Annotated in this window: 103 protein-coding genes, 1 tRNA gene and 6 pseudogenes (2 of these 110 running past the window's edge); 48 read left to right on the top strand and 62 right to left on the bottom strand. The window is 67.2% G+C overall.

Annotation, left to right across the window (positions count from 1 at the left end; translation table 11 throughout):
* The 10 genes from LOS78_RS16180 to LOS78_RS16140 all read right to left on the bottom strand — a co-directional run.
* On the bottom strand, positions 1-1,270 hold the 5' portion of the coding sequence (locus LOS78_RS16180; RefSeq protein ID WP_230377488.1) for a phage tail tape measure C-terminal domain-containing protein. 1,193 nt of this gene lie to the left of the window's left edge; the window shows 1,270 of its 2,463 coding nt (coding positions 1-1,270); the start codon lies at positions 1,268-1,270; its stop codon lies beyond the left edge, outside the window.
* On the bottom strand, positions 1,263-1,394 hold the full coding sequence (locus tag LOS78_RS22015) for a hypothetical protein (protein ID WP_256451358.1): 132 nt from the start codon (positions 1,392-1,394) through the stop codon (positions 1,263-1,265). The genes LOS78_RS16180 and LOS78_RS22015 overlap by 8 nt, the downstream gene beginning before the upstream one ends.
* Before the next feature lie 98 nt (positions 1,395-1,492).
* Positions 1,493-1,930, bottom strand: a complete 438-nt coding sequence (locus tag LOS78_RS16175; RefSeq protein ID WP_230377487.1) for a hypothetical protein — start codon at positions 1,928-1,930, stop codon at positions 1,493-1,495.
* A gap of 2 nt (positions 1,931-1,932) precedes the next feature.
* Positions 1,933-2,871, bottom strand: coding sequence for a phage tail tube protein (locus LOS78_RS16170; protein ID WP_230377486.1), 939 nt, complete (start codon positions 2,869-2,871; stop codon positions 1,933-1,935).
* Positions 2,872-2,897: 26 nt separating this feature from the next.
* Positions 2,898-3,320, bottom strand: coding sequence for an acyl-CoA transferase (locus LOS78_RS16165; RefSeq protein ID WP_230377485.1), 423 nt, complete (start codon positions 3,318-3,320; stop codon positions 2,898-2,900).
* 82 nt (positions 3,321-3,402) lie between these two features.
* Positions 3,403-4,677 (bottom strand): peptidoglycan-binding domain-containing protein, encoded by a 1,275-nt coding sequence (locus LOS78_RS16160; RefSeq protein ID WP_230377484.1) that lies wholly within the window; start codon positions 4,675-4,677, stop codon positions 3,403-3,405.
* 150 nt (positions 4,678-4,827) lie between these two features.
* On the bottom strand, positions 4,828-5,172 hold the full coding sequence (locus LOS78_RS16155; protein ID WP_230377483.1) for a type II toxin-antitoxin system RelE/ParE family toxin: 345 nt from the start codon (positions 5,170-5,172) through the stop codon (positions 4,828-4,830).
* Positions 5,172-5,429 (bottom strand): type II toxin-antitoxin system ParD family antitoxin, encoded by a 258-nt coding sequence (locus LOS78_RS16150; RefSeq protein ID WP_230378535.1) that lies wholly within the window; start codon positions 5,427-5,429, stop codon positions 5,172-5,174. Before LOS78_RS16150 ends, LOS78_RS16155 begins: the two co-directional genes overlap by 1 nt.
* Before the next feature lie 63 nt (positions 5,430-5,492).
* The gene (locus tag LOS78_RS16145; protein WP_230377482.1) at positions 5,493-6,122 is read right to left on the bottom strand and encodes a DUF6441 family protein; all 630 of its coding nucleotides are present in this window, start codon (positions 6,120-6,122) and stop codon (positions 5,493-5,495) included.
* Between the two features lie 6 nt (positions 6,123-6,128).
* Entirely contained in the window at positions 6,129-6,443 is a 315-nt protein-coding gene (locus LOS78_RS16140) for a hypothetical protein (RefSeq protein ID WP_230377481.1), read from the bottom strand.
* 180 nt (positions 6,444-6,623) lie between these two features.
* Between LOS78_RS16140 and istA the strand changes: the two genes are divergently transcribed.
* A complete protein-coding gene (gene istA / locus LOS78_RS16135; RefSeq protein ID WP_028717560.1) occupies positions 6,624-8,192 on the top strand; it encodes an IS21 family transposase in 1,569 nt (522 codons plus the stop codon).
* On the top strand, positions 8,122-8,850 hold the full coding sequence (gene istB, locus LOS78_RS16130; protein ID WP_024843951.1) for an IS21-like element ISPkr1 family helper ATPase IstB: 729 nt from the start codon (positions 8,122-8,124) through the stop codon (positions 8,848-8,850). Before istA ends, istB begins: the two co-directional genes overlap by 71 nt.
* Positions 8,851-8,970: 120 nt before the next feature.
* On the opposite strand, the pseudogene LOS78_RS16125 reads toward istB, so the two are convergent.
* Positions 8,971-9,480: pseudogene (locus LOS78_RS16125) on the bottom strand (Arm DNA-binding domain-containing protein); the annotation flags it as partial.
* Positions 9,481-9,802: 322 nt separating this feature from the next.
* On the opposite strand from LOS78_RS16125, the gene LOS78_RS16120 reads away from it, so the two are divergent.
* The 11 genes and pseudogenes from LOS78_RS16120 (at position 9,803) to LOS78_RS22115 (ending at position 15,552) form a co-directional block, all read left to right on the top strand.
* Positions 9,803-10,909, top strand: a complete 1,107-nt coding sequence (locus LOS78_RS16120) for a DUF262 domain-containing protein (RefSeq protein WP_230377480.1) — start codon at positions 9,803-9,805, stop codon at positions 10,907-10,909.
* A gap of 7 nt (positions 10,910-10,916) precedes the next feature.
* A complete protein-coding gene (locus LOS78_RS16115; protein WP_230377479.1) occupies positions 10,917-11,561 on the top strand; it encodes an MAE_28990/MAE_18760 family HEPN-like nuclease in 645 nt (214 codons plus the stop codon).
* Between the two features lie 449 nt (positions 11,562-12,010).
* Positions 12,011-12,106: pseudogene (locus LOS78_RS16110) on the top strand (IS66 family insertion sequence element accessory protein TnpB); the annotation flags it as partial.
* A 59-nt stretch (positions 12,107-12,165) separates the two neighbouring features.
* Positions 12,166-13,664, top strand: a pseudogene (locus LOS78_RS16105) (IS66 family transposase).
* A gap of 49 nt (positions 13,665-13,713) precedes the next feature.
* On the top strand, positions 13,714-14,001 hold the full coding sequence (locus LOS78_RS16100) for a transposase (RefSeq protein WP_230377478.1): 288 nt from the start codon (positions 13,714-13,716) through the stop codon (positions 13,999-14,001).
* Positions 13,937-14,146 (top strand): annotated as a pseudogene (locus LOS78_RS22140) (hypothetical protein); the annotation flags it as partial. The gene LOS78_RS16100 and the pseudogene LOS78_RS22140, both read left to right, overlap by 65 nt.
* Positions 14,136-14,360, top strand: coding sequence for an IS66 family insertion sequence element accessory protein TnpB (gene tnpB, locus LOS78_RS22135; RefSeq protein WP_371824715.1), 225 nt, complete (start codon positions 14,136-14,138; stop codon positions 14,358-14,360). The pseudogene LOS78_RS22140 and the gene tnpB, both read left to right, overlap by 11 nt.
* 152 nt (positions 14,361-14,512) lie before the next feature.
* A pseudogene (locus tag LOS78_RS22130) lies at positions 14,513-14,755 on the top strand (transposase); the annotation flags it as partial.
* Between the two features lie 173 nt (positions 14,756-14,928).
* On the top strand, positions 14,929-15,108 hold the full coding sequence (locus LOS78_RS22125; protein WP_371824714.1) for an IS66 family transposase zinc-finger binding domain-containing protein: 180 nt from the start codon (positions 14,929-14,931) through the stop codon (positions 15,106-15,108).
* 67 nt (positions 15,109-15,175) lie between these two features.
* Positions 15,176-15,391 (top strand): annotated as a pseudogene (locus LOS78_RS22120) (transposase); the annotation flags it as partial.
* Positions 15,392-15,420: 29 nt separating this feature from the next.
* Complete coding sequence (locus tag LOS78_RS22115; RefSeq protein WP_371824726.1) at positions 15,421-15,552, top strand: transposase; 132 nt, start codon at positions 15,421-15,423, stop codon at positions 15,550-15,552.
* A 78-nt stretch (positions 15,553-15,630) separates the two neighbouring features.
* Here LOS78_RS22115 and maiA read toward each other — a convergent pair whose 3' ends face one another.
* The 3 genes from maiA to hmgA all read right to left on the bottom strand — a co-directional run bounded on the left by maiA (position 15,631) and on the right by hmgA (position 18,968).
* Positions 15,631-16,278, bottom strand: coding sequence for a maleylacetoacetate isomerase (gene maiA / locus LOS78_RS16085; RefSeq protein WP_230377476.1), 648 nt, complete (start codon positions 16,276-16,278; stop codon positions 15,631-15,633).
* A complete protein-coding gene (fahA, locus tag LOS78_RS16080) occupies positions 16,275-17,480 on the bottom strand; it encodes a fumarylacetoacetase (protein ID WP_230377475.1) in 1,206 nt (401 codons plus the stop codon). Before fahA ends, maiA begins: the two co-directional genes overlap by 4 nt.
* Before the next feature lie 129 nt (positions 17,481-17,609).
* Positions 17,610-18,968 (bottom strand): homogentisate 1,2-dioxygenase, encoded by a 1,359-nt coding sequence (gene hmgA, locus LOS78_RS16075; protein ID WP_230377474.1) that lies wholly within the window; start codon positions 18,966-18,968, stop codon positions 17,610-17,612.
* A gap of 145 nt (positions 18,969-19,113) precedes the next feature.
* Here hmgA and LOS78_RS16070 point away from each other — a divergent pair, with 145 nt between their 5' ends.
* A complete protein-coding gene (locus LOS78_RS16070; RefSeq protein ID WP_028714659.1) occupies positions 19,114-19,539 on the top strand; it encodes a MarR family winged helix-turn-helix transcriptional regulator in 426 nt (141 codons plus the stop codon).
* Between the two features lie 258 nt (positions 19,540-19,797).
* Here the strand turns inward: LOS78_RS16070 and LOS78_RS16065 are convergent, their stop codons facing one another.
* Complete coding sequence (locus LOS78_RS16065; RefSeq protein WP_230377473.1) at positions 19,798-20,151, bottom strand: Rieske 2Fe-2S domain-containing protein; 354 nt, start codon at positions 20,149-20,151, stop codon at positions 19,798-19,800.
* A 57-nt stretch (positions 20,152-20,208) separates the two neighbouring features.
* A complete protein-coding gene (gene hppD, locus LOS78_RS16060; RefSeq protein ID WP_230377472.1) occupies positions 20,209-21,321 on the bottom strand; it encodes a 4-hydroxyphenylpyruvate dioxygenase in 1,113 nt (370 codons plus the stop codon).
* 183 nt (positions 21,322-21,504) lie between these two features.
* Here hppD and LOS78_RS16055 point away from each other — a divergent pair, with 183 nt between their 5' ends.
* Positions 21,505-21,933 (top strand): Lrp/AsnC family transcriptional regulator, encoded by a 429-nt coding sequence (locus LOS78_RS16055; RefSeq protein WP_230377471.1) that lies wholly within the window; start codon positions 21,505-21,507, stop codon positions 21,931-21,933.
* Between the two features lie 303 nt (positions 21,934-22,236).
* Here LOS78_RS16055 and LOS78_RS16050 read toward each other — a convergent pair whose 3' ends face one another.
* From LOS78_RS16050 to LOS78_RS16030, 5 genes are read right to left on the bottom strand one after another with little or no spacing between them, the layout of a single operon-like run.
* Complete coding sequence (locus tag LOS78_RS16050; RefSeq protein WP_028714259.1) at positions 22,237-23,523, bottom strand: TRAP transporter large permease; 1,287 nt, start codon at positions 23,521-23,523, stop codon at positions 22,237-22,239.
* Positions 23,520-24,056, bottom strand: a complete 537-nt coding sequence (locus tag LOS78_RS16045) for a TRAP transporter small permease (RefSeq protein WP_230377470.1) — start codon at positions 24,054-24,056, stop codon at positions 23,520-23,522. The genes LOS78_RS16050 and LOS78_RS16045 overlap by 4 nt, the downstream gene beginning before the upstream one ends.
* The gene (dctP, locus tag LOS78_RS16040; protein ID WP_230377469.1) at positions 24,053-25,045 is read right to left on the bottom strand and encodes a TRAP transporter substrate-binding protein DctP; all 993 of its coding nucleotides are present in this window, start codon (positions 25,043-25,045) and stop codon (positions 24,053-24,055) included. The genes LOS78_RS16045 and dctP overlap by 4 nt, the downstream gene beginning before the upstream one ends.
* A gap of 31 nt (positions 25,046-25,076) precedes the next feature.
* Positions 25,077-26,030, bottom strand: a complete 954-nt coding sequence (locus LOS78_RS16035) for a hydroxymethylglutaryl-CoA lyase (RefSeq protein ID WP_230377468.1) — start codon at positions 26,028-26,030, stop codon at positions 25,077-25,079.
* Positions 26,030-27,172, bottom strand: coding sequence for a CaiB/BaiF CoA-transferase family protein (locus LOS78_RS16030; RefSeq protein ID WP_028714262.1), 1,143 nt, complete (start codon positions 27,170-27,172; stop codon positions 26,030-26,032). The genes LOS78_RS16035 and LOS78_RS16030 overlap by 1 nt, the downstream gene beginning before the upstream one ends.
* A gap of 106 nt (positions 27,173-27,278) precedes the next feature.
* Between LOS78_RS16030 and LOS78_RS16020 the strand changes: the two genes are divergently transcribed.
* The 3 genes from LOS78_RS16020 to LOS78_RS16010 all read left to right on the top strand — a co-directional run bounded on the left by LOS78_RS16020 (position 27,279) and on the right by LOS78_RS16010 (position 32,224).
* Positions 27,279-28,220 (top strand): LysR family transcriptional regulator, encoded by a 942-nt coding sequence (locus tag LOS78_RS16020; RefSeq protein ID WP_305802567.1) that lies wholly within the window; start codon positions 27,279-27,281, stop codon positions 28,218-28,220.
* Between the two features lie 197 nt (positions 28,221-28,417).
* Positions 28,418-30,349 (top strand): Hint domain-containing protein, encoded by a 1,932-nt coding sequence (locus LOS78_RS16015; RefSeq protein ID WP_230377467.1) that lies wholly within the window; start codon positions 28,418-28,420, stop codon positions 30,347-30,349.
* Between the two features lie 177 nt (positions 30,350-30,526).
* On the top strand, positions 30,527-32,224 hold the full coding sequence (locus LOS78_RS16010; protein ID WP_230377466.1) for a calcium-binding protein: 1,698 nt from the start codon (positions 30,527-30,529) through the stop codon (positions 32,222-32,224).
* Positions 32,225-32,285: 61 nt separating this feature from the next.
* Here LOS78_RS16010 and LOS78_RS16005 read toward each other — a convergent pair whose 3' ends face one another.
* Positions 32,286-33,059 carry a WecB/TagA/CpsF family glycosyltransferase gene (locus tag LOS78_RS16005; RefSeq protein WP_230377465.1) on the bottom strand — a complete coding sequence of 258 codons (774 nt, stop codon included), beginning with the start codon at positions 33,057-33,059 and terminating at the stop codon, positions 32,286-32,288.
* Positions 33,060-33,177: 118 nt separating this feature from the next.
* Here LOS78_RS16005 and LOS78_RS16000 point away from each other — a divergent pair, with 118 nt between their 5' ends.
* The 5 genes from LOS78_RS16000 to LOS78_RS15980 all read left to right on the top strand — a co-directional run bounded on the left by LOS78_RS16000 (position 33,178) and on the right by LOS78_RS15980 (position 47,239).
* Positions 33,178-34,602 carry a hypothetical protein gene (locus tag LOS78_RS16000; RefSeq protein WP_028714267.1) on the top strand — a complete coding sequence of 475 codons (1,425 nt, stop codon included), beginning with the start codon at positions 33,178-33,180 and terminating at the stop codon, positions 34,600-34,602.
* Positions 34,603-34,702: 100 nt separating this feature from the next.
* The gene (locus LOS78_RS15995; protein ID WP_230377464.1) at positions 34,703-41,008 is read left to right on the top strand and encodes a type I polyketide synthase; all 6,306 of its coding nucleotides are present in this window, start codon (positions 34,703-34,705) and stop codon (positions 41,006-41,008) included.
* Positions 41,009-41,010: 2 nt separating this feature from the next.
* The gene (locus LOS78_RS15990; RefSeq protein ID WP_230377463.1) at positions 41,011-42,003 is read left to right on the top strand and encodes a glycosyltransferase family 2 protein; all 993 of its coding nucleotides are present in this window, start codon (positions 41,011-41,013) and stop codon (positions 42,001-42,003) included.
* Complete coding sequence (locus LOS78_RS15985; RefSeq protein ID WP_230377462.1) at positions 42,000-46,619, top strand: MupA/Atu3671 family FMN-dependent luciferase-like monooxygenase; 4,620 nt, start codon at positions 42,000-42,002, stop codon at positions 46,617-46,619. The genes LOS78_RS15990 and LOS78_RS15985 overlap by 4 nt, the downstream gene beginning before the upstream one ends.
* Entirely contained in the window at positions 46,616-47,239 is a 624-nt protein-coding gene (locus LOS78_RS15980; RefSeq protein ID WP_230377461.1) for a 4'-phosphopantetheinyl transferase, read from the top strand. The genes LOS78_RS15985 and LOS78_RS15980 overlap by 4 nt, the downstream gene beginning before the upstream one ends.
* On the opposite strand, the gene LOS78_RS15975 is transcribed toward LOS78_RS15980, so the two are convergent.
* Together LOS78_RS15975 and LOS78_RS15970 are read right to left on the bottom strand one after the other, a co-directional pair.
* Entirely contained in the window at positions 47,220-48,425 is a 1,206-nt protein-coding gene (locus LOS78_RS15975) for a glycosyltransferase (RefSeq protein WP_230377460.1), read from the bottom strand. The two genes, LOS78_RS15980 and LOS78_RS15975, sit on opposite strands and share 20 nt — an antisense overlap.
* Positions 48,426-48,814: 389 nt before the next feature.
* Positions 48,815-49,513, bottom strand: a complete 699-nt coding sequence (locus LOS78_RS15970; protein ID WP_028717057.1) for a sugar transferase — start codon at positions 49,511-49,513, stop codon at positions 48,815-48,817.
* A 391-nt stretch (positions 49,514-49,904) separates the two neighbouring features.
* On the opposite strand from LOS78_RS15970, the gene LOS78_RS15965 reads away from it, so the two are divergent.
* Positions 49,905-50,591: a hypothetical protein gene (locus LOS78_RS15965; protein ID WP_230377459.1), complete on the top strand. Its 687-nt coding sequence runs from the start codon at positions 49,905-49,907 to the stop codon at positions 50,589-50,591.
* Here the strand turns inward: LOS78_RS15965 and LOS78_RS15960 are convergent.
* Complete coding sequence (locus LOS78_RS15960) at positions 50,588-51,418, bottom strand: glycosyltransferase family 2 protein (RefSeq protein WP_230377458.1); 831 nt, start codon at positions 51,416-51,418, stop codon at positions 50,588-50,590. The genes LOS78_RS15965 and LOS78_RS15960 overlap by 4 nt on opposite strands.
* A gap of 295 nt (positions 51,419-51,713) precedes the next feature.
* Between LOS78_RS15960 and LOS78_RS15955 the strand changes: the two genes are divergently transcribed.
* The 4 genes from LOS78_RS15955 (at position 51,714) to LOS78_RS15940 (ending at position 57,717) form a co-directional block, all read left to right on the top strand.
* Positions 51,714-52,451, top strand: a complete 738-nt coding sequence (locus LOS78_RS15955; protein ID WP_230377457.1) for a chromosome partitioning protein — start codon at positions 51,714-51,716, stop codon at positions 52,449-52,451.
* Positions 52,452-52,494: 43 nt separating this feature from the next.
* Positions 52,495-53,979, top strand: coding sequence for an LPS biosynthesis protein (locus tag LOS78_RS15950; protein ID WP_028717054.1), 1,485 nt, complete (start codon positions 52,495-52,497; stop codon positions 53,977-53,979).
* Positions 53,979-55,352, top strand: a complete 1,374-nt coding sequence (locus tag LOS78_RS15945; protein ID WP_230377456.1) for an oligosaccharide flippase family protein — start codon at positions 53,979-53,981, stop codon at positions 55,350-55,352. The genes LOS78_RS15950 and LOS78_RS15945 overlap by 1 nt, the downstream gene beginning before the upstream one ends.
* Before the next feature lie 82 nt (positions 55,353-55,434).
* Positions 55,435-57,717 (top strand): NADP-dependent malic enzyme, encoded by a 2,283-nt coding sequence (locus LOS78_RS15940; protein ID WP_230377455.1) that lies wholly within the window; start codon positions 55,435-55,437, stop codon positions 57,715-57,717.
* Between the two features lie 54 nt (positions 57,718-57,771).
* On the opposite strand, the gene LOS78_RS15935 is transcribed toward LOS78_RS15940, so the two are convergent.
* Entirely contained in the window at positions 57,772-58,374 is a 603-nt protein-coding gene (locus LOS78_RS15935; RefSeq protein ID WP_028714281.1) for an outer membrane protein, read from the bottom strand.
* A 258-nt stretch (positions 58,375-58,632) separates the two neighbouring features.
* Positions 58,633-59,529 carry a rhodanese-related sulfurtransferase gene (locus LOS78_RS15930; protein WP_230378533.1) on the bottom strand — a complete coding sequence of 299 codons (897 nt, stop codon included), beginning with the start codon at positions 59,527-59,529 and terminating at the stop codon, positions 58,633-58,635.
* Positions 59,530-59,630: 101 nt separating this feature from the next.
* Between LOS78_RS15930 and pncA the strand changes: the two genes are divergently transcribed.
* Positions 59,631-60,227 carry a bifunctional nicotinamidase/pyrazinamidase gene (pncA, locus tag LOS78_RS15925; protein ID WP_230377454.1) on the top strand — a complete coding sequence of 199 codons (597 nt, stop codon included), beginning with the start codon at positions 59,631-59,633 and terminating at the stop codon, positions 60,225-60,227.
* Complete coding sequence (gene pncB / locus LOS78_RS15920; RefSeq protein WP_230377453.1) at positions 60,224-61,534, top strand: nicotinate phosphoribosyltransferase; 1,311 nt, start codon at positions 60,224-60,226, stop codon at positions 61,532-61,534. The genes pncA and pncB overlap by 4 nt, the downstream gene beginning before the upstream one ends.
* Before the next feature lie 48 nt (positions 61,535-61,582).
* On the opposite strand, the gene LOS78_RS15915 is transcribed toward pncB, so the two are convergent.
* The 3 genes from LOS78_RS15915 to LOS78_RS15905 all read right to left on the bottom strand — a co-directional run bounded on the left by LOS78_RS15915 (position 61,583) and on the right by LOS78_RS15905 (position 65,542).
* Positions 61,583-62,719 carry a Hint domain-containing protein gene (locus LOS78_RS15915; RefSeq protein ID WP_230377452.1) on the bottom strand — a complete coding sequence of 379 codons (1,137 nt, stop codon included), beginning with the start codon at positions 62,717-62,719 and terminating at the stop codon, positions 61,583-61,585.
* Positions 62,720-62,865: 146 nt separating this feature from the next.
* Positions 62,866-63,647, bottom strand: a protein-coding gene (locus tag LOS78_RS15910) for an IS5 family transposase (RefSeq protein WP_085999836.1) whose coding sequence is annotated in 2 segments (ribosomal slippage) — positions 62,866-63,305 and positions 63,305-63,647 — 783 coding nt in all. Because the reading frame shifts where the segments join, the coding sequence is not laid out codon by codon here.
* A gap of 224 nt (positions 63,648-63,871) precedes the next feature.
* Complete coding sequence (locus LOS78_RS15905) at positions 63,872-65,542, bottom strand: NAD+ synthase (protein ID WP_028717051.1); 1,671 nt, start codon at positions 65,540-65,542, stop codon at positions 63,872-63,874.
* 131 nt (positions 65,543-65,673) lie between these two features.
* Between LOS78_RS15905 and LOS78_RS15900 the strand changes: the two genes are divergently transcribed.
* Complete coding sequence (locus LOS78_RS15900) at positions 65,674-67,128, top strand: 2-isopropylmalate synthase (RefSeq protein ID WP_230377451.1); 1,455 nt, start codon at positions 65,674-65,676, stop codon at positions 67,126-67,128.
* Position 67,129: 1 nt separating this feature from the next.
* Here the strand turns inward: LOS78_RS15900 and LOS78_RS15895 are convergent, their stop codons facing one another.
* The 8 genes from LOS78_RS15895 to LOS78_RS15860 all read right to left on the bottom strand — a co-directional run bounded on the left by LOS78_RS15895 (position 67,130) and on the right by LOS78_RS15860 (position 73,066).
* Positions 67,130-67,579 carry a hypothetical protein gene (locus LOS78_RS15895; protein WP_230377450.1) on the bottom strand — a complete coding sequence of 150 codons (450 nt, stop codon included), beginning with the start codon at positions 67,577-67,579 and terminating at the stop codon, positions 67,130-67,132.
* A gap of 160 nt (positions 67,580-67,739) precedes the next feature.
* Positions 67,740-68,672, bottom strand: a complete 933-nt coding sequence (locus tag LOS78_RS15890; protein WP_230375481.1) for an IS5 family transposase — start codon at positions 68,670-68,672, stop codon at positions 67,740-67,742.
* A gap of 23 nt (positions 68,673-68,695) precedes the next feature.
* A complete protein-coding gene (locus LOS78_RS15885; RefSeq protein ID WP_230377449.1) occupies positions 68,696-69,040 on the bottom strand; it encodes a phage minor head protein in 345 nt (114 codons plus the stop codon).
* Between the two features lie 84 nt (positions 69,041-69,124).
* On the bottom strand, positions 69,125-69,946 hold the full coding sequence (locus tag LOS78_RS15880) for a carbon-nitrogen hydrolase family protein (protein ID WP_230378532.1): 822 nt from the start codon (positions 69,944-69,946) through the stop codon (positions 69,125-69,127).
* Between the two features lie 44 nt (positions 69,947-69,990).
* Complete coding sequence (locus LOS78_RS15875) at positions 69,991-70,572, bottom strand: hypothetical protein (protein ID WP_028713214.1); 582 nt, start codon at positions 70,570-70,572, stop codon at positions 69,991-69,993.
* Entirely contained in the window at positions 70,569-70,970 is a 402-nt protein-coding gene (locus LOS78_RS15870) for a ketosteroid isomerase-related protein (RefSeq protein WP_028713215.1), read from the bottom strand. The genes LOS78_RS15875 and LOS78_RS15870 overlap by 4 nt, the downstream gene beginning before the upstream one ends.
* A 134-nt stretch (positions 70,971-71,104) precedes the next feature.
* Positions 71,105-71,782, bottom strand: a complete 678-nt coding sequence (locus LOS78_RS15865; RefSeq protein WP_028717048.1) for an ABC transporter ATP-binding protein — start codon at positions 71,780-71,782, stop codon at positions 71,105-71,107.
* Between the two features lie 3 nt (positions 71,783-71,785).
* Entirely contained in the window at positions 71,786-73,066 is a 1,281-nt protein-coding gene (locus LOS78_RS15860; protein ID WP_230377448.1) for a capsule biosynthesis protein, read from the bottom strand.
* A gap of 465 nt (positions 73,067-73,531) precedes the next feature.
* Between LOS78_RS15860 and LOS78_RS15855 the strand changes: the two genes are divergently transcribed.
* Positions 73,532-74,284 (top strand): ABC transporter permease, encoded by a 753-nt coding sequence (locus LOS78_RS15855; RefSeq protein ID WP_028713218.1) that lies wholly within the window; start codon positions 73,532-73,534, stop codon positions 74,282-74,284.
* On the opposite strand, the gene LOS78_RS22040 is transcribed toward LOS78_RS15855, so the two are convergent.
* The gene (locus LOS78_RS22040) at positions 74,281-77,370 is read right to left on the bottom strand and encodes a calcium-binding protein (RefSeq protein ID WP_305802566.1); all 3,090 of its coding nucleotides are present in this window, start codon (positions 77,368-77,370) and stop codon (positions 74,281-74,283) included. The two genes, LOS78_RS15855 and LOS78_RS22040, sit on opposite strands and share 4 nt — an antisense overlap.
* A 190-nt stretch (positions 77,371-77,560) precedes the next feature.
* On the opposite strand from LOS78_RS22040, the gene rfbC reads away from it, so the two are divergent.
* Genes rfbC through rfbA form a run of 4 tightly spaced genes read left to right on the top strand, consistent with a single transcriptional unit; the run spans position 77,561 to position 80,914 of the window.
* A complete protein-coding gene (gene rfbC, locus LOS78_RS15835; protein ID WP_028713220.1) occupies positions 77,561-78,142 on the top strand; it encodes a dTDP-4-dehydrorhamnose 3,5-epimerase in 582 nt (193 codons plus the stop codon).
* Positions 78,139-79,176 carry a dTDP-glucose 4,6-dehydratase gene (gene rfbB, locus LOS78_RS15830; protein WP_230377447.1) on the top strand — a complete coding sequence of 346 codons (1,038 nt, stop codon included), beginning with the start codon at positions 78,139-78,141 and terminating at the stop codon, positions 79,174-79,176. Before rfbC ends, rfbB begins: the two co-directional genes overlap by 4 nt.
* Complete coding sequence (rfbD, locus tag LOS78_RS15825; protein WP_230377446.1) at positions 79,173-80,024, top strand: dTDP-4-dehydrorhamnose reductase; 852 nt, start codon at positions 79,173-79,175, stop codon at positions 80,022-80,024. Before rfbB ends, rfbD begins: the two co-directional genes overlap by 4 nt.
* Positions 80,021-80,914: a glucose-1-phosphate thymidylyltransferase RfbA gene (gene rfbA / locus LOS78_RS15820; RefSeq protein WP_230377445.1), complete on the top strand. Its 894-nt coding sequence runs from the start codon at positions 80,021-80,023 to the stop codon at positions 80,912-80,914. Before rfbD ends, rfbA begins: the two co-directional genes overlap by 4 nt.
* A gap of 1,435 nt (positions 80,915-82,349) precedes the next feature.
* On the opposite strand, the gene LOS78_RS15815 is transcribed toward rfbA, so the two are convergent.
* The 10 genes from LOS78_RS15815 to LOS78_RS15770 all read right to left on the bottom strand — a co-directional run bounded on the left by LOS78_RS15815 (position 82,350) and on the right by LOS78_RS15770 (position 87,963).
* Positions 82,350-83,288, bottom strand: coding sequence for a glycosyltransferase (locus LOS78_RS15815; RefSeq protein ID WP_230377444.1), 939 nt, complete (start codon positions 83,286-83,288; stop codon positions 82,350-82,352).
* A 72-nt stretch (positions 83,289-83,360) separates the two neighbouring features.
* The gene (locus LOS78_RS15810; RefSeq protein WP_230377443.1) at positions 83,361-83,897 is read right to left on the bottom strand and encodes a hypothetical protein; all 537 of its coding nucleotides are present in this window, start codon (positions 83,895-83,897) and stop codon (positions 83,361-83,363) included.
* Between the two features lie 11 nt (positions 83,898-83,908).
* Entirely contained in the window at positions 83,909-84,661 is a 753-nt protein-coding gene (flgH, locus tag LOS78_RS15805) for a flagellar basal body L-ring protein FlgH (protein WP_230377442.1), read from the bottom strand.
* 10 nt (positions 84,662-84,671) lie between these two features.
* The gene (gene flgA, locus LOS78_RS15800; RefSeq protein WP_028713227.1) at positions 84,672-85,088 is read right to left on the bottom strand and encodes a flagellar basal body P-ring formation chaperone FlgA; all 417 of its coding nucleotides are present in this window, start codon (positions 85,086-85,088) and stop codon (positions 84,672-84,674) included.
* Positions 85,088-85,873, bottom strand: coding sequence for a flagellar basal-body rod protein FlgG (gene flgG, locus LOS78_RS15795; RefSeq protein ID WP_028717044.1), 786 nt, complete (start codon positions 85,871-85,873; stop codon positions 85,088-85,090). The genes flgA and flgG overlap by 1 nt, the downstream gene beginning before the upstream one ends.
* A gap of 11 nt (positions 85,874-85,884) precedes the next feature.
* Positions 85,885-86,601, bottom strand: a complete 717-nt coding sequence (locus tag LOS78_RS15790) for a flagellar hook-basal body complex protein (RefSeq protein WP_230377441.1) — start codon at positions 86,599-86,601, stop codon at positions 85,885-85,887.
* Between the two features lie 3 nt (positions 86,602-86,604).
* Entirely contained in the window at positions 86,605-86,871 is a 267-nt protein-coding gene (locus LOS78_RS15785) for a flagellar biosynthetic protein FliQ (protein WP_028713230.1), read from the bottom strand.
* A gap of 9 nt (positions 86,872-86,880) precedes the next feature.
* Positions 86,881-87,159 carry a flagellar hook-basal body complex protein FliE gene (gene fliE, locus LOS78_RS15780; protein WP_230377440.1) on the bottom strand — a complete coding sequence of 93 codons (279 nt, stop codon included), beginning with the start codon at positions 87,157-87,159 and terminating at the stop codon, positions 86,881-86,883.
* A gap of 10 nt (positions 87,160-87,169) precedes the next feature.
* Entirely contained in the window at positions 87,170-87,562 is a 393-nt protein-coding gene (gene flgC / locus LOS78_RS15775) for a flagellar basal body rod protein FlgC (RefSeq protein ID WP_028713232.1), read from the bottom strand.
* A gap of 11 nt (positions 87,563-87,573) precedes the next feature.
* Positions 87,574-87,963 (bottom strand): FlgB family protein, encoded by a 390-nt coding sequence (locus LOS78_RS15770; RefSeq protein WP_230377439.1) that lies wholly within the window; start codon positions 87,961-87,963, stop codon positions 87,574-87,576.
* A gap of 108 nt (positions 87,964-88,071) precedes the next feature.
* On the opposite strand from LOS78_RS15770, the gene LOS78_RS15765 reads away from it, so the two are divergent.
* Together LOS78_RS15765 and LOS78_RS15760 are read left to right on the top strand one after the other, a co-directional pair.
* On the top strand, positions 88,072-89,385 hold the full coding sequence (locus LOS78_RS15765) for a FliI/YscN family ATPase (protein WP_230377438.1): 1,314 nt from the start codon (positions 88,072-88,074) through the stop codon (positions 89,383-89,385).
* A gap of 124 nt (positions 89,386-89,509) precedes the next feature.
* On the top strand, positions 89,510-90,241 hold the full coding sequence (locus tag LOS78_RS15760) for a Crp/Fnr family transcriptional regulator (RefSeq protein ID WP_051416247.1): 732 nt from the start codon (positions 89,510-89,512) through the stop codon (positions 90,239-90,241).
* Positions 90,242-90,244: 3 nt separating this feature from the next.
* On the opposite strand, the gene LOS78_RS15755 is transcribed toward LOS78_RS15760, so the two are convergent.
* The 3 genes from LOS78_RS15755 to LOS78_RS15745 all read right to left on the bottom strand — a co-directional run bounded on the left by LOS78_RS15755 (position 90,245) and on the right by LOS78_RS15745 (position 93,406).
* Entirely contained in the window at positions 90,245-91,066 is an 822-nt protein-coding gene (locus tag LOS78_RS15755) for an extensin family protein (RefSeq protein ID WP_230377437.1), read from the bottom strand.
* A gap of 1 nt (position 91,067) precedes the next feature.
* Positions 91,068-92,546 carry a L,D-transpeptidase gene (locus LOS78_RS15750; RefSeq protein ID WP_028713237.1) on the bottom strand — a complete coding sequence of 493 codons (1,479 nt, stop codon included), beginning with the start codon at positions 92,544-92,546 and terminating at the stop codon, positions 91,068-91,070.
* Between the two features lie 110 nt (positions 92,547-92,656).
* Positions 92,657-93,406 (bottom strand): GntR family transcriptional regulator, encoded by a 750-nt coding sequence (locus tag LOS78_RS15745; RefSeq protein WP_230377436.1) that lies wholly within the window; start codon positions 93,404-93,406, stop codon positions 92,657-92,659.
* Between the two features lie 268 nt (positions 93,407-93,674).
* On the opposite strand from LOS78_RS15745, the gene LOS78_RS15740 reads away from it, so the two are divergent.
* From LOS78_RS15740 to LOS78_RS15725, 4 genes are all read left to right on the top strand, one after another.
* Positions 93,675-94,865: an MFS transporter gene (locus tag LOS78_RS15740; protein ID WP_028713239.1), complete on the top strand. Its 1,191-nt coding sequence runs from the start codon at positions 93,675-93,677 to the stop codon at positions 94,863-94,865.
* Between the two features lie 57 nt (positions 94,866-94,922).
* On the top strand, positions 94,923-95,402 hold the full coding sequence (locus LOS78_RS15735; RefSeq protein WP_028713240.1) for an ureidoglycolate lyase: 480 nt from the start codon (positions 94,923-94,925) through the stop codon (positions 95,400-95,402).
* Positions 95,399-96,031, top strand: coding sequence for a ribonuclease HII (locus tag LOS78_RS15730; RefSeq protein WP_230377435.1), 633 nt, complete (start codon positions 95,399-95,401; stop codon positions 96,029-96,031). Before LOS78_RS15735 ends, LOS78_RS15730 begins: the two co-directional genes overlap by 4 nt.
* An 89-nt stretch (positions 96,032-96,120) precedes the next feature.
* Entirely contained in the window at positions 96,121-97,251 is a 1,131-nt protein-coding gene (locus LOS78_RS15725) for a site-specific DNA-methyltransferase (protein WP_051416248.1), read from the top strand.
* Positions 97,252-97,368: 117 nt separating this feature from the next.
* On the opposite strand, the gene LOS78_RS15720 is transcribed toward LOS78_RS15725, so the two are convergent.
* Positions 97,369-98,505: an alkane 1-monooxygenase gene (locus LOS78_RS15720; RefSeq protein ID WP_230377434.1), complete on the bottom strand. Its 1,137-nt coding sequence runs from the start codon at positions 98,503-98,505 to the stop codon at positions 97,369-97,371.
* Between the two features lie 23 nt (positions 98,506-98,528).
* A complete protein-coding gene (locus tag LOS78_RS15715; RefSeq protein WP_230377433.1) occupies positions 98,529-99,590 on the bottom strand; it encodes an A/G-specific adenine glycosylase in 1,062 nt (353 codons plus the stop codon).
* An 86-nt stretch (positions 99,591-99,676) separates the two neighbouring features.
* On the opposite strand from LOS78_RS15715, the gene LOS78_RS15710 reads away from it, so the two are divergent.
* Together LOS78_RS15710 and LOS78_RS15705 are read left to right on the top strand one after the other, a co-directional pair.
* Positions 99,677-100,237, top strand: a complete 561-nt coding sequence (locus LOS78_RS15710; protein WP_230377432.1) for a DUF721 domain-containing protein — start codon at positions 99,677-99,679, stop codon at positions 100,235-100,237.
* Positions 100,234-100,908 (top strand): DsbA family protein, encoded by a 675-nt coding sequence (locus tag LOS78_RS15705; protein ID WP_028713246.1) that lies wholly within the window; start codon positions 100,234-100,236, stop codon positions 100,906-100,908. Before LOS78_RS15710 ends, LOS78_RS15705 begins: the two co-directional genes overlap by 4 nt.
* Positions 100,909-100,986: 78 nt before the next feature.
* Here LOS78_RS15705 and lpxK read toward each other — a convergent pair whose 3' ends face one another.
* The 8 genes from lpxK to LOS78_RS15665 form a co-directional block, all read right to left on the bottom strand.
* The gene (gene lpxK / locus LOS78_RS15700; RefSeq protein ID WP_230377431.1) at positions 100,987-101,976 is read right to left on the bottom strand and encodes a tetraacyldisaccharide 4'-kinase; all 990 of its coding nucleotides are present in this window, start codon (positions 101,974-101,976) and stop codon (positions 100,987-100,989) included.
* Complete coding sequence (locus LOS78_RS15695; protein ID WP_230377430.1) at positions 101,973-103,205, bottom strand: 3-deoxy-D-manno-octulosonic acid transferase; 1,233 nt, start codon at positions 103,203-103,205, stop codon at positions 101,973-101,975. Before LOS78_RS15695 ends, lpxK begins: the two co-directional genes overlap by 4 nt.
* Before the next feature lie 17 nt (positions 103,206-103,222).
* The gene (locus tag LOS78_RS15690) at positions 103,223-103,468 is read right to left on the bottom strand and encodes a DUF4170 domain-containing protein (protein WP_028713249.1); all 246 of its coding nucleotides are present in this window, start codon (positions 103,466-103,468) and stop codon (positions 103,223-103,225) included.
* Positions 103,469-103,849: 381 nt separating this feature from the next.
* Positions 103,850-103,935, bottom strand: a tRNA-Leu gene (locus tag LOS78_RS15685).
* Positions 103,936-104,296: 361 nt separating this feature from the next.
* A complete protein-coding gene (gene rocF / locus LOS78_RS15680; RefSeq protein ID WP_028713250.1) occupies positions 104,297-105,217 on the bottom strand; it encodes an arginase in 921 nt (306 codons plus the stop codon).
* Between the two features lie 94 nt (positions 105,218-105,311).
* Complete coding sequence (metG, locus tag LOS78_RS15675; RefSeq protein ID WP_230377429.1) at positions 105,312-107,030, bottom strand: methionine--tRNA ligase; 1,719 nt, start codon at positions 107,028-107,030, stop codon at positions 105,312-105,314.
* An 829-nt stretch (positions 107,031-107,859) separates the two neighbouring features.
* Positions 107,860-108,303 (bottom strand): NUDIX hydrolase, encoded by a 444-nt coding sequence (locus LOS78_RS15670; protein ID WP_028717037.1) that lies wholly within the window; start codon positions 108,301-108,303, stop codon positions 107,860-107,862.
* Positions 108,304-108,909 carry a GcrA family cell cycle regulator gene (locus LOS78_RS15665; RefSeq protein WP_028713252.1) on the bottom strand — a complete coding sequence of 202 codons (606 nt, stop codon included), beginning with the start codon at positions 108,907-108,909 and terminating at the stop codon, positions 108,304-108,306.
* Positions 108,910-109,040: 131 nt separating this feature from the next.
* On the opposite strand from LOS78_RS15665, the gene LOS78_RS15660 reads away from it, so the two are divergent.
* The 4 genes from LOS78_RS15660 to argF all read left to right on the top strand — a co-directional run.
* Positions 109,041-109,862 (top strand): ABC transporter permease, encoded by an 822-nt coding sequence (locus LOS78_RS15660; RefSeq protein ID WP_230377428.1) that lies wholly within the window; start codon positions 109,041-109,043, stop codon positions 109,860-109,862.
* Between the two features lie 172 nt (positions 109,863-110,034).
* Positions 110,035-111,207: an aspartate aminotransferase family protein gene (locus LOS78_RS15655; RefSeq protein WP_028717036.1), complete on the top strand. Its 1,173-nt coding sequence runs from the start codon at positions 110,035-110,037 to the stop codon at positions 111,205-111,207.
* Positions 111,200-111,676: a GNAT family N-acetyltransferase gene (locus tag LOS78_RS15650; protein WP_230377427.1), complete on the top strand. Its 477-nt coding sequence runs from the start codon at positions 111,200-111,202 to the stop codon at positions 111,674-111,676. The genes LOS78_RS15655 and LOS78_RS15650 overlap by 8 nt, the downstream gene beginning before the upstream one ends.
* A 97-nt stretch (positions 111,677-111,773) precedes the next feature.
* Positions 111,774-112,019: the beginning of an ornithine carbamoyltransferase gene (gene argF / locus LOS78_RS15645; RefSeq protein WP_028713256.1), read on the top strand. The gene runs 681 nt beyond the window's last position; 246 of the gene's 927 nt are visible here — the first part of the coding sequence; the start codon lies at positions 111,774-111,776; the stop codon falls past the right edge of the window.

Raw genomic sequence — 112,019 nt, 5'->3', positions numbered from 1 at the left:
CATCATAGGCACCCTGGAAGATCGCCACCGTCCGGTCGCCGAAGCTGACGACGCCTGCGATGGTGCCCTCGAGCGCCGACAGACCGGCCGCCTTAAGCCCCTCCCATCCGGCCGCCATGCGGGCGAGCGCCGCGTCCAGCGACAGGCCGATGCGCGACCAGACCTCGCGGGCCAGATCGCCCAGCAGGCGAAACGCCTCGCCCACGCCGCCGACCCGGGCCACCAGCTGCGAGAACTGGTAGACCAGCTCGCCTGCGCCGACGATCAGCGCGCCGATGCCGGTGCGGATCAGGGCACCCCGCAGGAAGACCAGCGCCGTGGCGAGGCCGCGCACCGACAGGGCAGCAGCGGCAAGCCCCGCCACCCAGCGCCCGGCCATGACGGCGGCGAAAGTGGCCGCATAGGACGCCAGCCTTCCAAGGTTGCCGATCAGCGTGTCGATGGCCGACCGCAGGATGCCGCCATCGGAGGCCAGCGCCACGAAGGCATTGGCCAGCGCCTCGATTGTCGGGGCGACCGCCACGGCGATGCGGTTGCGCAGGCCTTCGAAGACCAGCGAGACCGTGCCCAGCGCCAGTTGCGTGCGGCGCAGGGCTTCGAGGGCATCGCTGTCCAGAACCGCGCCGAGGTCCGAAGCCTGATCCCCAAGTCGGGCCATCTCGGCCCCGCCGTTGCGAAGGAGCGGGATCAACCGCGTCGCGTCCGAGGCCATGGCCTCGAGATAGAAGGTCATCTCCTGCTGGCTGAGCCCAGCGCGTTCCAATGTGTCGACGTAGAGCTGGAGGGCTTCAGGGCCGGAAAGGCGGGCGAACTGATCGGCTGTCACGCCCACACGCGGGGCCACATTCTCGAAGAAGTCGGCCATCGGCCCGCCGCCGGTCTGCAGGAAATCCCCGACCCGGTCGTTCACGTCCTTCAGGATGTCGGCCAGCTTCTCTTGCTCAATCCCGACCGTCCGCGCGCCAGCCGACCAGCGCTGCAGCGCCTCAGGCGTCGCATTTGCGACCTGCGCGAACTGCCGGATCTGCGCGGCACTCTCGGCCGTGGAGCGGACAATCAGCCCGAGCGAGGCGGTGGCCGCGGCTGCAGCAGCCCCAAGAGCAAGACCGGCGCGACGGGCAAAGGACGCAAGCCGGGTGTTGGCCAGTTCCATCTCGCGCGACAGGCGGCCGATCCCCTTCGCCCCGGCATCTCCGATCCCCTCCAGCTCCGCGCGAACGCGGCGTCCGCCCTCCGCCACGAGGCGGACGGAGACCTTCTTCTCAGCCATTCCGGCGTCCTTCCATCTGCTCGTTGAATTTGCGCACCATCACCGCCTCGATCTCTGGCAGCAGTTCGGCTGCGATCAGGGCGTTGATGCCCAGCGCCTGCGCCAATGACAGCGCCGCGCCCATGTCCCATCCGATGACCGCCCCCGGGGCGATGCGCAGCTGGCCGCCGAGGCGCTGGGTGAGGTCCCAGACCTGCCAGCCCTCGACCGTCAGCGGCCGGTTCAGTCTTGCGGGGCAGTCGGGGCAGGGGCCCGAGCATGCCGCGCAGTAGCCGTCGCCCCCGCCGAAGGACCAGTCGGCGAGGGCGCGGAGGAGTTTTTTTCCTGATCCAGCATCAGGCCACGGGCGACGTATTGCGCCTGGAAGGCCTCGAATACCGGCCAGATTTCCAGAAGGGCGTCGATCCCGGCCGGGCTGACGGGGACGAGGTTGCCGTCATCGTCGCCGACGCCTTCCCATTCCAAGACCGCGCGGCGAGCGACCGCCTTGGCCATTGCCAGCGCCATATCCTCCTGGCTGGAACTTTCCGACAGGCCGTCGATCACGGGATCGGCGCGGGCCGAGACCATCAGCGCGGTGGTCAGAGGGGCCACCAAGACCCGCAGGCCAGGCAGCAGGTCCAGCCATTCGGGCCGGTTCGAGAGGTTCAGTCGGATCATGATCAGTATCCCGTGACGGTGTTGACGAGGACGGCAGTGCACATGCGCGCCGGGCTGGTGGCCTTCGCGGCCTGCCAGTCAAAGGTGGCCTGGATGCCCTGCGGCCCGGGGATCTCGATCCGGGGGCGCGGCAGGTAGACGGCATGGGCAGTGAAGGTGAAGCTGGCGTTGGCCCCGAGGCTCCAGGCGAAGACCAGTTCGCAAGGCGTGCCGTCGATGGCCTGCGTGATAAGCGCGGTGTCGGCGAAACGCACCTCGACGCGGCCGGTTAGGGCGGCCATGCCCGGGTCTGCCCCTTCGATGCGGCCGTCCGAGCGGATGGTCTCAATGCGGTCAAGGCCGTTGGAATAGGTCACCTCGGCCGAGATGACGTTGCCGAGTGGTGTACCATTGCGCGTGATCGCCCCGTTGAAATGGCCAAACCGCTGCAGCGCCAGCGAGGTGGGCGTGCCCGCGGCCGTGGCGGCGGCGACGTTCTCGCCCTGCGCCACCAGACGCGCGGTCGCCGTGAGCAGGCCAGAGCGCGCCATTTGCCACGATAGCTGATCGCAAACACAGCCAGTATACATCGCGTAGCGCGGCACTTCGGGCATCGCTGTCTCGATGGCCATGCTCGGCAGCGTCCAGTTGCCGGACTGGAAAGTGTGGGTCTTCGGCGTCGTGCCGGTGGTCGTCGGCTGGCCGAAGGCCGACTTCAGCCAGAGGCCGAAGTTCTCGACATCGATCGGCACCACCACATCGCCGTCAGCCGTGACCGCATCCTTGATCGGGGCCAACGGGTCGCGCCCCTGACCCAGCAGCTCCGAGGCGATCAGCGGCTGTTCCGAGCCGAGCGTGGTGCTGGCGAAGGGCACCGTCCGATAGCCCGATGCGGGCGCGGTGCCATAGACGGTTTCGAACGCAAGCGCCATCTGCGCCCGCGCGCCGTGTGCGCGTGCCATTGGGGTCTCCTGTGAGTTGGGGAATGTCAGGCCAGAGGGCCGGTCGTGGTGTAATGCAGGACGACGGTGATCACCGCTGCTTTAAGGGCGACGGCACCCTCGATTGGCAGATCGACAGAGGCCGGGGCCTCAGGTTCGACCCAGTCGCAGAGGCCTCCGAGCGTCCGGTCGGCTTCCAGCGCCGTGCCGATGGCGGTGGTCAGATCGTCGAAGGCGCTGGCCCGGCCGGTGCCCGCCTGGACGACGACCTCCAGCTCGGCCATGTGCTGGTAGTGGTAGCGCAGCGGCGACAGCGTCACCTCCGGCTCTCCGGGCTGGCCGTCGCGCAGGATGATCAGACCCGCCGCGGGGATCCGCTCGGGCAGGACCTCGTCGCGGAGGGTGAGGGCGGCAAGCGGCTGCAGCCGCGCGTGCAGCGCGGCAAGGACGGTTTCGCGGGTGGTGGGCATGATCAAGCCATCGGGAGTGCCGAAAGTCGGCAGGATTGAAGAGTCGCGACGTTGGTTTCTGTCCTGCCCGCCTAACCGTTCGTCACTGACGGACGCCGAGCCTTTCGAGGGTTGCCCGGTCAGGCGCGCCGGTTTCGGGTAGTCCTACCGATGCCTGATAGGCGCGCATGGCCCTCTGGGAGGCTGGACCCCATTGTCCATCCGGCGTGCCCACATCGAAACCTCCTGCATTCAGGAGGGTCTGAATGGCGCGGTAGTCGTCTGTGGAAAGCGACAGGGTGGTCCATCCACATGCCGCGGCGACTTCCTCGAAGGCATCCTGCGCTCCCGCGAGTTCGAAAAGCGCATCATGCTGCTGACCGTTTGACTCGACCAGCCGGATGAACAGGCGGTCGGCATCGTAGATCGACCGGATGAACGTCTCTGCATCCCGCCCGAACAGACCCGCCCCTTTGTTGGAGGTGAGACTGCTCCAGCGAGACTGCTGCGACGGCTGGTCATCGATGCGCAGCGTCATTTCGAACGAATTCCGGCGGTAGTCGTTCATCAGAAAATCGTCCTGCACGAAGACGAATGCCGTTTCGCCTTCGATGCAGCGCGCGACGAGGGCGGTCTGGCCCACGAAGTTGTTCGGCTGGAACTGCGAATGGTTCAGCGCGACGATCTGCGGACTGTCGTCCACCGCCGCCCGGCTCGATTCAATCGTCCACCAGCCGGAAATCCGATGCCCATCCCGATTGGCCTGCTCGAATGGCGCGAGCGTATAGTCGATGGCCGGAAACCGCGCATCCGCCCACGCGACGGTTTGTGCTGCACCCTCCGGCGGCGTCGCCGGGTCAGCCGCGGGCGCTGCGGCCGGAGCTGCTGCCGAAGGCAGAGCGACCATCACAGGGAAAGCGATGCCGTATTTCGCCTGCAGATACCCCATCTGCAGTTGCGCCAGCGTGAGGCGTTCGGTTTCGGCGCGGCTGAGCGCAAGCGCTTGGATCAGCCCGCCGCCGGTTGCAGCTTCGCGTTCCGCCTCTTCGATACGCTGTTGAGCCGCTGCCATTTCACCGAGGATCTGCGCCGCACGCGCCTCGTCAGGCTGAACAGCCGGGACTGTCACTTCGACAGTCGCGCCACCCGCTTCCGCGTTGATCCGGTTTTCGGTGAGTGTCTTGGCGAGAAGAAGCGCCTCACGGCGTGCGTCGATCAGGGTCAGGATCAGGCCGCCGTCGTAGCGCGCGGCTTGCGCGTCGATCTCGGTCAGCTGCCGTTCGATATCGGCCAATTCCGTTGAAAGGGAGGTGTCTTGCGCGAAGGCCGGAAGGACCGCGGCGAGGGAAATGGCAAAGACGAACGGTTTCAACGACATTGGCAGCTCCGAACTCTGGTCACTTTCGGAATCAGGCTAGCGATGCAGATTTCAACCATCAAGCGAACTTGGCGGTTCAGGCATAGGTCCCTGTCCAAATTTGTCACCCACCCCGCCGTGATGCGTCCCTCTACCGGGATCATGCCCGGGTCAGTGTTCCCCGCCGCCTTTCGGCAGCGGCAGATTGGCCAGCCGTCGCGGCAGGTCGGCGCGGCTGTGCAAGAAATCGATGATTACCACCCGCGCGATCTCCTCGACGAACACCACGAAATGCTGGCCTGCCCGCGCGAAGCGCAGGTCCTCGGCCAAGGCTGGGTCGATGAGCCGACGGCAATCCTGTGACAGGGCGGTGCCCGCAGCGATCTCGCGACAGGTGGAGATCAGGTCATCCTCATACGCCGCCGCCTGTCGTGGACCGAAGGTCTCGATGGTCCAGCTGGCAATCTCGATCAGCGAGGCCTCCGCCTGCCTTGTAAGACGCCAGGGTTTCGGCATCAGGTATTTGCACGCGCAGCGGCAAATGCCCGACGGATGGCATCTTCGCCACTGCCTTCGGCCAGATCAGCACGCCTAGCCTGTTCGAGCCCGGCCGTCAGACGGCTGCGCAACGCGCCAAGTTCCGCCTCTTCCCGTTCGAGAAGGCGAAGCCCGGCGCGCAAAGCCTCGGAAGCGTTCTGATACCGGCCGGTCGACACCAGTCGGTCAACGAGGTCGGACTGTGCTTCGGTCAGGACGACGTTTCGGGTGGCCATCGGAAACTCCATGCGGATCATTGGCAATATATGCCAATCCGGCTGACGTGTCGACGGTCCTGTTCAGAACCTGCTCTCCACCCAGCCCGACACGATCCGCCCCGGCACGGCGTCGATGGCTCGCTCGGCATCCCGCGCCAGATCGAGCCGCTTGCGCAGCTTGACCTGCGGCACCAGCAGGAAGATCGGCACCGTGGTCAGCCCGCGTCTGGTCTTCGATCTTGACGCCACTGCGCGTCCCTTGCTGTTGAGCCGCCCCTCGGCCACCAGCAGGCTCGGGCCCCGGCGGCGATAGATGAAGCGCAGCCTCAGCCCCGTGCGGCGCTCCCATTCGCCTGGGGTGATCCGGCCGCCGCGGGTGGATTTGCCCGCGGCCGGGGTGGGGATGGCCAGCCAGAAGCCGTTGCGCGACCGGATCAGCGGCCCCGTGTCATGCGCGCCGACGATGACCGGAGCGTTCGACCAGACCAGCGCCGCGGCGTTCAGGCTTTCGCCGCCCTTGGGATAGGTCGCGAGCCGGATCGAGTTGCCAAGCCGGGTGCCAAGGCCCGCGCCGGTGATCTGGCCGCGCCAGGCGGATTTGAGGCCCGCGCCCGCCTCGCGCATGGCGGTGGTGACGGCCCTTTCACCGGCAGCGATTTCCGCCTGCATCAGGGCGGCGAGGTCGGGGCTGATGCTGATCTTCAGTTTCATCGCGGTTCACGCCGGGCGGAGATCGAGGGTCCAGATCAGCCGTTCCCGGTCGCGCAGCGGTTCCCCCTGGATGACATGGCTGTCGGCACCGATGACGATCACGTCGCCCGGCCGTGGGGCGGGCAGGTCGGCGACGCGCACGTCCACCACCGTCGTGTCGCTGACGAAGCGGCCCGCGCCGAAGTCGGTGACGCGATCCGGGGCGCGGCGGATGACGCGGATCGGGCGTTCCTCGGAGGTGGTGGCCGAGATCCAGAGGGCCGGGGCCGCCATGGTGGCATGGGTGAAGATGCGGTCCATGGCGGCGGCAAAGGCGGACATGGGCGGTTTCCGTCAGTTCGACGTGTGCAGACGGATCGCCAGCCGCGGCCGCTTGTTCACCGGCAGGATGTGAACCGGCGTGCAAAATTGACCCCGTAACGGGGTAATCGGCTTCCAAAAATGACCCCCTTACGCTGATGGTCATGATGCCTCCGAGGCTATCGGGGGGCACAGTGTGGGATGCTGGTTGTGGAGACGATTGCGAAGATCCGCCGGGCGTATTTCCAGGACAAGAAGTCGATCAAGCATATCTGCCGAGAGCTGCGGGTATCGCGGAACACGGTTCGGAAGGTGATCCGGTCCGGCGCAACGGAGATGACTTACGAGCGAACCGTCCAACCGCAGCCGAAGATCGGTCCCTGGAAAGGCAAGCTCGACGAGATGCTGGCGGCGAATGCGCGCAAGCCGAAGCGCGAGCGGCTGACCCGCATCCGGATTTTCGAAGAGCTCAGGGCCCTCGGATATGACGGCGGCTACGACGCGGTCCGACGCTATGCGGCTTCGTGGTCGCAGGCGGAGCAGGAAGCGTCAGCCGCCGCCTATGTGCCACTGAGCTTCGATCCGGGTGAAGCCTACCAGTTCGACTGGAGTCACGAGGTCGTTCTGATCGACGGCGTGACCACCACGGTGAAGGTGGCTCACGTCCGGCTTTGTCATAGCCGGATGCTGTTCGTCCGGGCCTACCCGCGAGAGACGCAGGAAATGGTGTTCGATGCCCATGACAAGGCCTTTGCCTTCTTCGGCGGCGCCTGTGCGCGTGGGATCTACGACAACATGAAGACGGCGGTGGACACGATCTTCGTCGGCCGCGACCGCGCGTATAATCGCCGGTTCCAGCAGATGTGCGGACACTACCTTGTCGATCCCGTCGCCTGCACCCCCGCGTCCGGCTGGGAGAAGGGACAAGTAGAGAACCAGGTTGGCGTTGTCCGGCGGCGGTTCTTCGTGCCGCGGCCGCGCTTCAAGAGCTACGCGGAACTCAACGCCTGGCTTCAGGATCGCTGTATTGCCTGGGCCAAGGCCCATCCGCACCAGGAATTGCGTGATCGGACAATCTGGGACGTGTTCCAGGATGAGCGGGCGAGCCTGGTGCCCTACGTCGGCCCTTTCGACGGATTCCATGCCGTGCCGGCCTCGGTGTCCAAGACCTGCCTCGTTAGGTTCGACAAGAACCGCTACTCGGTCGATGGTCGCGCCGTCGGCCGTCCGGTCGAGATCCGCGCCTATGCCGAGCGGGTCGAGGTCTGGCAGGACGGCAAGATCGTCGGCCGGCACGACCGCGCCTTCGGGCGCGACAAGGCCATCTATGACCCGCTGCACTACATCCCGGTGCTGGCCCGCAAGCCCGGCGCCCTTCGAAACGGCGCTCCCTTCAAGGAATGGGAACTGCCGCCGGCGATACGACGCGTCCAGCGTAAGCTGGGGCGCGTGCCGAACGGTGACCGTCAGATGGTCCAGATCCTGAGCATGATCCCAACGGATGGACTGGAAGCCGTCGAGGCTGCCTGCGTCGAGGCCCTGACCGAAGGCGCCCCGGCGGCATCGGTCGTTCTGAACATCCTGGCCCGACATCGCGAGCCACCACCTCCGTTGACCATCGCCACGCCGGACGCGTTGCGCCTGACCTGCGAGCCCGTGGCCGACTGCAAACGCTACGACAGCCTCAGGAGACCCCGCCATGGAAAGATCACAGGTGCTGGACGCGATGGGCCAGTTGAAGCTCTACGGCATGAAGGCCGCCTACGATGAGATCATCGCCACGGCGGTGAAGCGACAGCACGAACCGCAGCAAATCGTGGGCGACCTGCTGAACGCCGAGATCAGCGAGAAACAAGCTCGCTCGATCAAATACCAGATGACCATCGCCAAGCTGCCCTTGGCCAAGGAAGTCGACGAGTTCAGCTTCGAAGACACGCCCGTAAACGAAACGCTGGTGCGCGATCTGGCCTCCGGAGAGTTCCTCGAGCATCAGCGTAACGTCGTCCTCATCGGCGGCACCGGGACCGGCAAATCCCACCTTGCCGTCAGCATCGCCCGGGCCTGCATCCGCCGTGGCAAGCGCGGCCGCTTCTTCAACGTCGTGGACCTGGTGAACAAGCTGGACGCCGAAGCCCGCGCCGACCGACAGGGACGCACTGCGGATCTCCTGTGCCGCCTCGACTTCCTGATCCTCGACGAGTTGGGATATCTGCCGTTCGCCCAGACGGGTGGCCAGCTCCTGTTCCACCTCATCAGTCGCCTTTACGAACGCACCTCGATCATCGTGACGACGAACCTCGACTTCGGCGAATGGCCGACCGTCTTCGGAGACGCGAAGATGACAACGGCGCTCCTCGACCGACTGACCCATCACTGTGACATCGTCGAGACCGGCAACGAGAGCTGGCGCTTCAAGACGCGGGAATGACCGAGACGCCGCTGGCCCGATCCGGTTGCGCTGTATGGAGGCTACACCGCATCGGGCCAGCTACCCGTGCTGACCAAGCGGGGTCATTATTGGGCGCCGAAAGGGGGTCAAAGTTGCGTGCCGATTGACAGGCTTGGCCTTCGACGGCCGGGCCCGCCCCGCGGCAATCTTGTTCAGGAGCTTCTCGACATCGGCCTTGGTGATCTCCGTCACCAGCTTCTTGTTCCAGTCGGGTCCGACCAGCTTGTGCATGATGGTGTGATGGTCGGCCGCGCTGCGGGGCGCGAGGTTGGGCGTGTGTTCTGCCAGATACTGTTCGATCAGGTCGCTGATCCGAGGCGCCTCCCGCGCCGCCTGGCGCTGGCTGAGGGGATCACCCCCCTCGTCGATCTCGCGCCGCAGCTGCTTGGCCCGTTCCCGGGCGGCCGTCGCGGTCCATTCCGGCCAGCGCCCGATGGTCATCCGCCGCTGGCGCCCTGCAACCCGGTAGTCCAGCGTGAAAGCCCGGTTTCCGGAAGGGTAGATGGTGATCGAGAACCCCCGGACATCCGTGTCGAAGATCTGGTAGTCCCGCCCCAGGTTTGCCGCCTCGCGGACGGTTTTCTCATTCAGTTTCAGCCTCTTGACCATGCATCCCTCCGTCTTGCTCGTCCTGACATGAGGCGTGGATTCGCGCCCGGATCAAGGCAAGCATGGCGGGAGGACCGGAAAGGAGGCGGAGACCGGAAGTGAGGCGGGGAGGGGCGTTCCGGCCTCGAGCCGATGACCACTGTTCTGCCAATCAGCAGTGCGATGACCAAGTTTCACTGAGGGAGAGCAGGGGGCACCGTTTTCACCGATCCCAGAAGATCCTCCGCGAACGCTGGGGTTCGAACCACATGCGCGATTAGACTGGAAAAGGCAGAGAAGATGTTCAAGGATACCAACGAGGTGCCTCTGAGGACAGACCGTTATGGGATTACAAGAAGAGATAAGTGTGGCCCGGCAGCGGGTTGTGACTGACGGCTATGACATGTCAATCGGGGAAGTAATTAATCTATACAGGAATGATGAGCTCGTTATTGCGCCCGCGTTTCAACGACTCTTTAGATGGGATGATGAACGAAAAACTCGTTTCGTTGAGTCTATTATTTTAGGCATACCGTTTCCACCTATCTTTGTCCATCAGGACGAAAAGGGTGTATGGGAGCTCATTGATGGTCTCCAGCGCATATCCACCATCCTTCAGCTTACTGGTGATCTCAAGGGTGAGCGTGCGGTGCTGCTCGGCCCGCTCGTTCTAAACGGGACAAAATTTCTTCCAAGCCTAAGTGGCAAGCGCTGGAACGAGTCGGCAGAAGGTGTTGGGGATGGCCTGGGAACCAGCACCCAGCTGTGGATTAAACGAGCGCGTATTCGTGTCGAAATACTCCAGGCGGGAAGTTCACCTACAGCCAAATATGAGTTGTTCCAACGGTTAAACACCGGGGGGGCAGATCTGAGTCCGCAGGAGGTGCGGAACAGTATCGCAGTCTCGATCGATAACACATTCTTCGATTGGCTGGTTAGATTGTCAAAGACCCCTTCATTCATCGCAACAACTCGTCAAACAGCATCAGCGATTGAGGCGCAGGCGGGGGTCGAACTTGTGCTGCGCTTTCTTGCATTTCGGAATATCCCGTACCAGAGCGGCCTCGACGTCCATGAGTACCTTGACGGGGCAATGATCGAATTGGCGAGCGACGCTGCTTTTGATAGGAATGCCGAGGAGCAAGTATTCATTCGGACATTTGATTTCCTAAATGAAGCGCTTGGTGAAAGCGCATTCCAAAGATGGGATGGGCAGATTTTCTCAGGAAAATTCCTGATGTCAATATTCGAAGTCCTTGCCAGTGGTTTGTCAAAAAACCTCGCTGCTTACGACTTGATGCAATCTAAAGACCGTTGTGAAAAGATAACTGAGAAAGCCAAGTCGCTGAATAATGATCCGACTTTCTCTGAAAACTCAGGTGCTGGGGTGAGGGGTACTACGCGGCTAACGAAACTGCTCCCCATCGCAGAAGCGCTAATCAAGCCCTGAGGTTGGTATGGCAGAAGTCCGAACGCTTACCAACCTGCAGGATGCGATGGATCAAGAACTTGGATGGCGCATAAAGGAGATCAGCACGTTCAAGATTGAGGCCGCAAAGGGGGGAGCGGGAGCCAAAGCCTTTACCCGAGCTGGCGTAGCACTTCTTTACGCGCATTGGGAGGGGTTCATTAAGAAATCCGCAGAGTTATACTTAGAATTCGTCTCCAATCGCGGTTTGCGCTATGAGGAGTTGACGACATGTTTTGTTGTATTTGGCCTTAAGGGAAAGTTAAATACCGTAGTGACCTCAAGAAAGGCGGGACCAAATATTGAGGCAGTGGACTTTATCAGGGGAGCTCTCGGCCAGGTTGCGATACTCAAGCTGTCTGGGGCAATCAATACAGAGTCGAATCTTTCATCTGGTGTTTTTGAGAATATTGCTAAATCGGTAGGAGTTTTAACCTCCCCGTATGAGACGAAGTTCAACTTAATTGATTCGAGTCTTGTTGATCGTCGAAATAAGATTGCGCATGGTGAATACCTTGATCTTAAATCTAGTGATTTCAGTGGCTTGGCGGATGATGTCTTGGATTTGATGCGACACTTCAAGAATGACATACTGAACGCCGCTGTTACAGAGGCGTATAAGCGCGCTGCGTAGCTGAGCGTTCTTGAGCTTTGTGTAAGAGGAAGAAAATGCCGAGTTAAGCCGATGATTTCCTTTGCCGCTCTTAGCCTTAAGCAGGTGGACAGCTGTTGCGAAGCGATCGTGTCTGGATCTTCGACGGGATGATTGTGCTTTCACGTTCGTCGGCATGTCCACCTCAACGCCACCTCAACCGGTACCTGCCGTCGAGAGTCGCTGGAAGCCACGAATCGTGCTCTGTTGCCAATCAATGACGCTCATCAACGGTCTAAGAAATCACGGATTTTCGTCCTACTTCTGCCAACCGTTTGAATTGGAACGAACCTTTCAGGTATGTGTTGCCCGGCTCATAACCTGAAGGTCGTAGGTTCAAATCCTACCCCCGCAACCAAGAAATTCCTTATATTACAGCTACTTAAGCCTCCTCCGGGAGGCCTTTTGCATTCGCGCTCCAGCCGCTCCGGAAGGTGGCGCTGACGCCGGCGCAGCTGTCGATGCTCCTGGAAGGGATCGACTGGCGCGCGCCGGAGCGGACCTGGAGGCCCTTGGCGGCAGGCTAATCCAAGGGGCATGCAATCGCAGGATTCCCACAAGGAATCCCGTGAGATAGACTTCTCCCATGCTCGATCACACCCTGACCCTGCCGGACGACCCCGAGGAGCTTCGCAGCTTCACCGCGCGGCTTCTGGCCGAGGTGAAGGCGCAGGCGATCCTGATCGAGAAGCTGCGCCACCAGTTGGCCGGGCACCGGGCGCAGCGGTTCGGAGCCTCGTCGGAGACGGCCGAGCAGCTGCAACTGGCGCTCGAGACCAGCGAGATCGCCGCTGCCGCGATGACGGCGCGGATGAAGCTGCCGGACATCGAGGAGAAGGACCGCCCCAAGCGCCGGCCGATCCCGGATCACATCCCGCGGATGGAAGTGGAACTGACCCCGGGCGCCGAGGCCTGCGCCGATTGCGGCGGGCGGCTGCGCCGGATCGGCGAGGATGTGACCGAAGAGCTGGAGTATGTGCCGGGACGCTTCATCGTGAACCGGATCGTGCGGCCCCGGCTGACCTGCGCCTGCTGCGAACGGTTCGTCCAGGCCCCGCTGCCGACGCGCCCCATCGAGCGCGGCCGTCCCGGGCCTGGCCTGCTGGCCCATGTCCTGGCCAGTAAATATGCCGACCATCTTCCCCTCTATCGCCAGAGCCAGATCTTCGAGCGCGAAGGTATCGACCTCGACCGCTCTACTCTGGCGGACTGGGTCGGCAAGACCACCGCCCTGCTGGAACCGCTGTCCGAGGCCATCGGGCGCCATGTCCTGTCGGCCGAAGCGATCTTCGTGGATGACACGCCCGTTCAGATGCTGGCGCCGGGCACCGGCAAGACCCAGACCGCGCGGCTCTGGACCTATGCCCGTGACGAGCGCCCCTGGGGCGGGGATGCTCCACCAGCGGCATGGTATCGGTTCTCCGGCGACCGGAAGGGCCAGCACCCCAAGGATCACCTCGCCCGGTTCCGCGGCTGGATGCATGCCGATGGCTATGCCGGGTTCGAGGACCTCTATCGCTCCGGAGCCATCCGCGAAGTTGCCTGCATGGCTCATGTCCGGCGCAAGTTCGTCGACATCCACCGGTCGCAGGCGTCCCCCATCGCCGAAGAGGCCATCGCCCGGATCGCCCAGCTCTACGCCGTCGAGAAGGAGGCCCGAGGCTCGCCGCCTGACCCTCGCGCGCAACTCCGCCGCGCCCATGCCGCCCCGGTCTTCGACGATCTCGAGGTCTGGCTGGCCATGCAGCTCACCACGATCTCGGGTAAATCCCCACTCGCGGCCGCCATCCGCTATGCGCTAACTCGCATGGAGCGCCTGCCCCCTACCTTGATCACGGCATCCTCGAGCTCGACAACAACGCCGCCGAACGCGCAATGCGCGCCATAGCCCTCGGGCGGAAGAACTACCTCTTCTTCGGATCAGAAGCGGGCGGCAAGACAGCTGCCATCGCCTACACGCTGATCGAAACCGCCAAGCTCAACGCAATCGATCCCCACGCCTGGCTCGCCGACACCATCGCCCGCATCCCAGACTACAGGATCACCAAGGTCGACGACCTGCTGCCCTGGCGATGGAACGGGTAGCGGTCAGGCCGGACGGTTACCGTCATGATGATGAGGACGGAGTTTCTCCATGGATGCTGCATTGGAGGTTCTCCCGGTCGGCGGCCGAGGTCGTCGGAACCGGAAGTGGCAGGATGAGGTAAATGCGCGGATTGTGGCGGAAACGCTGCTGCCGGGGGCAACGGTGAATGAAGTGGCACGCCGGCACGGCTTGCCGGTAAACCATGTGTCATCGTGGCGGACGCTGGCGCGGAAAGGGCATCTGGTTCTGCCTGCGCCGGTCGACCCGGTTGATGAGGCCTGGGGGGAGACGCGGGTGCCGCGGTACGCCCCGAGATTGTCGCCGGCGCGGTGGTGATCCGCCTGGAAACCGGGGCTACGGCGGATCGGATTGCCTCGGTCGTGCGTGCCTTGGCGACCGGCCCATGATGTTCCCGTCGAACCGGGTGCGGGTCATGGTCGCGACCAGGCCCGTCGACTTCAGGAAGGGGCATGACGGGCTGGCTGCGCTGGTGTCAGCCTTGCTGCGCAAGGATCCCTTTACCGGCATGGTCCCTCGCCATGGTGCTCGAACCAGTGGCGCATCATGGCTCGATGTTCCGTTCGCGCCGGGCAGACCGGCTGAAACCTTTATATTGGGACGGTACCGGTCTGGTGATGGCCTACAAGCGGCTGGAGGACACGACCTTCACCTGGCCGCGATCAAGGACGGGGTAATGGCGCTGAACCATGCGCAATTCGAGGCGCTGTTTGCCGGTCTGGACTGGCGCCGCGTCAAGGCGTTGGACGTGTGCCCGCCGGCTGCGGCAGAGTGAATCAACCATTTGGTTTTGCATGATTTTTCTGGAGTTTGATGATAGCGTCAGGCCATGCAGGCCATCCCCGCTCTTGATCTGCCCGCCATCCCGACCGCGCAACGCGCGGCGGTTCAGGCATTGATGGAGCAGGTGGCGGCACTGACGAAAATCACCCGGAGGCAAGAGCACCTGATCGCCGAGCTGAACCACGCCCTGCATGGCAAGCGGTCGGAAAAGCTGACCGAGGATGAACGGCAGCTGGCCTTCGAGGACTTGTCCATCGCGCTGGCCGAGGTCGAGGCCGAGAAGGAAACACGCACAGCCAAAGCAGAGAGCGGGGGCGACCAGGCCCGCGCCCAGGCGCACCATCGGAAACCTGCCGGCCACGCTGCCCCGCCTCGAGGAAGTCATCGAGCCCGACAGCCTGATCTGGTCGCTATTGGGAGCGCCATTGGTCCGAGCGACAATGGCGACGCGGCTGCGGTGTCATGCTCAAGATGGGCGAAGACCGCTCGGAGCGCCTGGACATCGTGCCGGCGCAGTTGCGCGTCATCGTCACCCTGCGCCCGAAATATGCTTGCCGGACCTGCACCGACGGGGTGACGCAGGGCGAGCCATTGAAGGCGCCATCGGTTCAAGCCGAATGGCGAGCGCGCCCTCGCATCTGATCGCGGGCGGGCTGCCAACCGAGGCGACGCTCGCCCATGTGCTGGCGAAGCCAAGTATGCGGACCATCTGCCGTTATACCGCCAAAGCCAGATCCTGGCGCGGGCGGGCCTTGAGCTGCACCGCGCCCTGCTGGCCGATTGGGTCGGCAAGGCTGCGTTCCACCTGAAGCCCGTGGTGGACCGGCTGGCCGAGCATCTGGGGCGATCGGGGTCAAGCTGTTCATGGACGAAACCACCGCCCCGGTGCTGGACCCGGGGCGCGGGACGGACAAAGACCGGATATTTCTGGGCGCTCGCCCGCGATGACCGCCCCTGGGGCGGCGAGGACCCGCCCGGCGTGGTCTGCTCTCAGCCCCGGGCCGCGCGGGCGAGAATGCAGAGTGTATCCTGCAGGGCTGTGACGGCATCCTGCAGCTCGATGGCTACACCGGCTACAACCCTTGACGCGCCCCTCCCGGACAGGTGGCACGCCGATTACCGTCGCCCATTGCTGGGCATAAAGGATGCAACTGTCTGCAGAGTTCAGCCCCGCGCTTGCTGCGGCGTGACATTTTCAGGAAACGCCGTGCGGAAAGCGATGAGCGTCTTGCAGGCCTGTTCGACCCTTTGGATCCTGGCGAAGGCGTCGATATTTACCCCCCAGCGGCGGGCGTTGTAGATCTGCGGGATCAGCACGCAATCGGCCATGCCGGGCCGGTCGCCATGGCAGAACCGCCCGGCGAAGCCCGGATGGTCCAGCAGCCGCTCGACGGCCTCCAGGCCGCGGGCGATGTTCTCGCGGTTCCAGGCGGCGCGCGCCTCGGACCCGGCCAGGGCCTCGACCCGATCCAGCACCCGCAGGTTCGAGACCGGATGGATATCGCAGGCCACGGCCAGGGCCAGCGCCCGGACATGGGCGCGGGCCGCGGCACCTTCGGGCAGCAGCGCCGGTTCGGGCCGGGTCTCCTCCAGATATTCGATGATCGCCAGCGACTGGGTCAGCACCCGGCCGTCGATCTCCAGCGCCGGCACCAGGCCTTGCGGGTTGACCCGCAGGTTCGCCGCGCCGCGCTGTTCGCCCGCGACCAGATCCACCGCCACCCGCCGATAGGCGATGCCCTTCAGCGCCAGCGCGATCCGCACCCGATAGGAGGCCGAGGAGCGCCAATAGTCGTGCAGCACGACGCTCATGGCTGCGCCGGCAGGATAGTGCCGGTGCAGGGGCCGAAGCCGATGCGGTAGCCATCACCTTGTGCTTCGGCAAAGAGCCCGATCTCGTCCCCGTCTTGGAGGAAGGTGCGGCTTTCGCCATTGACCGTGACCGGCGCCTTGCCGCCTCCGGTCATCTCCAGCAGCGCCCCGGTCTGCTCGCGGCCCGGCCCCGAGATCGTGCCCGAGCCCAAGAGGTCGCCGACCCGCATCGGGCAGCCGGAACTGGTGTGATGCGCCAGCTGCTGGGCGCTGGAGTAATACATGACGTTGTAATTCGTCTGCCCCATGACCTGGCCGTTCATGGTCCAGCCGATCTTCAGGTTGTAAAGGCCGGGGCAGCGTTCCTGCAGATAGGGCAGCAGCGGGTTCGCCCGCTCGGCCCCCGGGCAGCGGAACGGCTCCAGCGCCGCCTGGGTCACGATCCAGGCGCCGATGGTGGTGCCGAGCGCCTTGGACTGGAACGGCCCCAGCGGCTGGTATTCCCAGGCTTGCACATCGCGCGCCGACCAGTCGTTCAGCAGCACATAGCCGAAGATCATGTCCTCGGCCTGATCGACGCTGATGCGTTCGCCCATGGTGCTGTCAGCCCCCACGATGGCGCCCAGCTCCAGTTCCAGGTCCAGCCTGCGGCAAGGCGCCCATTCCGGCCCGGCCTCGCCCTTCAACTGACCCATCGGACGGCGGATCGGCGTGCCCGAGACCACGACCGAGGACGCCCGGCCGTTATAGCCGATGGGCATATGCGTCCATTGCGGCGGCAGGGCGTTCTCGGGGCCGCGAAACAGCACGCCGACGTTGAAGGCATGGTTCTTCGAGGCGTAGAAATCGGTGAATTCCGTGACCCGGATCGGCAGGTGCATCTGCGCATCAGACATGGCGACCAGCGGCAGGTCTGGCGTCGCGCCCTCGGCGAGCAGTTCGGTCAGCCGCGCCCGCACTGCGTCCCAACGCGCCCGGCCAAGCGCCATGAAGCCGTTGAGTGCCGGCTGCGCGAACGCCCCGCCCGCATCGACCAGCCCGCGCGCTTCGCATTCGGCCAGGTCGAGGATCAGGTCGCCGATGGCCACCCCGCAGCGCGGCGCATCGCCCGACACGGAGAACACCCCGTAGGGCAGGTTGTTCAGGGGAAAGGGGCAGTCCGGCCGATTGGCGCTTTCCACCCGAGACCGCAGCAAGGCCATGCGCATCTTCCTTCTTTCTTGTGAAAATATCCCACGGGGGTTGCCGGCTGGTGCGCCACTGGTTCGAGGACCAGCCGGCGACGAGTGTGAAACGCCCGGCCTTCGGGGTCCCCGGACCCCCGGTGCGCCTCACTTCACGCCTGGCGTTCCGTCGAACTTCTTCTCGAGCCGGTTCCAGACCTCGATATAGTCCTTCTGCATCGGGGCCTCGCGTGCGGCAAATTCGGTGAGGTGCTGGGGGAAGCGGGTCTCGAACATGAAGCTCATGGTCTCCTCCAGCTTCTCGGGCTTCAGTTCCGCGTTGGAGGCCCCCTCGAAGGCGTCGCGGTCGGGGCCATGCGGCAGCATGCAATTGTGCAGGCTGATGCCGCCCGGCGCGAAGCCCTGCGGCTTGGCGTCGTAGATGCCGTAGATGTTGCCCATCAGTTCGGACATGATGTTCTTGTGATACCAGGGCGGGCGGAAGGAATGCTCGGCCACCATCCAGCGTTCCCGGAACAGCACGAAGTCGATATTCGCCGTCCCCTCTTGCCCCGAGGGCGCGGTCAGCACGGTGAAGATCGACGGATCGGGATGGTCGAACAGGATCGCGCCCACCGGCGAATAGGTGCGCAGGTCGTATTTGTAGGGGCAATAGTTGCCGTGCCAGGCCACCACGTCCAGCGGCGAATGGTCGATCCAGGTCTCGTGGAACCGGCCGCACCACTTGATCACCACGCGCGAGCGCGCCTCGCGGTCCTCGAAGGCGGCGACCGGGCATTTGAAGTCGCGCGGATTGGCCAGGCAATTGGCGCCGATCGGGCCGCGGTTCGGCAGGTCGAACTTCTGGCCGTAATTCTCGCAGACGAAGCCGCGGGCCGGGCCCTCCAGCACCTCGACGCGATAGACCAGGCCGCGCGGCAGGATGGCGATCTCCTTCGGCTCCAGGTCGATCACCCCCAGTTCGGTGCAGAAGCGCAGCCGGCCCTCTTGCGGGACGACCAGCAATTCGCTGTCGGCCGAGAAGAAATATTCATCCTGCATCGACCGCGTGACCAGGTAGACATGCGACGCCATGCCGACCTGGATGTTCACGTCGCCGGCCGTGGTCATGGTGCGCATGCCGGTGATCCAGGTCAGCTCCTCCTCCGGGACCGGGATCGGATCCCAGCGATACTGGCCCAGGCTGACGATGTCGTCGCGCAGGTTCGGCGCCGTCTTCCAATGGGGCAGATCGATCACCGCGAAATCGCCGGTATGGCGGACCGAGGGCCGGATGCGATAGCACCAGGTCCGCTCGTTCTGGCCGCGCGGCGCGGTGAAGGCGGTGCCCGACAGCTGCTCGGCATAAAGCCCGTATTCGCATTTCTGCGGGCTGTTCTGGCCCTGCGGCAGGGCGCCGGGCAGGGCCTCGGTCTCGAAATCGTTGCCGAAGCCGGGCATGTAGCCCGGATGCGTGCCGGTGGCGACGGTGGCGCGGGTCATCCCGCGCGGCAGGTCGGGGGTCATGGCGGCTCCTCCTCGGTCGGCATCATTGCTGATGCAACGAATATGCCGTTGCATCGGCAACGATGTCAACGCCGATCTGCGGCCCGGCCGATCTTTGTTGCGGACGCAACGGCTTTCTGCTGTTCTGCCGGCCAAGGAGAAGCGCATGTCATTCGATCTGGACCGTTTCCTGCCCTATCGCCTGTCGGTCGCCGCCGCCCAGGTCAGCCGCCGCTTTGCAGCCCGCTACGCGGCCGAGGCGGGGCTGAGCATTCCCGAATGGCGGGTTCTGGCGCATCTGGCCCATTCCGGCGCGGTGAGCGTGCGCGACATCAACGCGCGGGTGCATCTGGACAAGTCGGTGGTCAGCCGGGCGGCTGCGCGGCTGCAAGAGGCGGGCTGGGTGCGCAAATCGGGCAACGCGGCCGACCGCAGGCTGGTGGTGCTGGAGCTGACGCCCGAGGGCCGGGCGCTGATGGCACGGCTCGAAAGGATCGCCGAGGCCTTCCAGGCCGAACTGCTCGCCGAGCTGGGACCGGATGCCGCGGCGCTGCGCCGGGCGCTGGCGAAAATCTCTGGAGCAGAAGCATGATCGACTGTCGTCTTGGTCCGGAAAACTCCATTTTAACAGGTTACCCGAGAGACGATTTCCTTCATGGCGATCCGAATGGCACAGGTCCTGCGGTATCTGGGTCATGCCGACGAATGGCGAAGCTACAGGCAGGTCAAGCTGATGTCCCAGCTGCGATTCCCGATCTGATGGTCGGACCTGATGTGCTGATGCGGCAAGGATCTTGTCGGTGAAGCTCCATCGCGGGCAGCAAAGCATAGCCTGCGCCCAGCCAGAGGATCAGCCCGCGATAACGATCATCCCGTCCCGGATGCTGACCGGCACGGGGTCCAGACCACACTCGGCACCTTCGATCGCCTCCCCCGAGAGGATGTCGAAACGCGCGCCATGGGCGGTGCACATCAACTTGGTTCCGTCTGCAGACAGCAGCTGGTCGCCATGATAGTCGAGCGGCAGGTACTGATGCGGGCAGGCATTCACATAGGCCAGCAGCTCTTCACCGATGCGGACCACCAGCATCGGGAACGAGCCCCTGCTGGTGGTCACGGACAGCGACAGAACGCCCTCTACTTGCGTCTCGGCGCAGACTGGGGTGCCCGCCGTAGGGGCGGAGGAGTAATCGGTCCAAGCCATTGAACGATCCTGGAGAGAAACCCGCCTGCAGGCGCAGGCGGGTTTTACGATGCCGATTTATTCGGCCGGATCGGCGTGCAACACGCCGCGGCGGATCTGGTCCTCTTCGATGGATTCGAACAGGGCGCGGAAATTGCCCTCGCCGAAACCGTCATCGCCCTTGCGCTGGATGAACTCGAAGAAGATCGGCCCGATCACCGTCTTCGAGAAGATCTGCAGCAGCACCCGGGTCGTGCCGCCGCCCACGACCCCCTCGCCGTCGATCAGGATGCCGTGCTTCTTCATGCGCTCGATGGGCTCCTGATGGCCTTTCACCCGGCGATGCGACATCTCGTAATAGGTGTCCGGCGGTCCGGGCATGAACGCCATGCCAGCCGCGGCGATGCGGTCCGTGCCGGCATAGATGTCCTCGGAGGCGATGGCGATGTGCTGGATGCCCTCGCCCTTGTATTCGCGCAGATATTCCTCGATCTGGCTGTGGTCGTCGGTGGATTCGTTGATCGGGATGCGGATCTTGCCGTCGGGCGAGGTCAGCGCCCGGCTGACCAGGCCGGTCTGCTTGCCCTTGATGTCGAAATACTTGATCTCGCGGAAATTGAACGTGTCGTGGTAGAACTTGTACCAGGTGTCCATGTTGCCGCGGATGACATTGTGGGTCAGGTGGTCGAGATAGTAGAAGCCGAAGCCCTCGGGGCGCGGGTTCGGTTCGGCCAGCCAGTCATAGTCCGCATCATAGGCGCTGCCGGCATCGCCGTAGCGGTCGATGAAATAGAGCAGCGAGCCGCCGATGCCGTAGACCGCCGGCGCGTCGATGGATTTGCCCGCCCCGGTATATTCCTCGGCGCCCAGATCCAGCGCCCGCTTCAGCGCCACCTGCGCATCGACCACGCGCCAGGCCATGGCGGGGGCGCAGGGGCCGTGGTCCTTGACGAAACCCGCCGCATGGCTGTCCGGGTCGGCATTCAGCAGATAGTTGATGTCGCCCTGGCGATAAAGCGTGATGTCCTTGCGCTTGTGCTTCGCCACCGGGACGAAGCCCATCTGGCGAAAGATGCGGTCCAGCACCCCGGGCTGCGGATGGGCGAATTCGACGAATTCGAACCCGTCGGTACCGGCGGGATTGCCGGCGCTGATCGTGGCTTTGGGGGCGTCATGCGGGAACGGTCCCATAATTTCCTCCTGTTCGCTCCATGTGCAGGAATGTGACACAATGTCGCTGCAAGGGGGTTGCAAATTTTGCGGAATCCACGCCATATTCGCATGAGATAAGCATATTGAACCGGATTCTTGCGCGAAATGAATCTTGATGGCTTTGACATCGCGATACTTGTTGCATTGCAGGCCGATGGCGCGATGACCAATGCCGCCCTGTCCGAGCTGGTGAACCTGTCGCCCTCGCAATGCTCGCGCAGGCGGGCGGCGCTTGAACAGGCCGGCGTCATCGAAGGCTATTCGGCACGGCTCAATGCGGCCAGGCTCGGCTATGGGCTGCGCGCCATCATTCGGGTGAACCTGTCCAGCCACGGCCAGCGGAAAGACGACGATTTCGCCCGCTTCGTCGCCGCGCATCCGCAGATCCGCTCGGCCTTTTCGGTGTCCGGCGACGCGGATTACGTGCTCGACGTCAGGGTCCGCGATCTGGAGGCGTTTTCGGATTTCATCCATCGCCACCTGCTGCCGCAGCCGCAGGTCGCCCAGGTGCGCTCCGAGATCGTGCTCAGGACGCTCAAGGACGAAAAGGGCGTCGCGCCCGGTCTGGTCGCGACGTCCGATCCAGGCTGATGCGAGCTCAGATCTCGGCGAGGCCGGTTGTGAAGCGCCGCCAGTTCGCCACATAGCTCGCTGCCGATGGTGGCCGGAAAACCTGGATCGGCATGGATCATCGCGTGTTCCTGGATGTTGGTGCGCGCGCCCACCAAGATCGGTTCGTTGTCGCCGCGCAGGACCGCGCCGGACCAGATGCCGACCTCGGGGCCGGGCGTGACAGCCACCACCACCGTGGCAGACGGCGCGATCCAGTAGTTGCCCCCGGCCGGCAGCCGGGGCCGGCGGTCATTCGGCCTGTAGAGGCTCATCCCGCTGTCCTCAGAACTTGTAGCCGGCGACGCGCGGCAACCATGTCGCCAGTTCGGGCACCGCCATGATCGTGAGGATGCCGCCGATCATCAGCAGCACGAAGGGCGCCGCGCCGCGGATCACCGTCGAGAGCGGGCTGCCGGTGATGCCCTTGATGACGAACAGGTTCATGCCCACCGGCGGGGTGATCATCGCCAGTTCCAGATTGATCATCAGCAAGACGCCGTACCAGATCGGGTCGATGTTCAGCGCGATCATCGAGGGCAACAGGATCGGCGTGGTGATCAGGATAATGGCGATGCTTTCCAGAAACATCCCCATCACAAAGATCATCGCCATGACCACGAGGATGAACAGCGTGGGCGTCAGGTTCAGCGCAATGATCAGTTCGGAGACCTGGTTCGGCAGGCGAAGGATGGTGATCGCATTGCCGAAGACCGCCGCGCCCGCGATGATGGCGAAGACCATCAGCGAGGTCAGCACCGTGTCGCGCAGGCAAAGGCCCAGATTGCGCAAGCCCAGATTGCGATAGGCCAATATCCCGACCAGCAGTGCGTAAAGGCAGCCGATGGCAGCGGCCTCGGTCGCCGTGAAGATACCGAAATAGATCCCGCCCATCACTACCGGAGGCATCAACAGCGCCCAGATCGACTTGTGCATGGCGCGCCACACCGACAGCCAGCCGGGGAAGGGCGCCTGGTCGATCCGGCCGGACCGGCGGGCGCTGATCAGGCAGAAGACCGCGAAGACCAGGGCTAGAAGCAGGCCGGGAATGATCCCTGCCAGGAACAGCGCCCCGATCGAGGCGTTGGCCACCACCGCATACAGGATCATCGGTCCCGAGGGCGGGATCAGGATGCCGAGCGTGCCGCCCGCCGCCACCAGCCCAAGCGCGCTGCGTTCGGGAAAGCCGTATCGCTTCATCTGCGGGATCGCCGTCTGGCCGATGGAAACGGCGGTCGCGACCGACGATCCCGAGATCGCGGCGAAGATCGTGCAGCTGAGGATGGTCGCCACACCGATGCCGCCCTTTACATGGCCGATCAGCGTGTTGGCCATCTGGAACAGGTCGTCGACCGCGCCGGACCGGATCATCAGCTGCGCCATCAGGATGAACAGCGGGATGGTCAGCAACACGGGCGAATTGAGATGTGCGAAAACCGTGTCGGCCACGCTTTCGACCGAGCCCTCGGCCAGGAACAGCACCGCCGATCCGGTCAGCAGCAGGGCGGCGAAGATCGGAATGCCCGACAGCAGCAGCGCGATCAGCCCGATGACGATGAGCAGTCCGGTCATTTCGTTTTCTCCTGCATGGTGCGCAGCAACCGCATCAGCGCCGCAAGTCCCAGGACGACGGCGCCGGGAACCATCGGCGCCTGCGCCCACCAGATCGGGATCTCCAGCGGGCCGGTGGAATAGGTGCCGAAGTCGCGGTTGAACAGGACGGTATGCCAGGCCGAGGAGGCAAGGATTGCCGCGCAGACGAGCACGCAGAGCGATGCCCAGATCTCGAGCCCGCGCTTGGCGCCGCGACCAGCCGAGGCGGTCAGGATATCGACCCCGATATGCCGGTCCAGGAGCAGCGCGCTGCCCAACCCGCAAGAGGTGATGGCGACGACCAGATAGCCGGTCAGCTCATCCACGCCGTTCAACGGCGCACCCAGCAGGTAGCGATAGAAGACCGCGATCACTACGGCCGCGAAACCCACCGCCACCAGCGCCGCCGAGACCGCCGCAAGCGTATGGATGGGCCAGGTCAGGAAGGACCAGAGCGATCCGACCCCTTCGCCTCTCAGGCCTTGTCGTTTGGCCGGATGCGTCACCGTCATTGCACCATCCCGTCGACCAGCTTCAGCAGTTCCGTGACGGACTCGCCACCTTCCTTGATGAAAGCCTGATCGAAGGCGGGCTGCATCACGGCACGCAGGGCTTCGTTCTCCTCGGCGGTCGCAACATGCAGCGTCACGCCTTCGGCTTCCAGAAGACCCGGCGCGGCTTCTTCGGCCGCCAGCCCTTCCTCGACCGCCCAGACCGCGGCCTTCCTGCCGGCCTCGTCCAGGGCCGCACGCTGCGCATCGGTCAGGCCCTCGTAAAAGCGCTGGTTCATGTAGCCGTTGAAGAAGACCGATATGATGGGCGTCACCGTCATATGGTCCTGGACCTCGTAATATTTGCGAGCATAGGCAGCGGCCACGTCGGTAAGGGCAGCGTCGATGACACCCGTGGACAGCGCCTGGTAGACTTCGGACCCCGGCATCGAACTGGTTGCTGCTCCCATGGCCGTCAGGCCGGTGTCAAAGGCCGGGTTCAGACCGCGGATCTTGATGCCCCGGAAGTCGGTGGGCGCGGTCAGCGGCTTGCCCTTCGAGGTGAAGACGCTCATCCGGGTCTGAAACAGCCAGGCAATGTTCTTCAGCCGTTTTTCCTCCATCAGCCCTTCCAGATAGGCGGCGGGTTCGGAATCCGGCCAATTGCGCCAGATCTCGGGATCGCTGAAGGCATAGGGGCGCAGCGTCACGTTCATGGCGGGCAGGGTCTTGCCCCACTGGAAGTTGACCGAGAAGGCGCATTCAAAGCTGCCCTTGGCGACGGAGGGAATGTTCTCCTCGGGTTTCGCCAGGGCGTTGGCGCCGAACAGCTGAACATCGAGGTCGCCCTCCGACAGCGTCTCGACCTCGGCGGCCCAGCGTTCGATGACCTTCGCCACCTCGTGCTGCGGCGGCAACTGATGGCTGCAACGGATGGGCGTCACTGCCATCGCCGGAAGCGTGGTCAGGACCAGCAGCGTCGTGCTGGCCAGGATGGTTCGTGCGGGCATTGGGTTCCTCCTCCCCGTGATCGTTGTCGGATCAGGCCGCCTCGGCCTGCCATTTCATCTCCCTGGGCGGGCCGGCTTGCGCCAGGGCGCCGTGAAGCTGTTCTTCGGGCATTTCGCGCGCCAGGATCTCGCGGATGGCGATGACCTCCTCCAGGTCGATGCCGGTGCGGATGCCCGCGGTTTCGAACAGATAAACCAGATCCTCGAAAACCACATTTCCGGTCGCGCCGGGTGCGAAGGGACAGCCACCCAGCCCCCCCAGCGAGGCATCGAAAACCCGCGCCCCGGCATCATGGGCCGCCAGCGCATTGGCAAGGCCCATGCCGCGTGTGTCGTGCAGATGCACGACATAGGGCCGCTTGCCCATCAGCGCGGTCATGCGGCGGCACAGGTGGGCGATCTGGCGCGGCCCTCCATAGCCCACGGTATCCGCGATGCCGACCAGGTCGACGCCCGCATTCAGGCAGAGCTCGGCCAGCCGCTCGACCTCGGCGGGATCGACCGCCCCCGACAGCGAACAACCGGTCGCCATGGCGATGCCCACATTGACCAATGTCGCCGAACCCGCCTCGTCGCGCAGCCGCACGATGTCGGCGATCTCGGCCAGGGATTGCTCGCGCGGACGGCGGGCATTGGCCATATTGTGCGCTTCGGTCGCGGACAGCACCATGGTCAGTTCGCTGACCCCGGCGGCCAGCGCGTCGCGGGCGCCGCGCTCGTTCAGCGCCAGCCCCAACGCATGGGCGCCCAGCCCGTTGACCAGTTCGGTCAATGCGCGCACGTCGGCAAATTGCGGGAAACGGCTGGCGGGAAGGAAGGATCCGACCTCGAAATGCCTCACGCCCGCAGCATGTTCGCGCCGGATCCATTCGGCCTTGGCTTCCGTCGAGGGAAAGCCCTTGGTCAGCTGCAGGCCGTCGCGCAGCCCGACCTCGCGCAGGATCAGCTGCCCGGCGGGATAGACTCGCTTCACATCGCCGACCATTACGCCTTCTCCATCTGCGGCAGGGACGACAGGATCTCGGCCGTGTGTTGGCCGATCGACGGCAGATCGGCGTTGGCCGGCACCGGCGCCGCGCCATCGACCGAGAAGGGCAGGCCCGGGGCGCGGAAATCCTTCTTGTCGGCATAGCGCGAATGAATCAGCCCGCCGGGACGCGTGACATGCGGATCGTCATACATCTCGGCGGGCCGGGCGATCGGCGAGCACAGCAAGGCCGCGGCCTCGCAAGCGGCCAGGAGATCGCCAAAGTCGCGGCTGGCGACGGCCTGCGCCACGATGGGCAAGGTCCAGTCCCGCGCGGCAATCTGGTCAGGGCGGGTCTGAAGCCGCGGGTCAGACAGCAGATCCTCTAGCCCCAGCACATGGCAAAGCGCCGTCCATTGCGTCTCGGTCACCGCGCCCATGAAGATCTGGCGGCCGTCGCGAGTCTGGAAGATGTCATAGACCGGCCACGAGAATATGCGCTCCGGCATCGGCGGGCTTTCGGTGCCTTCGATGTCGAATTGCACCATGTGCTGCGCCACCAATAGCAGGCAGTTCTCGAACAGGCCCGCGCGCACGACGCTGCCCTTGCCATCCCGGCCGCGCCGGATGATCTGACCCAGGACGCCATACGCGGCGAAAAGCCCGCCCATGATGTCGTTGGCCGAAGAGCCGATCCGCAGCGGTCGTCCTGTCGGCCCGGTCATGTAGGCCATGCCGGTCATCATCTGCACCAGCTCGTCCATGGCGGCGCGGTTTTCGTAGGGCCCTTCCAAGAAGCCCTTGCAGGACGCGACGATCAAGCGCGGGAAGCGTTTGTGCAGGCTTTCGGGGTCGAGGCCCATCTTCGCCAGGCTCTCGGTGCGGAAATTCTCGACGAAGACATCGGCCGAGTTCAGAAGCTGCTCGAGATCGGCGCGGCCTTCGGGCTGCTTTATGTCCAGGACCACCGACTTCTTGCCGCGGTTGAAGGTGGGAAAGAAACCGGCGCCCATGCCGGTCAGATTGCGAGTCTTGTCGCCCTCGGGCGGCTCGACCTTGATCACCTCGGCCCCCAGGAAGGCCAGGAACATCCCACAGGACGGGCCCATGACCATATGGCTCATCTCGACGACGCGGATGCCGTCCAAAGGCAGATTCATCGATTTCCTCCCGTTTCTCTGTGCACGGAGGTTGCCAAGCATCAAGACATCGGACAAATAGAAGATACAGATCCACGATATCTGTAAAACAGATGGATGAGCATGAATGCCGCTGAGCCTGCGCCAGCTTCGGTATTTCGAGCATATCGCCCGCACCGGGGTCATCGGCCATGCCGCCCAGGATCTGGGCGTTGCGCAATCCGCGCTGAGCCATCACATGGCCGAGCTCGAAGCGCAGCTGGGCGTGCGCCTTTTCAACCGCCGCCCGCGCGGCGTCGCCCTTACCCCGGCGGGCGAGCGGCTTCATGAGCATGCGCAGGTGATCCTTGCCGCGCTGGAGCGCGCGGAAGCGGACGTGCGCGACTTCACCGAACAGGCGGTGGGACCGTTCGTGCTGGGTCTCTGTCATACGGCGACCGAGGTTGCGGCCCTGACGATCATGCAGAAGGCGGCCGAACGGCTGCCGGGTATCCACCTGACCATCGTCGAAAGCGTCAGCGGCAACCTGCTGGCGATGATGCTGCGGGGCGAGGTCGACCTGGCCGTGGCCTATCAGCCGCCCGAGGACAGCCGGTTCAACGCCCTGCCGATCCTGAACGAACATCTTTATCTTGTCGGCCTTCCGCAGATGATCGGATCCCAGGATGCTCCGATTTCCTTCGACGACCTGCCTCAGGGGAAGGTGCTGGCGCTGAACCTGGTCCGGTCCTCGCGTTCGATCGTGCACAGCCAGTTCTTGCGCCGCCAGATCACCCCCCATCCGCAGCTTGAGATCGAATCCCTCAGCGCGCTGATCCAGGCGATGCGGGCGGGGCTGGGCTGTTCGATTCTCGCACGCGCAACGGTGGCGGAGGATCTTGCCAAGGGCAGCCTCCACGCGCGCAGGATCAGGGATCCCGAGCTGACCCGGACGCTTTATCTGGTCGTCCCGGCAAACCGTCCGCGGCGCCGGGTGGATGACGAGATGCGCAAGCTCATCTCGACAACTCTGGTTGATGCTGTGGCTGCGGGGCGTTGGCCCGGTGAGCGTCTGATGAGCTCTGCGTAACTTGACATGTCGCAGAAAATCATTGCCGCCAGCATTCTCGAACAGACGATAGCCTGGGCAACACCGCCCGGACCTGCCCAAAAGCACAGCTGAACTCGGGCCCGCCAAGCGGGTTAAATCGGCATGAATCTGCCGATTCGGCCGCATTGTGCAGCGGCCTTTTGCGTATGGGTAACGATTTCAGCGGAGGTCTTTTCATGGCGACGATTCCCGGAACCGCAGGCGACGACAGCCTCCTTGGAACGGCCGAAGACGATTTCATCGAAGGCGGTGCGGGCCATGACACGCTCAACGGCGGGCCGGGCAGCGACACGGTCGATGGCGGCGAAGGTCGCGACCTGCTGTTCTGGGACGAGGATGCGGATGCCTCCGGCGTCCATGATGTCTATCACGGCGGCAGCGGCGGCGAGGATTTCGATCCCAGCCCCTATACCCATGCAGGCGGCGACACGCTGAACCTCGGTCATGGCGGCAGCGGGCTGGGCGGCTTCACCGTGCAGTTCGACAGCGCGCAATCCGGCCAGGCCCAGGACGCCTATGGCAACAGCCTGGCATTCGACGGGTTCGAGCGGCTGGTTTCCGGCGGCGGCGCCGATTCCATCGACGCCTCGGGCGCGACGATCACCGACGGGGTCGGCATCCGGGCCTATACCGGCGGCGGCGACGACACCGTCATCGGCAGCGCGGCTGCGGATTACATCCATGCCGGGGTCGGCGACGACCTGATCCATGGCGGCGACGGCGACGACGTCATCGAGGCGGGGCCGGGGGACGACACCGTCTATGGCGAGGGCGGCAATGACGGCATCCGCTGGGGCGACGGCCATTACGACGGTCCCGTCGGCAACGACCTGTTCTATGGCGGCGAGGGCTACAACACGCTGAACGCCTGGCAGCACGACACAGCCGGCAATGGCGTGCGCATGGAGCTGACCACCTCGGACAGCGGCACCGTCGATGCCACCGGCCCGGCCGCAACCGGGCATCTGGAGTTCTACGAGTTCCAGAACCTGCTGACCGGCAACGGCAACGACACGGTGGACGGCTCGGCGGCGGGGGTGGACGGGTTCCGCGTCTATACCGCCTGGGGCGACGACCTGATCCTCGGCAGCGCCGGCAACGATACGATCGAGGGCGGCTTCGGCTCGGACACGATCGACGCGGGGGCCGGCGACGACCTGATCTCGATGGCGGCCGACCTGTTTGCCGCCCATGCCGCGCCGGATGACGGGGCGGACCTGCTGGTGCTGCGCGATGGGTTCGGCAACGACACCGTGCGCGCCTTCACCATCGAGGCCGGGCTGGACGAATGGGGCAACCCGATCCCGATGGATCGGCTGGACGTCAGCGATCTGCACGATGCCGATGGCAATCCGGTCGATCTGGACGACGTGACAGTGATCCCCTTTGCCGACGCCTTCGGAACCCATGCGAAGCTGATGTTCCCGAACGGCGAAAGCCTGGTCCTGCACGATGTCGATCCGGCCCAGCTGACCCGCGAGAAGCTGCGCGAAATCGGCATTCCCTGCTTCTGCCGCGGCACGCTGATCCAGACGGATCGCGGCGCCATCGCGGTTGAACAACTGAGGGTGGGCGATCTGGTGCAGACCCGCGACCATGGGTTGCAGCCGATTCGCTGGATCGGGCGGCGGGCGCTGGATGCGGTCGATCTGGCGGCGGCGCCGCGGCTGCGGCCGATCCGCATCCGCGCCGGGGCGCTGGGGCGGGGGGTGCCGGCCCTGGACCTGACGGTCTCGCCGCAGCACCGCGTCCTGGTCCGCTCGGCCATCGCGCAGCGCATGTTCGGCTGCGCCGAGGTTCTGGTCGCGGCCAAGCAATTGCTGGCGATCGAGGGCATCGAGCAGGTCGAGACCGAGGCGGTCGAGTATTTCCACATCCTGTTCGACCGGCACGAGATCGTGCTGTCGAACGGTGCCGAGACCGAGTCGCTCTATACCGGCGCCGAGGCGCTGAAGGCGGTCGGCAAGGCGGCGCGGGACGAGATCCTGGCGCTGTTTCCCGCCCTTCGCGACAGCCCGACCGAGGCGGCGCGGCCGCTGATTCCGGGTGCGAAGGCGCGTCAGCTCGCGCAGCGCCACGCGCGGAACCGGAAGGCTCTGAATGGATAAAATATCAACCGAAAGGTGAAAACGCAGTGTAAAAACCGGGGTTAAACTGTCCAAAAGGACAGGTGCCTTGGCTTCAGTCAATTTAATCTAATCCGCCCCGGATAGGCGATTCGGGCGGGGTGTCCTGCTGTTCTTTCTTCAAAGCCTATCCCCAACGACATCGAATTGGGGACAGACATGGCCGTGATTACTGGGACAGCGGGCAATGACAGCCTGCGCGGAACCGTGGGCCGCGACACGATCAACGGATTGGCCGGGCGCGATACCCTGAACGGCGGCCATGGCAACGACTCGGTGCATGGCGGGCCCGGCGCGGATACGCTGATCTGGGAACAGAATCCCAACGCGACCGGCGGCCTGGACCTCTATTACGGCGGGCTTGCCGAGGAACGCTATGACGCCAATCCCTATGGCGACCTGTCGGGCGGCGACCGGCTGCATCTGGCCGGGCTGGCCGGGTTCCGCGTCACCTTCAACACCAGCGAGAACGGCTTCGCCACCGATGCCTTCGGCAACCGGCTGAACTTCTGGGGCATCGAGCGGCTGCAGACCGGCAACGGCAATGACTGGATCAGCGCCCAGGGCGCGCCGCTGAACGCCGCGCGCGGCACCGGCGTGAACCATACGCCGGCGCATGGCGTGACGATCAACAGCGGCGGCGGCAACGATTACGTGCATGGCGGCCCGGGCGACGACGTCCTCGACGGCGGCAACGGCAACGACACCATCTTCGGCGGCAACGGCAACGACCTGCTGATGCCTTCGCAGGGCAATGACTACGGCCATGCCGGAGCCGGCGACGACAATGTGCGCTGGGGCAATAACGGCGGCATGGCGCCGATCCAGAACATCGGCCACGACACGCTGGTCGGGGGCGCCGGCTATGACCTGCTGAACATGTGGGCCAAGGGCAATGCCGAGAACACCGTCGGCGTCAATGTCGTGTTCACCAGCCGCAGCGCCGGCAATGCCAGCTATCCGCAGGGCAACGGCACCCTGGTCTTCAGCGAGTTCGAGCTGTTCTGGACCCATGAGGGGCGCGACACGGTGACGGCCGCCACGGCCAATATCGGCCTGAACGCGCAGGGCATCCATATCAACACCCGCTGGGGCGATGACCGCATCACCGGCAGCGCCGGGCGGGACACCATCGAGGGCGGTGCCGGCGCCGATACCATTGACGGCGGCCGCGGCAACGACTTCATCTCGATGTTCGAGGACATCTTTGCCTCGAACGGCGCCTCGGTCCTGCCGGATTCGTCGCGCGACGTGCTGATCCTGCGCGACGGTTTCGGCGTGGACACCGTCCGCGCCTTCCAGGTCGGCGACGTGCGCGACGCCGGCGGCAACATGCTGCGGCCCGGCGACCGGCTGGACGTCAGCGGCCTGCATGATGCGCAGGGCAATCTGGTCGATGTGAACGACGTGCGGGTCTCGGCGCAGGGCAGCAGCGCCGTGCTGAGCTTTCCGAACGGCGAGCGGCTGATCCTGGAGGGGGTGAATGCCGCCACGCTGACCCGCGCCATGCTGAACCAGATGGGCATTCCGCTGACCACGGGCCAGAGCGGGCAGGTCTCGGCGCAGGCGGTGCGCACGGCTTCGGCCGAGGAGGGCGCCGCGTCGGCGGTCCTCGTCGCGCCGCTGGACGGCGAACTGGGCGATACGGCCGATCCTGGCGCCGCGGTGCTGCGGCATCTGGGCTGGCTGGGGCAGGGCGGCGACAAGGCCGGTTCCGTGCTGGACGAGGGGTCGCATTCCGGCGGCTGGAACCCCCGCGCCCTGCTGGACGCCTATCTCCAGCAGGCGCAGCAGGACGGACCGGAGCCGCTGCAGGCGCTGAGCCTGGCCGACAGCCTGCAGTTCGACTGGCACTGAGCGCAGCGCCGGCCGGCGCATCGAGCGAAAGGCGCGTCCGCGTCGCTGCGGGCGGGCGCCGTTACTTCCCCGTCTTGTTGTCCTCGGCCCGGATCGCCAGCGCCCTGCGCACATGCCCCGGCAGGATGGCGAAGCCCTTCGCATAGCGCAGGAACAGCCGGCGCGGGTTCGACAGCATCCGCCACAGCCATTCCAGCTTGATGCGGCGCAGCAGTTCCGGCGCCCGCCGCTGGTGGCCGGACAGGAAGTCGAGCCCGGCCCCGATCGAGGCGAAGCCGACATCGCCCAGCCTGTCCCGGGCGCGGATGGCGAACAGCTCTTGCCGCGGCGCGCCAAGCGCCAGGAAGCACAGCCGCGCGCCCGAAGCGCGGATGCGCTCGATGATCGCGGCCGCTTCCTCGCCCATCGGGTCGAAGGGAAAGCCCGGCGCATGGGTCAGCGCCACCCGCAGCCCCGGCACGGCGGCCTGCATGCTCTGCGCGGCCAGCGCCAGCGATTCGTCGCTGCTGCCGATCAGCGCCACGGGCAGGCCGGCCCGAGCCGCCTCGGCGGCCAGCGGCAGCACCAGGTCCGAGCCCGGCGCCAGCGCCACCGGCCGCCCGGCGATGCGCGACAGCCAGACCACGGGGTTGCCGTCGGCGCAGACCAGGTCATGCGCGGCATAGGCGCGGCGGAAAGCGGCGTCCTCGCCCAGCCTTTGCAGGTGATCGACGTTGATCGTGGCGATGGCGAAGCCCTGCCCGTCCTTAAGCCGCTGCCGCACCGCGGCCAGCAGGGCGGAAGAATCCCGACAATTGATCCGGACGGCATTGCCGTCGGGAAAGCTGAAATGCATGATATGCCTCGGTCCGGCTGGAATCCGCGGCAGGATGTGTTGATGGCGAGGGGATTGCAACGTCCTTCCCCGCCGTGGATCGAAAAGGCGGCCGCGCCGCGAGACGGGAGTCAGGGCCATGCCCGTATTGGCCTTTCTGGTGCTGTTGACCTGGCCGCTGGTGGTCGCGGTGCTGTTCCAGCGCATGGAGCGGGCGCGGGCGCTGATCTGGTCGATCTTTGCCGGCTATCTGCTCTTGCCGCAGCTGGTCGAGATCGACCTGCCCGCCTTTCCCGGCCTGAACAAGCACATGATCCCGGCCCTGGCCGCCGCCGCCATGGTCTATTTCGTCACCAAGGACCGCGCCCGGGACGAGCCGGCGCCGCCGCCGCTGGGCCCGTGGGTGATGCTGCTTCTGGCGATGAACTGCGTCTCGCCCATCATGACGGCGGTGACCAATCCCGATCCGCTGATCGACGGCGTCAACTATCGCCCGGCCATGTCGATCAGCCAGGGCTTTGCCGACCTGATCCTGCAGCTGATCCAGTTGCTGCCCTTTCTTCTGGGCTACAGGCTGTTGTGGAACGCCAAGGGGGCCGAGCTCTGGATCCGCTGCCTGGTGCTGGGGGTGCTGTGCTATACCGTCCCGATGCTGATCGAGCTGCGGCTGAGCCCGCAGATCAATGTCTGGGTCTATGGCTATTTCCAGCACGATTTCATCCAGACCATCCGTTACGGCGGCTATCGGCCCATCGTGTTCCTGGAACATCCGCTCTGGGTGGCGCTGATGACCATGACCGCCTTCCTGTCGGCCATCGCCATCGCGCGCAACGACCGCACGCGGCGCAACCTGCTGATCGCGGCCTATCTGGGCTGCGTGGTGGTGCTGTGCAAATCGGCCGGCGCGCTGATGCAGGCCTTCATGGCGGCGCCGCTGGTGGCCTTCGCGCGGCCGCGCATGATGGTGCTGGTGGCCGCCCTGGTCGCCAGCGTCGCCTTTGCCTATCCGACGCTGCGCACCACCTCCTGGATGCCGCTGCAGGGCATCGTGGACACGGCCATGTCCGTTTCGCCCGAGCGGGGGCGGTCGCTGGAATTCCGGCTCATGAACGAAGAGGCGCTGCTGGAGCGCGCCATGGAGCGGCCGCTGTTCGGCTGGGGCGGCTGGGGCCGGCCGCTGTTCTACGATCCCTATAGCGGCCGGCTGGCCTCGATCCCGGACGGGCAATGGGTGATCTGGGTGGGCGCGCGCGGCATCTTCGGCTACATGGCCTATTTCCTGCTGCTCCTGACGCCGATCTTCGCCCTGCTGCGGGCGATGCCCGGCGGCCGCCGCCCCCCGCGCGAGCGCGAGCTGGTGGTGCTGGGGACCCTGTCGCTGATGCTGGCGATGAATCTGCTGGACCTGATCCCGAACGCCACGCTGACCCCGCTGAGCTGGCTGACGGCCGGCGCGCTGCTGGGCAATGCCCACCGCCTGCGGCAGGGGGTCGCAGAGGCGGGCGATTCCCCGGCTGCCGAGCGGATTCTGCCTAAAAAGGCAGGCATCCAGACGGTTTTATAGGTTGGTGCCGGGCGCCGGATTCGCTATGCCGGACACGCGCGCCAGTTGTTAAGTCATTGCCGCCCACAAGGGCATTCCACGAGTTGAAAGAGGCATCGCCATGGCCTTCGACAAGACCGTCGTTGAGGACACCGATATCGCGATCGTCGGCATGGCGGCCCAGCTGCCCGGGGCCGCGGGCGTCGCTGAATACTGGGACAACCTGTGCCGCGGGGTCGAATCGATCCAGCGCGTCCCGCAGGCCGAACTGCTGGCGCGGGGCGAGTCGCGGGCACGGCTCTCGGACCCGAACTATGTCGCCTCGGCGGCGGTGCTGGACCAGTTCGACGAATTCGATGCCGAATTCTTCGGGCTTTCGCCCAAGGAAGCGGCGATCATGGACCCGCAGCACCGCAAGTTCCTGGAAACCTGCTGGCACGCGCTGGAGGATGCCGCGCATGTGCCCGAGCGTTTCGCCGGCAATATCGGCGTCTGGGCCGGCTGCGGCGCGGGCAGCTATTACTACTGGAACGTCTGCTCGAACCGCGATCTGGTCGATGGCGTCGGGCATTTCCTGCTGCGCCATACCGGCAACGACAAGGACTTCCTATCCACCCGCGTCAGCCATGTCTTCGACCTGAAGGGGCCGTCGGTCAATGTGCAGACGGCCTGCTCGACCTCGCTGGTGGCGATCCACATGGCCTGCCAGTCGCTGCAATCGGGCGAATGCGACATGGCGCTGGCCGGCGGCGTGACCATCGAGTTGCCGCATGGCCTGGGCTATCTCTACAAGGAGAACGAGATCCTGTCGCCCGACGGCCATTGCCATGCCTTCGACCATCGCGCGCAGGGCACGGTGTTCGGCAGCGGCGCGGCGGTGGTGGCGCTGCGCCGGCTGCGTGATGCGCTGGCCGACGGCGATCACATCTGGGCGGTCATCAAGGGCTCGGCCATCAACAATGACGGCGCCGCCAAGGCCGGCTACCTGGCCCCCAGCGTCGAGGGCCAGGCGCAGGCGGTGGCCGAGGCGCTGGTGATGGCCGGGGTCTCCTCGGACAGCATCGGCTATGTCGAATGCCACGGCACCGGCACCGCGCTGGGCGACCCGATCGAGGTGGCGGCGCTGAACCAGGCCTATGCGCGCGTCTCGGAAGGGGGGCGGCAGGGGCCGTGCCGCATCGGCTCGGTCAAGACCAATATCGGCCATCTGGACACCGCGGCGGGCAGCGCCGGGCTGATCAAATCGGCCCTGGCGGTGCATCACGGCAAGATCCCGCCCAGCCTGAACTACGAAGCGCCCAACCCCGCCATCGACTTCGAGGGCGGGCCGTTCCAGGTCAACGACCGGCTGTCGGACTGGCCGGTGCCGGGGCCGCGCCGCGCCGGGGTGAACTCGCTGGGCGTCGGCGGCACCAATGCGCATGTGATCCTTGAGCAGCCGCCGCTGGCCGAGGCCTCGGGCGAATCCGACTGGCCTTTCCACATCATCGCCGTGTCGGGCCGCAGCAAGGCGGCGCTGGACGCCAATTCGGCGGCGCTGGCGGGCTGGCTGCAGGCCAATCCGGGCGTGGACATGGCCGACCTGTCCTTTACCCTGACCCAGGGCCGGCGGCAGTTCGACCGCCGCCGCGTGCTGGTGGCCGAGACGGCGGCCGAGGCGGCGCGGCTTCTGGCCGATCCCGATCCGCTGCTGGTCTTCGATCACCAGCCGGTGGGCGATCCGGCCGAGGCGGTGTTCATGCTGCCCGGCGGCGGCGCGCAATATGCCGGCATGGCGCGCGGACTCTACCAGACCGAGCCGGTGTTCCGCGAATGGATGGACCGCGGCCTCGACCACATGGCGCAGGCTCATGGCACCGACCTGCGCGCGCTCTGGCTGCCCGAACCGGGGCAGGAGGCCGAGGCCGACCGCCGGCTTCTGCAGCCCTCGCTGCAACTGCCGCTGCTGATGATCACCGAATATGCGCTGGCGCAGCTGTGGATCAGCTGGGGTGTGACGCCCGCGGCGCTGATCGGCCATTCCATGGGCGAGAACACCGCCGCCTGCATCGCCGGGGTGATGAGCTTCGAGGATTGCATCGGCCTGGTGCGCCTGCGCGGGCTGCTGATGGACCGGGTGCCGGCGGGCGGCATGCTGTCGGTGCCGCTGCCGCCCGAGGAGTTCGCCGCCGAGCTTGAGGCGCTGGAACTGGACCTGGCGGCGGTGAACGGGCCGGGCCTGTCGGTGGTCTCGGGGCCCGATGCGGCGCTGGACCGCTTTGCCGCGCGCATGGCGGCGCGAGAGGTGGAATGCCAGCGCATCGCCATCTCCATCGCCGCGCATTCGCGGCTGCTGGAGCCGGTGCTGGGCGAATTCCGCGCCTATCTCGCCTCGATCCGGCTGAACGCGCCGCAGATCCCGATCATCTCGAACCGCTCGGGCCAGCCCTTGACCGCGGCCGAGGCGACCAGTCCCGACTACTGGGTCGCGCATCTGCGCGGCACCGTGCGCTTTGCCGACGGCATCGCGCATCTGGCGCAGGTGCCGGGGCGGGTGTTCGTCGAGGTCGGGCCGGGCCGGGCCATGCAGGCCATGACCAAGGCGCATCCGGCGGTCGCCGCCAACCAGGTGATCTCGACCCTGCGCCACCGCGATCACGCCACCGGCGACGACAGCTATTTCATGGCTGCGCTGGCGCGGTTCTGGGCCTGCGGCGGGCAGATCGACTGGGATCAGGTCTGGGGCGGTGCCCGGCGCCGGCGCCTGTCGCTGCCGGGCTATGCCTTCCAGCGCAGGCGCTATTTCATCGAGCGTTCGGTCAATGCCGCGGCGGAGACTGCCGAAGAACTGGCGCGGATCGAGGAACCGGCGGAATGGGGCTGGCGCCCGGCCTGGAAGCTGGCCTCGCCGAATATCGAGATCGGGCCGCAGGGGCCGGTCGCGCGGGGCCAGCGGAACTGGCTGGTCTTTGCCGACGATCTGGGCCTTGCCGAGCGCGTGACCGAGGGGCTGCGGGCCCGCGGCCAGCGCGTCGCGGTGGTCGAGGTGGGCGATACCTTCGCCGACAAGACGGTTGCGGGTGGCGACGGTCGCTTCCTGCTGCCGGTCGAATCCGACCGCGAGGGCTATGAGATGCTGCTGGCCGCACTGGCCGGGCAGGAGATGGTGCCCGACCGCATCCTGCATCTCTGGTCGGTGACGCAGGGGGCGAAGTTCCGCCCCGGCTCCAGCCTGCTCAACAGCCAGCTGGAACGCGGCTTCTTCGGCCTGCTGCATCTGGCGCAGGCCATCGGCGCCGAACTGCCCGACGCGAAGCTGGAGGTGATCGCGGTCTGCAACGACGCGCTGCGCGTCGCCGACGAACCGGCGCCGGTGCCGGAAAAGGCCACGGCAGCGGGACCGATCCGCGTCATGCCGCATGAGATGCCGAACGTCTCGGCCCGTCTGGTGGACATCCGCCTGCCGGCGAAGGGCGGCCTGGAGGCGCTGGCCGCCAACCTGCTGGAGGAGGCGCTGGCCCCTTCGGGCGCCGCCGTCGCCGCATGGCGCGACGGGCGCCGCTTTGAGCAAAGCCTTGAAAAGGTGGCGCTGGCCGATGATGGCATGGCCGCCATCCCGCAGGGCGCGGCCTGCCTGATCACCGGCGGCTTCGGCGGCATCGGCCAGGCCATCGCCCGCGAACTGGCGCAGCGCGGCGGCGCGAAACTGGCTCTGACCACGCGCGGCCGGGTGGATTCGCCCGCCGTCACCGCCTCGGTCCGCCAGCTGGAATCGCTGGGGGCCGAGGTGCTGGCGATCCGCGCCGACGTGACCAGCCCCGAGGACATGGCCCGCGCCGTGGCCGAGACCAAGGCGCGTTTCGGCAGCCTCGACGTGGTGCTGCATGCCGCGGGCGTGATCCGCGACAGCCTGATCGCCGCCAAGACCGACGACGATGCCTGGGACGTGCTGGCGCCGAAGCTGTTGGGCACCCGCGCACTGATCGAGGCGCTGGCGGACAATCCCGCCAAGCTGACGGTGCTGTTCTCCTCGACCTCCTCGGTGATCGCGCCGGCGGGGCAGGCGGATTACGTCGCCGCCAACGAATATCTGAACGCGGTGGCGCGCTCGGCGCCGCAGGCGCTGGGCCGGGTGGTCGCGGTCAACTGGGGCGTCTGGGCCGATGCCGGCATGGCGGCGCGGGCCATGGGGCTGGACACCGCATCCGCCGTCGCCGTGCCGCGGGGCCGGCCGCTCTTGGACGAAAGCCTGCCCATGCCGGGCGGGCGCGAGTTCCGCACCGCGCTGAAGATGCAGGACTGGATCATCGGCGGCCACAAGACCGCCCAAGGCCAGGCGCTGATGCCCGGCACCGGCTGGATCGAGCTGATCTCGGAAGCCGCGCTGGAATGCGGGCTGGCCCTGCCGCTGGTGATCCGCGACCTGGAATTCCGCCGCCCGGTGCTGGTTTCCGATACCGCGCTGGTCAGCACCCGCGTCCTGCCCGAAGGCGATGCGATGCGCATCGAGATCCTCGACGACCCGCAGGGAGAGCCGAACGTCTCGGCCCTGGTCGCCGGCCTGCACGAGGCGGCGCCCGAGGCGCTGCAGATCGCCGGCGGCTGGGACCGGGACGGACAGGGCGCGGCGATCGCCTCGGCGCAGGAAGGCCAGATGGTGTTCGGCCCGCGCTGGCAGGTGCTGCGCCGCTATCGCATTGCCGGCGACGAGGGGGTGGCGGAACTGTCGCTGCCGCCGGAATATGCCGCCGAGGCCGGGGAATGGCTGACGCATCCGGCGCTTCTGGACATCGCCACCGGCTGGGCGATGGAATTGATCAAGGGCTGGACGCCCGGCAATCTCTGGGTGCCGATGGGCTATCGCGCGATTCGGCTTTACGCGCCCTTGCCGGCGCAGGTCATCAGCCACATCCGCAATGCCGGCGACAACAGCGACGCGCAGGGCATGGCGCAATTCGACATCACGCTGGCCGCGGCGGACGGCACGGTCTGCGCCGAGATCAAGGGCTTCGCCCTGCGCAAGCTGGCGGCGGCGATTTCCGCCACGCCGCAGGCGCGGGTGCAGCCGGCGCGCAGCCTGTCCCCGGCCGAGCGGCGCTTGCATCACAATATCAGCCAGGGCATCCCGGCCGCCATCGGCCCGGCGATGCTCAGCCGCGCCATCTCGACCGGGCTTTCTCAGGTCTATGTCTCGTCGCTGGACCTGCCGGCGCTGATTGCCGAGGCGGGGGTGGTCGAGGATGCCGCGCCCGCCGAGGGCGGCTTCGAGCGCCCCGACCTCGACAGCGATTTCGTCGAACCGGCGCCGGGCATCCAGGCGGAACTGGCGGCGATCTGGTCCGAGCTCCTGGGCATCGCCCAGGTCGGCGCCGCCGACAGCTTCTTCGACCTTGGCGGCCATTCGCTGATCGCGGTGCGCATGTTCGGCCAGCTGCGCAAGGCCTTCGGCGTGGACCTGCCGATCTCGACCCTGTTCGAGGCGCCGACCATCGCCGAATTGGCCGCACTGGTCGAGGAGCGCACCGGCCCGCGCGAGCTGGTCTCGCCCGACAACGTGCGCGAGCTGCCGGTTTCGGCCCGGCCGCGCTTCCGTTTCCTCGTCGATATGGGCGGGCGGGGCGAGGGCACGCCCTTCTTCATGGTCGCCGGCATGTTCGGCAACATCATGAACCTGCGGCAGCTGGCGCAGCGGCTGGGGCCGGACCGCCGTTTCTGGGGCATCCAGGCGCGCGGCCTCTTGGGCGACGACAAGCCGCATGAGGATTTCACCGAAGCCGCCCGCGACTATATCGAGGAACTGCGCCAGATTCAGCCGGCCGGCCCCTATCTGATCGGCGGTTTCTCGGGCGGCGGGCTGACCGCCTATGAGATGGCGCGGCAGTTGCGCGCGGCGGGCGAAGAGGTGGCGATGCTGGTCATGCTCGACACGCCGCTGCCGCTGCGCGAGCCGGTCAGCCGCAAGGACCGGCTGGCGATCCGCCTGGGCGAGCTGCGCGAGGGCGGGCCGGGCTTCGTCTGGAAATGGCTGCGCGACCGCGTGGCCTATGAATTCCAGCGCCGCAGCAAGGCCAAGGCGGTCGAGGCCGAGGTTTCGGCCGAGGCAACCGGCGCCTTCCACGACCTGGCCATCGAGGCCGCCTTCCTCGCGGCGCTGCCGAAGATGCGGCTTTCGGTCTGGGACGGGCCGGTGGCGATGTTCCGGCCGCCGCTCGACCGGCGCTGGAAGGTGACCGGCGGGCGCTGGATCAATTCCGGCCGGGATTACGTCATCGAGGACAATGGCTGGACGCCCTGGATGCCCAATCTGCGGGTGATCGAAGTGCCGGGCGATCACGATTCGATGGTGCTGGAGCCGAATGTGCGCCGCCTGTCCTCGGTCCTGCGCGAAATCCTGCGCGAGGCCGATGCCGAGATGGACGCCCCGGCCGGGATCAAGGCGGCGGAGTGACCATGACCCAGAATCCGACCACGGCCAGCGTGCATGTCATCGTGCTCAACTGGCGCACGCCAGAGATGTCCTTGCAGGCCGCCGAGGCCGCATTGCGCGAAATGCAGGGTATCGACGGCGGGCTGACCATCGTGGACAACGATTCCGGCGATGGCAGCTACGAGGCGATGCAGGCCGGGGTGCGGGCGCGCGGCTGGCCCTCGGATCGCGTCGCGGTGGTGCAATCGGGCTGGAACGGCGGCTATGGCGCCGGCAACAATCACGGCATCCGCCAGGGCCTGCCGGACGGGCGCCGCGCCGATCTGGTCTATCTGCTGAATTCCGACGCGATTCCGCAGCCCGGCGCGATCCGGGCGCTGGTCGATTATCTGGCTGCGCATCCGCAGGCCGGGATCGCCTGTTCGCGCCTGCGCGGCACCGACGACGTGCCGCACAGCACCGCCTTCCGCTTTCCCACCGCGCTGGGCGAGTTCGAATCGGAATGCCGCACCGGCCCGATCTCGCGCCTGCTGCGGCGCCGCATCGTGGCGCTGCCGCAGCCCGAGGCATCGGGTCGCGTGGACTGGTCGGCCGGGGCGTCGATGATGATCCGCATGGATGTGCTGGATCGAATCGGCCTCTTCGACGAGGGCTTCTTCCTTTACTACGAGGAGACCGATCTGTGCCGCCGCGCCGCGCTGGCGGGCTGGCAGACCCATTACGTCGTCGAAAGCCTGGTTCTGCATATCGGTTCGGTCAGCACCGGCATGAAGGAATGGAAGCGCGCGCCGGATTACTGGTACGATTCCCGGCGCCGCTATTTCGAGAAACATCATGGGCGTCTGGGCGCGCTTTGGGCCACGGTCGCGCATCTGGGGGGCGCGGGCCTGTTCCGCCTGCGCTGCCTTCTGTCGGGGCGCAAGCCGGACGGGCCGCCGGGCCATCTGGCGCATCTGACGCGCCACGCCTTTCGTTCACAACCAAAGCCCGTTCATGTTGAAAAGGGTAAGCCATGACGCAATTTTCCGCGATTCTGGTGGGTAACGAATCTCTCTTGCGCCACGCGGCCGAGACGCTGCTGGCGCGCGGGCATCGCATCCATGCGGTGGTGACGCGCAATCCCGACCTGCGCGACTGGGCGCAGGGCGCCGGTCTTGCGGTCGAGGATCAGGACGCGCCGATGGCCCCCGATGCGCCGCCTGCCGACTGGCTGTTCAGCGTCGCCAACCTGTCGATCCTGCGCCCCGAGATGCTGGCGCGCGGCCGGCTGGGCGCGATCAACTTCCACGACGGGCCGCTGCCGCGGCTGGCGGGGCTGAACGCTCCGGTCTGGGCGATCATCGGCGGCGAGGCGCAGCACGGCGTCACCTGGCACATGATCGAAGGCGGCGTGGACGAGGGCGACATCCTCACCCAGACCCTGTTCGAGATCCGCCCCGACGATACCGCCCTGACCCTGAACGCCCGCTGCTTCGCCCGCGGGGCGGAAAGCTTTGCCGAGGTGGTGGCGCAACTCGAAGCGGCCGGCCCGCAGCGGGTGAAACAGGATCTGTCGCAGCGCAGCTATGTCGGCCGCGACAAGCGCCCCGAGGCCGCGGGCCTGATCGACTTCTCCCAGCCGGCGGGGCGCATCTGCGCGCTGGTGCGCGGGCTCGACCATGGCGACTACTGGAACCCGCTGGCCGAGGCCAAGGTCCGGCTGGCCGATGGCCGGGTGCTGGCGGTGACCGCCTCGGCCGGGACCGAGCCGGCCAGCGCCGCGCCGGGCACCGTGCTGGCCCATCACGGCGATATCGCCACCGTCGCCGCCGCCGATGCGGCGATCCGGCTGGTCTTTCGCGGCGAGCTGCCTCCGCTTGGCACGGTGATCCCGGCGCTGGCCGCCGAGGAGCGCGCGCGGCTGACCGATCTGGCCGCGCAGGCCGCCAAGCATGACGGCTTCTGGCGGAGCCGTCTGGCGCGGATGAACCCGGCGGTGCTGCCGGGCGAGGGCTCGGGCGCGACGCAGCGCCTGCCCCTGCTGCCCGGCGCCGCGCCCGAGCGCATCGCGCTGGCCGCGGCGCTGCTGGCGCGGCTGGCCGGACAGGCCGAGTTCGATCTGGCGCTGCGGCCGCAAGGCCAGCCCGAGGCGGCGGGGATCGTCGCCGACTGGCAGCCGCTGGTGGTCGAGGCACGCAGCGACCGGACCCTGGCCGATCTGGGGCAGGCGCTGGCGGCGCAGATCGCCGATCAGGCGAAGCGCGGCTTCTTCATGGCCGACCTGCTGCACCGCGCGCCCGAGCTGCGCGACATGGCGCTGCCGGATCTGGCGATCAGCCTCGATGCCCGCGGCCCGGTCAAGGGCGCGGCGCTGACCGTGACCCTGGCCGGGGACGGCGCTTGGCTGGACCACGACCCGGCCCGCGTCACGCCGGCGCAGGCGCAGCGGCTGGCCCGGGCGCTGGACGGCGGGCTGGCGCTGCCCGGCTCTACGGCGCTGCGCGACATCCCCCTGATGGACGCGGCCGAGCGCGAGGAGCTGCTGGTCGGCCGCAATGCCACGCAGCTGGAGGTGCGGCTGGCCTGCATCCACGAGCTGATCGCGGAAAAGGCCGCCGCGAACCCCGATGCGGTGGCGCTGGCCTTCGAGGATCACAGCCTGACCCGCAGCCAGCTGGATCGCGCCGCCAACGCGCTGGCCGAAAAGCTGGTGGCGATGGGCGTCGGCCCGGACCAGCCGGTGGGCCTGTTCGCGAAACGCTCGCCCGAGCTGGTGATCGGCGCGCTGGCGATCTGGAAGGCCGGCGGCGCCTATGTGCCGCTGGACCCGGACTACCCCGCCGACCGCATCGAGCTTTACATCGAGGATTCCGGGGCTCGGGTGGTGCTGGTCCAGGACGGTCTGGCCGACCGGCTGCCTGCGCATGGCGCGCAGGTCGTGACCATTCCGTCCGACCTGCCGCATGGCCTGGTCGCGGCCCCGGTCAGCGCCGTCGGACCGGAAAACCTTGCCTATCTGATCTATACCTCGGGCTCGACCGGCCGTCCCAAGGGGGTGATGGTCGAGCATCGCAATGTCGCCAATTTCTTCGCCGGCATGGACGCGGTGATCCCGCATGCCGAGGGCGATGCCTGGCTGGCGGTCACGAGTCTTTCCTTCGACATCTCGGTGCTGGAGATCTTCTGGTCGCTGGCGCGGGGCCTGAAACTGGTGATCGCGGGCGAGGAATCGCGGCTCGCCGTCTCCTCGACGCCGGCGCAGCCGCGCCGCGAGCCATCCGGCGGCATGGATTTCAGCCTGTTCTATTGGGGCAATGACGACGGCCCCGGCCCGAAGAAATACCAGCTTCTGCTGGAGGGCGCGCGCTTTGCCGATCAGAACGGCTTCGTCGCCGTCTATACGCCCGAGCGGCATTTCCACGCCTTTGGCGGTCCCTATCCGAACCCGGCGGTTTCCGGCGCAGCGGTGGCGGCGGTGACGAAAAACATCTCGGTTCGCGCCGGCAGCTGTGTGCTGCCGCTGCATCATCCGGCCCGCGTGGCCGAGGAATGGGCGGTGATCGACAACCTGACCTCGGGCCGGGCGGGGCTGGCCATCGCCTCGGGCTGGCAGCCGGACGATTTCGTGCTGCGTCCGGAAAACGCCCCGCCGAACAACAAGACCGCGCTGGCCCAGGGAATCGACCAGCTGCGCCGGCTGTGGCGCGGCGAGGCGGTCGAGTTCCCGCGCAAGGACGGCAGCCTGTTCGGCGTGGTGACGCAGCCGCGTCCGGTGCAGAAGGAGCTGCCGCTGTGGATGACCGTCGCCGGCAACCCGGAAACCTGGGTCGAGGCCGGGCGGCTGGGCATGAACGTGCTGACCCATCTGCTGGGGCAAAGCATCGACACGGTCGCGGCGCGGATCAAGGATTACCACGCCGCGCTGCGCGAGGCCGGCCAGGACCCGGCGCGCTTCACCGTCACGCTGATGCTGCATACCTGCCTGGCCGAGGATCGCGAGACGGCGCGCGAGATCGCCCGCGAGCCGATGAAGAACTACCTGAAAAGCGCCGCGGCGCTGGTCAAGCAATATGCCTGGGATTTCCCGGCCTTCCGCCGCCCGGCGGGCATGACCAACCCGATGGCCATCGACCTCGGCTCGCTCTCCGAGGAAGAGCTGGACGGCATCCTGGAATTCGCCTTCCTGCGCTATTTCGAGGATTCCGGCCTTTTCGGCTCCATCGAGGACGGCATCGCCCGGGTCGAACAGCTGAAGGCCATCGGCGTGGGCGAGATCGCCTGCCTGATCGACTACGGCATCGCGCCCGAGCAGGTCATGGCCGGCTTCCCGCTGCTGGCGCGGCTGCGGGCCGAGGTCAACCCGCATGGCGAGGAACCCGAGGACGGCGATTTCTCGATCGCGGCGCAGATCCGGCGCTGGAAGGTGACGCATCTGCAATGCACGCCCAGCATGGCGCGCATCCTGGTCTCGGACCCGCAGGTGGCGGCGGCGATGGCCGGGCTGACCTGCGTGATGGTGGGCGGCGAGGCGCTGCCGCCCTCGCTGCTGGCCGAAATCAAGGCGGCCACGCGGGCGCGGGTGCTGAACATGTACGGCCCGACCGAGACGACGATCTGGTCCACGGTGGCCGACCTGACCGATGCGGCCGAGGTGACGCTGGGCCGGCCGATCGCCAATACCCAGCTTTACGTGCTGGACGCCGACGGTGTGCCGGTCCCCCCCGGCGCGCCGGGCGAGCTTTGGATCGGCGGCCATGGTGTGACCCGCGGCTATTGGCGGCGCGAGGACCTGACTGCGGCGGCTTTCCGTCCCGATCCCTTCGTGCCCGCGGATCGCGGCGCGCCCTGGGGCGCGCGCATGTATCGCACAGGCGATCTGGTGCGCTGGCGCGAGGATGGCGGCCTCGACTATATCGGCCGCGCCGACCACCAGGTGAAGCTGCGCGGCTTCCGCATCGAGCTGGGCGAGATCGAGGCGCAGCTGGCCGCCCAGCCCGGCGTGCGCGAGGCGGTGGCGCTGGTGCGCGAGGATGCCCCCGGCGACAAGCGGCTGGTGGCCTATGTCACCGGCGCGGGCGAGTTGTGCGAGAAGGGGCTGCGCGAGGCGCTGCTGGCGCATCTGCCGGCGCATATGGTGCCGGGGCGGATCGTGCGGCTGGAAAAGATGCCGCTGACCCCGAACCGCAAGATCGACCGCAAGCATCTGCCGGTGCCGGGGGCTGTCGCCTCCGCTCCGGTGACGGCGCCGACCGTCGAGGCCACCACTGCTGTCGCCGCCAACGCCCCGACCGAGGATCTGGCGCAGGCGGTGCAGGCGCTGTGGTCCGAGGTGCTGGGCGTCGAGCAGATCGGCCCGCGCGACAACTTCTTCGCCTTGGGTGGGCATTCGCTGCTGGCGATCCAGCTGCACCGGACCATGCGGGACCGGCTGGCGCTGCCGCGGCTGGGGGTGACGGATATCTTCCGCTTCCCGGTCATGGCGGATTTCCTGAAGCACGTCGCCGCGCTGGCGCCGGCGAACAATGTCGCTCCGGCGGTGGCGGTGTCGGCCCCTGTGGCACCTGTGCGCCCCGAGCCCGAGCCGGTCGGGGCCGGTGACGATGCCATGGCCCGGCGCCGGGCCTTGCGGGCGCAATTGCGCGGCGGGCGGTGAGCGGCGCCGTTGCGCTCGAGGCACTGGCCCGCCGCCTGCTGCCTTCGGGTCATGGCTGCGCGGTGCTGCCGCTGACGGCCGAGCCCGCGCCGCTTTTGCCCGAGGAGGCGGGGGCTATCGCCCGCGCCGTCCCGAAGCGGCGGCGCGAGTTCGCCTTGGGGCGCATGGCGCTGCGCGCGGCGATCCGGCAGGCCGGGCATGACCTGCCGGCGGATCGGCCCATCCCGGCGCGTCCCGACCGCCGGCCCGACCTGCCGCCGGGCATCCGCGCCAGCCTGTCGCATGGCGGCGATTACTGCATCGCCATCGCCGCCCCACCCGGCGGGGCAAGCGTCGGCGTCGATCTGGAGCCTTGCGACCGCGCCCTTCCGGAAGGTCTGGCCGAGACCATCATGCCCTTTCGCCTGAACGGGGCCGGGGATGCCTTGCTGGCCTTTTGCGCCAAGGAGGCGATGTTCAAGGCGCAATATCCGCTGACCGGGCGGATGCTGGACTTCCGTGCGGTCCCGGTGGTGATCTATGCGCTGCGGTTCCGCGCCTGCATGGGCGACCGGCTGATCGGCGGGCGCTGGGGGCAGGCGGCGGGCTATTGGCTGGCGCTCAGCCTGTGGCGCGGCTGAACAGCGCCGCCAGACGCCGGGCGGATTCGCGGATGTCGTGGCGTTCCGTGACGCGGGCGCGGGCCGCGGCGCCCATGCGTTCCAGCGTAGCGTGATCGGTTTCGGCGGCTTGCAGCATGGTTTCGGCCAGGGCCTCGGCATCGCCGGCGGGGACCAGCCAGCCCTCTTGTCCGGGGCGGACCAGTTCGGGGATGCCGGCGATATAGGTGGCGATCACCGGGCGGGCGCAGGCCATAGCCTCCATGATGACCACCGGCAGGCCCTCGGCGAAGCTGGGGGTGACCAGCGCATGGGCGGCATCCATGGCGGCGCGGACGCCGGCCTCGTCCTGCCAGCCGAGCAGGCGGACGGCCTCGCCCATGCCCTCGGCCGCGATCAGCGCCTCGATCTGCGGGCGCAGCTCGCCGTCGCCGACCAGCGACAGGCGCAGCGCGGGATTGCGCCGCCAGGCCAGGGCGAAGGCGCGGATCAGCAGGCCGAATCCCTTCTGCTCGGCGAAACGTCCGACCGCGACCATGTGAAGCGCGCCGGGCGGGAGCGGCGAAGGCTCTGCCCAGCGGGGCAGGTCAAGCCCGCAATGCACCACATGCACCTTTTCCCAATCTTCAGCGGCCGACCAGCGGAAGATTTGCGAGCGGCCATAGCTGCTGACCGCAATGCAGAACTCCGCCAGCGCCAGCTTGCCGCCCAGGTCCAGGGCCAGGCCATTGTCGAATTCCTCTGGACCGTGGACGGTAAAGCTGAAGCGCGGCCCGCCCAGCAACCGGGCATAGGCCGCGACCCGGGCCGAGTTCGTGCCGAAATGCGCGTGGATATGCGCAAGCCCCAGCGCCTTGGCCCGGGCGGCGACATGGGCACCCTCGGCCAGATAGATGATCTGCCGCGCCAGGCTGGATTCCCCGGCCCGCGCCCGCCGCCGTACCAGGCGCATGGCGCGGAAGAATCGCGCAGGATTTTCCAGAGCTTGCCGGGCAAGCCCGGCGAGCAGCCGCTTGCCCCCGGCTTCAAGCACCCGCTCGGTCCGGGCATGCTCGGCGCGGTCGGCGGGATCGGTCAATGCGGCCGGATCGCCGCGCATGGCGAATCGGTGCACCTGCAGGCCCTGCGCCTCCAGAGCCGCGATCTCGCGCCGGATGAAGCTGTGCGAGGGGCGGGGATAGGTATTGACCAAATAGCCGATTCGCAAGGCGGCAGGCTCCAATTCAAAGGAAAATGCTCAACTGTCGCGGTATTCAAACACCATGCAGGCTGGATTGCGCTGATTTTTGCTTAAGAATGAGCGGATATGCAGTAAGAGGGAATACGGCACTAAAGTTTGTCTAGCGATTCGTTTTTTCTTTGGCACTATTGATCCAAGGACCTGTGCATTTTGAGGAGAGCACCTCTGACCGGCATCTTGACCATTGGCGTTGCAGTTGCGCTGGCCAGCGCGGTGATCGGGGCTGTGGCCTTTGATCTGTCGCTCTGGACTGCCCTGCTGGTTTATTCCGTCAGTGGAACCGCCGCCACGCTTTTCGTCGCATGGCGGCGCCTCAGATGCATCGAGCGGCATGAGGCCGAGACCGGCCGGACCGCTCAGTAGCCGGTGCAGCGCAGGACCACGCCCACCGTCTTGGCGATGATGGTCACATCCCCGGCAAGGCTGAGCTCTCCGGCATAGCGGGCGTCGAAGGTGGCGCGGGCCGCGAAGGTGCTGTCGTTGCGGTCCGAGATCTGCCAGAGCCCGGTCACGCCCGGCCGCAGGTGATAATAATCCGCCCCGGGATAAAGCTGCGCCTGCTCGATCATCATCGGCCGCGGACCGACGATGCTCATGTCGCCGCGCAGCACGTTCCACAGTTGCGGCAGCTCGTCCAGAGAGGTCTTGCGCAGGAAGCGGCCGGTCGAGGTGATGCGCGGATCGTTCTTCAGCTTCTGGGTCAGATCCCATTCGGTCTTGGCCTCGGGGTTCGCGGCCAGATATTCGGCCAGGCGCTTGTCGGCATCCTCGACCATGGTGCGCAGCTTCCACAGCCGGAAGTTGCGGCCCGAGCGTCCGACCCGCAGTTGGGTATAGAAGGGCTTTTCCCCATGGCACAGGATGACGATGGCAAGGATCATCACCACCGGCAGGACAATCGGTGCGGCCAGAACAACGGCCGCAATGTCCAGGGGACGCTTGAGAAAGCGGGCATAAAAAGATCGGACCCCCATGGGTTCGCCGATGGTTCCGCCGGGGTCCGATTGCAGCACCGAGCCGATCGTCTCGATATCAAAATCCGTGGTGTGCCGCATTTTGAAAACCTGTCCTAATCACTACTGGCGCAGTATAGCCGTGCATTTGAATAAAACTAGAACGAATTGAGGCACTGACGAAAAGTATAGGTTCTTTTTAAAACAATGACTTATCGCAGAGAACCGGAGGGCTGTGCGGCCCTTACCCTAGGTAAACATGATGTGAGAATCCGTGATCGCCGCGGCCTTTTGGCAAGCAATTGGTTGTCTTGGCCCGATATTGGCAACTGCCGGTTGAATTGCGGTCTTGGGGCAATTCTGCGATAACGGCGCGCAGGCAGGTAATTCACAATCGAGGGTTGTTAATATGGCGGGGTTTTTGCAATTTTTAATTGAGGGCGTCTCGGCTTTCTACATCGGCCACAGCCTCGTCAGCCCCACGGTTCCCGGCATGATGCAGAATCTGCTGCACGAATCCGTCGAGATGCAGATCATCAACGGCGCCCCGCTGGAGATCCAATGGACGGACGCGCAACACGCCCAGGGCGTGAACGGGCGCGAATGGCTGCCGAATCACGCGGTCGGCGCGCTGATCATCACCGAGCGCGTGCCGCTGGCCCCGGCGATGGATTATCACGACAGCGCCGGCTATGCCGCGAAATGGGTGGCGCTGGCGCGGCAGTCGAACCCGGATGTGAAGCCCTATCTCTACCAGACCTGGGACCATATCGAGCCGGGCTCGACGCGGCCCTGGCGCGACCGCATCCTGGCGGACCTGCCGCTATGGCAGGCGATCGCCGATCGGGTGAACGAGGACCTGCCGGAGGGAGGGGAGCCGATGCGGCTGATCCCGGCCGGCCTGGGCATGGTGCGGCTGCATGATGCCATCGAGGCCGGCAAGGTGCCCGGCGCCCGCTCGATCCGCGACTTTTTCCGCGACGATATCCATCCGACCGAGGCGGGAGGCTTCTATTTCATCGCGATGATCCATTACGCGACGTTGACCGGCCAGAGCCCGGTGGGGCTGACGAACCGGATCCCCGGCGGCGGCGGCCCCTATCCCGAGGTGCCGAAGGAGCAGGCCGCCGTGCTGCAGCAGCTTGCCTGGCAGGTGGTGCGGGACTTCGCGGCCGACTAGCGCCCGCGCGCCCATTCCTGGCGGTTGCGCCCCATGCGAACCGCCAGCGCGACGGCGGCATAGGTCGCGAAGCCCAGCGGATCTGCGGCGGCAAGGCGCAGCAGTTCGCCCTTGCCCGGGCGGACATGGCCCTGCCGGGAGGGCAGGTCGGGGAACAGCCGGGCGATCTCGGCCACGCCCATGTCCTGGCGCCGGCGCACGCGGACCAGCGGCGAAAAGCCCTCGACCAGCGGCCATTCATAGGGCTCGTCCACCAGGAACCGCTCGGCTTCCGCGAATTGCAGCCGGGCGAAGGTATCGTCCGAGATGATCTGCGGGAATGCCCCCCAGCGCGCCCGCCCCGCCTCGTTCACCGCGAAAAGCCCCGCTCCGGTGACGCCTTGGGCCACGAAGGGCAGCTTCTGCCAGAACCGGGCATAGGCGCGCGATACGGCGCTGCGCGCCGGGGCGACCACCAGCCGCCCGCCGGCATAGCGCGGCTCGTCCGCGTCCAGCACGCGGACCAGCCCCGACAGCAGCCGCGGCCCCATGCGGATATCGGCATCCAGATACAGCCGGATCCCCGGGCCGGCGCAGGCGTCGCCATGGTTCAGCGCGCCGATCTTGCCCCCCTGCGCCAGTTCCTCGACCCGCAGCTGCCAGCCGCGGGCGGCAAAGCCGGGCTGCTGGGCGCGGGCGCGGGCGGCGGTATCGTCGCTGCAGCCGTTGGCGATCACGATGACTTCGACCGGACCCCGGTGGTCCTGGGCCAGGATGTGCCCGAGACAGGCGCCGATATAGTCCGCCTCGTCATGGGCGGGCAGGATGATGGAGCAGGGGGGCGTCATCGGGCTGCGTCCGGGCTTTCGGGCTGGCCGCGACCGAATCGCCCGCCGCGGCCGTCCTGGGTGGATAATCGCGGGGCCGGGCCCGCCCCGATGTCGGAGCCGGTGCGGCCGGCCCGCCGCGACATGGGGATTCCGCCCCGCCGGGCCGGGAAATGCGGCGCATTCTTGTTATCGGGCGTGTTTTCGGTTGTCGCGTTCATGGCCGGGACGCTACCATGCCGCTGCCGTGAAAGTCATCGGCAGGCCGCAGTCCCCGGGACGGCGCCGTTTCATCAGAGGCAGAGGGGCCACAGGTTTGACGCCTGCGACAGGGAATGACCCGGACAGGACGCCGGCAGGACAGGCTGCGCCGGAAGCGGCGCGGGGCCATGTCTCCAGCAAGTTCATCCGGCGCGAGGCGGCGCTGGCCGCTTCGGACGCGAAACATGCCAAGATCATCGCGCAGCGATTCTCGCTGCTGCGCACCCGCATCCTGCGCGAGATGCGCAGCCGCGGCTGGAGCAAGCTCGCCGTGGTGCCGGTGACGCCGGGCGCGGGCGGCACCTTCGTGGCGGTGAACCTGGCGCTGGCGCTGGCACGCCAGCCGCATACGCAGGTGGCGCTGATCGACCTCGACCTCGGCCAGCCGGAGGTCGCGGGCCAGCTGGGCGTGCCGGGCTGCGGCGCGGTCTCGGTGGCGCTGCGCGAGGGCGGCGACCTGGACGCGCTGGTCTCGCGCGTGGACGAGGCGCCGAACCTCGCGGTTCTGGCGCCGGCGCGGGCCGAGCCGGGCGCGGCCGAGCTGCTGCAGGACGAGGCGCTGGCCCGGGCCATGCACCGGCTGCACGACAGCCACCCGGCCGAGATCGCCATCATCGACACCGCCGCGCTTCTGGGCGAGGATGCGGCGCTGGCTGCGCTGCCGCTGGCCGATGCGCTGCTGCTGGTGGCGGACGGGCGCCGCGGCACCGCCGCCGACATGGCGGAATGCGAACGGCTTCTCGTCGGCATGCCGCCGGTGATGGGCGTGGTCCTGAACAAGTCGGAAGACTGAATTTAAGAAAGACAGGGTTCGAGATTTGGGACCGATTCAATCCTTGCAGGATCTGATCTCGATGGTCTGGCGGCGCTTGCCGCTGGTCCTGACGATCCTGGTCCTGGGCGTGCTGATTTCCTTTTACCTGATCACTTCCTCGCCCCGTGTCTACGAGGCCTCGGCGGTCATCCAGCTGGACATGCCGGCCGCGATCGACCAGGGCAGCGACAGCTCGCTGCCGGCCTCGCGCCGCGTGCAGCTGATCGAGCAGCGCCTGATGGCGCGCGCCAACCTCCGCGAGGTGATCGAGCGGCTGGGCCTGTTCGCCGATTCCCCGCTGAGCGAGACCGAAAAGCTGGGCGCGCTGCGCAGCTCGACCCGGATCGAAAGCATCACCGCACCCGGCGTTTCGGTCGATTCCCGCATGTCGCTGGCGGCCATCGTCATCACCGCCCAGGCCGAGACCCCGGCCATGGCCGCCGCCCTCGCCAATGACTTCGCCAACAGCGTGGTGAACCGCGACCGCGAGAACCGCCAGCTGCGCATCCTGGAATCGCAGGAATACCTGCGCAACGAAGAGGCGCGCCTGAACGAGCAGCTTTCCGCACAGGAACGCAAGGTGGTCGAGTTCAGCGCCCGCAACGAGGATTCGCTGCCCACCTCGCAGGAATTCCTGCAGACCGAGCTGGCCCAACTGACCGAGATGGAGACGACGCTGGACCGCGACGTCATGACCCTGCAGCGCGAGCGGCTGTCGCTGGAGGCGGGGGGCACCGCCTCCGAGGCGCGCCCCTCGGCCTCGCTGGTGCAGCAGATCCGCTCGGCCGAGATCGAGCTGGCGCAGGCGCGCCGGACGCTGTCGCCGAACCACCCCGAGATCAAGCGGCTGGAGGAGATCCTGGACCGTCTGAACAGCGGCGGCGGCAGCGGCGGCTCGGACGTGATCCGCCGCCAGGCCGAACTGATCGACGCCCAGCTCGCCAAGCTGAACGAGCAGAAGGCCGGGATCGCGGCGCGCCGGGTCGAGATCGACCGCGCCCGCGCCCGCGCGCCCGAAGTCACCCGCGAGCTTGAGGCGATGAACCGCCAGCAACGCCGCCTGCAGGACCGCTATAACGAGATCTCGCGCCAGCTGGCCCAGGTCGAGACCCAGCAGATGCTGATGGAGAACGACCAGACCGAGCGTTTCGTGCTGCTGGAGCGCGCCCTGCCGCCGGAATATCCCGCCATGTCCAACCGCAAGAAAAGCGCGGTCATGGGGGTGGGCGGCAGCATGGCGCTGGCGCTGACCGTGGCCTTCGTGCTGGAGTTGCTGAACCCGGTCCTGCGGCGCAGCGACCAGTTCGCCCGCGCCACCGGCACGCGGCCGGTCATCTCGCTGCCCTATCGGCTGTCCAGCGCCGACCTGCGCGCCCGCCGGCTGCGCAACATCTACATGGTCGCGCTGCTGGTGCTGGGGGCGCTGGTCGCGCTGTGGCTGATCGGCAAGATTCCCGGCCTGCCCTCGCCCGGCGTGGTCAGCATGCCGACCGACGGGATGGGCTGATGAGCCAGCCCGGCGGAACCGAAAGCCCCGGCGAGGCGCCGCGCAAGAGCCTCGCCTCGCGGGCTCTGGGCAGCGGCGCCTGGTCCATGGCCAATTTCGGCCTGGGCCAGATCATGCGGCTGGGGTCGAACCTGATCCTGACCCGCATCCTCAGCCCCGACGATTTCGGCCTGATGGCGCTGGTGACCAGCTTCCTGATCGGGCTGAGCATGTTCAGCGACATGGGGTTCGGTCCGTCGATCATGCAGAGCAAGCGTGGCGACGACCCGGATTTCCTCGACACCATCTGGACGCTGAAGATCATCCGCGGCTTCCTGATCTTCCTGGCGGCGATGGCGATGGCCTGGCCGCTGGCCTGGTTCTACGACGCCTCGCTCTTTGGCTGGGTGTTCCCGGTGGCGGCCACCTCGATGATCGTCGGGGGGTTCCTGCCGACGCGGATCGACACCGCCGCCCGCCATCTGCAGCTGGGCCGGCTGACGGTGATCGAACTGTGCAACCAGCTCATCGGCATCCTGCTGACCATCGCCGCCGCGCTGATCCTGCAATCGGTCTGGGCGCTGGTCTGGGGCAATGTGCTGGGCGCCTTTGCCCAGCTGCTGATGTTCCGCCTGTTCCTGCCCGGCCACCGCAACCGCTTCCGGATGGAGCCCGAGGCCCGCGCCGAGGTGATGAAATTCGGCAAGTGGATCTTTTTCAGCACCATCTGCGGCTTCCTGCTGTTCCAGGGCGACCGCATCATCCTGGGCCGGGTGCTGACGCTGCATCAGCTGGGCATCTACAATATCGGCCTGTTCCTGGCCACGGTTCCGGCCATGCTGGGCTCGTCCATCGCCAGCCGGCTGTTCATCCCGATGTATCGCCAGCACCCGCCGGTCGAGGGTCCCGAGAATGCCCGCATCCTGGCCCGCACCCGCGCCGGTCTGACCGCGCTGCTGCTGGTGGCGGCGGTGGTGCTGGCCTGGGCCGGGCCGCCGCTCGTCGATCTGCTCTATGATCCGCGCTATGCCGCGGCGGGCGGCATCCTGGTCGCCGTTGCCTGCATCCAGATGCTGCAGGTCATCCCGATCAGCTATGAATATTCCGCGCTCGCCGCCGGGGATTCGCGGGGCTTCTTCATCATGCAATCCTCGCGGGCGGTGATCTATTTCACCCTGGTCGTCACCGGGGCCGCGCTTTACGGCCTGCCGGGCCTGCTGATCGGCCAGGCGCTGTCGCAGGTGTTCTGCTATCCGGTGACGGTCTGGCTGGCGCGCCGGCATGGCTGCTGGGACCCGCGGCACGATCTGGTCGCCGCCATGATCGCCCTGGTCGCGGCCGCGGCCGCGCTGGCCGGGCATCACGGCGCGGTGCTGGCCGCCATGTCGCCCTGACGGGCATCGCCGGCCATTTTCCCTCTTCCGGTTCCGCTTGCCCTGGCGCTATTGCTGCCGGAACGTCACGAGGAGGCACCGGATGAGCGACGACAACACCCCGCGCAAGTCCCGCATCACGCGGGAAGAGGCTCTGGCCTATCACCTGGAGCCCCGTCCGGGCAAATACGACATCGTCGCCTCGACCCCGATGGCGACGCAGCGCGACCTGTCGCTGGCCTATTCCCCCGGCGTGGCGGTGCCCGTCGAGGCCATCGCCGAACGGCCCGAGACCGCCTATGACTATACCGTCAAGGGCAACATGGTCGCGGTGGTCTCGAACGGCACGGCGATCCTCGGCCTTGGCAATCTGGGCGCGCTGGCCTCGAAGCCGGTGATGGAGGGCAAGGCGGTGCTGTTCAAGCGCTTCGCCGACGTGAACGCCATCGACATCGAGCTGGACACCGAGGACCCGGATCAGATCATCAACGCCGTGCGGCTGATGGGCCCGACCTTCGGCGGCATCAACCTCGAGGACATCAAGGCGCCGGAATGCTTCATCATCGAGCAGCGGCTCAAGGAAGTCATGGACATCCCGGTCTTCCATGACGACCAGCACGGCACGGCGGTGATCTGCGCGGCGGGTCTGATCAACGCGCTGGAGCTGTCGGGCAAGAAGATCGAGGACGTGCGCATCGTGCTGAACGGCGCCGGCGCGGCCGGCATCGCCTGTCTGGAGCTGCTGAAATCCATGGGCGCGCGGCATGAGAACTGCATCATGTGCGACACCAAGGGCGTGATCTACCAGGGCCGCACCGAGGGCATGAACCAGTGGAAATCCGCCCATGCCGTGGTGACCGAGGCCCGGACGCTGGAAGAGGCGATGAAGGATGCCGACGTGTTCCTGGGCGTTTCGGCCAAGGGGGCGGTGACGCAGGACATGGTGCAGAGCATGGCCGAGAACCCGGTCATCTTCGCCATGGCGAACCCCGATCCCGAGATCACCCCCGAGGAGGCGCATGCCGTCCGCCCCGACGCCATCGTCGCCACCGGCCGCTCGGACTACCCGAACCAGGTCAACAACGTCCTGGGCTTTCCCTATCTGTTCCGCGGCGCGCTGGACATCCATGCCCGCGCCATCAATGACGAGATGAAGATCGCCTGCGCCCGCGCGCTGGCCGAACTGGCGCGCGAGGACGTGCCGGACGAGGTCGCCGTGGCCTATGGCCGCAAGCTGCAATTCGGCCGCGACTATATCATTCCGACGCCCTTCGACCCGCGGCTGATCCATGTCGTTCCGCCGGCCGTGGCACGCGCGGGCATGGATACCGGCGTCGCCCGCCGGCCGATCATCGACATGGAGGGCTATGTCCAGTCGCTCAAGGCGCGCATGGACCCGACCGCGGCGATCCTGCAGGGCATCCATGCCCGCGCCCGCCAGGCCCAGGCCCGGATGATCTTTGCCGAGGGCGACGACCCGCGTGTGCTGCGCGCCGCCGTCGCCTGGCAGCGCGGCGGCATGGGCCAGTCCATCGTCGTCGGGCGCGAAACCGACGTGAAGGAGAAGCTGGAGGCCGCCGGCCTGGGCGATGCCGCGCGCGAGATCGCCGTGGTCAATGCCGGCAATTCCCGGCATCTGGAGCAATATCACGAGACGCTCTACGCCCGGTTGCAGCGCAAGGGCTATGACCGCGAGGACGCGGTCAAGCTGGCCAATCGCGACCGGCATGTCTTCGCCTCGCTGATGCTGGCGCATGGCCATGGCGATGGGCTGGTGACCGGCGCGACGCGCAAGAACGCGCATGTGCTGTCGCAGATCGGCATGGTCTTCGACGTCACCCCGGCGGATGGCGCCGTGGGCATCACCGCGGTCCTGCACAACGGCCGTATCATCCTGATGGGCGACACGCTGGTGCATGAATGGCCCGAGGCCGAGGACCTGGCCGACATCGCCACCCGCGGCGCCCATGTGGCGCGCGGCCTGGGGCTGGAGCCGAAGGTCGCCTTCCTGTCCTTCTCGAACTTCGGCTATCCGGTCAGCGAGCGGGCGGTGAAGATGGCCCATGCCACCGAGGTGCTGGATGCCCGCCGCGTCGATTTCGAATATGAGGGCGAGATGACCGTGGACGTGGCGCTGAACCCGTCGCAGGCGGCGAAATACCCGTTCTCGCGGCTGAAGGGGCCGGCCAACGTGTTGGTGGTGCCGGCACGGCATTCGGCCTCGATCTCGGTGAAGCTCTTGCAAGAGATGGCGGGGGCGACGGTGATCGGCCCGATCCTGACCGGGGTGCCGCAGCCGATCCAGATCTGCTCGACCGGCTCGACGGTGAACGACATCCTGAACATGGCCGCTATCGCGGCGGGCCGGCTGGGGCAGGTGAAATAGGCCCGGAACGGAAAAGCGCCCCCGAAACGGGGGCGCTTTCTTCTTGCGTCGGGATCAGAACCGATAAGAGGCGCGCAGCTGCACCAGGTCGAGGTCCAGATCGTTGCCGCTTGCGCCGGTGCTGTCCTCAAGCACGTCCTTGAAGTCGTTGCGGGTATATTCCGCGCCGACGGTGAAACGCTCGGCCACCTTGTAATCGACGCCGATGCCGTAGGTCAGGCCGGTATCCGAGAACTCGTCCGTCTTCAGCTTGGCGGCGCCCACGGTGACATAGGGCAGGAACTTGCCCATGTCGGCGCCGGCGCGCAGCCGCAGCCGGGTCAGGTCGCCGTCGCTGTAGTCATTATCCGGCGAGATGCGGTTGTAATCCAATTCGCCGCCCAGCACGAACTTGCCGAAGCCGCGCTGATAGCCGGCATGCAGGCCATAGCCGTCGAAATCGCCGAAATCGGCCAGCGCGCCGCGATCGCCCAGATCGCCCGAGCCCTGCCCGTATTGCAGACCGGCGTAGAAGCCCGTCCAGTCGCTCGCCTCGATCGTCATCGGCGGAGCGACGGGCGCGACCACCGGCTGCTCGACCACCGGAGCGGCATAGCCGCCTGCATATGCCCCACCCGCCAGCAGCGAGATCAGCGTTGCGTAACCAATTGTTTTCATTTTGAGCTCTCCATTTCTTTCGGGCTGTTGGTCGCCCAGATCACTCGGCCCTATGCCTATCACCCGGCTCGCCGATTGGAAGGTTTTGCGGCGCCGCAGCACGGACAAGTGCGAAGCGGTGACCGGCCCCCGGTAGCGCGACAGGGGAAATGCAGAGGGATGAACGGCTTAGCCGCTCAAGCGGATTTGAGCAGGCGTGATCGGGTAAACCCGTTGTTTTTCAGCTTGTTGCTGTTGTTAACGAATGTTGCCGGATCGTCAGTCTTGCGCGTCGCCGAAACATTCCCCGCGCTTGGCCTGACGCTGGCGTTCGCGGAATCGGGCGCGGTCGGCCTCGGAATATTCGCCGGCGCAGCGGTGGCAGCTGACGCCTTCCTCGTATTCCGGGCGGTCGCGATCCTCGGGCGCCAGGGGCCGGCGGCAGGCGTGGCAAAGCGCGTGGCGGCCCTGCCGTAACCCGTGGCCCAGGCTCACCCGCCTGTCGAAGACGAAGCATTCGCCGCGCCAGAGGCTGTCCTTTTCGGGCACCTCCTCCAGGTATTTCAGGATGCCGCCTTTCAGGTGAAAGACCTCAGGCACACCCTCGCCCAGCAGGAAATTCGTCGATTTCTCGCAGCGGATGCCGCCGGTGCAGAACATGGCGATGCGCTTGCCCGCGAAGCGGTCGCGGTTCTGGCGCCACCATTCCGGAAAGTCGCGAAAGCTGCGGGTGCCGGGATCGACGGCGCCGGCGAAACTGCCGATCTCGACCTCGTAATCGTTGCGGGTGTCGATCACCGCCACGTCGGGGGCACTGATCAGCGCGTTCCAGTCCTGCGGGGCGACATAGCGGCCGACCGCGGCGGTGGGATCGACCTCGGGCTGGCCCATGGTGACGATCTCGCGCTTCAGCCGCACCTTCATGCGGCCGAAGGGCATGGTCTCGGCGGTGCTTTCCTTCCAGTCCAGCCCCGCGCAGCCGGGCAGGGCGCGGATATGGGCCAGCACCGCGTCCAGCCCCGCGCGCGTGCCGGCGATGGTGCCGTTGATCCCCTCGGGCGCCAGCAGCAGCGTGCCCCTGACCCCGTTCGAGCAGGCACATCTGGCCAGCGGCGCCTTCAGCGCGGCGGGGTCGGGAAAGCGGGTGAAATGGTAAAGCGCGGCAACGATCAGCATGGGCTGGCCATAGCGCCGCGCCGGGGTGCAATCAAGTTGCCGCATTGACGCCCCCGCCGCCTGCGCCTACCAATTTTCTTGGGAAAAACAGGAGAGGCGCCATGGCCAAAGCCCTGATCGTCATCGACATGCAGCTGGATTTCTGCCCGGGCGGGCGGCTTGCCGTGGCCGGCGGGGACGAGATCGTTGCGCCGATCAACGACCTGATGGCGGATTTCGACGCGGTGGTGCTGACCCAGGACTGGCATCCGCATGACCATGCCAGCTTTGCCGACAACCATCCCGACGCCGCCGCATTTTCGCAAGTCGAGATGCCCTACGGCCCGCAGGTGCTGTGGCCGGCGCATTGCGTGATCGGCTCGGCCGGGGCGGGGTTCCATCCGACGCTGGCCCTCGATTGCGCCGATCTGGTAATCCGCAAGGGTTTCCGGCCGCAGATCGACAGCTATTCCGCGTTTTTCGAGAACGATCACCGCACCCCCACCGGCCTAGCCGGCTATCTGCGCGAGCGCGGTCTGGACGACCTGACCTTCGTTGGCCTTGCGCATGATTTCTGCGTCGCGTGGTCGGCCGTCGATGCGGCGAAGCTGGGCTTCCGCGCCACCGTGATCGAGGAGGCCACCCGTGCCATCGACCTGAACGGCTCGCGCGAGGCGGCGCGCGAGACCATGCGCAAGGCAGGGGTGACACTCGCATGATGATCCCGACGGTCGATATCGCCACCCGCGTCTATAACCACAAGTGGAAGATCGACCCGATCGTCCGCTCGCTGATCGACGACGATTTCTACAAGCTGCTGATGTGCCAGTCGGTGTTCCGCAACCGGCCCGACACGCAGGTGACCTTCAGCCTGATCAACCGCACCAGCCGCATCCGCCTGGCCGAGCTGATCGACGAGGGCGAGCTGCGCGAGCAGCTGGACCATGTCCGCGGCCTGTCGTTGACGCGGGGCGAAAGCACCTGGCTGCGCGGCAATACCTTCTACGGCAAGCGGCAGATGTTTCGCCCGGATTTCATGGAGTTCCTGGAGAACCTGCGCCTGCCCGCCTATCACCTGGAAAAGCGCGACGGCCAGTATGAGCTGATCTTCGAGGGGCGTTGGCCCGAGGTCATGCTGTGGGAGATCCCGGCGCTGGCCATCATCATGGAGTTGCGGAGCCGCGCCGTCCTGAAGGACATGGGCCGGTTCGAGTTGCAGGTGCTCTATGCCCGGGCCATGGCCCGGCTTTGGGAAAAGATCGAGGAATTGCGCAGGCTCGGCCCGGACCTGCGCATCGCCGATTTCGGCACGCGGCGACGGCACAGCTTCCTGTGGCAGGACTGGTGCGTGCAGGCCATGGTCGAGGGCTTGGGCGACCAGCGCTTCATCGGCACCTCGAACTGCCTGATCGCCATGCGCCGCGACATCGAGGCCATCGGCACCAATGCCCATGAACTGCCGATGGTCTATGCCGCGCTGGCCGATACGGACGAGGAGTTGCGCCGGGCGCCCTATCGCGTGCTTGCCGACTGGCACGAGGAACATGACGGCATGCTGCGCATCATCCTGCCCGACACCTACGGCACCAAGGGCTTTCTGGACCACGCGCCGGACTGGCTGGCCGGCTGGACCGGCATCCGCGTCGACAGCGGCGACCCGGCCGAGGGCGCCGAGACGGCGATCCGCTGGTGGCAGGACCGCGGCGAGGATCCGCGCGACAAGCTGATCATCTTCTCGGACGGGCTGGATGTCGAGAAGATCAAGGACCTGTTCCATCGCTTCCACGGCAGGGTGAAGGTCAGCTTCGGCTGGGGCACCTTGCTGACCAACGACTTCCGCGGGCTGGTGCCGGGCGACGGGCTGGCGCCGTTCTCGCTGGTCTGCAAGGCGGTGGCGGCCGAGGGGCGGCCGACCGTCAAGCTTTCGGACAATCCCGAAAAGGCCACCGGGCCGCAGGACGAGATCGAGCGTTACAAGCGCATCTTCGGCGTCGGCCGGCAGCAGCGCATGGACGTGGTGGTCTAGACGGGGAAATGGACAGGCCCCGGCACGTGGGGTCCGGGGCCTTGGGCGTCAGCGCGAAAGCGCCGGTTGCAGCGCGCGACGGTTGGCAGCATGGCGCTTGGCGAGCTGCCGTCCCTCGCGACCGTTGCCCAGACGGCGGGCGGGCTCGCGCGCGCCGCTCTCGGACAGCAGTCCGGGGAACAGCGCCAGGATTTCGGCACGGGCCTCGGGCGAGACCGATTTCAGCGCCTCGGGGCCGGTGAACAGCGATTCGGTCAGCGCGCCTTCCGAGCAGACGATCTCGTGCCGGTCGAACAGCAGGTGGTAATAGGTCAGCGCCTCGCAATCATCGACCAGCTCGATGCCCTCGATCCCGGTCAGGTGCTTGGCCGCGACCAGAACCTCGGCCGCGCCGCAGATGCGCTCGGCGATCTTCGAGCTGACCAGGATGCGGTGCTGCTGCGAGACGTAAAGGTCGCGGCTGGGCAGGCCCGAGCCAAGCGCGCCGGCGCGGATGCGCACCGGGCGCATCTTCTCGAAGGTCCGCAGCAAGGCGCTTTCGACCGGCTTCGAGCCGATCCAGCGCAGCGGCTGCGCGCCATGGTCGCGGGTGACGACCATGTCGCCGATCCGCAGCGCCTCGACCGGCACTTGGCCGCGCTGGGTCAGGATCAGCGTGCCGTGGCGGAAGCAGATGAAGGCCGGCGCGCCTTCGAGCCCGTAGCGCGAGGTGTCGAGCCGGTCGAAATCGCTGCGCACATAGCTGGTCAGGGTGATCGACTGGATCGGCTTGCTGGTGACGCCGTCGATCTCGGCCTGCGCGGCCGTGGCGGGCGGCGGCACCAGCACCAGGTTGCCGTCGGTGTCCTGCAGGATGCGCAGCTGCACATTGCGGGCGCTGGTGCCGTCCGTATAGGTCACGGTGCCGCGATAGATGATCCCGGAATCGGCGTAATGGCGCACGCCGTCATGGATGCCGTATTCGCCCGAGGCCACGCCGAAGCGGTTGTCGAAGGAAATCGCGCCGTCGTCATTGCCGTCATGCAGCGTTATGGCGTTGATCTCGCGCGCCAGCGGCCGGTCGGCGCTGCCGAAGGTCGAGCCCACCAGTTCCGCGGCGCGCTCGGCGCCCAGAAAGCGTTCATCGGGATCCAGATCCCGATGCGTTCCAAGATAGATGACACGGATCGACGTCGTCGTCGGCATGGCAGACCCTAATCGTTAACAGGCCCCCGCACATGAGGGCACAAGAGACACATTCAACCATTGCGCCATTCCGGACCGGCGACGCCGACCCGTGCATGGAAAAGAGGGCGGAAGAACACATGCCCGCGCCTCACCGGCTAACTAGGTCATGTTGACAAATGGCGGAGCCAGAGCCTGATGCAGGCGACGTCGACGAAGCCAAGGAAGCTTTCGGCGGTTTTGTCGTAGCGGGTTGCAAGGCGGCGGCTATTTTTCAGCTTGTTGAAGCAGCGCTCGACCATGTTGCGCAGGGTGTAGATGGTCATGTCGACAGCCTTGCGCACCCTTCGGTTCCTTCGCATCGGTATCATGGGCAGGGCGTTGCGGCTCTCGATGTCTTCCCGAATTTTATCAGAGTCATAGCCCCTGTCGGCGACCAGAACTGCTGGTTGCGGCAGGTTGTCGGCCATCACCATATCATAGCCGGTGTAGTCGGAATCCTGCCCCGGCGTGATCTCGGTCCTCATCGGGAGGCCTGCGCCGTTGACGCGGAGATGGATCTTGGTCGAGAAGCCACCTCTCGAACGGCCAAGAGCCTCTTTCGGAGTCCCCCTTTTGCGCCCGCCGCATGATGATGGGCGCGGATCACAGTGCTATCAACCATCTGGAGCTTGTCTGGCGCGATCCCAGCGTGGTTCAGCGCATCCAGGATATCCTCCCACAGTCCCGCCAAAGTCCAGCGGCGGAACTGACGGTAGACCGAGGACCACTTGCCAAACTCTTCGGGCAGATCGCGCCATGGCGCACCAGTCCTTGCGATCCAGAATATACCATTCAGAACAAGACGATGGTCCGCAGGTTTCCGCCCGTTAGGGTGCCGGACGGCACGAATGAAGCCCTCGAAGAAGGTCCACTCATCGTCGGATATCAGGTTGCGTGCCAAGTTCATCTCCCACGTAGAGATGAGCTTGAATCATAGGACGACTGCCAGAGGAATCCCTTTTGTCAACACGACCTAGAAGATGAATAAAACTTTATTAACCTGTCGAAATGGGCAGGTTATCGGCCAATAGCAGATATAGATCTTTTTATTTCAACATCTTGCGCATGATCGCCGGATACGGGTGCCCGGGCTTCCCGGCGATCGTGACGCAAGGTCACGCGCGCTGCCGGTCAGAGCCGGTCGCGCCAGCGGTTGACCAGCGGATAGCGCCGATCCAGCCAGAAGGCCTTGGTCGAGATGCGCGGCCCCGGCGCCGCCTGGTATCGCTTCCATTCGCTGCCATAAAGCAGGGTCTCGACCTTCTTGACCGTCTCGGGCTCGAATCCCTGCGCGACCAGGTCCTTCAGCGCCAGGTCCTTCTCGACCAGCCCTTCCAGGATCGCGTCCAGCACCTCATAGGGCGGCAGGCTGTCCTGGTCCTTCTGGTTGGGGCGCAGCTCGGCCGAAGGCGGCTTCGAGATGATCTGCGGCGGGATCACCTCGCCCGCGCGGCCCAGCATCCAGTCGCGATGATTTTCATTGCGCCAGCGGCAGGTCTGGAAGACGCGGGTCTTGTAGAGATCCTTGATCGGGTTGTAGCCGCCGGCCATGTCGCCATAGATCGTGGCATAGCCGACCGCGACCTCGGACTTGTTGCCGGTGGTCAAGAGCAGCTCGCCGAACTTGTTCGACAGCGCCATCAGCATCACGCCGCGCAGCCGGGACTGGATGTTTTCCTCGGTCGCGTCGGGCTGGGTGCCTTCCATCAGATGGGCCAGCGCCTCGCCCACCGCGTCGCGGGCGCCCTCGATATGCACGGTGTCCAGCCGCGTGCCCAGCCGCCCGGCGCAATCGGCGGCATCATCGAGGCTGGCTTGCGAGGTGTATTCGCTGGGCAGCATGACGCAGCGCACGTTCTCGGGGCCGATGGCGTCGCTGGCGATGGTGGCGACCAGCGCCGAGTCGATGCCGCCCGACAGGCCCAGCACCGCCTTGCGGAACCCGGACTTGCGCATGTAGTCGCGCAATCCCTCCATCATGGCGCGGTAGTCCTGCTCCCACTCGTCGGGCATGTGGTCCATCCGGCCCGGCACAGCCCGCCAGCCTTGCGGGGTGCGGGTGAAATCGACATGCGCCAGCATCTCGTCGAAGGGCGCCAGCTGCATGACCTTGACCGCGCCGCCATCCTCGCCCGGGTTCAGCACGAAGCTGCCGCCGTCATAGACTTGGTCGTCCTGCCCGCCGACCGAGTTCAGGTAGATCAGCGGCAGCCCGGTCTCGACCACGCGGGCGACCATATGGCCCATGCGCAGGTCCAGCTTGTTGCGGTGATAGGGGCTGCCGTTCGGGACCAGCAGGATTTCGGCCCCGGTTTCGGCCAGCGTTTCGCAGACCTCGGGCCACCAGGCGTCCTCGCAGATCGGGCTGCCGATGCGCAGCCCGTCCAGGCTGTAGGGCCCCGAGATCGGCCCGACATTGAACAGCCGCCATTCGTCGAACAGCTGCTTGTGCGGCAATTCGTGCTTGAGCACCCGCGCCACGACCTTGCCGCCCTTGAGGATCCAATAGGCGTTGTAAAGCCGGTCCTCCTCGGCATAGGGGCCGCCGATGCCGATGGCGGGGCCGTCCACGCAGTCCCGCGCCAGATCGACGATATGGGCCATGGCCTCCTGCGTGAAGCCGGGCTTCAGCACCAGGTCCTGCGTCTGGTAGCCGGTGATGAACATCTCGGGCAGGGCCAGAAGGTCGGCGCCGGCCTCGCGCGCCGCGGCCCAGGCCTCGCGCGCCTTGGCGGCGTTGCCGGGCAGGTCGCCCACGGTCGGGTTCAGCTGTCCAAGGGTGATGCGGAACGTGTCGGTCATGGCGCTTCCTTACCGGATCTTGCCCCCGTTGATAGGTCAGCGCGCGGCAAAGGAAAAGTCGGGCTTTGCGCCGGCGCGCCCCTTGCGATAAACCGATGCCAAAAGCAGCAACGAGGCGGAGTGCAGCACCCATGAAGGCAGCCCTTGTCGCCTGCGCGGTGATCCTTGCCGGCGCGGGCATGGCCGGTGCCCAGGCGGTCATCACCAAGCAATATGACGACGGCGGCGTCTACGAGGGCACCTTCCGCAACGGCAAGCAGCACGGGCGCGGCACCTATACGCTGCCCTCGGGCTACGAATATACCGGCGACTGGGTCGAGGGCGAGATCCTGGGTCAGGGCGTGGCGAAATTCCCCAACGGCTCGGTCTACGAGGGCGCCTTTGCCCGCGGCAAGCCGCATGGCAAGGGCAAGATCACCTATGCCGATGGCGGCAGCTACGAGGGCGACTGGCTGGACGGCCAGATCACCGGGCAGGGCGTGGCGCATTACGCCAACGGCTCGGCCTATGAGGGCGGTTTCCTGAACGCGCTGCACGACGGCAAGGGGGTGCTGACCCAGCCGAACGGCTATCGCTACGAGGGCGACTGGAAGGCCGGCGTCAAGGAAGGCTTCGGCAAGATCACCTATCCCGACGGCGCCACCTATGAAGGCGAGATGAAGGCGAACCAGCGGTCCGGCCAGGGCAAGCTGACCATGGCGGACGGGCTGAATTACGAGGGCGGCTGGTCGGCGGGTCAGATGGCCGGGCAGGGCAAGCTGACCCAGCCTTCGGGCGACAGCTACGAGGGCCGCTTCGCCAATGGCAAGCGCGAGGGCAAGGGCGTGGCGACCTATGCCAATGGCGACCGCTACGAGGGCGATTTCCGCGCCGACAAGCGTTGGGGCGTCGGCACCTTCACCGGCACCGACGGCTATGTCTATACCGGCGACTGGGTCGAGGGCCGGATGGAGGGTCTGGGCCGCATCACCTATCCCGACGGCTCGATCTATGAGGGGGCGCTGCAAAACGACCTGCCGCATGGGCGCGGGCTGATCACCTATCCGGATGGCGCCAGCTATGACGGCGACTGGGTCGAGGGCGTGATCGAGGGGCAGGGCGTGGCCAAATACGCCAACGGCCTGGTCTACGAGGGCGGCTTCAAGCGCGGCCGCAACGAGGGGCAGGGCCGCATGACCTATCCCGACGGCTATGTCTATAACGGCGCCTGGCGCGACGGGCAGCGGCACGGGCAGGGACAGGCGACCTATCCCGACGGTACCACCTATGACGGTTCCTTCGTGGACGGGCTGCGGCACGGCAAGGGCCGGCTCATCGCGCCGGACGGCTTCCGCTACGAGGGCAGCTGGAAGGAAGGCGAGATCGACGGCGAGGGCGTCGCGACCTATGCCAACGGCGATGTCTATACCGGCCATTTCGTGATGGGCAAGCGCCAGGGCGCCGGGGTGATGCGCTATGCCACCGGCCAGGTCGCCTCGGGCGAGTGGGAGGACAACCGGCTGGCCGTTCCGGCCGAGGGCGCTGTACCCGAGGGCGCCGAGACGCCCGAAGGGGCGGTGCCGGCCGAGCCGAGCGAGGGCGACTAGGCTAGGGTCCGGGGCGGCCGTCCGCCTCCGCCTTGTTCGTGTCGGATGCGGCGGGCGGTTTCCGCCCTGATCCGTCCTTGCAGGGCCGGGCGAACCAAGCGCGGTTTTTCAATGCCGGATTGTCGAGGTTTCGCCATTCGCAAGGCGGCAGGAACGGGAATTTTTGGCCATCGAGCAGAAAAACAGCTCCGAGGAGGCCGGTGTAATAGCCGTTGCATCCTCCTCTCCCTGAGCGTAGCTCACGCGCAACAGTGTCATACTGCTCTTCCCGGACCTTGGCGTCGGTCTGGGCGTCGTAAATGCCGGAATCACCGAATTTGTAGGACGTGACCCTGACATAGCGATCGTTGAAGCAAAGGAATTCAAGCCTGCGGGCAAGGATCGTTCTGCCATCCGTGGCAAAAAGCGCGACCGGAGCGCGGGGGAAATAATATTGCAGCTTGAGCATCATGCCATTTGGCAGGGTGACGCTTTTGGGTGCATGCCTGACCCATTGCACCCCCGCGACCGCCGCCCAGAGCAGGAAAAGAAAGACGGGAAGCAGAAGCAGATGATGGGGCTCTGTTGCATAACTCAGGTGATGGGCGCGGTTACCCCCTCCCCGGACAGACTTATCCTACAGCTTCCGTGACCGGGATGCCGAGCGCGGTGTAGCCGTTCAGGACGGCGATGCGGATCTGGAACTCGGCGACCTGACGGTCGAAGTCCCTTGCCATGAGCCGCTGGCCCAGCAGTTTGACACAATGCATCTTCGTCTCGATGCGGCTCCGGCGGTGGTATCCACTCCATCGTCGCCACAGGGTGCGGCCGAGATACCTGGACGCCCGGAGGGCCTCGTTGCGCGCGACGGCTCCAGCGGTGATGGTCTTCCAGGTCTTCGCGTTCCTGCGCGGTGGGATGACGGCATGGGCTCCGCGATCTGCAATCGCATCGTGGCACTTGCGCGTGTCGTAGGCGCCATCTGCCGTGACGCTACCGATTTCCTGGTCCTCCGGGATCTGGTCGAGAAGGTCAGGTAGGATCGGCGCATCGCCGACGTTGCTCCCGGTGATCTCGACAGCCCGGATCTCTAGCGTTTCCTCGTCGATCCCAAGGTGGATCTTGCGCCAGACCCGCCGTTTGGGGCCACCATGCTTGCGAGCGTGCCACTCGCCTTCGCCCTCGACCTTGATTCCTGTGCTGTCGATCAGCAGGTGCAGCGGCCCTTTGGAGCCGCGATACGGGATGTTCACAGCCAAGGTCTTCTGGCGGCGGGACAGTGTGCTGAAGTCAGGCACCGTCCCGTCGAGGCCAACCAGACGCAGCAGGCTCTCGACGAACCCGGTCGTCTGCCGGAGCGCCATGCCGAATAGCACCTTCATCGTCAGGCAGCTCTGAATGGCAGTATCGCTGTAGGTCTGCTGGCGGCCACGCCTCCCCGTCGGCACGGCATCCCAGCTCATCTCGGGGTCGAACCAGATCGTCAGCGAGCCCCGGCGCTTGAGCGCTTCATTGTAGGCTGGCCAGTTTCTGGTCCTGTAGGTTGGCGGTGTGGGTCTGCTCATACATCACAGCTACCACCCTGGATTCACGATCTGAATCCCTGACGGGATTTGTGCAACAGAGCCGGGCCGGACGGGAAGTCCGAGGTGAATTCGTGAAACGCGAACTCTGTCTCGCCAAGGATATAGGGATCGGCCGCGCAGCGGCAGTTGTAATCCTCGCCCGGATGGCCGGTATCAGGCGGATTGTCCCATGCAAACACGCGGCCATCGTTGGCACGATGTGCCGGTCGCACAAAATTGTCGCCTTGGCAGCGCCAGACATACCGTGCCGTGGTCCCTGCCTGCTTCAGAGACAGGGGGATCGGCGTGCCCTTGCGCAGATAGGCGCTGAAGGCAGTTCGATAGGCTTCCGTGTGGATCATGTTCATGCCGGGAACCTCATATGCCGCGCGGCATCCTCCAACAGCAGATCACAAGATTCGGTTAATGAGGCGCGCGTTGCGCGCCGTCCCTCATTCCACCACCCGCACTCCCGCCGTCTCGCCCCAATGCGCAAAGGGCAGCACCCGCCCGTTCCGCCGGCTTTCCGCCACCAGATCCATATCGACCGGCGCCTTGACCCAGCCGGGCACGTCCATCAATCCCTCGGCCAGCACGCCGCTTTCCGGCCACAGCCCGTCCGGCGGCGCATAGATCGCCGCCGCGCCGCGGTTTTCGTCGATGGCCGGGTTCCAGTCCACATCGCCCACCGTCGGGGCCTGCACCACGACGCACTGGCTCTCCAGCGCCCGGGCCATGGCGCCGATCTTCACCCGGTTGAAGCCCGCCACCGTGTCGGTGCAGGAGGGGGTCAGGATGATCTCGGCCCCGGCCTCGGCCAGAACCCGGCCCAGCAAGGGAAATTCGCTGTCATAGCAGATCAGCACGCCCAGCCGCCCCACGGGCGTGTCGAAGACCCGCAGGCCCGGCGCGCCGACCACGTCCCAGTCCTCGCGCTCGAAGCGGGTCATCACCTGCTTGTCCTGATGGCCGATCCGGCCCCCGGGGCCGAACAGCACCGCGCGGTTGACCGGGCGCGGCCCCTCGAAGCAGGGCCCCGATGCGGCCAGGATATGCAGCCCGTGCCGCGCCGCCAGCTCGGCATGCAGCGCGTCGCGCGCGGTCTCGTGCCGGGCGACCTCGTGCAGCGAGGCTTCGAGGTTGCCGGCCACTTCGCGCCCGCCCAGCGAGGCCAGCTCCATCGCGCCGTATTCGGGAAAGACCAGCAGGTCGCAATCGGCTGCGTCCTCGACCCAGGCGGCGATCTTGGCGCGATAGGCGTCGAAATCCTCCATCCAGTCGAAGGGATAGGCCGCGGCGGCGATCTTGACGGTCCGGGTCACAGTTCTTTCATCCAGAATTGCAGCGGTTTGCGGGTCGGCGCGTCCGCGCCGATGTCCTTCCATTCGAACCCGGCCACGACGCCGGGCAGCGGAGCATAGCCGCGCTTGCGCCAGAACCCGTCCAGCGGGCGATAGTCCGCAGGACGCAGCGGATGGTCGGCCGGGCGGATCACGCTGCAAAAGACGCTGTAGCGGCGGCCGAGCGCGCGGCCCTGCGCCTCGCGCCCGTCGAAGAAGGCGTGGCCCAGGCCGTGGCCGCGATAGTCCGGCAAAAGCACCGATTCCGCGCAATAGAAGATCTCGTCCAGCCGCTCGGGCCGGCCGGCGAAGGCGGCGGCGAAATCGTCGGCGTGATCCTCCATCGGCGCGCCGGTCGAGGCGCCGATCATGCGCTCGCCGTCCCAGGCCGCCACCACCACGGCGCCGGGCGACTGATAGGCGCGCAGATAGTCGCGCTCGTATTCCAGGTCGCCGTCATAGAGATAGGGCCAGTCGCGGAACACCGCGATGCGCAGCCGCGCCAGATCGTCCAGCACGGAGGCCACGGCATCCCCGGTCAGGCTTTCGGTGCGGATCACGCCGAGACCTGCCGCGTCCAGTCGGCGAGGTTGTAATAGGTCGTCACCCGCGCGATCTTGCCGTCCCGGATGGTGAAGAAGGCGCCGGCCGGCAGGACGTATTTCTGGCCCTTCGCCTCGGGCAGGCCCTCGTCGGTCGCCAGATAGGTGCCGTTGACCACGAATTCCGCCGCGGCCCGGTCGCCCGTCTCGTTGGCGAAGATCACCATGTCGGTCAGCTCTTCGCGGTAGCTGCGGGTCATATGGGCGTTGAATTCGGCGAACTTGTCCTTGCCGCGGCGGATGCCGCCCTCGTTGACGTGATGTTCGATCTCGTCATGCAGATAGCCCAGCATCTCGTCGGTGCGGCCGGCGTTGAAGGCGTCGTAATAGGCGGCGATCAGGGCCTTGGTATCCATGGAAAACCTCCTTGTTTCGACCCGTCTAGCGCGCGGCGGGCGCCGCGTCACCTCCGCCCTTTGGCGGAGGGCTCAACCCTTCTTCCGTTCTGACGCATCGTTACCATCCGCGCAGGACCGTCGCCCCGTCCCGCCTAGTCCCCGACCAGGGCGGGCGGGACGCGCAGGATGGCCTCGTGATGGGCGATCGCCTCTTCGAGCCGGTCGAAGACGGTCAGGCGTCCGCGATCCAGCACCGCGCCCATGGTGCACATGTTGCGGATCATCGGCATGGAGTGGCTGACCACGATGGCGCCCGAACTGGCCATGCGCTGGTTGAAGACGCGCTGCGACTTGGCGCGGAAATCGGCATCGCCGACGCTGGTGACCTCGTCCACCAGATAGGTGTCGAAATGGATGCCCATGCTGGTGCCCATCGCCAGCCGCGAGCGCATCCCCGAGGAATAGCTGCCGAAGGGCTGGTGGTAATGCTGGCCCAGCTCGGCGAAATCCTCGACGTAATCGACCAGTTCGTCGCTGTCCACGCCATAGATCCGGGCGACGAAACGCACGTTCTGGGCCCCGGTCAGCTCTCCGTGGAAACTGCCCATGAAACCCACCGGCCACGAGATGGTGCCGTCCGACAGCACCCGTCCCGAGGTGGGCGAGACGGTGCCCGCGATCATCCGCAGCAGCGTCGACTTGCCGGCGCCGTTGCGGCCCAAAAGCGCCACCGAGGCCCCGGTCGGAAACACCGCGTTGATGTTGTCCGCGACCAGGGTCCGGCGCCCCTTGAGCCGATAGACCTTGGTCAGGTTCTCCAGCCAGATCATGGCTCAGCCGCGGTCGCGGATGCTGTAATAGATCAGGACCAGGATCGACCAGCCGGCCAGCAGCATGCCCGCGACCATGGCCAGCAGCCAGGGCCGGTTCGGCTCGGTCGAGCTTTGCGCCACCTTGGGCTCGATATGGGCGGCCAGGTAGCGGGCCTGACGCTGCGCCTCGGCCAGCGCCGTCTCATAGGCGATGCGGGCCGAGCGATAGGCGCCCTCGGCGAATTCGCGGTCCACGGCGAGCTTTTCGTATTCGGCCATCAGCTGGGCATAGCTTTCGCCCGACGGCCCCTGACCCTCGGCGCCGAACTTGCCGCGCTCGGCGTCGATCAGCCGGCGCAGGGCGTCGATCTTCTGCTGCGACTGGGTGACGCGGTGGTCGGTGGGCTGGGCATTGTCCAGCAGCATGTCATGGGCGACCAGCGCCTCGGCCAGTTGCGCCTGCAGCCCGCTCAGCACGCCCATTTGCCCGGCCAGGTCCGCCTCGGGATCGACGATCTGCGAGCGCATGCGGAAGGCGGTCATCGCCTGCCGCGTCTCGGTCAGTTCGGCGCGGGCCTTTTCCAGCTCGGCCTTGGCCAGCCGGGTGGCGTCGTCGCGGGCGATGGTTGAAAGCTGGTTGATCTTGTCCGAGCTTTCCTGGAACACCGCCGCGGCGATGGCCTGGGCGTCCTGCGCAGAGAAGGCGCTGACCTGCAGGGTGATCAGCTCGGTGGTGTTGTCGTAAAGGACCTTGACCTGGCGCTGCCAGTAGTCGGTCAGATCCTCGATATGGTCCTCGGGGTCGAAGGCGAAGACGAAGTCATGCGGCCAGTCGCGCGAGAAGCGCGCGCGCAGGTCCAGCCGGGCGTCGATCTTTTCGACCATGTCCTGGCTGCGGATGTATTCATAAAGGATGTCCGTGTCCGACGCGCCGGTGCCGCCCGCGAAGGGGGCCAGGCCCCCCAGCAGGTCGATCGAGGGCGTCGCCTGTTCCTTGCGGACCGAGAAGCCGACGGTCGAGACATATTGGTCGCTGGCGCGGACCCAGAGATACCAGGCCCAGACCGCGGTCGGCAGCACCACCAGCGCCAGGAACGAGGCCAGCATCAGCCAGTGCCGGCGGCGCGGCCGGGCCAGGCCGACGGGCGGGCGCACCGGCTGGACCGGGATCGCGGGCGCGCCGGGCATCGTCCGGGGGCCGGGCTGCGCCACGGCCTGCTGCATGGGCCGCACCGGGATCGGCTGGCCCTGTCCCGGTCCTTGCGGACGCAGGGCGGGCGGGGGGTGATTGCCCTGCGCCATCGGGCGCTGCTGTCCCGGCGCGCCCGCGGGTCGCGCGGGCTGGCCCTGCGGGGGTTGGCCCGGACCGGTCTGGCCTTGCGCCGGGTGGTTCCGGGGCGGAGGGCCGGGCGGCCGCTGGCCCGGCGGGCGCTGCGGATCGGGGCCGGCTGCCTGCACGGCCTGAAACGGCCGTTGCGGCGGCGCGGCTTGCGGGGCCGCCTGTCCGGCCATTCCCCCCTGGCCGGGATGCGGGCCGGGACGCGCCGAGGATTGCTGATCGCCGGCCGGCCGGGCTGGCTGGCCGGGCTTGCCGCCGGCCGGGTCAGAGGGGATGGTCACGGCAATGGCGCTTTCGCTGGTTTACCTTTTGCGTGCATTTGTTACATATTGCCGGCTGCCAAGACCAGTATTTGCGTTCACATGTTCGACAAATCCCGCAAAATTCGCCGTCGCCGGCGCCCCGCCCGCAACGGGCCGCGCTTTCGCATGGCGCGGATCGTCGCGGCGCTGATGCTGCGCGAGATGGCCACCACCTACGGCCGCTCGGCCGGGGGTTATGTCTGGGCGGTGCTTGAGCCGGTGCTGGGGGTGGCGCTGCTGTCGGTGATCTTCAGCCTGGCGCTGACCAGCCCCGGGCTGGGCTCGAATTTCCCGCTGTTCTACGCCACCGGCTTCCTGCCCTTCGCCATGTTCAACGACCTGGCCAACAAGACCGCCTCGTCGATCCGCTTTTCGCGGCCGTTCCTGGCCTATCCCAGCGTGACCTTCATCGATGCGCTGATCGCGCGGGTGCTGCTGAACGCGCTGACCCATATCGCGGTGATCGCGCTGGTGATCTCGGGGATCTTCGTGATCTACCGCCTGCCGGTTGTGGTGAACCTGGCCTCGGTCTTCGAGGCGCTGCTGCTGGTGACGCTGCTGGGCGTCGGGGTCGGAACGCTGAACTGCTATCTGATGACTGCCTTCCCGATCTGGGAACGCGTCTGGCAGATCCTGACCCGGCCGCTGTTCCTGATGTCCGGCATCTTCTTTCTTTATGACCTCATGCCCAGCCAGGCGCAGGATTTCCTTTGGTTCAACCCGCTGATCCATTGCGTCGGCCTGATGCGCGAAGGCATCTATCCGACATATGAGGCGCGTTATCTCAGCCACGAGCTGGTGATCGGCGTCTCGGTCGGGCTGCTGCTGCTGGGCCTGATGCTGCTGGAGCGCAGCCACCGCGACCTGCTCGAACGCTAGAGCAACAGGTCCGAGGCGTCCAGTTGCGCCAGCGCACCCAGCTCGATGGTCAGCTCGGCGCGGCCGTCGCCGTCCAGATCGACCAGCAGCCGATGCGCATCGGGCGTCGACCAGTCGGCGCGGACCTGGCCGGCGCCCGAGAACGCGTCGCCGCCGATGAAGGTCAGGTTCAGCCCGGAAAGATCGATGCGGTCCTCGCCCGGGGTGAAGTCCAGAATGACGTCGGTGCTGCCGTCCAGATTGTCCAAGCCGGAAAAGACGAAGACATCGGCGCCGGCCCCGCCGATCAGCGTATCCGCGCCGCGCCCGCCCTCCAGCGTGTCATCGCCCTCGCTGCCGTCGAGCCGGTCGTGGCCGTCGCCGCCGCCGAGCCGGTCGTCGCCGGCCTCGCCGAACAGGCTGTCATTGCCCCGCTCGCCGATCAGCGTGTCGTGGCCCGGGCCGCCGTAAAGCAGGTCGTCGCCCTCGCCGCCGTTGAGCAGGTCATCGCCCAGCCCGCCCTCCAGCGTGTCGCTGCCCCGGAAACCGTAGAGCGTGTCATTGCCCTCGTCGCCCTGCAGCCAGTCGCTGCCGGCCTGGCCCAGCAGCGAATCGTTGCCGGCGCCGCCGCGCAGGGTGTTGTTGCCGGCCTCGCCGTAAAGCACGTCGTCGCCCTCTCCGCCCTCCAGCAGGTCGTGACCGTCGCCACCGTAAAGCGTGTCGTTGCCCGCGCCGCCGAAGAGGTTGTCGTGGCCGGGACCGCCCACCAGCATGTCATCGCCCGGCTCGCCATGCAGCGTGTCATTGCCCGGGCCGCCGTAAAGCGTGTCGTTGCCGATGCCGCCGAACAGCAGGTCATGGCCTTCATTGCCGTGCAGCAGGTCGTTGCCCTGATGGCCGTGAAGCGTATCGTGGCCCTGGCCGCCATGCAGCGCGTCGTTGCCCTCGCGGCCCAGCAGCAGGTCGTGGCCTTCGGCGCCGAACAGCGTGTCATCGCCGGCGCCGCCGTCCAGGCTGTCATTGCCGATGCCGCCGAACAGATAGTCGTTGCCGATGCCGCCGATCAGCGTGTCGTTGCCGGGACCGCCCAGCAGGCTGTCATTGCCTGGGCCGCCGAACAGATAGTCGAAGCCGGCGCCGCCGATCAGGGTGTCGTTGCCCGCCTCGCCGTAAAGCTGGTCGTTGCCGGGGCCGGTCTGCAGGAAATCATTGCCGTCGCCGCCCCAGAGCGTGTTCTGGCCCAGCAGGTCGATCAGGGTGTCGTTGCCGCCTTCGCCGCGCAGCACGTCATTGCCCGCCTCGCCGCGCAGGGTGTCGTTGCCAAGCCCGCCGAACAGCGTATCGTTGCCAAGCCCTCCGAACAGCCGGTCGTCCCCCGGCCCGCCCATCAGCCGGTCGTTGCCCTGCCCGCCATAGAGCGTGTCGTTGCCTGCACCCCCCTGCAGCGTGTCACTGCCAAGCGCGCCGTGCAGAATGTCATTGCCCGGCCCGCCCAGCAGCAGGTCGTCGCCGGCATGGCCGTGCACGGTCGAGCCGTTGCGCCCGGCGCTCAGCGTGTCGTTGCGCGCGGTGCCGACCACCACGGTGCGCATGTCGGGCGGCGCGTAATGCGCGACCGGGAAAAGCGAATTGTCGAAGGCGCTCGCCTGGAGCATCGTGTTGTCGCGTGTCATGATCCAGATTACCGAATTTCCGTAAAAGATCTTGATTCCATAGCTTTGCGGGCTGAAGACCAGCTGCGCCGTGCTGCGGACCATGCCCAGGAAGGACAGGTCCAGCCGGTCCACGCCCGGCTCGAAATCGGTGATGGTGATCCTGCCGTTGACCTCCATCGGCACGAAGACGTCGGCGCCGGCGCCGCCCGTCATCTGCACCGGATTGCTGCCGGCGATCAGGATGTCGTCCCCGGCGCCGCCGTCCATGCTGCTCGTCTCGGCGCCGGCCTGCATCATGTCGCCGCCCTCGGTGCCGGATTGCCGGCCCGCGCCCACCACCCGGGTAAGGCCGGTCCCGCCCGGCTCGAAGACGAATTGCGTGATGCCGCTTTCGGTGCGGGAGGAGACGAAAAGCGCGATCCTGCCGTCGATCGCCACCGCCGAGATGGCCGAGACGTCGGCCAGCGCCCGGTCGTCGGTATCGACCAGCGTCGTCAGGTGCATCAGCCGGCCGTCGGGCAGCAGGGTGAAGACGCTGATGCCGTCGTCGCCGCCCCCGACGAAGACATAGCCGCGGCCGTCCAGGGTCAGGGTCTCAAGCGCGGTGGCGCCGGCGAAGCGGGTGGTCAGCTCGTCGATGACGTGATCGACCGGCAGCAGCTCGCCGCCATAGGTCAGCCGCATCGTCGTCAGCGACGAGCTTTGCGCCGAGGCCACCACCAGCCAGGTCACGCCGTTGACCGTGACCGTGCCCAGGTGGCTGGGCTGGTCCATGCCCAGCCCGCGATAGGACCAGATCATCTGCGCCGTGCCGACCGTGCCGTCGGCATGGACCATCTGCACCGCGACGTAATTGCCGGTGGCCGAGGCCGAGACGATGAAGCTGCGGTCGCCCAGCCTGGCGACCAGCATGTCGTCGATCTCGGTGCCCTGGACGCCCGAGCCCAGCGGCAGCGCCGCGCGGGTGACATGGCTGATCGAGCCGTCTCCGGCCAGGCGCCAGATGTCGAAGGCGGTCTGCCCGTCGCGCGCCGAATAGAGGAAGCTGCCTTGCGGCGTCTGGAACTGCCCCAGCCGGATCACGTCGCCCGGCAGCCCCCCCGGCCCCAGCAATTGCGCGCCGTCGCGAAAATCGCCCTCGGACCCCAGCCGGATGCCGTGGCCGAGCGCCTCGCGCAGCCCGGTGCCGAACAGCACCGGGCCGCCGTTCAGCGTGACGATGCTGGCGCCGGGGGTGCCGGCATAGCGCAGCGCGGCGGCATGAGGCTGGGCGCCCATCATCTCGATCGGCTGGTCGGCCGAGGTGATGCGGTAGGCGGCGATCCCGCCCCCGACATGGGTCACGCTGTAGAGGGCATGGCCATTCGGCCCGGCAAAGGTCTTCAGGTCCGTGATATTGGTCACGAAGGGCGATTGCGGGCCGATATAGGTTGCGACGTGACGGTAACGCATTGCGGGTTTCGCTTGTGGCAGCTCGATGGTGGTGCCCCAAGAAAGCGCCGGCCGGCCCCGCCAAGTCACGCATTATTCCCCGTGCATTTTAACGTCCGCAGGCATAGGTTGGCGCCGGGGGCGCGGCTTGTGCGCGTTCGGGAGTTCCTCCATACGCACCCTTGCGAGAAGCAAAATCTGGTAGGGACAGATGCAGATTCAAAAGACCTCGCTTCCGGGCGTGCTGGTCCTCGTTCCGCGGCGGTTCGGCGACGAGCGCGGCTTCTTCTGCGAAAGCTGGAACCGGCGGACCCTGCACGAGGCGGGGCTCGATCTGCCGGAATTCGTTCAGGATAATCATTCCTTATCCGCTGCGCCCGGCACGCTGCGGGGGCTGCATTTCCAGGCCCCGCCGCATGCGCAGGGCAAGCTGGTGCGCTGCGGACGCGGGCGGCTGTTCGACGTCGCGGTCGATATCCGCAGGGGCAGCCCGACCTATGGGCGATGGACCGGCTGCGAGCTGTCCTTCGAGAACGGCCGCCAGCTGTGGATTCCGCCTGGGTTCCTGCATGGTTTCGTGACGCGCGAGCCGGACACGGAAATCCTCTACAAATGTACAGATCATTACGCGCCGGATTGCGATGGGGCGGTGGCTTGGGACAGTATCGGCATCGACTGGGGCGTCGGCGCCCGGCCGATCCTGTCGGCCAAGGACGCGGACGCCCCGGCATTGGACGAGTTCGACAGCCCTTTCACCTATGAAGGGCCTTTTGATTACGAGGCGAGATTATGAAGATTCTGGTGACCGGCGGCGCGGGGTTCATCGGTTCGGCGGTGGTGCGGCTGGCGGTGGCGCGGGGGCACCGGGTGGTGAACCTCGATTCGCTGACCTATGCCGCCAATCTCGAGAACGTCGCCCCGGTCGCCGGCAGCCCGCTCTATGCCTTCGAACGGGCCGACATCCGCGACCGCGCGGCGCTGGACCGCATCCTGGCCGCGCACCGGCCCGACGCGATCATGCATCTGGCCGCGGAAAGCCATGTGGACCGCTCGATCGACGGGCCGGGCGCCTTCATCGAGACGAACGTGACCGGCACCTACAACCTGCTTGAGGCGGCGCGGGCCTGGTGGACCGCGCAGGGCCGGCCCGAGGGGTTCCGCTTTCACCACATCTCGACCGACGAGGTTTTCGGCTCGCTGGGCGAGACCGGCCAGTTCACCGAAGACACGCCCTACGACCCGCGCAGCCCCTATTCGGCCTCGAAAGCCGCCTCGGACCATCTGGTCCGCGCCTGGCACGAGACCTATGGCCTGCCGGTGGTGCTGACCAATTGTTCCAACAATTACGGGCCCTTCCACTTCCCGGAAAAGCTGGTGCCGGTGGTGATCCTGAACGCGCTGCACGGCAAGCCGATCCCGGTCTATGGCGACGGCGGCAATATCCGCGATTGGCTTTATGTCGAGGATCACGCCGACGCGCTGCTGCTGGTGCTGGAAAAGGGCCGCATCGGCCGCAGCTACAATATCGGCGGCGAGAACGAGGCCAGGAACATCGACCTCGTGCGCACCATCTGCGGGCATATGGACCGGCTGCGCCCGGATGCCGCGCCGCATGACCGGCTGATCCGCTTCGTAGCCGACCGTCCGGGCCACGACCGGCGCTATGCCATCGACCCGACCCGCATCCGCACCGAGCTGGGCTGGCGTCCCTCGGTCACGGTCGAGGAGGGGCTGGCCCGCACCGTCGAATGGTATCTGCAAAACGAGGAGTGGTGGCGGCCGCTGCTGACCCGGCAGGGGGTCGGGGAAAGGCTCGGCACGGCATGAAGGACCTTCTGGTCTTCGGCCGCACCGGACAGGTCGCGACCGAGCTGGCGCGGCTGGCGCCCGGGGCGCGATTCCTCGGCCGCGACCAAGCCGATCTGACCGATCCCGCCGCCTGCGCCGCGGCGATCCGGGCATCCGACTGTGCGGCGGTGCTGAACGCCGCGGCTTACACCGCCGTGGACCGCGCCGAATCCGAGCCCGACCTGGCCCGCGCCGTCAATGCCGAGGCGCCCGCCGCCATGGCCCGGGCGGCGGCGGAACGGGGCGTGCCCTTCCTGCATCTCTCGACCGACTACGTCTTCGACGGCTCGGGCGAGCGGCCCTGGGCCGAGACCGACCCGACCGGCCCGCTGGGCGTCTATGGCGCGACCAAGCTGGCCGGAGAGCGCGGCATCGCCGCTGCCGGCGGGCAATGGGCGGTGCTGCGCACCTCCTGGGTGTTCTCGGCCCATGGCGCGAACTTCGTCCGGACCATGCTGCGGCTGGGCGCCGAGCGCGACGAGCTGCGCGTCGTCGCCGACCAGCAGGGCGGACCGACCCCGGCGGCCGACATCGCTGCCGCCGGCCTGACCATGCTGGACGCCATGCGGGCCGATGCGGCGCGCGGCGGCCTCTATCACTTCGCCGGGGCGCCCGACACCAGCTGGGCCGGCTTCGCGCGCGAGATCATGGCGCAGGCGGGCCTCTCCTGCCGCGTCACCGGGATTTCCACGGCGGACTATCCCACCCCCGCCCGACGCCCGGCCAATTCGCGCCTGGATTGCGCCGCCATTCTGCGGGATTTCGGCATCAGTCGCCCCGACTGGCGCGCCGGTCTCGCCAAGGTCTTGCAGGAGCTGAAACCATGACCCAATCCGAAACTCCCGCCAGCCGCCGCAAGGGCATCATCCTGGCCGGCGGGTCGGGCACGCGGCTTTATCCGATCACCATGGGCGTGTCGAAACAGCTGCTGCCGATCTATGACAAGCCGATGGTCTATTACCCGATCACCGTGCTGATGCTGTCCGGCATCCGCGAGATCGCCATCATCACCACGCCCGAGGATCAGGACCAGTTCCGCCGGTTGCTGGGCGACGGCAGCCAATGGGGGCTCAGCTTCCAGTATCTGGTGCAGCCCTCGCCCGACGGGCTGGCCCAGGCCTATCTGCTGGCCGAGGATTTCCTGGCCGGCAGCCCCTCGGCCATGGTGCTGGGCGATAACATCTTCTTCGGCCATGGCCTGCCGCTGCTGCTGGAGGCCGCGGACCGCCGGATCCAGGGCGGCACGGTGTTCGGCTATCGCGTCGCCGACCCCGAACGCTATGGGGTGGTGGCTTTTGACGAGCAGGGCAGGGCCAGCGCGATCATCGAAAAGCCCGAGGTTCCGCCCTCGGATTACGCGGTGACCGGGCTTTACTTCCTGGACGGCAGCGCACCCGCCCGCGCGCGCGAGGTGCGGCCCTCGGCCCGGGGCGAGCTGGAGATCACGACGCTGTTGGAAACCTATCTGCACGAGGGCAGCCTGACGGTCGAGCGCATGGGGCGCGGCTTCGCCTGGCTTGACACCGGCACCCATGCCAGCCTGCTGGATGCCGGCAATTTCGTGCGTACGCTGGAGCAGCGCCAGGGGCTGCAGACCGGCTGCCCGGAAGAGATCGCCTATAGCCAGGGCTGGATCGATGCCGAGCGGCTGCGCGATCAGGCGCGCAAGTTCTCCAAGAACCAATACGGCAACTATCTTGCGCGGCTGCTGAGCTGAAGCGCAGGCCCGCGACGCAGGACCCCGCCCCATTCCTTGCCCGCTCTGCTTCCGGCAGGCGTATCCTGACGGCTATGTTCCGGGCGCGCGGCCGGCGTCGGTTTCGGATCAGCGGCGCGCTCAGGCGGGGTGCGGTCTTGGCGTGGCGCGGGACGGAGCATGGCTGGCGATGCTCACGGTGCCCGCTTCGGCCGGCTTTCTGTGCCCCCGACCTGGGCAGCCCGGATATCGCGCCGCAAGGACCCGGCGTGCTATGCCACGTTGGGGGCTTCTCGCCTGCCGCCTTTTCTTCAACGAAATCACATGAGATGCCTGCGGGTCGCGGCCTTGAGGGCCTTGGATGACATTCGACTTGGACCAATGCCCGCTGCGCCAGCGAATCGCCCTGCTTCCGGGACCCCACGCTTTGGGGGCGTTGCGCATGTCGAAAGTTTGCATAGAAATCAAGGCGATCCCCCGCGCCGAGGCAATCGGCATGCCGCGCCCGTTGCCGGGCGGGGCGTCGGCGCATCCCCCGCTGCAGGCGGTCGTCCTGCACCGTCGGCATGGCTCTCCCGCACGCCGCAGGACCGGTCAGGCGATCGGATGCGCGGCACCTGCCGAGCGCCGGCCGTGGAACTCTTGTCTCTAGCAGAGAAGCCCCTCGAAGCGCCGGAACAGGCGCGATAACACCTGCACCTGCAGGAAGAACTCGGGACCACGCATATCTTCGATCATTCGCCCCGCGCCGCGGCGTGGTCTCCTGCCGCATGGAAACCGCCTGTCCGACGAGGGGAAACCCGATCGTCAGCCCGGAAAAGGCTTCATATATAGAATAACCGTAGAATGGGGACGGACCATCAGCCACAGGCACCCATGCCGCGGAGCAGCTTAGTCCTCCCGCCCAAATGTCGACAGGGGGAACCGAAGGAGGCAAGCCCTGCGATAGCTGAGGTCTCCCACTTCCCGCCTTCGCTACGTTGGGCTTTTAACTAATAGTCGATAGTGCCGATGCGGATGCAAGCTGGTGCCGAACCGAATGAGAACCGGCAGGCGCACGGAGCGGCGCCCAAGGGACGGAAGATCTGTCACAAATCGACAACTTGGATGTTACCTGACAGCTGGCGGCCTCTGCCGCATCAGGCTATCGCGGGCTGCCGCCCCGAAGCCGATCGGATCGGGGATCGATACCGCAGCAGCCGCGCAAGGCCGGACCTTCCGTGCCGATTCAATCGTGTAAGTCCGCCGCGGCTATCGGCCACGATTGCCTGCCCTGCCTGATCGGGGCGGGTTGTTTCTGGGCGTCTTCGCCGCATCCGCCCGTGCAGCGTGACGAACAGCCTCGCGGGCCGGACCGCCGCCAAGGCACGGCCCTTGCCTGTGCCCACCATGCCGGGGGAGTTTCGGCGCGAGGGATTGGGAAACCGGCCCGGCCTTTGCGCTGGACCTGCAGGCCCTAGCGATTCGGCCGGCGCAAGCGTCCAGCCAAGGCGGCGGCGAGAACGGCCAGCGTGCCCGCCCGCGTCTGCCGGTAAAGCCGCATGCGCAAGATTTCGGCGAAGGCCCGCGGACCGCTGGAGCATAGCATGTCGCCAAAGCGGAGCAGCAGGCGCCGGTTCGAGGGCAGAAGCAGATGAGCGACCGGTTCCAGGGCCTGCTGGTTGCGAAAGAGCCAGTCGGCGAAGCGGCCGTCCATCAGCATCGAGACCCGCGCGGCGCGGGCCCGCGCGGTATCGTTGCGCCCCATCAGATTGCCCGGGTGCTGGCGGTAGAGCAGCACCTGGGCCCGGTCCCGCATGATGTCGGCGCCGGCGCCCGACAGCAGTTGATAGGCCCACCAGTCATGCGAGACGATGTCGGCGCTTTCGGCGGCGGGCGCGGCGGATTGCAAAAGCCGCACCGCCGCGCCATTGGCAAGGATGGTGTTCCCCGGCAGGCAGGCCTGGATCAGCGCATTGCGAAACCCGAAAGGCCCGGGAAAATGCGGCGCCGGGGCGACGGGGTTGAGCGCCTCGTCGCAGATCGTGGTCCGGGCCGCGTAGATCGCCGGGCCTTGCCGGCCGGTCAGGAAGGACACGCCCCGCGCCAGCCGGTCGGGCAACCAGACATCGTCCTGGTCGGCATAGGCCAGCCAGCCGCCGCGCTCGACGCGGCGCGTCAGCTGCAGGAAGTTCCGCGTCGAGCCCAGCCCGGGCCCGTCGATCAGCTCGACCTGGCCCGCCGGGCGGGTCCGGGCGAAATCCGACACCATCTGCCGCGTGCCGTCCGTCGAGCCGTCGTCCGAGACGATCAGCCGCCAGTTCGCGACGCTTTGCGCGACCAGGCTGTCCAGCTGGGGGCGGATGAAGCGCCCTCCGTTATAGCTGGCCATGACGATGGTGATCGGCGGGTGCAACTCGGTCTCCGGTCTCGGTGCGCCTTACCTATAGCGACCCCGGGCCGCGGACCAGAGGGGCAGATGCGAGGGTCATTGCGCCTGCCGCCCGATATCCTCGATCAGGATGCGCTTCACATTCGGACCCGCAGCCTTCTGTCCGGCGGCCAGCAGGGCCGCGCGCAGCCGCTGCAGCGCCGGTTCGGCGGTGAAATTGCCATCGAAACCGCCGGTATTGGCTTCGATCATCAGCGCATTCAGCAACGCGTCGCGCAACCGGTGTTCCTGGGCCTCGATATCGGCGCGGGCCGTGGCGGGCATCTCGATGCTCAGCGACAGGATCATCACCGCCGTGGGGGTGCCGTTGCGCAGGATCGGCACGAAGAACTGGTTCGGAAACTTGAACCAATCCAGGCTCGCACCGCTTTCCGCGTCGCCGCCATGGCCGCCCTCGGCCGCCGCCGAGGCGTCGGGGGCATGCGCTCCGCCGGGCCCCGCCACGGTTTCGGTATCGGCGCCCGGCTTCGCCTCGGCTTTCCCGGCGGCTTTTCCGCCGCCGAGCATGTCACCCCCCACCGAGCCGCCGACGAAGGCCAGCAGGGGGAACAGGATAAGCAGGATCCTCTTCATGGCCTTCCCCCTCAATACGGCAGGACGATATCGGCGATCTGCTGGCCATAGCGCGGCTGCTGAACATCGCTGATCTGCCCGCGTCCGCCATAGGAAATGCGCGCCCCGGCGATGCGGTCATAGGCGATTTCGTTGCGCCGCCCGATATCCGAGGGGCGCACGAAGCCGCTGACGGTCAGCTCGCGGACCTCATAGTTCACCCGGACCTCCTGGGCGCCCTGGATTTTCAGGACGCCATTGGGCAGGCGATCGACAACCGTGGCGGCGACGCGCAGGGTCAGCTTGTCCCGCCGCGAGATATTGCCGCTGCCCTTGAAGCTGGAGGAGGCCTTGGCCTCGGCCAGTTCGTCCATGCTGGCGCCGTCGGGCAGGATCTCGTCGATGCGCTGCGGCAGGCCCATCAGCGAGGGGATGCTGACCTTGTCGGCCGAGCTGCGGCTGCGCCCCGAGCTGTTCTGGATCTCGGCCCGGTCGTCGATCTCGATGACCACGGTCAGGATGTCGCCGCGGCTGGTGGCGCGCCGGTCCGCGACCAGCGAATTCTGCGCGCCGGACCAAAGCGAGGCCGTGCTGTCCGGCCGGTCGGGAAGCGTGCCGATGCCGTAGCCCGAGGAAGTCATGGCCTGGAACTCGACGCTGCTTTCGGGTTCGGTCATGGCGGGAACCCGGCCGACCTGCGAGACCCGGCCGCAGGCCGAAAGCGACAGGGCCAGCGACAGGGCGCCAAGCAGGAGGACGGGGCGGGGATGCATGTTCTGGGGCATGGAATGACTTTCAGTTTTGCTGAACGATGACCGTCCCGTCCGGGGCGACGCGCCCCGAGACGGTCACGCGCGACGCGTTGTTCATCACGCGGATGATCTGCCCGACGCTGCCGGCCGAAAGCGCGCGGCCCTCGGCCTCGATGCGCAGGGAGGAGCTCTCGTAGGCGATGGTGACGATCTGATTGCGGCCGACAAGGGTCGGCGCGGTCAGGGCCGAGGGGTCGATGCGCCGTCCCTGATAAACCATGACGCGCAGTTGCTGGCCCAGCACCTGCGCGATGTCCTGGGGCCCGCCCGCCTGTCCCTCGGCGATGGTCACATCCGCGGCCGAGATCACGGTGCCGGCCGGCAGGGTTCGCGTGGCCACCACCGGCCCGGCAAGCGCCCAATGCGGCAGAAAGGCGAGCGCGAGGACAAGCAGCCGCATCACCGCACCTGCACCGTGGTGCCGAGCATCTGGTCCGCCGCGGTGATCACCTTGGAGTTCAGCTCATAGCCGCGCTGCGCCTTGATCAGTTCGGCGATCTCGCGCACCGGATCGACCGAGCTTTCCTCGAGGTAGCCGGCGCGGATCGTGCCCAGCCCCTCCTGGCCCGGCGTGGCGACCTGCGGGGCGCCCGAAGCGACGGTTTCCAGGAACAGGTTCGAGCCGATCGCCTCGAGCCCCTTTTCGTTGATGAAGCTGGCCAGCGTGATCTGGCCCAGGTTTTCGGGTTCGACCCGGTCGTTGAAATAGGCGAAGACCTCGCCATCGGCATTGATCGAGATGCTGCGGGCGTCCTCGGGGATGGTGATGTCGGGGACCAGCGGATAGCCCTCCGAAGTGACGACCTGCCCCTCGGCCGAGCGTTTGAGGCTGCCGTCCCGGGTATAGGCCGAGATGCCCGAAGGCATCGTGACCTCGAGATAGCCGCTGCCGTCGATGGCGATGTCCAGATCGCCGTTGGTCTGGGTCAGCGAACCCTGCGCCAGCATGACCGTGACGCTGGCCGGGCGCACGCCCAGGCCAAGCTGGATGCCCGCCGGCACCATGGCCCCGGTGGTCGCGGTCAGGGTGCCCGGCCGGGTGGCCTGCTGATATTGCAGATCGGCGAATTCCGCGCGCCGGGCGTTGTAGCCCGTGGTGGACATGTTGGCGAGGTTGTTCGAGATGACCTCGACGCGCATCTGCTGCGCGCTCATGCCGGTCGCCGCGATCTGAAGAGCTCTCATGTTCTGTCCTTTCACCGGGTCAGGGAGGTGATGGCCTGGCGGATGCGCTGGTCTTCCTGGTCAAGGAAGCTCTGGCCCAGCTGATAGGCGCGCTGGACCTCGATCATGCGCGCGATCTCCAGCACCGGATCGACGTTGGAAGCCTCGAGGAAACCCTGGCGCAGCACCGCGTCGTCAAGCGGCTCGACCGCGCCGCCCGGATCGAAGAGCGTGCCGGCCTCGTGCCGCAGCTTCGACGGCTCGGGACCGGCAAAGACGCCGATGCGCCCGATCGGATTGCCGTCGGCCGAGACGGTGCCATCCGTGCCGATGCCGATGCCGCGGACCCCCGCCGGGATCACGATCGGGGCCTGGCCGTCATCGAGCAGCTGATAGCCGTCGGGATTGACCAGCTCGCCCTCGGCATTGGTCATGAAGGCGCCGGCGCGGGTCAGGCGGTTGCCCTGCGGCGTCTGCACCATCAGGAAGCCCTCGCCGTCGATGGCCATGTCGAACTGGCCGTTGGTCTGGGTCATGCCGCCGGGACTGAGATCGACCATGCGACCACGGCCGTTGGCCATGGCCAGCGTTTCGCCGCGGCGGTCAAGCGGCACCATGTATTCCGAAAACACCACCCCCTCGCGGCGGAAGCCCGCGGTGTCGGCATTGGCGATGTTGTTGGCGACGGTGCGCATCTCGCGCATCAGGCCGGATTGCCGGGTCAGGGCGGCATAGATCGCGTTGTCCATGGCCTAGGACCCCGCGATCTGCGGCAGGATCTGGTCGGTGAAGAAGCTGGTGAGCGTCGCGGTCATGAAGCTCATGCTGACCCAGAACACCATCAGCATCAGGCCGATCTTGGGCACGAAGGTCAGCGTCATCTCCTGCACCGAGGTCAGGGCCTGGAACAGGCCGATGACCACGCCGGTGACCAGCGCCACGATCAGCAGCGGCGCGGCCATGCGCACGGCGATCCACAGCGCCTGCCGGGTCAGGTCGAAGATCAGGTTCTCGTCCATGGTTCCCCCTCAGACCGGCATGCGCAGGATTTCCTGATAGGCCTCGACCACCTTGTCGCGGATGGCGACTACGGTCTCGAGCGCGATCTCGGCTTGGGCGATGCTCTGGACCAGCTCATGCGTGTCGGCCTTGCCCGTCATGGCGCCGGTGGCGGCGATATCGACCTGCTCCATCACCCGGGCGAAGTCCGAGGCGGCGGTGGTCACGCCCTGGGGCAGGCCATCGGCCGGCGCGACGGCATGGCGGGCATGGTCATAGGCGGTTGCGGCGAATGTCGATGAAATCATGGCGGTTCCCCTAGCGGCGGATCAGATCCAGCAGGGCGCTGCCCATCTGGCGGGACTGTTCAAAGACGCGCAGATTGGCCTCGTAGCTGCGGCCAGCCTCTTTCGCGTCGGCGATCTCGATGATCAGGTCCACGTTGGAGCCCGAATAATAGCCTTCGTCATCGGCCATCGGATGGGCCGGGTCGTAGATGCGCGGCAGTTCGCGCCGGTCGAAACGCGTCGGGCCGGCCGCGACGGCGCCGGTCCGCCGGCCGAAATCGACCTGCTCCTGGAAGGCGACGACCTTGCGGCGATAGCCGGGCGTGTCGGCATTGGCGATGTTTTCCGAGATATGGCGCAGGCGCACCGCCTGCGACCGCATCCCCGAGGCGGCGAGTTCGACTGCGGAAAGCGAATCGGTCATCTGCGCATCCCCTAGCCACGGCGGCCGAGGCTGGTGCGAATCAGCCCGAGCGAGGATTTCGTCACCGCCAGCGAAAGATCGAATTCGCGCTTTGCCGCCGCGCTGCGAAAGATCTCCTCTTCCAGCGAAACGGTGTTGCCGTTGGGCGACGGCTCGCCGCCGTCGTCCAGGACGCGGCCCTTGTCATTGCCCCAGCCGACGCCGGTGAGATGCCCTGGCCGCGAGGCGCGCATGCCCTCGGTGACATGCGTGCGATTGGTCTCGGCGAAGCCCGCAAGATCGCGCGAGCGAAAGCCGGGCGTGTCGGCATTGGCGACGTTCCGGGCGATCAGCTTTTGCCGTTCGGCCGCGTGGGCCGTCAGGGAACTGGCCATCCGCAAGGTATCGATCCGGTCAAACATCGAGGCGTCTCCTCAGGTTCCGATAAACCCGGTCTTAACCTCAACAGGTTTAGAAACCCTTTCGAGGCGGTGGCGCCGGCGGGAAAAAACGAGGTCGGAATGGATAAAATGCAATCTATCGCGTCGCGGATGCGGCGGGTCCGCATGACCCGGCATTTCGGGCAGGTCGGCGCCATCCAGGCCGGTCTGATCCTGGCGGGCGGGCTGAACAGCCATGCGTCCCTTGGAGATCGAGTCGTATTTTCAATGCGTTCCGGAGAAATCCTCGGCGGAGAGATTGTCGCTCTGCATGAGGATCGGGCGGCGATCCTGCCCGAGGGGCCGATGGACGGGCTGTCGATCGGCACAAGGGTCGAGCTGGTCTTTGCGCCCTCGCTGGCGCCGGCGAATGCCTGGGTGGGGCGAATCATCGACCCCTTCGGCAGGCCGCTGGACGGGCGCCCCCTGGTCGCGGGCGGGGAAGAGCGCGGCTTTCGTCCTGCCCCGCCGCCGGCCGCCTCGCGCAACCGGCTGGGCGGGCGGCTCGATACCGGGCTTGCGGTCTTCGACACCATCCTGCCCTTGGTGCGCGGCCAGCGGATGGGGCTGTTTGCGGGCTCGGGCGTCGGCAAGTCCACGCTGCTTTCCGCGCTGGCCAAGGGGGTCTCGGCCGATGTGGTGGTGATCGCGCTGGTGGGCGAGCGCGGGCGCGAGCTGCGCGAATTCGTCGAGGAGACGCTGGGCGAGGAGGGCATGGCGCGCTCGGTGGTGGTGGCGGCGACTTCGGACCAGTCGCCGCTGATGCGACGGCGCTGCGCCTGGGCGGCGATGACGGTGGCCGAGCATTTCCGCGACCAGGGCCGGCACGTGCTGTTCCTGGCCGATTCGATCACCCGCTTCGCCGAGGCGCATCGCGAGATCGCGCTGGCGGCGGGGGAAAGCCCCAGCTATCGCGGCTTTCCCCCCTCGACCTCGCATCTGATCATGTCGCTGGCCGAACGCTCGGGGCCGGGACCCGAGGGTGCGGGCGACATCACCGCGATCTTCAGCGTGCTTGTCGCGGGCTCGGACATGGAGGAGCCGGTGGCCGACATCCTGCGCGGCGTGCTGGACGGCCATGTCGTGCTGGACCGCGCCATCGCCGAGCGCGGCCGGTTTCCGGCGGTGGACGTGCTGCGCTCGGTCTCGCGCTCCCTGCCGCAGGCGGCGACGCCGGCCGAGAACGCGCTAATCGCGCGGGCGCGGGCGATGCTGGGCACCTATGCCGAATCCGAACTGATGATCCGCGCCGGGCTTTATTCCCCGGGCACCGACGCCCGGCTGGACAAGGCGGTGCGGCTCTATCCGGCGCTGGACCAGTTCTTCACCCGGTCAAGCCGCGATGCGAAGCACAGCTTCGCGCTTCTGGCCGAGGCGGTGGGCGTGCCGGCAAGGGCGGCCTGAGCCGAAAGAAGTCTATGAATCCGGCAAGGTTATGGCATGATTGATGAATGTTAACCTGTGACCCGAGGTCATTGCACCGCCGCCGTCGAGTTGACACTCTCCCGCGGTCGAGCCGAGGAGCGTCATGGCCATCACCGAATATTTCGTCCGCTACCTGCAGCGAAGGGACCTGCTTTCCGAATCCGACATCGCCTGTCTTCGGGCGATTCCGACCACGCATGCCTGTTTTCGCCCGGGCGAGGTGATCGTGCCCCGGGGGCGGCTGGCGACGCGCAGCTGCATGATGCTGCGCGGCATGGCGGCGCGCCAGCACGAACTGACCGGCCGGCCGGGCGAGCGGGTGATCACCGCCCTGCATGTGCCGGGCGATTTCGTCGATCTGCACGGCTTCGTGCTGGCCGGGCTGGAGCATGACGTGATCTCGGTCGGCGAATCCGAGGTCGAATTCGTCGATCATGCCTCCCTGCGGGAGGTCACGCAGCATTTCCCCCATCTGACGCGGCTCTTGTGGATGTCCACGGTGATCGATGCGGCGATCCATCGGCAATGGCTGGTCGCGGCGGCCTCGCTGCGTTCCAGCGCGCATCTGGCGCATCTGCTGTGCGAACTCTACACCCGGCTCGCCAGCGTCGGCGCGGCGCAGAACCACCGCTTCACCCTGCCGCTGCTGCAGAAAGAGCTGGCCGACATCCTGGGCTATACGCCGATCCACGTGAACCGTGCGGTGCGCGACCTGCGCGCCGGCGGGCTGATCCGCTGGAACGGCGGCGAGGTCGAGATCCTCGACTGGGCGGGTCTGGCGCGGCTGGCGCGGTTCGATCCGGAATATCTGGAGCTGGACCGGGTCCGGCGCTAGCGCCTATTGGCACAGCCGAAAGCCGCCGCGCCGGGCCTTGATGTCCAGGTGCAGGTGGTTGTCATGCGCCGCATTGGCCCCGGGTCCGAGGACGGTGGTGAAATGCAGGCAGGCCGTGCCGCGCACCGCGCGCTGGAAGGCTTCCTGCAGGTCGCCGCTGTCCTGGCGCGGCTCGACGGCGAGGCGCGTGCCGTCCTCGAAGCGGAAGGCGGCAATGTCGAAGGCATTGCCGAAGGCGTGTTCGGACAGGGTCTCGCCCGCATTCCCGACCGTGGGCCGGCATTGATAGGTCGAGCCCGGCTCCAGCGCGACCAGCCGCGGCTGGCCCGGCAGCATGGCCGCGGCGGGCCGGACGAAATCGCGCAGCCAATGCGCCAGATGCCGCGCCGTATCGCAGCGCATGGGGGCACCGCCCGGGATCTCGATGTCGGGCAGCGGCTGGCGCAGCAGGATCGGCCGGTCGATGCCGCAATCGCGCTGTTCGGGGTCGAGGATAGGCGGCGCTTCGCTGAAATCGGCGCCCAGCAGGGTCAGCTCCAGCAGGCAGGCGGAATAGGCGAAATCGCTTTCCCGCAGGGTGGCGCGGATCGGCGGGGCCGGAGGGCCGGCCCTCTCGGATTTCTCGTCCTCGGCGGGCTGTTCCTGGGGCCGGGGCGCGGGTTCGGCGGCGGTTGCGGGTTCTGCCGGGGCGGCTTCATGGTCGGGGCGCGGGGCGGGGCGGTCCTCGGCCGGGCGGCCGGGACGCGGAACCGGCGCCTCCTCGGCCGGGGCCTGGCCCGGCAGCGCGGTCAGCAGCACCGTCAGCACCGCCAGCAGCCCGCGCATCTCAGGGCTGCCCGGGCTGGGGATAGAGCGTTACGCTGCCCGGCGCCTCTCCCGGCAGGCTGTCGGGCAGCACGGCGTCGGAAGGGTATTCCGGCTCTTCCTCGACCGTGGCGGGATGCGGCGTGTCGGGCACCAGCGGTTCTTCCGAGACCGGCACCGGCGGGGTGATGACCAGGGGCTCGGGCGTCACCACCGTCGCGGCGGCGGCGGTCGCCGCGGTCTCCGTCGGGGCGGGAACAACCGCTGCCGCCGCCGGTGCGGCGGGAAGCTCGGCCGCGATCACCTGCGGCGGCATCCGGTCGCCGCGCGCCGGGGGACGGGTGCCGGCGATGGTCGTGGTGACTGCCGCCTGGGTGGCCGCCACCATGGGCGAGGCGCCGGTCACATCGGCGATCCGCACCCCCGGCGGCAGGAACTCCACCGTCGTGACCTTGGGCTTGACCATATGCGCCAGCTCCCAGGCGTCCCAGTTCGTCAGCCGCACGCAGCCATGCGACTGGTTCAGGAACAGCTGCGAGGGGGTGGCGGTGCCGTGGATGCCATAGGTCGGCTCGGACAGGTCGATCCAGACATTGCCCACCGGCCCGTTCGGCCCCGGCGGGACGATCAGCACCCGGTCGTTCTGGCCCTGCCTGAAGTTGCGATGCGGATTGTAGGTATAGGTCGGGTTCAGCGCCACCGCGTCGACGACGTGATTGCCGTGCGGCGAGGGTGTGTCGGCCGATCCGACGGTGGCCGGGTAATCCGCAACCATGTTGCCCTTGGCGTCATAGGCGGCCACGCGGCGGGTTTCCTTGTCCACGATGATGCGGGTGACGGTGGCGCGGATCGGCTTGGCCGGCACGGTGACGTGGATCGTCTCGCCGGGCCGGAAGGCGGCGCCGGGGTTCAGCTTGGCCAGAAACTTCTCGTCCATGTGGAATCGCTCGGCCAGCTTCTCCAGCACGCTGGTATAGCCCTGCGAGGTCATCGCGGCCTTTTCCGCGTAATCCGAGGGGATGCGGTCCACCAGCCCGGTCGCGTCCTCCTCGGTGATGGTATAGTCCGCCGTCAGCGGCGCGGCCGCATAGCCCTGCAGCAGGTCCCAGACCGCATGATCCATGCGTCCGGTCATCGGCAGGCCCGAGCGGCGCTGGAAGGCCATGATGGCGCTTTCGCTCATGCCGCCGCGCCAGCCGTCCACCACGCCGGGCGAGATGCCGGCGCGGTCCAGCAGAATCTGCACCTTGGCGGTCAGCGCCGACTGGCCGGCGGGCAGATCGCCGCCGTCATAGCCGGCCAGCTCGATCTCGGCAGGCGTGATCGTGGTCAGCGCCCGGGGTTTCGGCGCCGCCACCTGCGCCGCGGTGCCCGATGCGGGCGCTGTGGCCGGGGCGGTCGAGGGCACCGCCTGCGCCCAGCCGGGCGAAAGCGGCAGCAGAAGGGCGGCGGCCAGCGAAAGGCGCGCAAGGACGCCCGTGCGGGGTCGGGTCGGGGGCATGCTCGGATCCGGTCTGTTTGCCTGTCGTGTTTTGGTTTTGTCCCGCACATTTGGCCAAATGTGCCGGCCATGGCAAGCAGGGGCTGGTCAACTCGGGTTGAACGCGCCCTTCAGATCGTGGCGGCGAAGCGGTGATGCTGGGGAAAATACCGCCGCGTCAGCGAGACCGGCATGTTGTTCAGCCAGTCGATCCGCTCGACCAGCAGCACCGGATCGCCCGCTGTCACGTCCAGCGCCTCGGCGGTGAAGCCCGGGCTGGCCTGGGTGGCGCCGATCGCCATGCTGCCGCGGTTGATCGGCACATGGCCAAGCAGCCATTCGCAGGGGCTCATCTGCGTCAGCGCCTCGCGCGTCAGGCCGGGCGTGGCGTAATAGTTGATCCAGCGTTCCTCGCAGCAATAGGGTGCCGCGTCGGCGGTGAACCGGGCCTGGACCCGCATCAGGCTGTCATCGGTGCGCAGCAGCATGGATTGCGCCACATCCGCGGGGGGCGAGCATTCCTGCCAGTCCAGCAGCCGGTAGCCGTAGATCTTGCCCGAGGCCTCGATCTCGCGCCGCAGCAGGAACCGCACCATCTGGACGCGCGGATGCTGCGCGACGCGGGTGCCGACCTTGCGCCGGCGTTCCAGGACCCCGCTTTGGGCAAGGGTCTGCAGCGCCCGGTTCACCGTCGCACGGGCGCAGCCGAATTCGGTCGCCAGCTCGGCCTCGGTGGGGATCAGCTCTCCCTCCGGCCAGTTGCCGTTATGGATGCGCGTCAGCACCTCTTCCTGGACGGCTTGCCAGGTCATGTTCCGCCGCTTGCGCTCTTGCAGCTCTGCCGAGAGGGCCTGCGCCACATGGCTGGGAAGCTCAATCATGTCTAAAATTTATGTCTTTGCGTCGAGGTTGCGGCAGAAAAACTCGATATCGTCGATCAAAACCGGCATCGCCGAGAACAGGGGCGGTGAACCCGGGCGGCAGGTCTGCCCGATCGTGGAACTCAGGTAAACTCTTCAGTTTAGTTTTTGATTGCAAATTCCCGCGAGGGTCAAGGGCTATTCCTGTCGCAGGCCAGGATCCGCCTGCACAGGTTGACATTCCGGCGGCCGGACGTGAAAAACGGGCGATTCTCGAGAGGTGAGCCCCGTGTCGGAAGCCACGACATTCCGCGGCCAAGGCGTCTTCGCCACCGCCTGGACGGTGCTGGTCGCGATCAGCCTGTGCCACATGATCAACGACATCATGCAATCCATGCTGGCGGCGATCTATCCGCTGCTGCGCGAGGAATTCAGGCTGTCCTATTGGCAGATCGGCATGATGACCTTTGCCTTCCAGGTCACCGCCTCGCTGCTGCAGCCGGTGGTCGGCATGGTGACCGACCGCAACCCGATGCCGCGCTCGCTGGCCGTGGGCATGGGCGCGACCGTCATCGGCGTGCTGCTGCTGGCGCTGGCGCATGAATACTGGGTGCTGCTGTCGGGGGCGATGCTGATCGGCATCGGCTCGGCGGTGTTTCATCCCGAAAGCTCGCGGGTGGCGCGCATCGCCTCGGGCGGGAAATTCGGCACCGCGCAATCGCTGTTCCAGCTGGGCGGCAATTTCGGCCAGGCGCTGGGGCCGCTGCTGGCGGCCTTCATCGTGGTGCCGCTGGGGCGGCCTTCGGTGGCGATCTTCTCGATCGCGGCCATGCTGGGCTCGGCGGTGCTGTGGCGCGTCGGCAGCTGGGCCGAGGGGCGGCGCAAGGCCGCCGGGACCCGCGTCGCGGGGCCTTCGGCCTTTTCGCGCCGCCGGGTGGCGGTGGCCATCGTCGTGCTGGCGCTGCTGACCTTCACCAAGAACATCTATACCGCCAGCATTTCAAGCTATTACACCTTCTTCCTGATCGAGAAGTTCGGGCTGAGCACCCAGCACGCGCAGGTGATGCTGTTCCTGTTCCTTGGCGGCATGGCGGCCGGGGTCATGCTGGGCGGGCTGATCGGCGACCGCGTCGGGCCGCTGAAGGTGATCTGGTTCTCGATCCTGGGCATCCTGCCCTTTACGCTGGCGCTGCCGCATGTGGGACTGGTCGCGACCGGGGGGCTGACCGTGGTGATCGGGCTGATCCTCGCCTCGGCCTTTCCGGCCATCGTGGTCTTTGCGCAGGAGCTGGTGCCGGGACGGACCGGGATGATCGCCGGGATCTTCTTCGGCTTCGCCTTCGGCATGGGTGGCATCGCCGCCGCGGTTCTGGGCGTGGTGGCGGATGCGAAGGGGATCGAATTCGTCTACCGGATCTGTTCTTATCTGCCGCTGATGGGGCTGTTGACCATCTTCCTGCCGCGGATGGAGCGGTTGTAGCTGCCGGTCGGGGGGCGCTGCCCCCGGACCCCCGGGATATTTGGACAAGAAAGAAACATGACGACGATCAAGGCAAGGCCGATCACCGCCGAGGCATTCGCCCCTTTCGGAGAGCTGCTGACCCCGCGCGAGCGGCCCTCGAAGATGATCAATGCCGGGCGGTGCGAGCGGCATCACGCGCTGGCCACGGTCGAGCGCGGCGGCGGCGAGGCGATCATCTCGATCTTCCGTTCCGAGCCGGTCAGCCTGCCCTATGACTGCACGCTGCTGGAGCGCCATCCCCTGGGCTCGCAGGCCTTCGTGCCGCTGGGGCCCGATCCCTGGCTGTCGATCGTGGCCCCGGACGAGGGCGGGCGGCCGGGCGCGCCGGTCGCCTTCCTGGTGCCGGCCGGCATGGGGGTGAACCTGCGCGCCGGGGTCTGGCATGGCGTGCTGACGCCGCTGGACCGGCCGGCCGATTTCCTGGTCGTGGACCGCGAGGGCGAGGGCGTGAACCTGGAAGAGGTCGAGATCGCCCCCGTCACCGTCGAGGCATGAGCCTGCCCGACTATTCCTTCGAGGAGGCGGCGCTGCGCGGCGGCGCGCGCTTCGTCGCCGGCGTGGACGAGGTCGGGCGCGGGCCGCTGGCCGGGCCGGTGACGGCGGCGGCGGTGATTCTGGATGTCGCCTGCATTCCCGAGGGGCTGAACGATTCGAAGAAGCTGACCGCCAGGCGCCGCGAGGCGCTGGCCGAGCTGATCATGGCGCGCTGCGACTGGGCCGTCGGCCATGCCAGCGTCGAGGAGATCGACCGGCTGAACATCCTGCGCGCCTCGCATCTGGCGATGTGCCGGGCCATTGCCGGGCTGCGCCGGCGGCCCTGCCTGGCGCTGATCGACGGCAACATGCTGCCGCGCGATCTGGACCTGCCGGGGCAGGCGGTGGTGGGCGGCGACGGGCGCTGCCTGTCCATCGCCGCGGCCTCGATCGTGGCGAAACTGTTGCGCGATCGCATCATGGTGGATTTGGCGCAACAGCACCCCGGATATGGCTGGGAGGCGAATGCCGGTTATGCGACCGCGGCGCATCGCCAGGCGCTGCTAGATCTGGGCGTAACCCCATATCATAGGCGCAGCTTCGCGCCCGTCCACAATATCTTGTGTAAAGAAGAAACCACAAGCTGTTGATTCGAAAAAGAATTTGACGGCGAATCGGCTCTGACTCATTATCGGCCCCAGCAAATCGGCAACCCAATAGCCGAACCCCCGAGGCAGTGATGACGAAACCTGACACCAAATCCCGCGCCGTGGCGCGAACCCTTCCGCTTAACCAGATTCTGGCCGGTGACTGCATCGAGGTCATGAACGCGCTGCCCGAGGCCAGCGTCGATCTGATCTTTGCCGACCCGCCCTATAACCTGCAACTCAAGGGCGAGCTGCACCGGCCCGACAACAGCCGCGTCGATGCGGTGGACGACCATTGGGACCAGTTTTCCGGCTTTGCCGCCTATGACCGCTTCACCCGCGACTGGCTGGCGGCGGCGCGACGCATCCTCAAGCCCGATGGGGCGATCTGGGTGATCGGCTCCTATCACAACATCTTCCGCGTCGGCGCCGAGCTGCAGAACCAGGGTTTCTGGATCCTGAACGACGTGGTCTGGCGCAAGGCCAATCCGATGCCGAATTTCCGCGGCAAGCGGCTGACCAACGCGCATGAGACGATGATCTGGGCCAGCAAGTCCGAGGGCGCGAAATACACCTTCAACTACGAGGCGCTGAAATCGCTGAACGAGGGCGTGCAGATGCGCAGCGACTGGGTGCTGCCGATCTGCACCGGCGGCGAGCGGCTGAAGGATGCCGGCGGCGCCAAGGCGCATCCGACCCAGAAACCCGAGGCGCTGCTGCATCGCATCCTGGTCGGGTCCACGAATCCCGGCGATGTGGTGCTGGACCCGTTCTTCGGCACCGGCACCACCGGCGCCGTGGCCAAGATGCTGGGCCGCGATTTCATCGGCATCGAGCGCGAAGCCGCCTATCGCGAGGTGGCCGAGAAGCGGCTGGCCCGCATCCGCAAGTTCGACAGCGAGGCCATCGCCACCATCAAGCCCAAGCGCGCCGAGCCGCGCGTGCCCTTCGGCCAGGTGGTCGAGCGCGGCATGCTGCGCCCGGGCGAGGAGCTTTATTCGATGAACAACCGCCACAAGGCCAAGGTGCGCGCCGATGGCAGCCTGATCGGCAATGACGTGAAGGGCTCGATCCACCAGGTCGGCGCGGCGCTGGAGGGGGCGCCCAGCTGCAACGGCTGGACCTATTGGCATTTCCGGCGCGAGGGGCGGATGGTGCCCATCGACATCCTGCGCCAGCAGATCCGCGCCGAGATGGAGGCCGAAGAGGGCCGCGCCCACTGATTTCCCGGTTTCGCCAAGTCCCGAAGCTCCGCGAGCTCTGGCGCGGCCGGGACCGCCTTGCCCCGTTCGGCCCTGCGCCGGGCGGGGCCTTTTGGCTTTCTCGGCCGGGCTGCGGAATTACAGCGCCCCGCGCGGCATCGGCAGCGCGCCGCGGTTATAGGGCTGCCAATCGGTGATCTCGGGATAGAACTGCCGCCGCCAGGCGCGCACGCGCGGGTTCATCCGCCGCCGCCACAGGGGCGGCACCATGGCGAGGAAGGTCATGGCCGGATAGCCCATCGGCAGCTGCGGCGCCTCTTCGTCGGAATAGGTCTGCAGCAGCGGAAAGCGCCGGTCGGGCTTGTAGTGATGGTCGGAATGGCGCTGCAGGTTGATCAGCAGCCAGTTGGTCGCGGTATGCGAGGAATTCCAGCTGTGCCGCGGCAGGACATGTTCATAGCGCCCCCCGCCCAGATGCTTGCGGGTCAGGCCGTAATGCTCGACGTAATTGGTCAGTTCGAGCTGCCACACGGCGACGAAGGCCTGCCAGAGGAAGAGCAGCAGCCCCTGCCAGCCGCCGAGGATGAGCGCCAGCGCCAGCATGGCCAGCTGCAGCGCGGCGTAGCGCCAGAACGGGTTGCGGCGGTCGAATTTCGAGCGGCCCGAGCGGGTCAGCCGCCGCGTTTCGGCCGCCCAAGCGCTTTTCGGGCATTCGATCAGCACGCGCAGGAAGAAGCGGAAGAAGCCCTCGTTGTAGCGGGCCGAGACCGCGTCGCGCGGCGTCGCCACCCAGGAATGATGCACCAGCAGGTGCTCGGTGCGGAAATGCGAATAGAGCGTCGAGGCCAGCAGCAGGTCGCCCAGCCAGCGCTCCAGCTTGTTTCTCTGATGCAGCAGTTCATGGGCATAGACGATGCCGATGGTGCCCGAGGCGACGCCGATGCCGAAGAACAGGCCGAGCTTTTCCCAGCCGGAAAGCGCGCTGCGGGCGGCATACCAGATGCCGCCGAAGATCATTACCGCCTGGATCGGGAACCAGATCACGGTGATGGCGCGATACCAGATCAGCTGCGATTCCGGCGTCTCGGTGTCGGGGTTTTCCTCGTTCAGGCCCAGCACCGCGTCCAGCATGGTCATCAGATACCAGGCATAAAGCGGCATCAGCGCGAACCACCAGCCGCCCAGCGTCGCGGCAAGCAGGGCCAGCGGCACCATGCCCAGGGAAAGCCAGAAGGGCAGGGCGTCGATCAGGCGGGCGCGGAACGCGGTTTGCATGGGCGCAACTATGACGGGTTTTGCTATGGCTTGCCATGGCGACGCGATGTCGCGGGGCGGGCTGTTTCGGGATGGTCCTTGGCGAGGGACCAGGCCTTGCGCATCAGCCCCGGCAGGGCGCTGGGGCGGAAGGCACCAAGCGGGGTCAGGCTGCCGCGTTCCGGCGCCGCGGTCAAGCGGGCGCTCATCACCGTCAGGTCCAGCGCGAAATGGGTGAAGACATGGCGGACGAGGCCGATCTCCTGCCAGTCGGCGGGGGCGGGCGGCGGGTGGTGCGAGCCGTCCCAGCCGGTCGAGGGAAAGGCCAGCGTGCCGCCCAGCAGGCCCTTGTCCGGCCGGGTCTCGACCAGCACCGCGCCCTCGGCAAAGCCGATCCAGACCGTGCCCCGGCGCAGCGGCTTGGGTTTCTTCGGCGTCTTGCGCGGCAGTTCGGCGGCGATGCCCTGGGCGCGGGCGGCGCAATGGTCGATGATCGGGCAGATGCCGCAGGCCGGGCTGCGCGGCGTGCAGATCGTCGCGCCCAGGTCCATCATCGCCTGGGCGAAATCCCCCGGCCGCTCGGCGGGCGTCAGCCGGGTGGCCAGCCCCACCAGTTCCGGCTTGGCGGCGGGCAGCGGCGTTCCGACCGCGAAAAGCCGGGCCACGACGCGCTCGACATTGCCGTCCACCACCGTCTCGGGCCGGTCGAAGGCGATGGCGGCGATGGCGGCCGAGGTATAGGCGCCGATGCCGGGCAGCGCCGCCAACCCCTCGCGCGTGTCGGGGAATGCGCCCATGGCGGCGACCTCGCGGGCACAGGCCACCAGGTTGCGGGCACGGGCGTAATAGCCCAGCCCCGCCCATTCCGCCATCACCTGCGCGTCCTCGGCCGCGGCGAGGTCGTGGACCGTGGGCCAGAGGCTGGTGAAGCGTTCGAAATAGGCCTTCACCGCCGCGACGGTGGTCTGTTGCAGCATGACCTCGGACAGCCAGACGCGATAGGGATCGGCGCGGCCCTGTCCGGGCGGCACGCGCCAGGGCAGGGTGCGGGCATGGCGGTCGTACCAGGCCAGCAGCTCGGTGGGGATCACCTTCGGGTCACGCAATTTTCAGCCTCATTCAGCCGCGTCTCTCTGGCATCCGGGCGCGCCGCGGTCCAGACTGCGGCGCAGATAAACCATATGGTCGCCCGATGGCCCAGAAGAAACCCGAGACCCAGCCCCGCCGCCGCATGCGCGGCTTCGAGGCCGCGGCGCAGCTGGTTGCGCAGCGGGTGAAGGCCGTGGGCGAGGGGCGGGGCTTCGCCGTGGCCCGGCTGCTGACGCATTGGCAGGAGGTGGTCGGCCCCGAACTTGCCGCCCATACCCGCCCGGTCCGGATCAGCCACGGCAAGGGGGTCGGCGCCACGCTGACGCTGCTGGTGCCGGGCGCGCATGCGCCGCTGGTCGGCATGCAGCTGGACCAGATCCGCGCGCGGGTGAATGCCTGCTACGGCTTCAACGCCGTCTCGCGCATCGTGCTGACCCAGACCGCGCCCGTGGGTTTCGCGGAAGGTGAGGGAGGCTTTGCGGAAGGCCAGGCCGAGTTCGCCGCCGCGCCGCGCCGCGCCGCCGCGCCCGATCCGCAGAAGATCGCCCAGGCCGAGGACATCGCCTCGGGCTTCGACAATCCCGCGCTTTCCGACGCCATGCGGCGGCTGGCGCTGAACATCCTGTCCCGCCGGGACGCCAACGACCGAAAGGCCAATCCATGATGCTGCTTCGCCGCTCTCTGATCGCCGCCGCCACGGCCGCGCTGACCGTCTCTGCGCTGCCGGCGCTGGCGCAAGAGGCGAAACCCGCCGACAATGCCGCCGGAAACGCCCAGGCCGCCGAGCAGATGCCCGAGGGCAAGGTCCTGCCCGACATCGCCCTGGGCGCGGCCGATGCTCCGGTCACCATCATCGAATATGCCAGCTTCACCTGCAGCCATTGCGCGGCCTTCCACGACCAGAACCTGCCCAAGCTGAAGGCCGAATATATCGATACCGGCAAGGTGAAGTTCATCCAGCGCGACGTCTATTTCGACGCCGTCGGCCTGTGGGCCGGCATCCTGGCGCGCTGTGGCGGGGACGAGAAATACTACGCCGTGTCCGACCTGATCTTCGACGATCAGAAGAACTGGCTGAACGCCAAATCCGGCGACGAGATCGCCGCCAACCTGCGCAAGATCGGCGCCAAGGCCGGCATGACCGGCGAGCAGATGGATGCCTGCTGGAACGATACGCAGAAGGTCGCGGATCTGGTCACCACCTTCCAGACCCATGCCACCGCCGACCAGATCGAGGGCACGCCCACCTTCATCATCGCCGGCGAGAAGGTCCAGAACCAGCCTTGGGACGATCTGAAGAAGATCATCGACGCCAAGCTGGCCGAGGAAGGCTGAACGCCGGTCCGGCGGCGCGGCTGCCGGAGTATTTGGGAAACGGTGAAAGCGGAAGGCCCCGGATCTTGCCGGGGCCTTTCACAATCCCAGCGCCTCCAGCCGCCGGGTCAGCGGCGCCGGGTCGTCCAGCTGCAGCCGCACCGGCAGGGTCAGCACCCCGGGCCGGAAGCGGCGCGGCAGCCGCGCGGCATCCTTTTCCGTCGTCACCATCTGCGCGCCCAGCAGCCGCGATTCGGTCTGGAGGCGGGTCAGCAGTTGCGGGGTGAAGGGCTGGTGATCCTCCAGCGCCTCGGCGCGGACCACCTCGGCGCCGAGGCCGCGCAGGGTGGCGAAGAATTTCTCGGGATGGCCGATGCCGGCAAAGGCAAGCACGCGCAGGCCCTGCCAGTCCATGCCGGTCTGCAGCGGTGCGAGATGGCCGGTCAGGTGCGGCAGCCTCAGCCGCGGTCCCCAGGCGGCGGCGAAACGCGCCTGGGCCGCGCCGTCGCCGATCGAAAGCAGCAGGTCGGCGCGGGCAAGGCCGCGATCCACCGGCTCGCGCAGCGGCCCGGCGGGCAGGCAGAAGCCGTTGCCGAAGCCCCTGGCCGCATCGACCACGACCAGCGACAGGTCATGCGCCAGCGCCGGGTCCTGGAAGCCGTCGTCGAGCAGGATCGCCTGCGCCCCGGCCTTGACCGCCGCCCGTGCCCCCGCCTGTCGGTCATCCGCGACCCAGACCGGGGCGAAGGCCGCCATCAGCAGCGGCTCATCCCCGACCTCGGCAGCCTTGTGGCGCGATTCCTCGACCCGCAGCGGGCCTTTCTCGCGGCCGCCATAGCCGCGCGAGACGATATGCACCGCCACGCCGCGCGCCTGCAGCAGCTGGGCCAGCATGATCGCGGTCGGGGTCTTGCCGGTGCCGCCGGCGTTCAGGTTGCCGACGCAGATCACCGGCACGCCCGGCCGCAGCCGCGGGCCGCGCGCCAGGCGCCGGGCGGTGGCGGCGGCGTAGAGCCCGCCCAGCGGCGCCAGCAGGCGGGCGCGCAGCCCGGGCGGGCGGAACCAGAAATCGGGGGCGCGGCGGTTCATTGCGGGTTCTCCATCGCCTCGATGACGGTATCGGCGATGCGGCGCAGCACCGCGGCGCCGCCGGTGCTGACCGACCAGGCGTTGCCGGCCAGCATCGCCGCCTGGTCGGGCGCCGACAGATCGGCCACCGCCCGCGTCAGCCCCGCGGCGTCGGTGACCAGCCGTGCCGCCGAAGCGCCGTCCAGCTGCACCCATTCCGGGCCATGCGCCTCGATCACCGGGCCGTGGATGACTGCCGAGCCAAGCGCCGCCGGTTCGAACGGATGGCGCGGCGCGAGGCCCGGACCGGGCAGCAGCGTGCCGCCCATGAAGCAGACCGGCGCCAGCCGATACCAAAGCCCCATCTCATGCGTGTCCTCGGCGATCAGGACGTGATCGTCGGAGGAAGGGTCGCTGTCCTCGGAACGCAGCACTGCGGCCAGGCCGAGTTCCTCGACCTCGGTCAGGACCGCGGCGAGGGTGTCGGCCGACAGCCCGGCCAGGATCAGCAGCGCGCGGTGGTTGTGATGCAGCGCCGCCTGATGCGCGGCCAGGGCGGCCTTGGCCTCGGGCAGGGTGGGGCAGGCCGCGAGCCAGACGTGACGGCCGGCGAGGATCTGCGCCAGGGCGCGCCGCTCGGCCTCGTTGGCACAAAGCGGCGGCCGGGTCTCGGTGATCGGGCCGGTCAGCTCGATCCGGTCCGGGGGGGCGCCAAGCTGGCGCGCGGCGGCGCCGGCGGTCAGGTCGGGGGCGAGGATGCGGGTGATCCTGCGCATCAGCCCGCGATTGATCGCCCCGCGCCACGAGCCGCGCCGGGTATAGGCGACCAGCCGCGCCTCGCACAGGATCACCGGCAGCCCCGCATCGGCCATGCCCGAGATGAGCGAGGCCGGAAGCTGGTCGCCGAGGATCAGCAGCGCGCGCGGCTGCAGCGCCCCGATCACCTCGCGCACGGCGGCGGGATCGCGCGGCCGGGGCAGGGCGATCGCCCGCAGGCCGGCGGGCAGCGAACCGGGAGGCGGCGGCGCGCCGGTAAAGGCGCAGCGCAGCCCCGGCCGCCGCGCCAGCAGCGCCCCGATCAGCGGGCCAAGCTGCGGCGGATCCTCGGCATTCTCGGACAGATGCACCATCAGCAGCGGCCCTTCGCCCGCCGGGACGGCGATGGGCTCGCCCCGCCCTTCGGCCAGCGCGGCGCGGCGGCGCAGATGCAGCCAGAGCGCCAGGGATGCGGTCGCCTGCGAGGGAAGCATCGCGATTCGCGGGGGATCTAGCCGCCCAGTTCCTCGGTCGCGCTCACCTCCTGCTCTTCGTCGCGCAGCCGGTGCAGATGGGCGATGAAATAGCGGGTATGGGCGCTGTCGACGGTGCGCTGCGCTTCGGATTTCCAGGCGGCATGAGCCTCGGCGTAGTTCGGGAAGATTCCGACGATATGGATGTCCTTGGTATCGCGGAATTCGGTGCGGGTGGGGTCGACAAGCTCGCCGCCGAAAACGAGGTGAAGGCGCTGTGCCATCGTGTTCTCCTGGGTTCGGATTCCGGCGCGAACCTAGCCGAGCCGGGCAGGGGAACCAAGGTGATTTGTTTAAAATCGGCCCTGGTTGACATTTGCGGCGAATCGGCCGGCGAAGTAAGGAAAGATGCCGATAGAGGGAAGGCCCCCGGACGATCCAAGCGTGGTGGTAAGGATTCTTCGGGCGGCGAGGGCAGGTGAACCGGTGCGCCTTCTCTTGCCCTCTTTCTGCGATCGCGGGCGGGCATCGAAAGGTGGCCGCCTGCGGTCACGGCATGCCGCGCCGGGTGCTTCGTGGCTGAAGGCCGGTGTCGCGGCCGGGATCCTGGCCGGAAGGGGTGGCATGCATATCGTGCTTATATCGCGGCCGGGCGCGCATGGATCTGGTGCGGGCGGCGGGACTCGAACCCGCACAGGCTTGCGCCCCAGGGAGTTTAAGTCCCATGCGTCTACCATTCCGCCACGCCCGCGCCGGGGATTGGCTAGCGGGCGCGGCGGGGATTGGCAAGCCTCGGCTGAAGGGTTCCGGATGGGGCAAAGCTGCAGCCGACGGGATCGTGTGGGATCGGCTTTTCAATCGGCTGCGGGTGATGCGGAAGGCGCCAGATTGCGGCTCGGGATATTCGCAGCGATGCTTTGCCGCTGGGCAAGTTGGTGGCGCATACCGCGGAGAGGGCGCCGCGAAGCGCGCGGCAGGGCGGTTGGCCGGCTGCCGCGCTCTGCGCAGGACGGGCCGCCGGCTGCCGGCAGGGCGGCCATGACGCGTTCCGGAAAATCCTCGGACCGCCGGCCGGATGTCCCTTGCGCGCCGGGGTTCGGGTGACGGCTCTTTCAGTAACTGCGCGTCGGCCGGTCGAAGACCTTGCGTCCCATCAGCGAGCCGACCAGATCGACCATCAGCTTGGCGGTGCGGCCGCGCTCGTCCAGGAACGGGTTCAGCTCGACCAGGTCCAGCGAGGTCATCAGCCCGCTTTCGTGCAGCAGTTCGCAGACCAGATGCGCCTCGCGGAAGGTGGTGCCGCCGGGGACGGTGGTGCCGACGGCCGGCGCGATCGAAGGGTCGAGGAAATCGACGTCCAGCGACACATGCAGCAGCCCTTTCTCCTCCCGCACCCGGTCGAGGAATTCGCGCAGCGGCGCGACGATGCCGCGCTCGTCCAGGACGCGCATGTCGTTCACGACGATCTCGGTCTCGCGCAGCGCGGCGGATTCGGCGGCGTCCACGCTGCGGATGCCGAACATGCAGATGTTCCGGCCCGGGATCGGCGCCGGAAAGGCGGGAAAGGCGTCGAAGCCCGCCCGGCCCGAGGCATAGGCCAGGGGCGTGCCGTGCAGGTTGCCCGATTGGGTGGTCTCGACGGTGTGGAAATCGCTATGCGCGTCCAGCCACAGCACGAATTGCGGCCGGCCCGCCGCATGGGCATGTGCGGCCACCCCGGCCAGCGTGCCAAGCGCCAGCGCATGGTCGCCGCCCAGAAAGATCGGCAGGCCTTCCTCCATCGCCGCACAGCCGGCGGCGCGCAGGGCCTCGGTCCAGGCGATGATCTCGGGCAGGTGATGCACGGCGGCGTTGGGGCAGCTCTGGCCGCGGCCGGGGGCGGGGCACAGATCGCCGCGATCCTCGACCGTGTGCCCCAGCGCGGTCAGGGTCGAGGCCAGCCCGGCCACGCGATAGGCGGCGGGGCCCATCAGGCAGCCGGGCCGCCGCTGGCCCTCGTCCACCGGGGCGCCGATCAGGATGCAATGGGTCATGTTGGCCTCTGCGCTTGTCGGTCGGGATGTTCGCGATCATGCCCTTGCCCGGCGGCGGAAGTCCACCGCCCGCGTCAGCGGCGCAAGCCCCGCATCAGCCGCGGATGCCCTTGAAGCGGTCCTGCCATTCGTCGCGTTGCTCGTCGCTGATCTTGGCGAACAGCACCTCCGGCACGGTGAAGGCGTGGCCGGCGGGCAGCGCCTGCAGGGCGGTGCGGACATCGTCGGGCCAGGCCCGGTCCTGGCTTTGCATCGCCGCCAGCATCGCATCCGCCGCGAAGGGGATGAAGGGCGAGGACAGAACGGCATAAAGCCGGATCAGGTTCAGCCCCAGCCGGACCTGCATCGCCGCCTTGTCCGGGTCGGTCTTGAAGGTGGACCAGGGCGCGGCCGATTGCAGGTATTCGTTGCCCAGAACCCAGATCGCCCGCAGTTCCGCCGCCGCCTTGCGGACCTCGACATGGTCCATGAAGCCCTCATAGGCGCGGATGCGGGCGGTCAGCGCCTCGACCAGCGCCTCTTCCTCGGGGCCGTAGCTGCCGCCCTCGGGGATGGCCTCGCCGAATTTGCTGCGGCAGAACTTGGTGATCCGGCTGACGAAATTGCCCAGCACGTCGGCCAGGTCCTTGTTCACCGATTGCTGGAAATTGTCCCAGGTGAACTCGCTGTCCCCCGATTCCGGGGCGTGCGACAGCAGCCACCAGCGCCAGTAATCGGCGGGCAGGATCGACAGCGCCTGATCCATGAACACGCCACGCCCCTGGCTGGTCGAGAACTGCCCGCCGTCATAGGTCAGGTAGTTGAAGCTCTTGATGTAATCGACCAGTTTCCACGGCTCGCCCGAGCCGATGATCGTGGCCGGGAAGGAAAGCGTGTGGAAGGGCACGTTGTCCTTGCCCATGAACTGGGTATAGGTCACGTCCTCGGCGCCCTCGTCCAGGCGCCACCAGCGGCGCCAGGCGCTGTCGGGTTCGCCGCGCTTGTCGGCGCCCTCGGCGGTGGCGGCGATATATTCGATGGGCGCGTCGAACCAGACGTAGAAGACCTTGCCCTCCATCCCCGGCCAGGGCTTGTCGCCCTTTTTCACCGGGATGCCCCAGTCGAGGTCGCGGGTGATGCCGCGATCCTGCAGCCCGTCGCCGTCGTTCAGCCATTTCTTGGCGATCGAGGTGGTCAGGATCGGCCAGTCGGTCTTGCTGTCGATCCAGGCGGCGATCTGGTCCTTCAGCGCCCGCTGGCGCAGGTAGAGGTGCTTGGTCGCCCGCACTTCCAGATTGGTCGAGCCGGAAATGGCCGAGCGCGGCTCGATCAGGTCGGTCGGGTCGAGCTGCTTGGTGCAGTTCTCGCACTGGTCGCCGCGCGCCTTGTCATAGCCGCAGTTGGGGCAGGTGCCCTCGATATAGCGGTCGGGCAGGAACCGGCCGTCGTCGATGGAATAGACCTGCCGCTCCTCGACCTCGGCGATATAGCCGTTCTCATCCAGCTTGCCGGCGAAATGCTGGGTCAGCACGTGGTTGCGTTCGCTGGACGACCGGCCGAAATGGTCGAAGGACAGGCCGAAATTGCGGGCGATTTCCGCCTGGATCTCGTGCATCTCGGCGCAATAGACGGCTATCGGCTTGCCGGCCTTGGCGGCGGCAAGCTCGGCGGGGGTGCCGTGCTCGTCCGTGGCGCAGATGAACATCACCTCATGCTCGCGGCCCCGCAGGTAGCGGGCATAGAGATCCGCCGGAAGCTGCGAGCCGACGAGATTGCCGAGGTGCTTGATCCCGTTGATGTAAGGGATCGCCGAGGTGATGAGGTGCCGGGCCATATGCGGATCCTGTAAGGTTCGTCGCCCGTGTTTAGCCCCCGGATCGGGTGAAGGCCAGCGCCTAAAGGCCGGCGCGGTTGTGCATCCGGGCCGGGCGGATTATGTCGTTGTGGTGACGATTTCATGATGGTCGCGTCCCGCGTGCCGGCCGTCGTGCCGGGTTTCCCAGCCAAGCATCCAGCCGCGTTAGGAGCCAGATGACCTTGAAACCCGCCACCCTGCTTTCTTGCCAGCTGGGCCTGATCCTGCTGGCGTTGAGCCTGGACCTGATAACCCAGGCGCAGGTCGCCTCGATTTTCAAGGAAGACCACAGCATCGAGATCCTGTCCGCGCTGCTGCTGGTGGTGCCGGCGCTGCTCTGGCTGGCCTGGGGGCGAGAGCGGCGCCGGCATTGGCACATCCCGGCAATCCTGCTGCTGATGGCGATGCGCGAGCTGGATTTCGACAAGCAATTCACGACCGAGGGGCTGCTGCAGCTGCGGCTTTACAGCGGCGGGGCGCCGGTCTGGGAAAAGGCCGTCGGTGCGGCGGCGGTGGCTCTGATCCTGCTTTGCGGGTGGCGGCTGCTGGTCCTGAACCTGCCGCGCTGGTGGCGCGGCCTGCGCGCGGGCGACACGACATGCTGGCTGGTCGGCGGCGCGGCGCTGCTGCTGGTGGTCTCGAAATCGCTGGACGGGCTGGACCGCAAGCTGGCGGGTTTCGGCATCATGCTGCAGCCCGGGCAGGGGGCGCTGGCCGACCGGTTCGAGGAATTGCTGGAACTGGGCCTGGCGGTCCTGCTGGTGCAGGCGGTGGCCTGTTTCGCGCGGCCGGACCGGCAGGGGGCCGGTCAGCCGCCCAGCCGCTCCAGCCGCAGCGCCTTGGCCACCGTATCGGCCACCCGCGCGCTGAGCGGCAGGGCGGCGCTGCGGATCTCCTCGACCGAGACCCAGCGCGCATCCAGCGCGTCATCCGCCGCCACCGGCACGCCCGAGACATAGTCGCAGCGCACCGCGGCCAGCAGGAAATGAAAGCGCAGGGCGCCATCGGCCCCGTGTTCGATCACGTCGATATTGTCGATATAGGCCCTTGGCCGGGCGATGACGCCGGTTTCCTCGGCCAGCTCGCGGGCGGCGGCCTGCAGCGCGGTTTCCCCGGGCTCGACATGGCCGCCGGGAAAACCCCAGAGCCCGGCATCGGGCGGGTTTCGGCGCTGCACCAGCAGGACGCGGGCCGCATCGCCCCGGCCGTCCAGCGTCACCGCCAGCGCGGCCAGCCGGGGAAAGCCGGCCACCTACCGCCTGCGGTCGCGACGGGCGCTCATCGGCTGGAAGGCCACGCCGACATGCGCCTCGCAATAGGGCTTGCCGGGCATCGAGGGCAGGCCGCAGAACCAGAACTTGTCGGTCGCCGGGTCGCCGATCGGCCATTTGCAGGTGCGCTCGGTCAGCTCCATCAGCGTCAGCTTGCGCGCGCGCTTCTCGACCTCGCGGACCGAGGCCAGCGCCTCGGGGCTGATCTCGTTGGCCGAGGGCTGCGGCGGCAGCGGCTGGCCGGCCGGCACGATGGGCCGGCGGTTGAAGCTGGCGGGCTGCGGCGCGGGTTCGGGCACCGGCTCGGGTGCGGCGGCTGCCGCGGGCTTCGGTTCGGGTGCGGGCGCCGGCTGGGCCGCCGCCGCGGGCTTCGGCTCGGGCGCCGCTGCGGCGGGTGCGGGTTTGGCGACGGGGTCGGGCGCCGGATCCGCGCCGTCCTCGGTGCGATTCGACAGGCCCAGGCGGTGGACCTTGCCGATCACCGCGTTCCGGGTCACGCCGCCCAGCTCCTTGGCGATCTGGCTGGCCGACTGGCCCTCGGCCCACATGCGTTTCAACGTCTCGACGCGCTCGTCGGTCCAGGACATGGCTTGCCTTTCATGCACCGGGATGCGTCCCGGCGCTCTTCGTGCTAGTGGCTTCAATTCCGCAAGACCCGGCCTTAAATCCGGGGATAGCCAGATTTACCCATCCGAGCCCGCAAATTCAAGGAGCCCCGATGCAGCCCGACCCGACCAGCCCCGGATTCCGCCAGATGGGCGTGCGCCGCTTCGGCCGGATGAACTGGCTGGGCCTCTATACGCTCAGCCGGCGCGAGATCATGCGCTTCATGAGCGTCTGGCAGCAGACCATCTTTGCGCCGCTGATGACCTCGGCGCTGTTCGTGATCGTCTTTGCCCTGGCGCTGGGGCAAAACCGCGGCGAGGTGATGGGCCTGCCCTATCTGGCCTTCCTGGGTCCCGGCATCCTGATGATGACGGTGATCCAGAACGCCTTTGCCAATACCTCCTCGTCGATCATCTCGGCCAAGATGCAGGGCAATATCGTCGACACGCTGATGCCGCCGCTCTCGGCGGGCGAGATCCTGGCCGGCTATCTGATCGGCGCGGTGACGCGGGCGCTGATCGTCGCCGCCGCCATCGCCGCCGGCATGGCGCTGGTGATCGGGCAGGGGGTGGCGCATCCGGTCTGGGCGCTGGGTTTCGTGGTCTTGGGCGCGCTGCTGATGGGCGGGCTGGGGCTTCTGGCCGGGATCGTGGCGCAGAAATTCGACCAGATGGCGGTGATCACCAATTTCATCGTGACGCCGCTGTCCTTCCTGTCGGGCACCTTCTATTCCGTCGAGGCGCTGCCCGAGCCGTTCCGGGCGCTGGCGCATTGGAACCCGATCTTCTACCTGATCGACGGCGCGCGCTACGGCATCGCCGGGGTTTCCGACGCGCCGGTGCTGCGCGGGCTGGCGGTCTGCGCGCTGACCGTGGCGCTGGTGCTGTTCACCGCCTGGCGCTGGCTGGCCACCGGCTACCGCATGAAGCCCTGAAATCTCCGTTGCACGGGGCGCGCATCCGCGCTATGCGACGGGCATGATCGCCCGGACCGCCCATATCGCCCGTCCCCGACGTTGACGCCTTCAACGTCCGATCCCGCCTGCCTTTCCGTCTTTCCGTCAGCCATGGTGCCGCCGCGCGGCCGTTCCCAGAGAGGGTAACTCCATGATTTCGCACGTCCTGCCGACCTATAACCGCGCCCCCATCGCCTTCGAGCGGGGCGAGGGCTCCTGGGCCATCGCGACGGACGGGACGCGATATCTGGACCTTGGCGCCGGCATCGCCGTGAACGCGCTGGGTCACGCCAATCCCGACCTGGTCGCCGCGCTGACCGAGCAGGCGAACCGCATCTGGCATGTCTCGAACCTCTACCAGATCCCCGAGCAGGAGAAGCTGGCGGACCTGCTGGTCGAGCATACCTTCGCCGACACCGCCTTCATCACCAATTCCGGCACCGAGGCCGCGGAGCTGGCGATCAAGATGGTGCGCAAGTATTGGAGCGAGCAGGGCGATCCCGACCGCTACGAGATCCTGACCTTCGAGGGTGCCTTTCACGGCCGCTCGACCGGCGCCATCGCGGCGGCGGGTTCGGAAAAGATGGTCAAGGGCTTCGGCCCGCTGATGCCCGGCTTCCGGCAATTGCCCTGGGGCGACATGGAGGCGCTGAAGGCGGCGATCTCGGACCGCACCGCTGCCGTCATGCTGGAGCCGGTGCAGGGCGAGGGCGGCATCCGCCCGCTGCCCGATGCCGACCTGGCGGCGATCCGCGCGCTGTGCGACCGGACCGGCGCGCTGCTGGTGCTGGACGAGGTGCAGTCGGGCATGGGCCGCACCGGCAAGCTGTTCGCGCATGAATATGCCGGCATCGCCCCCGACATCATGATGGTCGCCAAGGGCATCGGCGGCGGCTTCCCGCTGGGCGCGGTGCTGGCCACGGAAAAGGCCGCCGCCGGCATGGCGGTGGGCACGCATGGCTCGACCTATGGCGGCAATCCCCTGGCCTGCGCGGTGGGCGCCAAGGTGATGCAGATCGTCGCCGCGCCCGAATTTCTGGCCGAGGTGAACCGCAAGGCCGCGCTGTTTCGCCAGAAGCTCGAGGGGCTGGTGGCGGCGCATCCCGATGTCTTCGACTTCGTGCGCGGCCAGGGGCTGATGCTGGGGCTGAAATGCAAGGTCGCGCCGGGCGAGGTGGTCAAGGCCGGCTATGCCGAGCATATCCTGACCGTGGCCGCGGCCGACGACACGCTGCGGCTGCTGCCGCCGCTGACCATCTCGGACGAGGAAATCGCCGAGGCGGTCGCCCGGCTCGACCGGGCGGCCAGCAGGATCGATGGATAGGTTCGGCTTCCGACCGGTGACGCGCGCCGATCTGCCCATGCTGGCGGATTGGCTGCGCCTGCCCGAGGTGGCGCGCTGGTGGCGCGGCGCCGAGGAGCAGCTGGCCGGGATCGAGGAGGATCTGGAGGAGCCGGCCATGCGGCAATGGCTGGCCCTGCTGGACGGCGCGCCCATCGCCTATGCGCAATTCTACCCGGCGCATCACTGGGGCGCGCCGCATTTCGCCGGCCTGCCGGCCGATGCGCTGGCGATCGACTGCTTTTCCGGTCCCGCGGGTTTCGGCCATGGCGGCGCCTGGCTGCGTGCCCTGGGCGACCGGCTGCTGGCCGAGGCGCCGGTGCTGGTCATCGACCCCGAGCCCGACAACCTGCGTGCGATCCGGGCCTATGGGAAGGCAGGCTTTCGCGGCGAAGAGCTGCGTCCCGCCGAGGAGGGAACCCTGGCCCGCGTCATGACCCGGCACCGATGAGGTTGCGTCGAATTCCGCCGCGACACCGGGCCTTGGGCCTTGACCTCCGTTCGGCAAAGCGGCTTGCTTGCCGGATCAATGCGAAAGACAGTCAAAGATGAACAGTTTCCTCGACATCCATACCACCGACAAGGCAGATCTGCGCGGCATGATCGACACCGCGCGCCGGATGAAGGACGCGCGCAACGGCCAGCCCAAGGGAACGCCCGATGCCGATCTGCCGCTCAGGAACCGCATGGTGGCGCTGATCTTCGAAAAGCCCTCGACCCGGACCCGCGTCAGTTTCGACCTGGGCGTGCGGCAGATGGGCGGCCAGACCATGGTGCTGTCGGGCAAGGAGATG

This window comes from Paracoccus sp. MA, assembly GCF_020990385.1.
Lineage (GTDB): Bacteria > Pseudomonadota > Alphaproteobacteria > Rhodobacterales > Rhodobacteraceae > Paracoccus.
Note: the sequence above shows the minus strand (reverse complement) of the source record. Positions and strands in the feature narration are given on the sequence as shown.

Excerpts from the sequence above, each read along its gene's own strand:
- rfbB (WP_230377447.1), top strand. The coding sequence starts at position 78,139 with ATGAAGATTCTGGTGACCGGCGGCGCGGGGTTCATCGGTTCGGCGGTG.
- LOS78_RS16115 (WP_230377479.1), top strand. The coding sequence starts at position 10,917 with ATGGCAGAAGTCCGAACGCTTACCAACCTGCAGGATGCGATGGATCAA.
- LOS78_RS15665 (WP_028713252.1), bottom strand. The coding sequence starts at position 108,909 with ATGTCCTGGACCGACGAGCGCGTCGAGACGTTGAAACGCATGTGGGCC.
- LOS78_RS16055 (WP_230377471.1), top strand. The coding sequence starts at position 21,505 with ATGACCAATGCCGCCCTGTCCGAGCTGGTGAACCTGTCGCCCTCGCAA.
- LOS78_RS16170 (WP_230377486.1), bottom strand. The coding sequence starts at position 2,871 with ATGGCACGCGCACACGGCGCGCGGGCGCAGATGGCGCTTGCGTTCGAA.
- LOS78_RS15705 (WP_028713246.1), top strand. The coding sequence starts at position 100,234 with ATGATGCTGCTTCGCCGCTCTCTGATCGCCGCCGCCACGGCCGCGCTG.
- LOS78_RS16020 (WP_305802567.1), top strand. The coding sequence starts at position 27,279 with ATGCCGCTGAGCCTGCGCCAGCTTCGGTATTTCGAGCATATCGCCCGC.
- LOS78_RS15990 (WP_230377463.1), top strand. The coding sequence starts at position 41,011 with ATGACCCAGAATCCGACCACGGCCAGCGTGCATGTCATCGTGCTCAAC.
- LOS78_RS15905 (WP_028717051.1), bottom strand. The coding sequence starts at position 65,542 with ATGACCGACACGTTCCGCATCACCCTTGGACAGCTGAACCCGACCGTG.
- LOS78_RS15945 (WP_230377456.1), top strand. The coding sequence starts at position 53,979 with ATGAGCCAGCCCGGCGGAACCGAAAGCCCCGGCGAGGCGCCGCGCAAG.
- LOS78_RS15940 (WP_230377455.1), top strand. The coding sequence starts at position 55,435 with ATGAGCGACGACAACACCCCGCGCAAGTCCCGCATCACGCGGGAAGAG.
- tnpB (WP_371824715.1), top strand. The coding sequence starts at position 14,136 with ATGACGGGCTGGCTGCGCTGGTGTCAGCCTTGCTGCGCAAGGATCCCT.
- LOS78_RS16175 (WP_230377487.1), bottom strand. The coding sequence starts at position 1,930 with ATGATCCGACTGAACCTCTCGAACCGGCCCGAATGGCTGGACCTGCTG.
- LOS78_RS16070 (WP_028714659.1), top strand. The coding sequence starts at position 19,114 with ATGTCATTCGATCTGGACCGTTTCCTGCCCTATCGCCTGTCGGTCGCC.
- LOS78_RS16155 (WP_230377483.1), bottom strand. The coding sequence starts at position 5,172 with ATGCCGAAACCCTGGCGTCTTACAAGGCAGGCGGAGGCCTCGCTGATC.
- LOS78_RS15730 (WP_230377435.1), top strand. The coding sequence starts at position 95,399 with ATGAGCCTGCCCGACTATTCCTTCGAGGAGGCGGCGCTGCGCGGCGGC.
- istB (WP_024843951.1), top strand. The coding sequence starts at position 8,122 with ATGGAAAGATCACAGGTGCTGGACGCGATGGGCCAGTTGAAGCTCTAC.
- LOS78_RS15895 (WP_230377450.1), bottom strand. The coding sequence starts at position 67,579 with ATGATGCTCAAGCTGCAATATTATTTCCCCCGCGCTCCGGTCGCGCTT.
- LOS78_RS15900 (WP_230377451.1), top strand. The coding sequence starts at position 65,674 with ATGAAGGCAGCCCTTGTCGCCTGCGCGGTGATCCTTGCCGGCGCGGGC.
- LOS78_RS15655 (WP_028717036.1), top strand. The coding sequence starts at position 110,035 with ATGATTTCGCACGTCCTGCCGACCTATAACCGCGCCCCCATCGCCTTC.
- LOS78_RS15690 (WP_028713249.1), bottom strand. The coding sequence starts at position 103,468 with ATGGCACAGCGCCTTCACCTCGTTTTCGGCGGCGAGCTTGTCGACCCC.
- LOS78_RS16010 (WP_230377466.1), top strand. The coding sequence starts at position 30,527 with ATGGCCGTGATTACTGGGACAGCGGGCAATGACAGCCTGCGCGGAACC.
- LOS78_RS16165 (WP_230377485.1), bottom strand. The coding sequence starts at position 3,320 with ATGCCCACCACCCGCGAAACCGTCCTTGCCGCGCTGCACGCGCGGCTG.
- LOS78_RS15650 (WP_230377427.1), top strand. The coding sequence starts at position 111,200 with ATGGATAGGTTCGGCTTCCGACCGGTGACGCGCGCCGATCTGCCCATG.
- LOS78_RS15810 (WP_230377443.1), bottom strand. The coding sequence starts at position 83,897 with ATGAAGAGGATCCTGCTTATCCTGTTCCCCCTGCTGGCCTTCGTCGGC.
- LOS78_RS16100 (WP_230377478.1), top strand. The coding sequence starts at position 13,714 with ATGGATGCTGCATTGGAGGTTCTCCCGGTCGGCGGCCGAGGTCGTCGG.
- LOS78_RS15785 (WP_028713230.1), bottom strand. The coding sequence starts at position 86,871 with ATGGACGAGAACCTGATCTTCGACCTGACCCGGCAGGCGCTGTGGATC.
- metG (WP_230377429.1), bottom strand. The coding sequence starts at position 107,030 with ATGGCCCGGCACCTCATCACCTCGGCGATCCCTTACATCAACGGGATC.
- LOS78_RS15755 (WP_230377437.1), bottom strand. The coding sequence starts at position 91,066 with ATGCGCGGGCTGCTGGCGGTGCTGACGGTGCTGCTGACCGCGCTGCCG.
- LOS78_RS15660 (WP_230377428.1), top strand. The coding sequence starts at position 109,041 with ATGCAGCCCGACCCGACCAGCCCCGGATTCCGCCAGATGGGCGTGCGC.
- fahA (WP_230377475.1), bottom strand. The coding sequence starts at position 17,480 with ATGGCCTTGCTGCGGTCTCGGGTGGAAAGCGCCAATCGGCCGGACTGC.
- LOS78_RS15880 (WP_230378532.1), bottom strand. The coding sequence starts at position 69,946 with ATGGAGGATTTCGACGCCTATCGCGCCAAGATCGCCGCCTGGGTCGAG.
- LOS78_RS16035 (WP_230377468.1), bottom strand. The coding sequence starts at position 26,030 with ATGGTCGGCGATGTGAAGCGAGTCTATCCCGCCGGGCAGCTGATCCTG.
- LOS78_RS16160 (WP_230377484.1), bottom strand. The coding sequence starts at position 4,677 with ATGTCGTTGAAACCGTTCGTCTTTGCCATTTCCCTCGCCGCGGTCCTT.
- LOS78_RS22125 (WP_371824714.1), top strand. The coding sequence starts at position 14,929 with ATGCTCAAGATGGGCGAAGACCGCTCGGAGCGCCTGGACATCGTGCCG.
- fliE (WP_230377440.1), bottom strand. The coding sequence starts at position 87,159 with ATGATTTCATCGACATTCGCCGCAACCGCCTATGACCATGCCCGCCAT.
- LOS78_RS15860 (WP_230377448.1), bottom strand. The coding sequence starts at position 73,066 with ATGGCGCAGGGCAATCACCCCCCGCCCGCCCTGCGTCCGCAAGGACCG.
- LOS78_RS15710 (WP_230377432.1), top strand. The coding sequence starts at position 99,677 with ATGGCCCAGAAGAAACCCGAGACCCAGCCCCGCCGCCGCATGCGCGGC.
- rfbA (WP_230377445.1), top strand. The coding sequence starts at position 80,021 with ATGACCCAATCCGAAACTCCCGCCAGCCGCCGCAAGGGCATCATCCTG.
- LOS78_RS15865 (WP_028717048.1), bottom strand. The coding sequence starts at position 71,782 with ATGATCTGGCTGGAGAACCTGACCAAGGTCTATCGGCTCAAGGGGCGC.
- LOS78_RS16015 (WP_230377467.1), top strand. The coding sequence starts at position 28,418 with ATGGCGACGATTCCCGGAACCGCAGGCGACGACAGCCTCCTTGGAACG.
- flgA (WP_028713227.1), bottom strand. The coding sequence starts at position 85,088 with ATGCGGCTGCTTGTCCTCGCGCTCGCCTTTCTGCCGCATTGGGCGCTT.
- flgG (WP_028717044.1), bottom strand. The coding sequence starts at position 85,873 with ATGAGAGCTCTTCAGATCGCGGCGACCGGCATGAGCGCGCAGCAGATG.
- LOS78_RS16065 (WP_230377473.1), bottom strand. The coding sequence starts at position 20,151 with ATGGCTTGGACCGATTACTCCTCCGCCCCTACGGCGGGCACCCCAGTC.
- LOS78_RS15930 (WP_230378533.1), bottom strand. The coding sequence starts at position 59,529 with ATGCTGATCGTTGCCGCGCTTTACCATTTCACCCGCTTTCCCGACCCC.
- LOS78_RS15995 (WP_230377464.1), top strand. The coding sequence starts at position 34,703 with ATGGCCTTCGACAAGACCGTCGTTGAGGACACCGATATCGCGATCGTC.
- flgH (WP_230377442.1), bottom strand. The coding sequence starts at position 84,661 with ATGCCCCAGAACATGCATCCCCGCCCCGTCCTCCTGCTTGGCGCCCTG.
- LOS78_RS15765 (WP_230377438.1), top strand. The coding sequence starts at position 88,072 with ATGCAATCTATCGCGTCGCGGATGCGGCGGGTCCGCATGACCCGGCAT.
- rocF (WP_028713250.1), bottom strand. The coding sequence starts at position 105,217 with ATGACCCATTGCATCCTGATCGGCGCCCCGGTGGACGAGGGCCAGCGG.
- LOS78_RS15695 (WP_230377430.1), bottom strand. The coding sequence starts at position 103,205 with ATGCTTCCCTCGCAGGCGACCGCATCCCTGGCGCTCTGGCTGCATCTG.
- LOS78_RS15960 (WP_230377458.1), bottom strand. The coding sequence starts at position 51,418 with ATGACGCCCCCCTGCTCCATCATCCTGCCCGCCCATGACGAGGCGGAC.
- LOS78_RS15725 (WP_051416248.1), top strand. The coding sequence starts at position 96,121 with ATGACGAAACCTGACACCAAATCCCGCGCCGTGGCGCGAACCCTTCCG.
- pncA (WP_230377454.1), top strand. The coding sequence starts at position 59,631 with ATGGCCAAAGCCCTGATCGTCATCGACATGCAGCTGGATTTCTGCCCG.
- LOS78_RS15790 (WP_230377441.1), bottom strand. The coding sequence starts at position 86,601 with ATGGACAACGCGATCTATGCCGCCCTGACCCGGCAATCCGGCCTGATG.
- LOS78_RS15720 (WP_230377434.1), bottom strand. The coding sequence starts at position 98,505 with ATGCAAACCGCGTTCCGCGCCCGCCTGATCGACGCCCTGCCCTTCTGG.
- LOS78_RS15750 (WP_028713237.1), bottom strand. The coding sequence starts at position 92,546 with ATGCCCCCGACCCGACCCCGCACGGGCGTCCTTGCGCGCCTTTCGCTG.
- lpxK (WP_230377431.1), bottom strand. The coding sequence starts at position 101,976 with ATGAACCGCCGCGCCCCCGATTTCTGGTTCCGCCCGCCCGGGCTGCGC.
- LOS78_RS16145 (WP_230377482.1), bottom strand. The coding sequence starts at position 6,122 with ATGAAACTGAAGATCAGCATCAGCCCCGACCTCGCCGCCCTGATGCAG.
- LOS78_RS15985 (WP_230377462.1), top strand. The coding sequence starts at position 42,000 with ATGACGCAATTTTCCGCGATTCTGGTGGGTAACGAATCTCTCTTGCGC.
- LOS78_RS16030 (WP_028714262.1), bottom strand. The coding sequence starts at position 27,172 with ATGAATCTGCCTTTGGACGGCATCCGCGTCGTCGAGATGAGCCATATG.
- LOS78_RS15890 (WP_230375481.1), bottom strand. The coding sequence starts at position 68,672 with ATGAGCAGACCCACACCGCCAACCTACAGGACCAGAAACTGGCCAGCC.
- LOS78_RS22040 (WP_305802566.1), bottom strand. The coding sequence starts at position 77,370 with ATGCGTTACCGTCACGTCGCAACCTATATCGGCCCGCAATCGCCCTTC.
- LOS78_RS16005 (WP_230377465.1), bottom strand. The coding sequence starts at position 33,059 with ATGCATTTCAGCTTTCCCGACGGCAATGCCGTCCGGATCAATTGTCGG.
- LOS78_RS15885 (WP_230377449.1), bottom strand. The coding sequence starts at position 69,040 with ATGAACATGATCCACACGGAAGCCTATCGAACTGCCTTCAGCGCCTAT.
- LOS78_RS22015 (WP_256451358.1), bottom strand. The coding sequence starts at position 1,394 with ATGGGCGCGGCGCTGTCATTGGCGCAGGCGCTGGGCATCAACGCCCTG.
- LOS78_RS15855 (WP_028713218.1), top strand. The coding sequence starts at position 73,532 with ATGGCGCGGATCGTCGCGGCGCTGATGCTGCGCGAGATGGCCACCACC.
- rfbD (WP_230377446.1), top strand. The coding sequence starts at position 79,173 with ATGAAGGACCTTCTGGTCTTCGGCCGCACCGGACAGGTCGCGACCGAG.
- LOS78_RS15770 (WP_230377439.1), bottom strand. The coding sequence starts at position 87,963 with ATGTTTGACCGGATCGATACCTTGCGGATGGCCAGTTCCCTGACGGCC.
- LOS78_RS16045 (WP_230377470.1), bottom strand. The coding sequence starts at position 24,056 with ATGACGGTGACGCATCCGGCCAAACGACAAGGCCTGAGAGGCGAAGGG.
- rfbC (WP_028713220.1), top strand. The coding sequence starts at position 77,561 with ATGCAGATTCAAAAGACCTCGCTTCCGGGCGTGCTGGTCCTCGTTCCG.
- LOS78_RS15760 (WP_051416247.1), top strand. The coding sequence starts at position 89,510 with ATGGCCATCACCGAATATTTCGTCCGCTACCTGCAGCGAAGGGACCTG.
- dctP (WP_230377469.1), bottom strand. The coding sequence starts at position 25,045 with ATGCCCGCACGAACCATCCTGGCCAGCACGACGCTGCTGGTCCTGACC.
- LOS78_RS16050 (WP_028714259.1), bottom strand. The coding sequence starts at position 23,523 with ATGACCGGACTGCTCATCGTCATCGGGCTGATCGCGCTGCTGCTGTCG.
- LOS78_RS15735 (WP_028713240.1), top strand. The coding sequence starts at position 94,923 with ATGACGACGATCAAGGCAAGGCCGATCACCGCCGAGGCATTCGCCCCT.
- LOS78_RS15970 (WP_028717057.1), bottom strand. The coding sequence starts at position 49,513 with ATGCGGCACACCACGGATTTTGATATCGAGACGATCGGCTCGGTGCTG.
- istA (WP_028717560.1), top strand. The coding sequence starts at position 6,624 with ATGCTGGTTGTGGAGACGATTGCGAAGATCCGCCGGGCGTATTTCCAG.
- LOS78_RS15965 (WP_230377459.1), top strand. The coding sequence starts at position 49,905 with ATGATGCAGAATCTGCTGCACGAATCCGTCGAGATGCAGATCATCAAC.
- maiA (WP_230377476.1), bottom strand. The coding sequence starts at position 16,278 with ATGAGCGTCGTGCTGCACGACTATTGGCGCTCCTCGGCCTCCTATCGG.
- LOS78_RS16140 (WP_230377481.1), bottom strand. The coding sequence starts at position 6,443 with ATGTCCGCCTTTGCCGCCGCCATGGACCGCATCTTCACCCATGCCACC.
- pncB (WP_230377453.1), top strand. The coding sequence starts at position 60,224 with ATGATGATCCCGACGGTCGATATCGCCACCCGCGTCTATAACCACAAG.
- flgC (WP_028713232.1), bottom strand. The coding sequence starts at position 87,562 with ATGACCGATTCGCTTTCCGCAGTCGAACTCGCCGCCTCGGGGATGCGG.
- LOS78_RS15745 (WP_230377436.1), bottom strand. The coding sequence starts at position 93,406 with ATGATTGAGCTTCCCAGCCATGTGGCGCAGGCCCTCTCGGCAGAGCTG.
- LOS78_RS15935 (WP_028714281.1), bottom strand. The coding sequence starts at position 58,374 with ATGAAAACAATTGGTTACGCAACGCTGATCTCGCTGCTGGCGGGTGGG.
- LOS78_RS16000 (WP_028714267.1), top strand. The coding sequence starts at position 33,178 with ATGCCCGTATTGGCCTTTCTGGTGCTGTTGACCTGGCCGCTGGTGGTC.
- LOS78_RS15870 (WP_028713215.1), bottom strand. The coding sequence starts at position 70,970 with ATGGATACCAAGGCCCTGATCGCCGCCTATTACGACGCCTTCAACGCC.
- hppD (WP_230377472.1), bottom strand. The coding sequence starts at position 21,321 with ATGGGACCGTTCCCGCATGACGCCCCCAAAGCCACGATCAGCGCCGGC.
- hmgA (WP_230377474.1), bottom strand. The coding sequence starts at position 18,968 with ATGACCCCCGACCTGCCGCGCGGGATGACCCGCGCCACCGTCGCCACC.
- LOS78_RS16120 (WP_230377480.1), top strand. The coding sequence starts at position 9,803 with ATGGGATTACAAGAAGAGATAAGTGTGGCCCGGCAGCGGGTTGTGACT.
- LOS78_RS16150 (WP_230378535.1), bottom strand. The coding sequence starts at position 5,429 with ATGGCCACCCGAAACGTCGTCCTGACCGAAGCACAGTCCGACCTCGTT.
- LOS78_RS15915 (WP_230377452.1), bottom strand. The coding sequence starts at position 62,719 with ATGCCGACGACGACGTCGATCCGTGTCATCTATCTTGGAACGCATCGG.